At 60.6% G+C, this 92,479-nt stretch carries 70 protein-coding genes and 6 pseudogenes; 39 read left to right on the forward strand and 37 right to left on the reverse strand.

All coding sequences use genetic code 11. The features are described from left to right. Positions 1-344: 344 nt before the first annotated feature. Both GO986_RS12405 and GO986_RS12410 read right to left on the reverse strand, forming a co-directional pair. Positions 345-1,310 (reverse strand): hypothetical protein, encoded by a 966-nt coding sequence (locus tag GO986_RS12405; RefSeq protein WP_157459624.1) that lies wholly within the window; start codon positions 1,308-1,310, stop codon positions 345-347. Positions 1,311-1,569: 259 nt separating this feature from the next. Then, entirely contained in the window at positions 1,570-2,811 is a 1,242-nt protein-coding gene (locus GO986_RS12410; RefSeq protein WP_157459625.1) for an acyltransferase family protein, read from the reverse strand. A gap of 539 nt (positions 2,812-3,350) precedes the next feature. Between GO986_RS12410 and GO986_RS12415 the strand changes: the two genes are divergently transcribed. The 14 genes from GO986_RS12415 (at position 3,351) to GO986_RS12480 (ending at position 16,537) form a co-directional block, all read left to right on the forward strand. Further along, complete coding sequence (locus tag GO986_RS12415; protein ID WP_157459626.1) at positions 3,351-4,130, forward strand: AIM24 family protein; 780 nt, start codon at positions 3,351-3,353, stop codon at positions 4,128-4,130. 266 nt (positions 4,131-4,396) lie between these two features. Continuing rightward, positions 4,397-5,389 carry an ATP-grasp domain-containing protein gene (locus tag GO986_RS12420; RefSeq protein WP_157459627.1) on the forward strand — a complete coding sequence of 331 codons (993 nt, stop codon included), beginning with the start codon at positions 4,397-4,399 and terminating at the stop codon, positions 5,387-5,389. Positions 5,390-5,400: 11 nt separating this feature from the next. Then, a complete protein-coding gene (locus GO986_RS12425) occupies positions 5,401-6,492 on the forward strand; it encodes a phosphoribosyltransferase domain-containing protein (RefSeq protein ID WP_157459628.1) in 1,092 nt (363 codons plus the stop codon). Then, positions 6,489-7,220, forward strand: coding sequence for an HAD family hydrolase (locus tag GO986_RS12430; RefSeq protein WP_157459629.1), 732 nt, complete (start codon positions 6,489-6,491; stop codon positions 7,218-7,220). Before GO986_RS12425 ends, GO986_RS12430 begins: the two co-directional genes overlap by 4 nt. Continuing rightward, the gene (locus tag GO986_RS23440; protein WP_369409342.1) at positions 7,217-8,191 is read left to right on the forward strand and encodes a cysteine protease StiP domain-containing protein; all 975 of its coding nucleotides are present in this window, start codon (positions 7,217-7,219) and stop codon (positions 8,189-8,191) included. The genes GO986_RS12430 and GO986_RS23440 overlap by 4 nt, the downstream gene beginning before the upstream one ends. Before the next feature lie 9 nt (positions 8,192-8,200). Next, complete coding sequence (locus GO986_RS12440; protein ID WP_157459630.1) at positions 8,201-9,109, forward strand: HpcH/HpaI aldolase/citrate lyase family protein; 909 nt, start codon at positions 8,201-8,203, stop codon at positions 9,107-9,109. Between the two features lie 122 nt (positions 9,110-9,231). Continuing rightward, a complete protein-coding gene (locus tag GO986_RS12445) occupies positions 9,232-9,684 on the forward strand; it encodes a tellurite resistance TerB family protein (RefSeq protein WP_157459631.1) in 453 nt (150 codons plus the stop codon). A gap of 52 nt (positions 9,685-9,736) precedes the next feature. Continuing rightward, a complete protein-coding gene (locus GO986_RS12450) occupies positions 9,737-10,315 on the forward strand; it encodes a TerD family protein (RefSeq protein WP_157459632.1) in 579 nt (192 codons plus the stop codon). 224 nt (positions 10,316-10,539) lie between these two features. Then, positions 10,540-11,790, forward strand: coding sequence for a VWA domain-containing protein (locus tag GO986_RS12455; RefSeq protein ID WP_157459633.1), 1,251 nt, complete (start codon positions 10,540-10,542; stop codon positions 11,788-11,790). Between the two features lie 113 nt (positions 11,791-11,903). Next, positions 11,904-13,091 carry a TerD family protein gene (locus GO986_RS12460; RefSeq protein WP_157459634.1) on the forward strand — a complete coding sequence of 396 codons (1,188 nt, stop codon included), beginning with the start codon at positions 11,904-11,906 and terminating at the stop codon, positions 13,089-13,091. Positions 13,092-13,113: 22 nt separating this feature from the next. Next, positions 13,114-13,695, forward strand: coding sequence for a TerD family protein (locus GO986_RS12465; protein WP_157459635.1), 582 nt, complete (start codon positions 13,114-13,116; stop codon positions 13,693-13,695). A gap of 82 nt (positions 13,696-13,777) precedes the next feature. Further along, positions 13,778-14,353, forward strand: a complete 576-nt coding sequence (locus GO986_RS12470; RefSeq protein WP_157459636.1) for a TerD family protein — start codon at positions 13,778-13,780, stop codon at positions 14,351-14,353. 77 nt (positions 14,354-14,430) lie between these two features. Beyond that, a complete protein-coding gene (locus GO986_RS12475) occupies positions 14,431-15,492 on the forward strand; it encodes a DUF475 domain-containing protein (RefSeq protein WP_157459637.1) in 1,062 nt (353 codons plus the stop codon). A gap of 301 nt (positions 15,493-15,793) precedes the next feature. Next, positions 15,794-16,537 carry a hypothetical protein gene (locus GO986_RS12480; protein WP_157459638.1) on the forward strand — a complete coding sequence of 248 codons (744 nt, stop codon included), beginning with the start codon at positions 15,794-15,796 and terminating at the stop codon, positions 16,535-16,537. Between the two features lie 716 nt (positions 16,538-17,253). On the opposite strand, the gene GO986_RS23445 is transcribed toward GO986_RS12480, so the two are convergent. Then, the gene (locus GO986_RS23445; RefSeq protein ID WP_157459639.1) at positions 17,254-18,663 is read right to left on the reverse strand and encodes an AIM24 family protein; all 1,410 of its coding nucleotides are present in this window, start codon (positions 18,661-18,663) and stop codon (positions 17,254-17,256) included. Positions 18,664-18,939: 276 nt separating this feature from the next. Further along, positions 18,940-21,774 (reverse strand): sensor domain-containing protein, encoded by a 2,835-nt coding sequence (locus tag GO986_RS12490; RefSeq protein ID WP_157459640.1) that lies wholly within the window; start codon positions 21,772-21,774, stop codon positions 18,940-18,942. Positions 21,775-21,910: 136 nt separating this feature from the next. On the opposite strand from GO986_RS12490, the gene GO986_RS12495 reads away from it, so the two are divergent. From GO986_RS12495 to GO986_RS12525, 7 genes are all read left to right on the forward strand, one after another. After that, positions 21,911-24,046 carry a hypothetical protein gene (locus GO986_RS12495; protein ID WP_157459641.1) on the forward strand — a complete coding sequence of 712 codons (2,136 nt, stop codon included), beginning with the start codon at positions 21,911-21,913 and terminating at the stop codon, positions 24,044-24,046. Positions 24,047-24,539: 493 nt separating this feature from the next. Then, a complete protein-coding gene (locus tag GO986_RS12500) occupies positions 24,540-25,370 on the forward strand; it encodes a hypothetical protein (RefSeq protein WP_157459642.1) in 831 nt (276 codons plus the stop codon). Positions 25,371-25,506: 136 nt separating this feature from the next. Then, positions 25,507-25,713: a hypothetical protein gene (locus GO986_RS22595; RefSeq protein WP_198170642.1), complete on the forward strand. Its 207-nt coding sequence runs from the start codon at positions 25,507-25,509 to the stop codon at positions 25,711-25,713. 91 nt (positions 25,714-25,804) lie between these two features. Further along, the gene (locus GO986_RS12510; protein WP_157459643.1) at positions 25,805-27,355 is read left to right on the forward strand and encodes a glycosyl hydrolase family 18 protein; all 1,551 of its coding nucleotides are present in this window, start codon (positions 25,805-25,807) and stop codon (positions 27,353-27,355) included. Positions 27,356-27,459: 104 nt separating this feature from the next. Further along, a complete protein-coding gene (locus GO986_RS12515; protein WP_157459644.1) occupies positions 27,460-28,431 on the forward strand; it encodes a hypothetical protein in 972 nt (323 codons plus the stop codon). A gap of 37 nt (positions 28,432-28,468) precedes the next feature. Continuing rightward, positions 28,469-31,525, forward strand: a complete 3,057-nt coding sequence (locus GO986_RS12520) for an ATP-binding protein (protein WP_157459645.1) — start codon at positions 28,469-28,471, stop codon at positions 31,523-31,525. 37 nt (positions 31,526-31,562) lie between these two features. Next, entirely contained in the window at positions 31,563-33,560 is a 1,998-nt protein-coding gene (locus tag GO986_RS12525) for an ATP-binding protein (RefSeq protein WP_157459646.1), read from the forward strand. Here GO986_RS12525 and GO986_RS12530 read toward each other — a convergent pair. The 6 genes from GO986_RS12530 to GO986_RS12555 form a co-directional block, all read right to left on the reverse strand. Further along, positions 33,534-34,460 carry a hypothetical protein gene (locus GO986_RS12530; RefSeq protein WP_157459647.1) on the reverse strand — a complete coding sequence of 309 codons (927 nt, stop codon included), beginning with the start codon at positions 34,458-34,460 and terminating at the stop codon, positions 33,534-33,536. The genes GO986_RS12525 and GO986_RS12530 overlap by 27 nt on opposite strands. A 158-nt stretch (positions 34,461-34,618) precedes the next feature. Beyond that, positions 34,619-35,167 carry a TniB family NTP-binding protein gene (locus tag GO986_RS12535; protein ID WP_157459648.1) on the reverse strand — a complete coding sequence of 183 codons (549 nt, stop codon included), beginning with the start codon at positions 35,165-35,167 and terminating at the stop codon, positions 34,619-34,621. 819 nt (positions 35,168-35,986) lie between these two features. Beyond that, a complete protein-coding gene (locus GO986_RS12540) occupies positions 35,987-36,262 on the reverse strand; it encodes a transposase (RefSeq protein ID WP_198170644.1) in 276 nt (91 codons plus the stop codon). A 13-nt stretch (positions 36,263-36,275) separates the two neighbouring features. Next, complete coding sequence (locus tag GO986_RS22945) at positions 36,276-36,761, reverse strand: winged helix-turn-helix domain-containing protein (RefSeq protein ID WP_157459650.1); 486 nt, start codon at positions 36,759-36,761, stop codon at positions 36,276-36,278. Between the two features lie 141 nt (positions 36,762-36,902). Further along, positions 36,903-37,217 carry a hypothetical protein gene (locus GO986_RS12550; RefSeq protein WP_157459651.1) on the reverse strand — a complete coding sequence of 105 codons (315 nt, stop codon included), beginning with the start codon at positions 37,215-37,217 and terminating at the stop codon, positions 36,903-36,905. Further along, positions 37,214-39,793, reverse strand: a complete 2,580-nt coding sequence (locus tag GO986_RS12555; RefSeq protein ID WP_157459652.1) for an eCIS core domain-containing protein — start codon at positions 39,791-39,793, stop codon at positions 37,214-37,216. The genes GO986_RS12550 and GO986_RS12555 overlap by 4 nt, the downstream gene beginning before the upstream one ends. Positions 39,794-40,076: 283 nt before the next feature. Between GO986_RS12555 and GO986_RS12560 the strand changes: the two genes are divergently transcribed. The 4 genes from GO986_RS12560 (at position 40,077) to GO986_RS12575 (ending at position 42,615) form a co-directional block, all read left to right on the forward strand. Further along, entirely contained in the window at positions 40,077-40,232 is a 156-nt protein-coding gene (locus GO986_RS12560; RefSeq protein WP_157459653.1) for a hypothetical protein, read from the forward strand. Positions 40,233-40,738: 506 nt separating this feature from the next. Then, a complete protein-coding gene (locus GO986_RS12565) occupies positions 40,739-41,449 on the forward strand; it encodes a hypothetical protein (protein ID WP_157459654.1) in 711 nt (236 codons plus the stop codon). A gap of 15 nt (positions 41,450-41,464) precedes the next feature. Further along, positions 41,465-42,067 carry a hypothetical protein gene (locus GO986_RS12570; RefSeq protein WP_157459655.1) on the forward strand — a complete coding sequence of 201 codons (603 nt, stop codon included), beginning with the start codon at positions 41,465-41,467 and terminating at the stop codon, positions 42,065-42,067. A 107-nt stretch (positions 42,068-42,174) separates the two neighbouring features. Beyond that, positions 42,175-42,615 carry an antitoxin VbhA family protein gene (locus GO986_RS12575; protein ID WP_157459656.1) on the forward strand — a complete coding sequence of 147 codons (441 nt, stop codon included), beginning with the start codon at positions 42,175-42,177 and terminating at the stop codon, positions 42,613-42,615. A 128-nt stretch (positions 42,616-42,743) separates the two neighbouring features. On the opposite strand, the gene GO986_RS12580 is transcribed toward GO986_RS12575, so the two are convergent. After that, positions 42,744-43,085 (reverse strand): hypothetical protein, encoded by a 342-nt coding sequence (locus tag GO986_RS12580; protein WP_157459657.1) that lies wholly within the window; start codon positions 43,083-43,085, stop codon positions 42,744-42,746. Positions 43,086-43,248: 163 nt separating this feature from the next. On the opposite strand from GO986_RS12580, the gene GO986_RS12585 reads away from it, so the two are divergent. Further along, positions 43,249-44,517: a PmeII family type II restriction endonuclease gene (locus GO986_RS12585; protein WP_157459658.1), complete on the forward strand. Its 1,269-nt coding sequence runs from the start codon at positions 43,249-43,251 to the stop codon at positions 44,515-44,517. A 1-nt stretch (position 44,518) separates the two neighbouring features. On the opposite strand, the gene GO986_RS12590 is transcribed toward GO986_RS12585, so the two are convergent. After that, positions 44,519-45,766: a DNA cytosine methyltransferase gene (locus tag GO986_RS12590; protein ID WP_198170646.1), complete on the reverse strand. Its 1,248-nt coding sequence runs from the start codon at positions 45,764-45,766 to the stop codon at positions 44,519-44,521. 200 nt (positions 45,767-45,966) lie between these two features. Between GO986_RS12590 and GO986_RS12595 the strand changes: the two genes are divergently transcribed. Next, the gene (locus tag GO986_RS12595) at positions 45,967-46,206 is read left to right on the forward strand and encodes a helix-turn-helix domain-containing protein (RefSeq protein WP_157459659.1); all 240 of its coding nucleotides are present in this window, start codon (positions 45,967-45,969) and stop codon (positions 46,204-46,206) included. Positions 46,207-46,524: 318 nt separating this feature from the next. Here GO986_RS12595 and GO986_RS12600 read toward each other — a convergent pair whose 3' ends face one another. From GO986_RS12600 to GO986_RS12625, 6 genes are all read right to left on the reverse strand, one after another. Then, complete coding sequence (locus GO986_RS12600) at positions 46,525-47,271, reverse strand: hypothetical protein (protein ID WP_157459660.1); 747 nt, start codon at positions 47,269-47,271, stop codon at positions 46,525-46,527. 37 nt (positions 47,272-47,308) lie between these two features. Further along, positions 47,309-48,043: a hypothetical protein gene (locus GO986_RS12605; RefSeq protein ID WP_157459661.1), complete on the reverse strand. Its 735-nt coding sequence runs from the start codon at positions 48,041-48,043 to the stop codon at positions 47,309-47,311. A gap of 51 nt (positions 48,044-48,094) precedes the next feature. Then, positions 48,095-48,343 carry a hypothetical protein gene (locus GO986_RS12610; RefSeq protein WP_157459662.1) on the reverse strand — a complete coding sequence of 83 codons (249 nt, stop codon included), beginning with the start codon at positions 48,341-48,343 and terminating at the stop codon, positions 48,095-48,097. Beyond that, positions 48,340-48,879 carry a nucleotide-binding protein gene (locus GO986_RS12615; protein ID WP_369409343.1) on the reverse strand — a complete coding sequence of 180 codons (540 nt, stop codon included), beginning with the start codon at positions 48,877-48,879 and terminating at the stop codon, positions 48,340-48,342. The genes GO986_RS12610 and GO986_RS12615 overlap by 4 nt, the downstream gene beginning before the upstream one ends. Before the next feature lie 102 nt (positions 48,880-48,981). After that, complete coding sequence (locus tag GO986_RS12620) at positions 48,982-49,716, reverse strand: HNH endonuclease (RefSeq protein ID WP_157459664.1); 735 nt, start codon at positions 49,714-49,716, stop codon at positions 48,982-48,984. An 11-nt stretch (positions 49,717-49,727) separates the two neighbouring features. Continuing rightward, entirely contained in the window at positions 49,728-50,162 is a 435-nt protein-coding gene (locus GO986_RS12625) for a DUF7662 domain-containing protein (RefSeq protein WP_157459665.1), read from the reverse strand. Positions 50,163-50,296: 134 nt separating this feature from the next. Between GO986_RS12625 and GO986_RS12630 the strand changes: the two genes are divergently transcribed. Next, on the forward strand, positions 50,297-50,995 hold the full coding sequence (locus tag GO986_RS12630; RefSeq protein WP_369409344.1) for a recombinase family protein: 699 nt from the start codon (positions 50,297-50,299) through the stop codon (positions 50,993-50,995). A 128-nt stretch (positions 50,996-51,123) separates the two neighbouring features. Here the strand turns inward: GO986_RS12630 and GO986_RS12635 are convergent, their stop codons facing one another. The 4 genes from GO986_RS12635 to GO986_RS12650 all read right to left on the reverse strand — a co-directional run bounded on the left by GO986_RS12635 (position 51,124) and on the right by GO986_RS12650 (position 61,542). Beyond that, a complete protein-coding gene (locus tag GO986_RS12635; protein ID WP_157459666.1) occupies positions 51,124-52,437 on the reverse strand; it encodes an McrC family protein in 1,314 nt (437 codons plus the stop codon). Continuing rightward, the gene (locus tag GO986_RS12640; protein WP_157459667.1) at positions 52,434-54,539 is read right to left on the reverse strand and encodes a DUF4357 domain-containing protein; all 2,106 of its coding nucleotides are present in this window, start codon (positions 54,537-54,539) and stop codon (positions 52,434-52,436) included. The genes GO986_RS12635 and GO986_RS12640 overlap by 4 nt, the downstream gene beginning before the upstream one ends. A 216-nt stretch (positions 54,540-54,755) precedes the next feature. Continuing rightward, positions 54,756-58,184: an Eco57I restriction-modification methylase domain-containing protein gene (locus GO986_RS12645; protein WP_157459668.1), complete on the reverse strand. Its 3,429-nt coding sequence runs from the start codon at positions 58,182-58,184 to the stop codon at positions 54,756-54,758. Between the two features lie 52 nt (positions 58,185-58,236). Further along, positions 58,237-61,542: a helicase-related protein gene (locus GO986_RS12650; protein ID WP_157459669.1), complete on the reverse strand. Its 3,306-nt coding sequence runs from the start codon at positions 61,540-61,542 to the stop codon at positions 58,237-58,239. 102 nt (positions 61,543-61,644) lie between these two features. On the opposite strand from GO986_RS12650, the gene GO986_RS12655 reads away from it, so the two are divergent. Continuing rightward, positions 61,645-62,685, forward strand: a complete 1,041-nt coding sequence (locus GO986_RS12655; protein WP_157459670.1) for a PDDEXK nuclease domain-containing protein — start codon at positions 61,645-61,647, stop codon at positions 62,683-62,685. Positions 62,686-62,823: 138 nt separating this feature from the next. Here GO986_RS12655 and GO986_RS12660 read toward each other — a convergent pair whose 3' ends face one another. From GO986_RS12660 to GO986_RS12685, 6 genes are all read right to left on the reverse strand, one after another. Then, positions 62,824-63,612: a hypothetical protein gene (locus GO986_RS12660; protein ID WP_198170650.1), complete on the reverse strand. Its 789-nt coding sequence runs from the start codon at positions 63,610-63,612 to the stop codon at positions 62,824-62,826. Continuing rightward, entirely contained in the window at positions 63,546-63,914 is a 369-nt protein-coding gene (locus GO986_RS23450; RefSeq protein ID WP_369409347.1) for a GIY-YIG nuclease family protein, read from the reverse strand. Before GO986_RS23450 ends, GO986_RS12660 begins: the two co-directional genes overlap by 67 nt. Before the next feature lie 165 nt (positions 63,915-64,079). Then, complete coding sequence (locus GO986_RS12670; RefSeq protein WP_157459673.1) at positions 64,080-64,394, reverse strand: hypothetical protein; 315 nt, start codon at positions 64,392-64,394, stop codon at positions 64,080-64,082. Between the two features lie 494 nt (positions 64,395-64,888). Then, complete coding sequence (locus GO986_RS12675; protein ID WP_157459674.1) at positions 64,889-67,015, reverse strand: DUF6930 domain-containing protein; 2,127 nt, start codon at positions 67,013-67,015, stop codon at positions 64,889-64,891. 260 nt (positions 67,016-67,275) lie between these two features. Then, positions 67,276-68,037 (reverse strand): metallophosphoesterase, encoded by a 762-nt coding sequence (locus GO986_RS12680; RefSeq protein WP_157459675.1) that lies wholly within the window; start codon positions 68,035-68,037, stop codon positions 67,276-67,278. 1,018 nt (positions 68,038-69,055) lie between these two features. After that, positions 69,056-69,928 carry a hypothetical protein gene (locus tag GO986_RS12685; RefSeq protein ID WP_157459676.1) on the reverse strand — a complete coding sequence of 291 codons (873 nt, stop codon included), beginning with the start codon at positions 69,926-69,928 and terminating at the stop codon, positions 69,056-69,058. A 772-nt stretch (positions 69,929-70,700) separates the two neighbouring features. Here GO986_RS12685 and GO986_RS12690 point away from each other — a divergent pair. After that, entirely contained in the window at positions 70,701-71,705 is a 1,005-nt protein-coding gene (locus tag GO986_RS12690) for a hypothetical protein (RefSeq protein ID WP_157459677.1), read from the forward strand. Positions 71,706-72,293: 588 nt separating this feature from the next. Here GO986_RS12690 and GO986_RS12695 read toward each other — a convergent pair. Both GO986_RS12695 and GO986_RS12700 read right to left on the reverse strand, forming a co-directional pair. Further along, positions 72,294-72,749, reverse strand: coding sequence for a hypothetical protein (locus GO986_RS12695; protein ID WP_157459678.1), 456 nt, complete (start codon positions 72,747-72,749; stop codon positions 72,294-72,296). After that, positions 72,749-73,075, reverse strand: a complete 327-nt coding sequence (locus GO986_RS12700) for a hypothetical protein (RefSeq protein WP_157459679.1) — start codon at positions 73,073-73,075, stop codon at positions 72,749-72,751. Before GO986_RS12700 ends, GO986_RS12695 begins: the two co-directional genes overlap by 1 nt. Positions 73,076-73,663: 588 nt before the next feature. Here GO986_RS12700 and GO986_RS12705 point away from each other — a divergent pair. From GO986_RS12705 to GO986_RS12720, 4 genes and pseudogenes are all read left to right on the forward strand, one after another. Then, positions 73,664-74,092, forward strand: coding sequence for a hypothetical protein (locus GO986_RS12705; protein ID WP_157459680.1), 429 nt, complete (start codon positions 73,664-73,666; stop codon positions 74,090-74,092). 71 nt (positions 74,093-74,163) lie between these two features. Continuing rightward, entirely contained in the window at positions 74,164-74,760 is a 597-nt protein-coding gene (locus GO986_RS12710; RefSeq protein ID WP_157459681.1) for a hypothetical protein, read from the forward strand. A 70-nt stretch (positions 74,761-74,830) separates the two neighbouring features. Continuing rightward, a pseudogene (locus GO986_RS12715) lies at positions 74,831-75,874 on the forward strand (IS4 family transposase). Positions 75,875-75,897: 23 nt separating this feature from the next. Next, positions 75,898-76,561 (forward strand): annotated as a pseudogene (locus GO986_RS12720) (IS6 family transposase). A 349-nt stretch (positions 76,562-76,910) separates the two neighbouring features. On the opposite strand, the gene GO986_RS12725 reads toward GO986_RS12720, so the two are convergent. Further along, positions 76,911-78,986, reverse strand: coding sequence for a hypothetical protein (locus tag GO986_RS12725; RefSeq protein WP_157459682.1), 2,076 nt, complete (start codon positions 78,984-78,986; stop codon positions 76,911-76,913). A 313-nt stretch (positions 78,987-79,299) separates the two neighbouring features. Here GO986_RS12725 and GO986_RS22950 point away from each other — a divergent pair. From GO986_RS22950 to GO986_RS12735, 3 genes and pseudogenes are all read left to right on the forward strand, one after another. After that, positions 79,300-79,550, forward strand: a pseudogene (locus GO986_RS22950) (IS4 family transposase); the annotation flags it as partial. Between the two features lie 204 nt (positions 79,551-79,754). Further along, positions 79,755-83,207 carry an eCIS core domain-containing protein gene (locus tag GO986_RS12730; protein WP_157459683.1) on the forward strand — a complete coding sequence of 1,151 codons (3,453 nt, stop codon included), beginning with the start codon at positions 79,755-79,757 and terminating at the stop codon, positions 83,205-83,207. A 9-nt stretch (positions 83,208-83,216) separates the two neighbouring features. Next, entirely contained in the window at positions 83,217-83,639 is a 423-nt protein-coding gene (locus GO986_RS12735) for a hypothetical protein (protein ID WP_157459684.1), read from the forward strand. 300 nt (positions 83,640-83,939) lie between these two features. Here GO986_RS12735 and GO986_RS12740 read toward each other — a convergent pair whose 3' ends face one another. The 5 genes and pseudogenes from GO986_RS12740 to GO986_RS12760 form a co-directional block, all read right to left on the reverse strand. Beyond that, the gene (locus tag GO986_RS12740) at positions 83,940-84,509 is read right to left on the reverse strand and encodes an SUKH-4 family immunity protein (protein ID WP_157459685.1); all 570 of its coding nucleotides are present in this window, start codon (positions 84,507-84,509) and stop codon (positions 83,940-83,942) included. A 41-nt stretch (positions 84,510-84,550) separates the two neighbouring features. Then, positions 84,551-85,607: pseudogene (locus tag GO986_RS12745) on the reverse strand (IS4 family transposase). 117 nt (positions 85,608-85,724) lie between these two features. After that, the gene (locus GO986_RS12750) at positions 85,725-86,882 is read right to left on the reverse strand and encodes a S1C family serine protease (protein WP_369409345.1); all 1,158 of its coding nucleotides are present in this window, start codon (positions 86,880-86,882) and stop codon (positions 85,725-85,727) included. Positions 86,883-86,957: 75 nt separating this feature from the next. Continuing rightward, positions 86,958-87,966 (reverse strand): annotated as a pseudogene (locus GO986_RS12755) (IS630 family transposase). A gap of 220 nt (positions 87,967-88,186) precedes the next feature. Beyond that, positions 88,187-88,399, reverse strand: coding sequence for a hypothetical protein (locus GO986_RS12760; RefSeq protein WP_157459686.1), 213 nt, complete (start codon positions 88,397-88,399; stop codon positions 88,187-88,189). Between the two features lie 339 nt (positions 88,400-88,738). Here GO986_RS12760 and tnpC point away from each other — a divergent pair. Then, positions 88,739-89,923, forward strand: a pseudogene (gene tnpC / locus GO986_RS12765) (IS66 family transposase); the annotation flags it as partial. An 18-nt stretch (positions 89,924-89,941) separates the two neighbouring features. Here tnpC and GO986_RS12770 read toward each other — a convergent pair. Next, positions 89,942-90,739 (reverse strand): IS5 family transposase, encoded by a 798-nt coding sequence (locus GO986_RS12770; RefSeq protein ID WP_369409346.1) that lies wholly within the window; start codon positions 90,737-90,739, stop codon positions 89,942-89,944. 801 nt (positions 90,740-91,540) lie between these two features. Here GO986_RS12770 and GO986_RS12775 point away from each other — a divergent pair. Continuing rightward, positions 91,541-92,425: a site-specific integrase gene (locus GO986_RS12775; RefSeq protein WP_157459687.1), complete on the forward strand. Its 885-nt coding sequence runs from the start codon at positions 91,541-91,543 to the stop codon at positions 92,423-92,425. Positions 92,426-92,479 lie beyond the last annotated feature (54 nt).

Genomic DNA, 92,479 nt, shown 5'->3' on the forward strand with positions numbered 1-92,479 from the left:
TAGAGAGGCTCAGAAACCCTGATCCAAAAAATGTGTGGTTCGTCAGCTCTCAATGTCAGCAGCTTGCCGCGCCACTGAATCAGCGCCCCACAGCGAGTCCGGAGCTGCCAGGGGCTTCTTTAGGTGGCGGCTCAAAGCTCCAGACGTTCAGAAAGCAGCTGTGCCTCTAGCCTCGGCATTCTGATGGCACCTTCCCCACAGGCGATGAGCAGCAGAGCAGCCTTCAAAGCTAGGAATGAGCGTAAAGGGGGCTTAAACCGACCCTGCCTGTGCCCCCGCGCCGGTCTCATCAACGCCGGCCCCACGCCACAGCACCCGCCCTGTTGTTTGCCTGAGGCGCGTCTTCAATTCCTTGGAGTTAGTGGCGTAACCGCCTGCTCGGTCATGGCCTGAAGCCAGTTGACGGGGAGGGGGTCATTCAGGATGACTTCCAGCTGCGTGGGCGTGGCGGAGGCGGTGCTGAGAATCACGGTGGGGATCTTCTGGGGCACCTGCACCAGATTGGCGGCCGACTCTGGCACCTTGGAGACACTCGGCTGTGGCGTGGGCCGGGGCGCCGCAGCGGCGGCTGGTCTTTCCTGCACCGGGGGTGGGGCAGTCACTGGGGGCATAGGGCTGCGGAGCTGCTGGGTCAGGTTGGCAATCACCTGTGGGTCAGACGGCGCATTTTGCAGGGCCAGCAGGGTGCGCGCAGGGACGGTTCTGCCGACAGTGGCCATCATCCGCGCCACGTCGGTGGTCCCAGTGGGCCGTTCCAGCACCGCCTCAGGAATGATGAACCCGGCCACGCGGGTCAGGCGCAGGATGACGGTCCTGGCCTCGCCGGTCATGGGCCTGGCCAGCGGAGTATTGGGGGTGGCGGCCCGGACGCTTGCCTGGTTGACCTGAACAGCCGTTTTGGGGCGTGGCTCAGCGCGGGGCGTGCTGACTTTCACCCGGTCTGGTGACCGGTTTATCGTCCCCGAAGACACCAGCAGGGACACGCCAGGCGAGGACACACTGACCGTGGTGTCCTGCGTGGTGTCAGGCTCTGGTGGCAAGGCCAGCAGCTGCGCGCGCAGTTCGGCCATCCCAGCCAGAGGTGGGCGCTGAACCGACGACAGCTTCTGAAATCCGATCAGTGCCCCAAGACCCCCAAGACAGACCGTCAGCACAATCAAGCCGTCCGACAGGCCCCGCGCCAGGCCCGGCCGCACCGCCAGACTGTTAAGCAGCCGGGCCAGTGGGGAAGAGGGCAGAGCCGCCAGCGGCGGCGCGAGGTCTGGAAGCTGGGCCGAACCCAGTGAAGAGGGACTGACGTCGTGTTCCATGGTTGGCACCTTTGACAGCTGGCCCTGATGAGCGAGAAGCCTGGCGGGCAGTCAATCTCTGTTGCTTTAAGGTACGGCCTGCGCGGAGCTGGGTGAGCTGGTCAACGGTCATTCAGTGCACCGACCAGACGTCGGGGGGCGGGGCTAGAGAGACTGAGGCTGCCAAATCCGGGAAGCGCCATAACCTTTTCTGCCTCCTCCAAGGCTCTTTCTCACAGCCCTCTGGGGTTGATGTATGCACAGAACAGCGGCGACCTCCTTAATCAGAGGCAGGCGGAACCACTGACCGCCGGGCGCCTCGCCGGCTCCACTGAATAGCCGGCTGTTCGACGGCGGAGTAAGCGAGGGTACACACAGGAAGAATCAGGATCAGCGCCAGCAGCAGCAAAGGCACCAGAGCGAGGTGACGGCCCAGGCCGAACACAACCGCCAGCAGGGTGACGCCGTGATACAGGTACAGGCTGTAAGAGATGCGGCCCAGAAACTGCGGCGCGGGATGCTGGGACAGCTGAATGACCCGCTGTGAGTGCGAAAACAGCAGCACCAGCATGAAGGCGCCGGGCAGAATCAGCAGGTCTCCGATGCGGGACGCGATACCAAAGTGAACCATGAGCAGGTGGCCGTAGGTGTAGCAGGCCAGCCCTCCCGCAATTAGCAGCAGTTTGCGCCAGACGGACAGGGCGCCGTACCAGCGGCCCAGAGTGGCGCTGCGCCGGGCCATCAGGGCGCCAGCAGCGAAGAAAATGAGGTAATGCAGAGAGTCGAGGTAAGGGGTGAGCAGGTACGCCAGCCCTGGTGACGTGTGGGCCAGGATGAGGGCCAGAACGTTGGCAAGGACGCTAAGGCCCAGGCAGCCCGCCAGCACCCCGGCAGGTTTAAACCGCAGCACCGCAGCGTAGAGCAGAGGAAAGATCAGGCTGATCTGCATTTCCTGCACCAGAGACCACAGCACGAAGTTGTACGGCTCGGTGTCTGGATTGCCAATCACCAGGATGTGGTGCAGCAACGTAATAAAGTCCGGCGGCCGTTGCCACACGCTGTTGACCCAGCTGCCAAAGCCTGGGGCGTGGTGCCCCCCAAGCAGCCCGACCAGCACCACACTGATCAGCACCGCCACGAGGTACGGCGGATACAGGCGCAGCAGCCGGCGACGAACATAAACCGTGTACGGCATGGCCCGGCTATTAAGCATCAGGTACAGCACAAAGCCACTGAGAATAAAAAATACCAGCACGGATTCGGATCCAGCAAAAAAGACAAACAGGGGAGTCAGGCGAGCCGTCTGCAACGCTGTCTGTAAGCCCTGTTGATGAGAATCCAAACTTTGCTGTGCAATCAGTGAGAGATGAAAGAACACCACCGCCAAAGCGGCCAGGCCCCGGAGGGCGTCTAGGGACGCAACGTGGCGTGTGGGTGCGGCGCTGCCGTGTGAGACCTGAAGGAGACGAGACATAAGATCACTCCTTGAAGTGTGGGCTGCTGGTCCCTCATCTTGCCTCATCAATTTAGTTTTGTGGGTATCTGATGAATGGCGACCGGTTGCTCAGGAGGGTCGTCTAAGCCGGTGAGAATAGGCAGTAGCGAGGACTCCGGGGCACAGGATTGAACTGTGGGGGTTCGCCGAATAGATGGGGACTAGCATCACCCACCAACTGCTCATTAACCCCGTTCAAATATGGGGAAATAGGCTTTATAGGTCTGCACATCCCAGAGCTACAAAGGGTTTCAGATTGTCCCGTGCGCTGGCCAGTCAAAAGTGCTGCATTCACGAACTTGATTCGAGCCCCTGTGGGCGGTGACGATAAGGCTTCAGTACCTGGCTGCTCACTACGAACTCCCACAGTCAAGTCTGTACTCAGCCTGTCCGGTCCATGTGCCTTGTGCCAGAAGGGAGTCTGCTCGTGGGCCAGTGTCAAAGGGCTTGTCCCTACAGGTCATCAGCCTGCTCAAACCGGGTGCTGAGGCCTCTGCGGTCTTCCCCACCGTAGGGCGCAGCTCAGATCTCCGCACAAGCCGCTCACCCTCACTTACTCTAGGGGCATGAGTTACCGCATTGCGCTCAGTAAGGAACAGAACGGCGGTCTGACGGCCGAACTGTATGCGATCTGCAAGGTCAGCTCTCAGCTGATTCAGGGGGCTGCTGGGCAGGAACCCACCTTCCGGGAGATTTACGCCGACACCGGCCAGCGCCAGATCAAGTTCACGCTTCAGGAGGACAGTGTGGTTCTGGAGCCGGGCATTCTCTCGTACGCCCACGGCCGCCTGAAATTCGAGGTGATTCAGCAGCAGCCGGGCCAGGCGGGCGGCTTCCTTGGCCGCGCTATGCGCAGCGCGGGCACCGGTGAATCGGCCTACGGCACCCGCGTCTCGGGCACGGGCGAGGTCTGGACGGAACCCACCCACAAGCACTTCGTCTTTGCCAACATGGAAAGTGGCGACAGCATGCTGGTGGACGATAAGGCCTACTACGCCGCGCAGGGCACGCTGCGGCTCAGCACCCACCAGCACAGCAAAGTGCAGGGGGCGCTCAGCGGCAACGGGCTCATGCAGCCCCGCCTGGACGGCCGTGGCCTCCTGGTCATCGAGTCCCCGGTCAGCGTGCACGAAATCGAGATGCTGGACGTGCCCCCAGGTGAAACCGTCACCGTGGACGGCGACATGATGCTGATGTACACCGCCACCATGAATCCCCGGCTGGGGCCGCTGGTGCGCGGCCTGCGGAATTCTCTGCGCAGCGGCGAAGGGCTGGTGTACACCCTGGACGGCCCCGGTCAGGTCTTTTTGACCCCGACCCACATCGCCGTGGGCAGCCTGGCCTGAGTCGCGTCAGGGCCGCCGTATTCTGAGGCCCTCCCCAGCACAGAACGCCAATTCAACTCGGGAGCGGACGGCCTGGGCGTGTCAGACGGCTTCGGTCTGTCAGGCCCGCAGCCCAGAACGGGGGTGCTAATTCTGCGGCCGAATGCCCCCCTGTGCTGCGCAGCTGTCCAGGGCCGCTTGGAGAGAGCCGTTCTTGCCGGCGGCTCTCCCGAAGTCGGTCTTCACCTCCCAGGCCTTCGCCTGCCGTTTTATGTTCCGGAGACACCATGAAGGTTTATTTCAACAAGAATTTCACGGGCACCGCCGACCAGTTGCGCGCGCTTCAGTACAGCGGCCATGAGGTCGTCGTGTCGCATACCGACCCCCATCACGCCATGCTGGACGCTGCGCGCGAATGCGGCATGACCACCCTGCTGGAGCCGAAAAATATCGAGTCAGAGCCTTACCTGGACTACATTGAAGACCTGCTGCGCGTGCTGCGCATTGACGCCTTCCTGCCAGGCAAGCTGGCCGAGCAGTTCGCCGAGCAGCCAGAGCGGTTTCCGCAGGCGGTCGTGCCGGCGGCCCCAGAGACCCTGCGCCTGATCAACAACAAGGGGCGGTTCATGGCCGACTGGCCCGAGACCCTTCTCCCGCTGCCGCGCTGGGTGATGTTCCAGACCCTGGACGAATTTGATGCGGGCCGCGCGGCACTGACCCAGGACGGCGTGCGGCTGTGCATGAAACCCACCGAGGGCATTTACGCCAGTGGCTTCCGGATTCTGAATGACGTGCCGCGCGTGAACAGTTTTCTCAAGGGCCAGCTGTACGAGATGAGTACAGCCGCCGCCCGGGAAATGATCGCCGCCGCCGACACGTGGCCCGAATACCTGCTGATGCACACCCTGGAAGGTGACGAGCGCAGCGTGGACTGCGCCGCTCTGAACGGCGACCTGCTCGGGTGCGTGGTCCGTCGCAAAGTCCGGCAGGAACAGATCATCGAGCCCCGCCCCGATCTGGTCGAGGTGGCCCGCGAGATGGCGCGCCGCTATCAGCTGAGCGGCCTATTCAACTTCCAGACCCGCGACGACCGCGCGGGGGCGCCGCACCTGCTGGAAATCAACACCCGCGCCTCGGGCGGCATCCGCAACGCCCTGGCGTCCGGCGTCAACCTTCCGGGGCTGCTGTTTGACGCCCTGAGTGGTGTCCAGCGCCCAGAGGTCCTGACCCCCACCCAGACCATTCATGTCCGGGAGGACAAGCGCGCCCGCCGGGCGTGAGGCCCTTCACCATGTCCCAGTCCTCTGACCACCACATCACACTGCCCAGCGGCACCCTGCACCTGACGCTGGACCACGAGCAGCGGCCACTCTCGGACCTCGTCGCCTACGCCGTCCGGGAAAACCCCAAGCGCGGCTTTCTCTTCGTCAGCAAGGTGCTGGGCAAGCACATTCCGGTTTCTCCTGAGGTGGCGGCCTGGAGTCACCAGGCCCTGGCGGCGGCCCTGCCGTCCCTGCGCCGGCCCCACTTCATTGGCCTGGCCGAAACGGCCACTGGGCTGGCCGAGGGGGTCTACGCCGCCTGGCAGGCCGCCCATCCCGACCAGCCGGGCACCTATCAGCACACCACCCGCTATCTGACAGGCGAGCCAGTGCTGCTGCGCTTCGACGAGCCGCATTCGCATGCCCCCGCCCACATCCTGCACCAGCCGGAAGGCGAGCCGGGCGCGGCCCGCGACCTGGTCCTGGTTGACGATGAAATCACCACCGGCACCACGCTGACCAATCTCGCGCAGGCGTGGTGCGCGCGCTTCCCACAGACCGAGCGGGTCATTTTGGTCTGCCTGACCAGCTGGGCAGACCCCCAGGCCCTGCAGGCGCGCCTGACCCCGCAGCTTCAGCTCGTCAGCCTCACGCAGGGGCAGTACCAGTTCACCCCGAACCCGGCCTGGCAGCCGCCTGTAACGCCGCCTGTGCAGGTCACCAGTTCGCAGGTGAGGCCCCATCTGGGGCAGTCCAGGCGCACGGCCAGCCGGCCTCTGACCCTGCCCAGGCTAGAGGCCCTGGGCCTCACCCCGCAGGCCCGGCTGCTGGTGCTGGGCACCGGCGAGCACCAGTACCCGGCGTTTGCCCTGGCGCAGCACCTGTCTCCTCAGGTGGCCAGCGTGGTATTCAGCGCCACCACCCGCTCGCCGGTGCTGCCGGGCCTGGCGATGCGGCACAAGCTGACATTCACCGACAACTATGGCGACGGCATGCCCAATTATCTCTACAACGTTGACCCGGCCGAGTACAGCGACATTCTCGTGGTGCATGAGCCCGGCTGCGAGGTGCCTGAGGTGCTGGGACTCCTCGGCCCACACGCCCGGAGTGTGGTGCTGTGACGCCAGCCTTTCTCGCCTTCAGTGATCTGGACGACACCCTGTTTCAGACGCAGGCCAAGTGCCCCCCGGACGCCGATCTGGCGCTGGCCGCGCACCATACCGTGGCGGCCCGCCAGAGCTACACGACCGGCCCGCAGCGGCAGCTCATGGACTTTTTGCAAGCGGCTGGAGGCTGCCTGATTCCGGTCACGGGCCGCACGCCCGCCGCCGTGGCCAGGGTGCAACTGCCGTTTGCGGCAGAGGTGATTTGCGACCACGGGGCCACCATTCTGGAGCCGGACGGTCAGGTCAGTGCCGAGTGGGCGGCGCACATTCAGACGCTGCTGGCCAACGGGGCAGTTCTCCAGGTGCAGGCCGCGCTAGGCACCCTGGCCGCGCAGCACGGCTGTACGCTCAGCACCCACGAGGTAGACAGGGCGGCCTATATGCACGTCCTCAAGCACCCCCAGCGGGGGGACCTGCGGGCGGCATACCACGCGGTTCGGGCGCTGGGCCTGCCCGGCCTGACCGTGATCGCCAACCCGTCCCACATCAGCCTGTTGCACGCGGGGGTGACCAAGGCGGCGGCGGTGGCCTTCGTGCGCGCGCGCTACCCGGCGCACCTGCTGACCCTGGGGCTGGGCGACAGCCTCTCTGATCTGCCGTTCATGCGGACGTGCCAGTTCTGGCTGACCCCCACCGGCACGCAGCTGGACCGCGCCCTTGACCCGAACGGAGCCCACCTGTGAACCATACTTTTCCGCCGGAGGACGTGGTCTTCCACCTGAACGAAGGTCTGCCTCAGCTCGTCAGTGTGACTGAAAAAGAGCGGCTGCTGCGTGAAGGGACATCGTACGCCAGGCTCCTGACCCCGGAGGCGGCGCCCGTCTGGGGGGCAGCGTTCGACCAGCTCTTGCCCCTCCTGGCGCCCCGCACGGCCGGGCTGGTGGCCCGCGTCACCGCGCAAATTGCCGCGCACCACAGCCGGCCGCTGCTCGTCTCGCTGGCGCGCGGCGGCACCCCCGCCGGAGCACTCCTGCGCCGCGCAGCCGCCCGGCAGGGGCTCGACTGGCCGCACCACAGCCTCAGCATCATGCGCGACGAGGGGCTGGACCTCGTGGCCTACCGCGAAATCCTGGCGGCCCACCCGGACCGTGAAGTCATCTTCGTGGACGGCTGGACCGGCAAGGGCAGCATCCGAGGAGCGCTGGACCGCAGCGTCCCCGGCGCCCGGCTGGCCGTGCTGAGCGACCCGGCGGGGGTCAGCACCTACGCGGGGACCTTTCAGGACGTTTTGCTGCCACACGCCCTGCTGAATGCCACAGTCTGTGGCCTGCTGTCCCGCACCTTTCTGGAAGGCGACGGGCGCCACGCGGTCAGGATCGAAGCGGGGCTACAGCCCCATGACCGCACCCGCGCCTATCTGGACGTCGTCAGTCAGGCTGTGCCGGTGGCCATAGTGCCTGGCCTGCGTCCAGTGAACCCCTTTGCGGCCACACAGGGCGTGGCGGCCCAGTATGGTGTGACAGAGCCGCACCGCATTAAGCCCAGTGTGGGTGAGGCTTCCCGCGTTCTGCTGCGCCGCGCGCCGGCAGGGCTGCTGCTGCGCCAGACGGGTCACCCGGACACCCAGCACCTGGAAACCCATGCCCACGCCTGCGCTGTGCCCGTCCACGTCCACGCCGACCTGCCCTATCAGGCCTGTGCCCTCATTCGATAAGGACTGCCCATGGCCCACCTTGGCATCACCCTGTATACCCCCGCCACACATCCGGCGCTGGCGGCCATCAGTGCGGGCAAATATCCCGGCCTGACCAACCACGTCTGGTGTACCGAAGACGCCATCCGCGACACAGAGGTCGGCGCCGCTGTCCAGAACATCCTGCGGCAGCTGGAGCATGCAGAGCCCTTTACCTGCCGCCTGTACCTGCGGGTGCGGTCACCCGAGATTCTGGCCGAACTGGTCCGGCACGACCTGTCGCGCGTCCACGGCTTTATCCTGCCCAAGGTCCACGACGGCAACCTGCGCGCGTATATGGACGTGCTGCCCTCTACCCACGCCGCGCAGCTCACCCTGGAGACGCGCGAGGCCCTGAGCGAACACCGCATGATGGTGCTGCGCGACCTCATCTTTCAGGAGGCCTGGCAGGGGCAGGTCGAGGGCCTGCGGATTGGGGGCAACGACCTGATGAACGTGCTGGGCGTGCGCCGCACACCGGGCCGCACCCTCTATGAGGGGCCCCTGGAACGCAGCGTCAGTATGCTGCTGGGCATCTTCCGCCCTTACGGATTTCAGCTGTCCTCGCCGGTGTACGAGGTCTTCAGTGACCTCGCTACGCTGGCCCGCGAGGTCCGGCAGGACCTGGAATACGGATTGTCGGGCAAGACCATCATTCACCCGGTGCAGCTGCCGACCGTGCTGGGCGGCTACCGGGTGCCGGCCCAGGAGCTAGAGGAGGCGCAGGCAATCCTCGCACCCGACGCCCCAGCGGTGTTTCAGATGAACGGCCGCATGTGTGAACCTGCCACGCACCGCCGCTGGGCACAGGACATTACCGAGCGCGCGGCCCTGTATGGCCTCCTGCCCCCCACGCCCGGCGACGCCCTGCATTACCTGCCGTCGCTCGGCGCGGTCTAAAGAAAGCATTGACCCAGGCGCCCGGAAAGGCCGGAGCAAATGTGGCTCCTGCTCACCAGCACGCCGACATAATGAGGCTCCGGGTCGCCGTCAGGCGGCCCACCCCCTGAGGAGGCATCACCATGGGATTCCTGAACAAACTCAAGAAGCTGGCTCAAGACGGCTCGGACCTGGCGCAGCAGAATGTGGCCCGCTTTCAGAATGCCGGGTTTGCCGACGCCACCATGGCGGCCTGCGCCCTGATCAGTGCGGCCGACGGCTCGGTCAGCCCCGAGGAGCGCCGCAAGACCGCCGGTTTCATCATGTCCAGCGACAAGCTCAAGGCGTTTGACACCAACAAGCTCCGCACCCGCTACGACGAGTACTGCGGCAAGCTGGATACCGATTTCGATTTTGGCAAGATCGAACTCATGCAGGTGGTTGGCAAGATCAAAAAGCCCGAAGAAGCCCGCGCCGTGATTCAGCTGGCCATCGTGATCGGCAATGCGGACGGCACCTTTGACGAGCACGAGCAGAAGGTCGTGCGCGAACTGGTCCACGCCCTGAAACTCGACCCCGCCGAATTCGACCTGTAAGCTCGGGGGACGCCCAGCGGCCTTTCACCTTCTCTCGATAAGGAGTTCTGCCATGCCCGTATCCCTTTCCAAAGGCGGCAACGTGTCCCTCAGCAAAGAAGCCCCCGGCCTCACCGCCGTGCGTATCGGCCTGGGGTGGGACCCCCGCGTCACCGACGGCACCGAGTTCGACCTGGACGGCAGCGTGTTTCTGCTCAACGACCAGGGCAAGGTGCGCGGTGACTCGGATTTCATCTTCTACAACAACAAAACCTCCGCAGACGGCAGCGTCACCCACAACGGCGACAACCGCTCCGGGCAGGGCGAGGGCGACGACGAGAGCGTCGAGGTCAAGATTGCGGGCGTGCCGGCCGACGTGCAGCGCATCGCCTTTGGCGTGACCATCCACGAGGCTGACGCCCGCAGGCAGAGCTTCGGGCAGGTGCAAAACGCCTTCATCCGCGTGATTAATGCGGCCGACGACAAAGAAATTGCCCGCTACGACCTGTCTGAGGACTACTCCACGGAAACAGCCATGATCTTCGGAGAGCTGTACCGCAACGGGGCCGACTGGAAGTTCAAGGCCATCGGACAGGGCTACGCCGGTGGCCTGGCCGCGCTGGCGGGCAACTACGGCGTCAACGTCGGCTGACCTGTCTGCCTTTCCAGCGGGCGCTGCATTCGTCGCACGAACGCAGCGCCCGTTTTGTCCTCTCTGGCGGCGCTGTGGTCCTTGACACGGCCTCTGCTGAGCCCTGGCAGTTTTCTGTGGCTCAGCCGACCGGAGGAGAAAGGACGGATTTTGCGGTATGGAAGCGGAGGCGGTGTCTCCCGGCACTCCGCTGAAATGAAGCGAAATCCCTATGAGGAGCGTTCATGACCACACTTGTTGCCGGTCAGCGTTTGCCCCTGGCCCAGTTGGGCCTGGACGGCGCTTTCCCCCTGACGGTCACCTGTGACCTTCCGGACACAGATTTCACCCTGTTTGGCCTGCTGGACGGCCAGCTGAAAGACGACCGCTGGATGGTTTTTTACAACCAGCCGCAGTCGCCTGACGGGGCGCTCAAGCAGCTCAGCTCCCAGCAGTTCACCCTGGATCTGAAGGGGCTGGGACCGAACATTGATGAGGTCTACCTGACCGCCACGCACGCCACCCTCCCCTTGAGTGCGGCGTCCACCCTCAGCGTAGACCTGGGGGGTCACGCCTTCGACGCCCGGCCCGCCCTGAAAGACGAGAAGGCGGTGATGCTCGTGCGCTTTTACCGCAAGGACGGCGCCTGGCGGCTGGCCACAGTCGCCCAGGGGTTTAACGGTGGCCTGGGGGACCTGGTACAACATTTTGGCGGGGAAGTGGCCGAAGAGACGGCGCCGGCGCCCCCGGTGCCCGTCACCTCTGCGCCCGTCAGCCTGGTCAAGCAGCGTCAGCAGGTGCTGCTGGCCAAAGCCGAGCAGACGCAGCCTGGGCTGGTCAGTCTGATCAAGGCCGCGTCCGTCAGTCTGGCCAAACGCGGGCTGGATGAGGCCCGCTACCGCGTCAAACTGGTGCTGGATATCAGCGCGAGTATGCAGGAGGAATACCGCAGCGGCAGCGTGCAGGCCCTGGCCAACCGCGCCCTGGCGCTTGCGGCCCGGCTGGACGATGACGGTGAGGTCGAGGTGTATCTCTTTGGCATCAAGGCCCACCGCAAGGGCTCTCTCAGCCTGGACAATGCCCAGGATTTCGTGGCCAACATGCGGGTGCGCCTGGAAGGCGGCACCCATTACGGCCCGGTCATGAAGCTGATTCAGGAAGATGTTCAGAAAGAGGGCGGCGAGCTGCCCACGCTGGTGCTGCTCATCACCGACGGCGGCACCAGCAACCCGAATAACGTGGTGAAGCTCATGCGCGACCTGTCCCGCAAACCGATTTTCTGGAAGTTCATGGGCATCGAAGAGGGCCGCGTGAACTTCGATTTTCTGGAGAAGCTGGACGACCTGACCGGGCGCGCGGTGGACAATGCCGACTTTTTCAAGGTCAGGGCGCCGGTCCGCGTGCCCGACGCCGAACTGTTTGACCTGCTGGTTCACGAACTGGACAGCTGGCAGCTCGGCGCCCAGCGCGCGGGCATCCTGCCTTCACGCCGCTAGGGCAACATCGGGCACACCGGACCCGCGCGCACACTACGATGACGCGGGGCCCCGCCTCACCCCAGCCTTCAGCCGCTCTTCGACCTCTTTCTCAAGGTGGTGCTTCGCCCTCCATGCTGACCTTTCAAACCGGCCAGAAATCCCCTTTGAACCAGCTCACCTCTCACCAGATCCTGACCCTGTCGGTCCGGGTGACTGGGCCAGCGGCCGACTACGACCTGAGCCTGTTCGGGCTGGACCCGGCGGGCAAGCTGAGCGACGACCGGTATCTGGTGTTCTATAACCAGCCGGCCACCCCGGAAGGGGCCGTGCAGATGCACAGCGGCGTGCGGGGCGAAAAGGTCTTTCAGATTGACCTGACCCGATTGCCCCACAGCGTCCGGCGCCTGAGCCTGACGGCTTCGGTGGACGCAGGGACGTTTGGGCAGATTGACCACGCGGAAATCACCCTCTCAGCCGGAGGCCAGCCGGTGGCCACCTACCGCGTGACTGGGCGGGACTTCCAGCAGGAGCGGGCGGTCATGCTACTTGACATCTACTTCAAGGACATGTGGCGGGTCGGGGCGGTGGGGCAAGGCTTCAATGGGGGCCTGGACGCGCTGGTCAAGCATTACGGCGGAACCGTCTCGGACCGCCCAGCGCCCAGCGCGCCGCCGCCCTCACCGCCGCCGGCAGCGGCGCCCGCCCCCAGCGCTCCATCCCTCAACCTCAAAAAGGTCACGCTGGAGAAAAAGGGCGAAAGCACCCGCATTTCGCTCAAGAAGTCTGGTCACGCCGAGCCGATTCGCGTGAACCTGAACTGGGACCGTGGGGGCAAGCGGGGCGGGTTGCTGGGGCGGGCAGCAGCGTCGGCCGACCTTGACCTGGGCTGCATGTTCCTCCTCAATGACGGCACCCGCAGCGTCATTCAGGCCCTGGGCAACCGCTTTGGGTCCGAGCGCCTGTCCCCGCACATCCTGCTGGACAAAGACGACCGCACCGGCGCGGCCACCGACGGGGAGAACCTCACCATCTTCCGGCCCGACCTGATTCATACCGTGCTGGTGTTTGCCTGCATCTATGAAGGCACGAACGACTTTACCCAGGTGGGAGCCCGGCTGTCACTCAAAGACACCCAGGACAATGAAATCCTGATGCACCTGAGTAACCCGGACATTCAGCGCACCTTCTGCGGCATCGCCCTGATCGAGAACATCGGCGGCGATATTCGCGTGACCAAAGAGGAGCGGTACTTCTTTGGTCACCAGGACTGTGACGAGCATTACGGCTTCGGGTTTAACTGGGTGGCCGGCAGCAAGTAGATTCTGTTCAAGGAGACGCGATATGGCATTAAGTTTGAAAAAAGGCGAGCAAATCAGTCTGGCGAAGACCAGCGGCACCACCCTCACGGCGGTCCGAATGGGTGTGGGCTGGGAAGGCATCAAGAAAAAGGGCCTGCTGGGCTTCGGGGCGGGGCGCGAGGCGGTTGACCTCGATGCCAACGCCCTGATGTTTGACGCCTCGGGCACCCTGGTGGATCAGGTCTGGTTTCGCCAGCTGCAGAGCAAGGACGGCTCGGTGCGCCACAGCGGCGACAACCGCACTGGCGACGGCGCGGGCGACGATGAAACCATCACCATTCACCTCAACCGGCTGCCGCAGAACGTGGTGACGGTCATTCTGAGCGTCAACAACTACAGCGGCCAGAGCTTTAACCGCATCGAGACGGCGTACTGCCGGCTGATCAACGAGCAGGGCGAAAAGGAACTGGCCCGCTACGAACTCGCCGGACAGGGGGACCACAACGGCCTGATCATGGCCAGCCTGAAGCGTGAAGGCACGGACTGGACCTTCAAGGCCATCGGCGCGCCGGCTTCGGGGCGCACCTACCACGACAACCTGCCCGACATGCGCGCCCACCTGTAAGCGCCCAGGGGCCGAACTCTAGCCCCTGGTTGCTGCGCGCGCCCCAGTTCCCTTCGCCTCATTCCTGTCCCCGGAGGACCCTATGGCACTCTCCCTGTCGAAAGGCGGCAACATCTCGCTGAGCAAGGAAGCCCCGAACCTCACCCGCATTCTGGTTGGCCTGGGTTGGGACCCACGCGTCAGTGACGGTCAGCAGTTCGACCTGGACGCCAGCGCCTTTTTGCTCAATGCCAGCGGCCGGGTGCGCGGTGACCACGATTTCATCTTCTACAACCAGCTGCGTAGCCAGGACGGCAGCGTGGAGCACACCGGCGACAACCGCACCGGGCAGGGCGAGGGCGACGACGAAACCATCAAGGTTGACCTGAGCCGCGTGCCGCAGGACATCAGCAAGATCGTTGTGGGCGTGACCATTGACGAGGCCGACGCTCGGCGCCAGAACTTTGGGCAGGTGGGCGGCGCCTTTATCCGCATTGTGGACGAAGCCACGGGCCGCGAGATCACCCGCTACGACCTGGGCGAGGATTTTAGCACCGAAACGGCGGTCGTCTTTGGTGAGGTCTACCGCCACAACAACGAGTGGAAGTTCCGCGCGGTGGGTCAGGGCTTTGCTGGCGGCCTGGGCCCGATGGCCCGCGGCTACGGCGTGAACGTCTAACCCTCTTTTCACCTGACTCTTCACGCCTCCCGGCGGCCCCTCCTGGGGACTGGGAGGCCCCTTTATCAAAGGACACCATGATCAACCGAGAATTTATCTTTGCCTTTGGCGTCACCTTCGTCTCTCTGATCCTGGCCTTCGTGTACGGCCTTCAGACCGGCGGCATCGGGACGGCCCTGAACTACCTGTTTATCGCGCTCGTGCTGGGCGTGATGGAAGTCAGCCTCAGCTTCGACAACGCTGTGGTTAACGCCTCGGTCCTCAAGAACATGACCAAGAAGTGGCAGGACCGCTTTCTGGTCTGGGGCATCCTGATTGCCGTGGTGGGGATGCGCCTTATTTTCCCCATCCTGATCGTGGCGCTGACCTCTGGCCTGGGTTTTGGTGAAGTCGCCAACCTGGCCCTGAATGATTCGGAACGCTACGCGGAATACCTGGAGCGCGCCGAGGTGGCCATCAGCGCCTTCGGCGGCGTCTTCCTGCTGCTGGTCGCCCTGAACTACCTCATCGACCCGGAAAAGGACGTGCACTGGCTGGGCGGTTTCGAGCGTCGTCTGGCGGGCATCGGCAAACTGGACACCATTCAGGTGGTCGTGACGGTCATCGCGCTGATGCTGGTCACGAAGTTCATGGTGGCACCTGCAGAACAGACCACGGCCCTGATGGCCGGCCTGATTGGTCTGGCGCTGTACCTGGCCATGAACGCCATCGGCAACCTGTTCGATGCCGACGACATGGCCGCCAAGGCCGGTGCAGCGGGCCTGTCGGCCTTCCTGTATCTGGAAGTGCTGGACGCCAGCTTCTCTCTGGACGGCGTGATCGGCGCGTTCGCCATTACCAAGGTCGTCGTGATTATCGCGGCGGGTCTGGCCATCGGCGCGGTGTTCGTGCGTTCGCTGACGCTGTTTCTGGTTCACAAAGGCACGCTGGCTGAATACCGTTACCTGGAACACGGCGCCCACTACGGCATCCTGGCGCTGGCCATCATCATGCTGCTGAGCACCAACCGGAACCTGCATGTGCCGGAAGTGGTCACGGGTCTGATTGGCGTGGGCTTCATCGTCTGGTCTATCTTCTCGTCGCTGCGGGCCAACCGGCGCGAAGCCCTTGAAAATGGTGGCCGACCTCAGGCCGACTGAGCCGCGCGCACTGCTATGCTGCCTCTGGAGGCCCCTGTGGCCCCAGAGGCTTTTTTTGTGCCTGCGGAGGCCTGTCGAGACGTGAGGACGATGTTGTGGTAGAGAGGGTGACGGCCCTGCTGTTTCTTAGGGGAGCTGGCTGGTGCTGGGATGGCCCCAGTGGCCTTGGCGGCGTCTTCTGGTCAGCTCGGCAAGGCAAAAGCACACCGAGGCGCCCTGATGGTCTGGGCCTGAACGTCGTCATTGCGGGCTCACTGCTCTGGTCGGTTCCCCTAAAGCCTATTTCCCTGGAAGCCACCCGATGACCCGGACCCTCGCGGCTGACCACCCTCTGCGCACGCGCGCCCTCAAGCTGCTGCAACTCGCCCGCCGCGGGGTGGGCGGCGAGCGCAGCAATGCGGCCCGCCTGCTGCTGACCCATCTTCAGACCCATGACCTGACGCTGTATGACATTGACCCTGGCCTGCCAGTCACGCAGGACCTGTCGGTGCTGGCCAGTATCCGGGAAGCGCAGCTGTATCTGGCAAAACTCGGTACTGATGAGCAGGACGAGGCGTTGGGTCACCTTGTCGACGATCCGTCGTTAACAGCCGCAGAAATCGCCCGGGTGGTTGAGGTTCTGGACCTGACCCTGCTGGCCCAGACCCGCGCCGCCACCTGGGCCCACCTGGACGGAGCTGATGAACAGGCGTACCTGGGGGCAGCGGCGCAGGTGACGCCTGCCGCTCTGTCTGACTTCGGGGGCAGCATCGCTGCGCGCACCCACGAGGCGGTGCGGCAAGCGCTGTGGCTGGCGACCCATCCACAGCGGCTCCTTAGGGTGCAGGGCGAGCTAGAGCAGCTGCTGGTGAGTGGGCTGCTGGCTGGCCTGGGCGCCCGGCGAATCCAGACCACCCCAGAAGGTGTGCAGGCCCACCTCAGCGGAGAGCAATTGGCCCTCGTCCGGTCCATGATGGTGCACGACCTTGAACCCCTGAAACGTCAACTGCTGGAAGCCGGGAAGGTGCTGGCCGAACAACACGCCCGGCGGCGTGTGCCCCAGTAAATGAGCGGCCCACCCTGCCGTGGCGGTGGGCGCTGATTCGGCGGCTGGGCCAGGGTGTTCTTGACGGCGAAAGGTAAAGGTTAGGGGCGAGGGTCCTGTAAGTCTTGCTCGTAAGCTTCACGACTTCCAAAACCAAGAGTCTCTGCCTTCAAGAAGTAGGGCGTTCGATCCAACAGTTCCTCCTCGTCATCTCCTTCAGGCAAAGGGAGATCCCAGATGGCGTCCAACATCCAATCAAGCCATCTTGGCTCTGGTGGAAACTGCCGAAAATATTCGATTCGTGCCGCTTCGTCCAGTGCTTGGCTTCTCCACCACGGCCACCACACCATAATGAACTCTTCTCCGCCACCCATCCGCCAGCACATGCTGTAAGGATGCTCATTCGGAAACACTACCCATGGCGGCGGGACTGTGCCGTACTGCCCTTCAAGTGTCTCAATCCTCGTGACCATCCAAGGCTCCATACCTTGATGGTTGCATGCCAACTGTCTATATCTCTTTGCCTACACGCCATAGCCCAGGCCCAGTTGATTTCTTCTGCTCGCCCATGAAGTGCCAGCAGTGAATTGAACAAGAGGGGAGACGCTGGCCAAACCGCAAGTCGAACCCCAGAGCCCCTCAATGAGGTCACTCTGGGGTTGCTGCACGGCTCTGTCGAAACGCCGGAGAGCCTGTAACAAACGGCAGAGGACTGCTGTCGGTCCTCATCTCCGCCGCTAATGATTCGGCAGATGTTCCATTGCGGCCGCCTCTTCGTAGGGCTGCACGACCACAAAGCCGTTGCCCTGAAAGGCCATCTGAAGGGTTTCGCCGCCGCCACGCCCAAACATTGACCGCAAGTCCTGACTGACGCGCAGGTCGGGCCGCAGGTGGTCGCTCCAGGCAATGGTGGCGTTGGGGTCGGTGAACACCGGTTCCTGGGGCGTGACGCGCAGGGTCAGGGGCTGCCCGTGGCTCAGGATGGCGACCAGACCGTTGCCGCGCACCTGCACGCTAAAGAGGCCCCCCGCCACCATTCCCGCCATAGAGCGCTGCATGGTGATCTCGTGGGTCACGGTGTCTTCAAACGCCAGCAGGCTCTTGCCGTTGATGTTCAGGGTGTCCCCCTGGAGCCGGATGATCGAGATTTCCTTGCCCTGATCGGCGAGGTAGCACACCCCCTGGCCCTGGATGCTGACCAGCGGCCCCATCTCGCCGCTGCCCATCCGCATGGCGGCGCCCAGCAGCGCGCCCATGCGGTTCCCCCCCGAGCGCATGCCGCCCATCAGGTCACTGAGGGTGCTGGCCCGCTGAAAGTCGAGGCGGCCCTTATAGGCAATCATCGCCCCGAGTTTGCTCCAGACCCGCCCGTTGACCTTGACCTCCAGCATCTTGCTTGACTCCAGCTCGAACACGTCGCCAGGCCGGTCCTGCTCGGCACTGCCCCGCAGAAAGTCCGAGATGCTGGTGCCCAGGCCCCCCGCCCCACTGGACCCGCCTGTTCCGGGGCCTGGCGCGGGTGGCGGCGGCGCTGGGGGAGGAACAGGCGCCGGGTCGGTCCAGGCTGGCGCCGGAGCGGGTGAAGGCGCGGGTGCTGGCGCCGAGGGGGCTGGGGGAGGCGGTGTCTGGTTCTCCACCGCCTGACCGCCAAAGTAGGTCAGGAGTGAATCCAGGCCGCCCTGGAATCCCTGCGCGACGCTGCCCAGCCGCCACTCGCCAGCGTGCCGGTAGAGTTCGGCAATCATCAGGGCCCGCTCGGCGGTAAAGAGGGTGCCGTTCAGGGGAATGACGGCCTGCTCGCTGCCCTGGGCTGTCTGGACGCTCAGGCGCAGCTGGCCCAGCTGGCTCATGGGCCGCTGGTCATGCGAAATCACGAACACCAGCCGCTCAATGCTGGCCGGCAGCGCCGAGAGGTCAAGGTCGAAGGTGGCGCGGCCGCCCTCAAGGTTCAGCGTAACCTCGCGCCCAGGGCTCTGAAGCTGGTTATAAAAGATGAAATACCGGTCGTCGCGGAGCTTTCGTTCACGGTCCAGACCGAAGAGGCTGACATCGGCCTGGGCCAGGTCGTGCGTGACCTGAACGCGCAGGCGCGGGTCGGGGAGGAAGTCGGACAGCCTGCGTTTCTCGCCGGGTTGAAGTTGCGTCATGGGGCACCTCGCGGGAAGGAACAGGGCCACGGGTGCCCTGCCGAACGAATGAACTTCAGACCAGTCTAGCTGTCCTACGTGCGTGTTCAGTGCCACGGCCCTGGTCGGCCGCTGGGGTGTTGGCCTGAAGAGCCGCAACTGGTGCGGGCGTCAGGCATGATCCACCGGGTTTGCCCAGGTCGTCACTCCTCAATCGCATACCTGAACTACCGTTCCGAGCTTGAGCTGAGAAAGTCATCTGGGACGACGTTTATGCCTGACGAGAGGGGAGACGGCTCAGGTCTCTTCCCACGAGTCGCCTCCCCTGTGCCACTCCTGAACCCAGGCCAGCAGTTCTGGCGCCGCCATGGGCCGCCCAAACAGATACCCCTGCATGGCCGCGCACCCCAGATTCAGCAGGCAGCGCGCCTGTTCCGTGGTTTCCACGCCCTCGGCGATCACGCCCAGATTCAGGCTGCGGCCCAGCGCAATCACGGCTTCGACCACCGCCGAGGCCTGTGGATCGTCCGGCACCGTTTTCAGAAAGGACCGGTCTATCTTCAGGGTCTGCACCGGAAAGTTCTGCAGGTAGCTCAGGCTGGAATAGCCTGTGCCGAAATCATCAATCGAAACGCACACCTCCAGGGCCTGCAGCGCCCGCAAGGTCTGCTGCACGCGGGCGATATCGGTGATGAGCATGCTTTCGGTCAATTCCAGTTCCAGCAGCCGGGGGGGCAGGCCCGTGTTGCGCAGGCACCGCTCGACCATGTCCACAAACCCAGGGTCCGTAAACTGAACCGCTGAGATATTGACCGAGACGGCGAGTTCCTCGCCTGAAGCCTGCGCCCAGGCGCGGCTCTGCTGGCAGGCTGTTTCTAGCACCCAGGCGCCCAGCGGCACAATCAGGCCGCTGGCCTCGGCGAGCGGAATGAATTCCAGAGGCGAGATGGGCCGGCCATCCGGGCGCGTCCAGCGCAGCAGCGCTTCAACGCCAAGCACCTGCCTCGTCCAGAGGTTCACTTTGGGCTGATACACCAGACTGAACTGACGCTGGTCCAGGGCCCGGCGCAGCTCTGCCTGAAGAAGTTGACGGGCCAGGCTGGCCTCATGAATGGACCGGGAAAAGAAGCGGTGGCGGCCCCGGCCCTCATCCTTGGCGCGGTACATCGCGGCGTCGGCATGCTGCAGGAGGGTGTCGGTGTCCTCGCCGTCCTCTGGATAGAGGGCGACACCAATGCTGAACGAGGTGTCAACCCGGTGGCCAGCCAGGTGATAGGGCGCGCTGATGACCTCCATCAATTTGCCGAGCACCGTTTCAACATCTGCCGTTTCCCGAATGTCGGGCAGCATCACGATAAATTCGTCGCCGCCCTGCCGGCTGACCGTATCCGACGCCCGCAGCGCCGCGCGCAGGCGTCCGGCAATGGACTGCAGCAGCTCGTCGCCGACGTGGTGACCCAGAGAATCGTTCACGTTCTTGAAGTGGTCCATATCGAGAAACAGCACGGCAAACCGCCCACCCTGCCGCCGGGCGCGTTCTATGGCCTGCGACACCCGGTCGCGCAGCAGCAGCCGGTTAGGCAGGTCGGTCAACGAGTCATGCTGCGCCAGGTGGCTCATGTGCCGGGCCATCGCGCGAGTGTCTGAAACGTCGTGAAACACCAGGACGGCGCCCAGCAGCTGGCCGGCTTCATTCAGAATCGGCGCCGCTGAATCTTCGACGCTGTACATCTGGCCGCTGCGGCTGCGCAGATTGGTGTTCCGGGCCAGGCTGAGTGTCTGGTGGTCCCGCAGCACCTGGCGCAGTGGATTGGGCACCGCCGTGAGCGTGTCTTCTTCCAGCAGCGTCATGACCTCTTCGACGGGCCGGCCGTGGGCCTCGGCCAGGGTCCAGCCGGTCAGGCGCTCGGCGGGGGCATTCAGAAACGTGACCTGGCCCTGGGGATCTGTGGTGACCACGCCGTCGCCGATAGAAGCCAGGGTGACCCTGGCCAGTTCCTTCTGTTCCAGCAGCGCCTGCTCGGCGGCCTTGCGGGCCGTGATGTCCATCCCCAGGGCAATAAAGCCGCGCACTTCCTCGCCTGATCCGTCAGGGACCAGCGACAGTTCGATGGTGCGGCGGCGGCCGCTGACATCGACGAGCGTGCCTTCAAACCGCTGCGGCTCGCCGCCCAGGGCCAGCTGCATCAGCGGCAGGTTGAGCGCGTAGATCTCTGGGCTCATCAGTTCCTGAATATGCCGCCCCCGCATCTCGGCCGGGTCGAAGCCGTACCAGTCGGTGTAGGTCGGGTTGGCAAAGCGGTTTCGCAGTTCCCGGTCCCAGTACCCGATCAGGGCCGGCAGATTGTTCATGACCATCTGGAGGTCTTGGGTCACGCGAACCCGCTCGGTCACGTCGGTCTGGGTGCCGGTGACCCGTTCGGGGCGGCCCTGGGCGTCGCGGGTGGTGACCCGGCCGCGCAGCTGAAACCAGCGCCATTCGCCGCCTGTCTGCCGCGCCCGGTACTCGGTATTCAGGGGCGTGCCGCTGTCCAGATGAGCCCTGTAGGCGGCCAGCAGTCCAGGCAGGTCGCCGGGATGCACGCGGGCCAGCCAGGCGTCCAGGGTCGCCGGCGCCTGTTCGCTGGGGCCCAGCATCCGCCCAAACCGTTCAGACACGAACAGGTCGCCTGTCTGGGGCCGCCAGTCCCAGACACCGTCCTCGGTGGCTTCCAGGGCCAGCTGCAGGCGCTCGTTCAGGGCGTGCAGCTGCGTCTCGCCCTTGACCTGAGCGTCAATATCCTGAATCTGTGACACGAAGAAAGCGGGCGCGCCGTCCTCGTTCAGAATCAGGGAGACATTGAGCTGGGTCCACAGCAGGGTGCCGTCCTGGCGCCAGTAGCGCTTGCGCAGCTCGTACTGGTCAATCTCGCCGGCCAGCATCTGCCCCAGCAGCTGCAAATCGCTGTTCAGGTCATCGGGAAAGGTGATGTCCTGAAAGGTCAGGTTCAGCAGGTCTTCGGCCGTATACCCCAGCATGCGGCACAGCGCCTCGTTGACCGTCATGAACTGGCCACCGGGCGACACCAGCGCCATGCCAATCGGCGACCGCCGGAACATGGCCGCGAACAGCTGCGCCTCCTGCTCAGGCACAGGCGCACCGGCCGGCAGGTGGGCTGAAAGGGGCCATATGAGGATTGTAAGCCGCTCACGGCGCCGCCGGGCCTGCGGCCTCCCTGTCACTAGCGTGTCATCCCCAGCTGATTAGCGTCGTGGCCGAGGTAGACCTATGTTTCATCAGCCTGTTCGCCTGATTTCTCTTCTGACCCTCTTGCTGCTGTCGGCCTGCTCGGCGCCGTCTGCGCCCGCTGGCCCGCCTACGCCTGCCCCAGGCACGCCCCCCACAGGGCCAGTCGTCACGCCAGATGAATTGGCGGCGCTTGACCGCCGCGCCGCCGCCCTAGCCCTGCGCGCCGCCAGCGGTGACCTGGCGGCGCTGCGCGACGCCCTGGCCGAAGCGGGCATTGCTGTGCGCCGCCTGAACGGTGAGGTGGTGCGGCCCGCTGCGCAACCGGCGCTGGGTCTAGCCCTGGCGGCCGATGACCCCGAAGCGCTGGCCCATCTTCAGGCCCAGGGCGGGGCCATCACGCTGGGCGACCTGGCGCAGACCCTTCAGACGGTCTGGCCCCAGGCGGATGCGGTGCGGCTCCCGGCGCTCATTCAGGCTGATCTGCGGGCGGGGGTGGGCAGTGCGGTGCCGACCGTGCGCTTCTGGGCGCGGTTCGTGGTGGCCCTGGGCGGCCCGGCGAACGACCTGCTGACCAGCCAGACCCCGCAGCAGGTCCCCCTGAACGCGGCGCAGCAGAGCCTGCTGCTGCTGCGCCTGTCGGGGGGGCTGGCGCGTCTGGCCCAGAGCCGGGGCGTCACGGTCCCCACGCAGCCTCCCGCCCTGCTGCGGGCCCAGGACGCCGCCCCGCCCTGCACCTTCGGCGGCACGGAAGGCACCATCATGGACGGCGCCGCCAGCGTCATCACCACCGGGGTCGGTGAGCTGCTGGGCTATCTGGACTCGGTGAGCGCCGCGCCGGGCGAAAGTCCTATGGACACCGCCGCTGGGCTGCTGGGCAACGCGAACCTCCTGCTCAGTTACCTGAAGTTCACGCTGACGTTTGCGAGTTTCCAGCTGGACCTGACCACCGATACTGACACCCTTCAGCGCACCCAGAGCATGGTCCACGACGGCGACGGTGTGGTGACGGCGCGCGCCAAGGTCTGGTATGACCTGAGCGCCAACTGGCAGTACGCCAACTGTTTTCGCCTGGCCTTTAACGTGGCCGGGCTGGACTTCAGCGCGCCCAACGCTGGCGCGGTCGAGGGCGCTGACCTGCGCTGGCGCGTGTTTGCGGCGCAGGGGGACGGCTCCTACGCCGACCAGCACACCAGCGTCGTCGCCGCGCGCCCTGGCGAGGAAGTGATGCACGACAAGACCGACGCAGGAGGTGTGGCCGAACTGCACTTCGAGGGCCTGCGGCAAAAAGAAGACCTGGGCGACGCGCCCAAAGCGGTCGAGAAGACAGGCGAGGTCTCCGTGCAGGCCACCATCAAGAGTGCGGCCCTGGCCGCTGACCTGGTGGACGCCCTGGGCACGGGGTTGGGCGGCCTTGGCGGGCTGGTGGGGATGCCCGCCGAGCTGCTGTACCGCATGTGGCCCATCTCCTCAACCCTGCCACTCAAGGTGCGGGACTGGGCGCCGGCCTGTTCGGACGTGCAGGGCGACACCTGCTGGACCGGCAAGGTCACGGTTCAGGACCGCCGCAAGGAAGAGACGGTGCTGCTGGACCCCACCAAGAAACCGGCCGGCACCGATCTGGAAACTGCCGACGCGGTGGCCGTCTACACCATCACGGGCGGCAGCGGCATCAGCGAACACAGTCACAATGCCGCCCTGGACGCGCAGGCAACCTTCAAGAGCGACTACGCCCACCACATCAACTATGACGCGGCCTACGCCGTGGAATGCGCTAACGGCAGCCAGCGCACCAACATCCAGAAAAACACCTCCAAGGAGGATTCCAGCGCCCAGGTGGCCGGTGACGACCGGCTGGGCCTGACGCTTGAACCGGGCGGGAGCTACACCCTGAACCTCTCGTACATGTATGGGGCTAAGACCCGGGCGGTGCCCGGGCAGATCAGGACCACCACCTATTTCAAGGGCGGCTGCAACCCTTACGGCGACCGCAACGACGCCCGCGACGTGCCCAACGAGCGCACCCACAGCTGGGGCGGCTTCAAGGTGACTGGCCAGGCGAGTACCCAAAACGGCGTGACCACCCTGACCGGCCAGCAGACCTTCACGCTGCGGGTGGACGGCCTGCCCACCACGCGCACCGTCACCTGGACGATTCACCGCATCGAAGCGCCGTAACGGCGAGCCTGAGGGGCGGCACAGGCCCGCCGAATAACTCAAGAGGACAAGGGGGGCCTGAGGCGTCGTTGCTCAGGCCCTCCGCGCTGTTTGGGAGCCGCTCTGGAAAGTGTGGGTGGCAGGGGAGGGGCGACGAGCCCGCTTAGTTGGCTGAGGCCGACTTGGAAGGCCGCCAATTCATTCTTGGATTGCAGGCCAGCGGGCAGTCGGCTCACGAGGCATGCCCGCGAGAGGCAGAGCCTTGCGCTGCTGAGCAGGCTACCGCTTAGCGGTGACAGCCTCAGCGGCTCTGAGGTTCTGCGCTTAACCCTTCATCTGGCTCTTCTGCTGCATATACGGTGGCGCTAAGCAGCTTGCTAGCCGCCATGCCAAACCTCTGCCCGCTCTTTCCCGGTGCTCCCGCCGCCTCCGTTCTGACCCTGTCACCCAGCTGTCACTCTGATCTTTCTAAGGTGATGGCAACGGTCAAAGCGACCAAGTCAAGGAGCCCACCATGAACACCAAGACCAACCTCTGCCTCTCCCTTCTGTTCGCCCTCGCCTCCACCTCGGCCCACGCAGCCACCGTTCCGGCCGCCCTCCAGGGCCAGTGGGAATACGGCTACGTGTCGCCCATCGAGTACTACGACCCCAGCACCGGCAAGTACGCCGAGGGCAGCGGCACCAGCGAAATCATCCGCATCAAGGCAGACGGCAGCTACGAGCGAAACGGCATCATCGTGGTGTCTACCTACGGCTGCACGTCCAAGCTGCTGACCACCAGCAAGGGCAAGGTCACCCTGAAGGGCAATATCCTGACCTTCACGCCGACCACGGCCCACAACAAGGGCTACAACTGCTCGCCCAGCAAGGTGTACGAGAACCACAAGCTGACCCCGTCGGTCTTTACCTGGAAAATTAACGGCGAGACGCTCTCGCTGGGCGACCCCAAGGGCGAGGCCAGAGACAGCCTCTACAACCGGCCACGCCTCCTGGGTGGCACGGCCGCCGACCAGAAGGAGCGGCGCGTGACAGGCCTGCTGAGCGCGCCGCAGGGCCACAGCCTCAAGGGCGCCATGGTGATTGCCTGCCGCGTAGACCTGGGCTGCGCCGACGAAGGCAGCATCCGCTTCGTGACGCTCTCGGGCACAGGCCACCAGCAGAGTTTCAGCATTGATGGTCTGGAGGCCACCCCCTACGAGCTGCTGGCCTGGGAAGACACCAACGGCAACGGCGAGCCGGATGAAGGGGACTGGGTGGACGCCGCTTCGGCCAAAGGGCAGACCGGCATCACCCTGACGCCGCCCATGACCAACGTCTCGCTGAAGTTAGAGCTGTGGCGCTAGAGCAGTTCTCCGAATTCCGCCGTCTGGAGAAGAGCACCCCAGACGGCTCCATTCTCCGTCCTGCTCTGCGAAATTCACTCGCTCCACTCGGTCAAAAAGATGTCATCTTTTTGACAAATGCTCTAGGACGCCGGCCGTGAATGACCTCACCGCCGAGGCCCCAGGCGGCGCCAGCTACCGCCTGTCGGTCTGGCCCGCCAGGCCGGGACACCGGCTCTGGCGCGCCCGCATCGAGTGTATGAACGGCACCCACCACGAGTTTCAGGAACCCGACGACGCCCTGCTGTTTCTGTATCACCGCCTGATTCGGCCTGGCACAGAGTCTGTCTGTTCCGAGTTGTAAACGCAACAGAACTGAGTTGCACACTCCACGCCTGGACTCCGTCCTGCTCCTTCTAAGCCCCCTATTTCCCTGTCTTCTACTGGAGGTTGAGATGTTGCGTTTTCCCCTGGGTCTGGCTCCTCTGCTGCTGCTGTCTCTCGTCGCCTGCGCTGCCCCCAGCAGCCCGGCTGCCACTCCAAACGTAGCGGCGCAGGCCACCGCTGCCACGGCCACTGTCGCCTACAGCGTTTCCAGCGACTGGAAGACGGGTTTTACCGGCAGCGTCACCATCACCAATACCGGCCCCGCCATCAAAGGCTGGACGCTAGAATGGACCTTTCCGGGGGCGCAGGTGATCACCAATTCCTGGAATGGTGTCCTAACGCAGACCGGCGCGCAGGTCAAGGTCACGAACGCCAGCTATAACGCAGCCATCCCCACCGGGGGCCAGGTGACGTTCGGCTTCACCGCGAAATATCCAGCGGGTACGGCCAATCTGGCTCCTGGCACTCTGACGTTCAGTGGCGCGGCCACCTCCACCCCGGCGCCCACGCCGCCGACCCCCATTCCACCTGGTCCTGTCCCGCCCACCCCCGTGCCGCCGACCACCGGCCAGCCCTGGGTGATGGGCTATTACGTGGGCTACCTGCGCGACCGCTATCCCCTGGACGCCGTGAAGTGGGACGCCCTGACCCATCTGGTCGTGGGCCGCGCCGTGCCCAATGCCGACGGCACCGTCAACACCCGCTTTGACATTGACAGTGTGGCTGGCCCGCAGTGGGCCGGAGGCGTCGTGGCCCGGACCCACCAGGAAGGCAAGAAGGCCATTCTGATGCTGGGCGGCGCGGGCGCTTACGCCGCGTTCGTGGGGGCTGCGTCGGACGCCAACCGCGCCCGGTTTGTGGCCAATCTGCTCCAGGTGGTGCGGGACTACGGCTTTGACGGCATTGACCTCGACTGGGAACCCATCAAGGCCAAGGACACCGCCCCCCTGAAGGCGCTGGCCGCCGAGTTGAAGGCCGGCCAGCCGGGGCTGATCCTCACGCTGCCAGTGGCCTGGGTCAATGCCAATTTTCCAGGGGATGCCAGGCTGATTTCGGCGGACCTGACTGCCCAGTTTGACCGCGTGAACATCATGAGCTACGCCATGAACGGGGTCTGGGGCGGCTGGCAGTCCTGGCATTCGGGCGCCCTGACTGGCGCGGCCTCCACCACCCCCAGCAGCCTGGAGTCCAGCGTGAAGGCCTACCTGGCGGCGGGGGTGCCGGCGGGCAAGCTGGGCGCCGGAATCGGGTTTTTTGGCAGCTGCTATAGCGGCGTCACGGGTGCCCGTCAGAGTGCGGCGGGCATGACGCTGGTGGCCGACGACAACGCCATGAGTTACGCCAACATCGTCACGCAGTACCAGGGCCAGATGACGGCGCAGTGGGACAGCGCGGCCGGGGTGCCTTACCTGAGTGCCGCCTCGCCCACTGGACCCAAGGGCTGCACCTTCGTTTCCTACGAAGACCCGCAGAGCATCGCCCTCAAGGGCCAGTACGTGCGTGCACAGGGTCTGGGTGGCGCCATCATCTGGAACATCAACGAGGGGTATATCCCCAGCAATCCCGCCGGCCAGCGCGACCCCCTGATGGACGCCGTGAAACAGGCGTTCCTGCGCTGAGCCTTCGCCGTTTGTTTCATCGGGTCTGTGGAGGTCTTTATTCCTCCCAGACCCCCGGCCCTCTCTGGCCCGCCACGCAGTGGGCGCCTCCCAAGGACTGATTTATGCTTCGTCATTCTGCGTTCCTATTCCTTTCCCTCTTTTCCCTGACTTCCGCTGCGCTGGCGGCGGCCCCAGCGGCCCTCACGGGCGAATGGCTGATCGGCACCGCTTACCCGGCCAATATCTATGACAAGGACGCCGAGGGCGCGCAGTCCTCGTCCACCCGCCTCCTGCTGCGCCCGGACGGCACCTATGCGCTGACCGACTTGCAACTGAGCTACATTCCCGGCTATTTCGGCAGCTACCTCGTGACCTGCGAGACACTCAATGTCTTCACCGAGAGCGGCAAATACCAGGTGACGGGTAACAAACTCAGTTTTCAGCCGGGCGCCGCCCAGAAACGCATCGGCGTCTCGCCGGGCCGTCTCAATGCAGGCTGCAAGCGGTTTGAAGGCACGCGCGAAACGGTCAAGCAGGCCCCCTACCAGGGCACCTTTACCCTGGCGGGCGGCACGCTGACCCTCAACGCCCGCAGTGTCCGGCAGGCCTACAGCCGCCGCCCGGCTGAGACGGCCAAACCGGCGGCCCCTGTGCTGCCGTCCCCCTCCATCAGCTCAGTCCGGCCTGCGGCAGCTCCGGTCTCGCCCGCAGCGCTCATTACCCCGGCACCCTGGACGGCCACTGGCACCTGGGCAGCCCGCTTTGACACCCCCAACGGCCCGGTCGAGATGCGCTTTTCGGTCTATGACGACGGCGAGGGCGGCCTGAGTGGCAGCGGCACTGGTGACGACGACCTGCGCGGCTGGCTTCTGGGCAGCTCGGCAGGGCAGTTTAAGATCGGGCTGAGCAGCGGCGACGACGAGTTGAACCTGGAGCTCAGCGGCCGGTTCTCGGGTGACCGCTACGAGGGCACCTTCCAGGCCTCGGCCCCAGATGGGGAAGCGCTGCTCGGGGGCCGCCTGACCATGCTCCGGGACACCTCCACGTCGCCGTCCTCGACCTCCAGCGGTCCCGTGACCCCGCCCCGGCGCTGAGCCCTCTGTGCGGCGGGCCTCTGCTAGTCTGCGGAGGATGCCGCAGGAGGCGCACTGGACGCTGACACTCTGGGGTCCCCCCAGCCTGATTGACCCGCAAGGTCAGCGGCGCCGCTGCGAGGGCAAGCCGCTGGCCCTGCTGGTGTATCTGGCCCTGGAGGGCCGCGCCACGCGGCTGCGGGCCGCGGACCTGCTGTGGCCAGACGCAGGCCAGGCCGGGCGCAACAATCTGGTCATCATGCTGCGGCGCATGGGGCAGACCTACGGCGCCCCGCTGCTGACCACCGAGCAGGTGCTCACGCTGGCCAGTGCCGTTCGTGTTCAGGCGCTGGATGGGGGCGGGGCGGGCCAGGCCCTCCCCCTGGACGGCCTCCAGTATCCAGAGTTAGAAGAGTTTGACGCCTGGCTGCGCGAGCAGCGGGTGCGTCTGCGGGCCGAAGGAGCATGGGCGGCGCGGGCAGCGGCGCGGTCCCTGGAGGCGCAGGGCAGGGGAGAAGAAGCCCTGCCGCTGCTTCAGCGGGCGGCCTTTCTTCAGCCCCTGTCGGATGAGACGACCCGCGCCCTGATGCGCGTGCAGTATCTGGCTGGTGACTCAGCGGCGGCCCTGGCCACCTTTGGCCAGTTTCGCCAGAGCCTGCGTGACACCTTGCAGACCGATCCCATGCCGCAGACGCAGGCGCTGGCTCAGGAGATCGAACGCAGCCGCCCGCGCGCTCCTGAGCCCCAGGGCCCCCCGGCGGCCCCAGACCTGTCCAGCGGCCCGGCGCATCTAGTCGGGCGGGATGACGTGCTGGAGGCCATCACCCAGGCGAGGCAGGCTGGCCAGGTGGTGGTCCTGACCGGCGAGGCGGGCATCGGCAAGACGAGTGTGGCCCAGGCGTCGGCGGCCAGGCATGGCGCCGCCCTGACCCTGAGAGGTCACCCAAGCGACGCCCCTATCCCCTATGCGTCGGTCACGCGGGGGCTGCGTCTGCTGCTTGAGGCGCACCCCGACCTTCACCAGCAGGTGCTGGCCCGGCCGGTGCTGGGGCTGCTGCTGCCAGAGCGGCTGGAGGCCGCCCTCCCGGAGGGGGACGTGCGCCCGGCGCTGCACGCGGCCCTGACGCAGCTGTATCAGTTGGCGGCGGCGCAGGTTCAAACCCTGATGCTCGATGATGTGCAGCTGATGGACCCAGCGTCGCTGGACCTGTGCCTGTCGTGGCTGGACGCGCCGGCCTTATCCGCTGCAGTGACCGTCTGTTACCGGACCGGCGCCCTGCCGCCAGCGGCCAGCGGGCTGCTTGACGACCTTGTGCGGCGGGGCCGGGCCACGCAGCTGGCGCTGGCGCCACTGACGACCGAGGCCGTGGGCACCCTGCTGTGCGCGCTGGGCGGCCCCGAACTGGAGGCCCACGCGCCGGGACTGAGCCACTTCAGCGGGGGCAATCCGCTGTACCTGCAAGAAACGGTGCGACATTTGCTCACCCCAGAAGGCACGCTGGACCTGGGCCGCCTGCCCCGGACGGGCCGCGCCGAACAGCTTCTCATCGGCCGCCTGGAACAGCTGTCGCCTGTCGAGGTGCAGCTGGCCAGGGCTGCCAGTGTGGTGGCCCACGATCTGCGGCCCGAGTTGCTCGCCACCATGCTGGGGGTGTCCCCAGCAGAGCTGGAAACGGCCTGGCAGGCGCTGGGGCAGGCCGGCGTGCTTGTGGGTGGACAATTTACCCACGACCTTCTCCGGGAAACCCTGGGCGCACAGATGCCGCCGCCCCTGCGGTCGCTGCTGCACCGGGCGGCGGCCCGCGCTCTGGCTGAGGCCGGCGCCCCGCCCGCCCAGGTGGCCCTGCACTGGGAAGCGGGAAGTCGGCCCGCAGAGGCGGCCAGTGCCCTCCGGCAAGCTGGTGCGGTGGCGCAGGGCAGCGGCCTGTACCGCGAAGCCGGCCGTTTTTTTGGGCGAGCCGCCGACCTGCTGGAGGCTGGCCCGCACTCAGAGGTTGCCTTTGAGGTCCGCATTGAACAGCTAGAGGCCCTCTTTATTCTCGAAGATCAGGTGCCAGCGTGGCAGGGTGCCGTGGCCGCGCTGGAGCGCCTAGCCCTGACCCCAGCGCAGCAGGCCCGCGCCGCCCTGCACCGGGCCCGCCTCCACTTCGCCCTTCAGGAGTTTGAGGCGCAGGTGCAGTGTGCGCAGCGCGGTCTGGTGTGGGCCCGCCAGGCCCAGGCGACAGAGACGGAAGTCGCCCTGCTGGAAATTCTGGCGGGTTACGCCCTGCAGCACGATTACCGGGCCTCGCCCCCTCTGCTAGAGGAACTGGAAGCCCTGGCCGCCCGGCTGGGCCGCCTGGAGATTCAGGCCCGCGCGTTAGAAGGGCTGGGCTTTGCCCTTCTGATGATTGATCCGCGTCGCGCCGGCCCTGTGCTGGACACCGCAGAGCAGCGGCACCTGGCCGTCTCGGCTCCGCCGTTCGCCGCGTCGGTCTGTGCCAAATGGTCGCGCGCGGCCTACCGCCTGGGCGATTTTGAGGCCTCGCTGGCCCACAACCTGCGCGCCCGCCAACACCTGGGGACGACCGAAGGCTTTCGGGTGGTCGCGCTCATCAACGCCTACGGCGAGGCCCTGACCCGCTGGGCCCTGGGTGACCTGGAGGGTGTGAGGCAGCTGCTCGGCCAGCACCAGCATCAGGTGGCCGAGACACCGACCGAGCAGGGCTGGCTCAGTGCGCTTTATCTGGTGCAGCTCTGGCTGGAGGTGGCCCAGGGAACAGGTGAGCCTGACCTCCTGGCGGCGCAGGTTCAGGCGCTGCCCGACTTTCCCCCCCCTCTGCGGGTTGAGCAGCAGGCGCTGCTGGCGGCTCTTCTGGGCTGCATGGGCCAGAAAGAAGCGGCTCAGGCTCAGCTGGACGATCTGCTCGCCCATGTACAGCGTCTGGGCGACGTGTACCTGCTGCGGCGTACGCAGATGCAACGTGCAGCCCTCACCGGAGACCGCGCAGTGCTGAGCACGCTCGGTGATTCGGCGGTGCGGCGTGGGCTGTGCGGCCTGTCGGCAGCCTTGAGGCCCATTCCTCTGACGCGGCCCGACCCCATGCTGGCCGTCATGCTCAGGGTGTGTAGTTAAGCCGGCTTAGTCTGCCCCTGCCGGCTTACAGTGCGGTATGGCGTCTAATTCTGTTCCCTGGCATCTGTCTTTACTGGGCTCTCCCACATTGTCAGGGGGAGGGGGTCAGCTGCGCCTGGACGGCAAACCGGCCGCGCTGCTGACCTTTCTGGCGGCGGAGGGCCCCCAGCCCCGCCGCACCTGCGCCGCGCTGCTGTGGCCGGACGCCCCACCCGCCACGGCCCGCAACAGTCTGGTGCAGTTGCTACGGCGGCTGCATCAGGCGGCGGGGCGCGTGCTGGTGTCTGGCCAGCAGATCCTGGCCCTGGCACCTGACCTGACCACCGACCTCCAGGGACCGGTTGCCCCCGGCGAAAGCCTGCTGCTGGCCGATCTGGACAGCGAAATCAGTCCTGCTTTTAGTGACTGGCTATCAGCCCAGCGCGCCGAGCGCGAAGCCGCGCAGGCCCAGGCCAGCCGAGAGGTAACCGAGCAACTGACTGCTCAGGGTGACCCGGCGGCAGCGCTGGCTCTGGCGGCGGCCCGCGTGACCCGCGACCCTCTGGATGAGGATGCCCATCAGCAGCTGATGCGGCTGCACCACCGCAGCGGCGACCGCGCCGCCGCACTTCAGGCGTATCAGCGCCTGCGGGCCATCTTTGCCCTGGAGCTGGGTCTGGAACCGTCTGCTGAAACGGCGCGCCTGGCCCGACTGATTGACACAGAACCTGCCCCCAGCGCCGAGCAGCCAGCCCTGCCCCTCAGTTTTCTGCGCCCTCCCCAGCTGGTGGCCCGCGAGGACGCCTGGGCGCAGATGGAGGCGGGTTGGGCCGCTGGCGTCGGCGTGGCCCTGGTGGGCCCCTCTGGGAGCGGCAAATCCCGGCTGGCGCTTGACTTCATCCGTGCCCACCCGGACCACCACCTGCTGCTCTTGCAGGGCCGCCCCGGCGACCAGGACGTGGCGTATGCCACGCATGCCCGCACCTACCGGCAGACGCTGGCGGCCTTTCCCGACCTAGCCGCGACCCTTCCCGTCTGGGTCCGGCAGGAACTGACCCGCATCATCCCCGAGCTGGGGGACGCGCCGCCGCCCCTCACGTCTGCTGAAGACAAACTGCGCTTCTACGACGCCAAGTACGAGGTGCTGCGGCGGGTGGCTGACCGCGGCCCGGTCGTGCTGCTCTCGGACGACCTGCATTTCATGGATGACGCCTCTATCGAGGCCGGCGCTTACGTCTATTCCAAGTTCTGGGGTGACAGCCGGGCGGCGCTGCGGTCCATGTTCTGCTACCGCGAGGGGGCCCTGAGTCCGGCCACCGCAGCGCTGTCCCGCCAGATGTATGACTCCGGGGCGGTGCGGCCGGTGCAGGTGCAGCCGCTGGCAGATGAAGACACGCTGGCGTTTCTGGCTCAGGTGGGGCTGCCGGCTGTTCCTGGCCTGGCCCGGGAGGTTCAGCGCTTTGCGGCCGGGAATCCCCAGCTGACTCTGGAACTTGTCAAATACTTGCACGAGGCGCAGGATTTCAGTCTGGACGGTGTGAGGCGCGCGGCAGGGCAGACCTTGCCAGCCCTGCTGACGGGGCGCCTTGAGCGGCTTTCCCCGGAGGCGCTGGAAGCGGCGCAGGCGGCGGCGGTGCTGCGCAGTGACTTCTCGCTGGAGCAGGTGGCTGACATGCTGGGCTGGCCTATCCTCCGCTTGCTGAACAGCTGGGAAGAACTGGAGCGGGCCCAGGTGGTGCGCGGTGAGAGTTTCGCGCATGATCTCGTCTATAACGCGGTGCTCAGCACCACTTCTGTCTCCAGCTGGCAGCGGCTGCACCGGCAGGCAGCTGGCCTGCTGAGTCAGTCGGGCGGCACCCCGGCGCGTGTTGCCCGTCACTGGCAGGAAGGCGCTGAGCCGGGGCAAGCGGCTCCCTGGTGGGTAGAGGCGGCCCATCAGGCTGAAGCGACCCTGCACCCAGCGGAGGCGAATGAGTGTTACGCCAGGGCATCGGCGGCGTACGACGCTGCGGGCGATGCCAGGGCCTCTCTATATAGGGGGAGTGTCGCGCCTTAAGTCACCTGCGTTATCACTGTCCTTCCTCTTTTTTTCCGAAGGACTGAGGCTCTGGGTTACACCCTGGGCCAGCGCCAGCGCAATCTGAAATCCTGATTGGTCATCGGCATAGCCTGCTGACTCAGACGTATGTGGAAAGTCCCGCAATGAGGCGCGGCGGAGTTCTCGCAGCGGAAAAAGGCGAATCTCAGCGTCCAGGCTGGCCAGGTAGGCGGCCTGCCGCAGTGCTGCTGGCGTTTCATACGGGAATACCCGCGCCTGAGGGTCACTGAACACGCCGCCACTGTGGGCTTGCCAGCGCAGCAGGCTCTGGACGCTGGAGTCATCCAGTCGCGTGATGGTATGGGCCCGGAGGACTTCGCCAGGATTGAGGCGAATAGCCTGCCACTGAAGTTTCAAGAGTTCCTCTAGTCGGAAGGCGTGATGATAGAGCAGGGTCAGAGCCGCGTGCAGGGCGTGTTGCCGGCGACTGGCTTGAAGAAGAGCTTGAATCTCGCTTGCTGGTGGTGGTGGAGAAGAAGTGCGCTCTTGCGGTGGCCGCTGCAGCCCACGTAGGGGGTTGGTTGTGAGGACGCCACAGTCAATCAGGCTCTCGTAAAGCAGATGCAGTGCGCTGATACGGGCGCGGGCCGTGTTGGGTTTGACTGGCCGGCCACCCTCACCCAGAAGGGCAACGTGATTGACCCAGAGATGAAATGAGGCGGGAGGACGTTGGAAATCGATGCCTTCCAAGCGGGCTGTAGAAAAGAAGGGGAGGAGACGGGTGTACTGCAGGGCAGCGGCGCGTGGATGGGTGGAAGAAGGCCCGAGCCGTGTCAGGAGAACATCAAGGTCGTAATGCTGTAGGGCGTGAAGCAGCAGGCGCGCATCGTCATGATCTGGACTAACTTCTGGCGGCATACATAATATTATGTGATATCAAATTAACCAACTACATCCTTTGTCTAGAAGTAGATGCAGAGCTGCGCGCAACGACGCTATCTGTCATCAGAATTGAGTCAGATTGTCAAGGAGGCAGCAGATGCATCCAGCCTCAGCTTGGCTAAGACATGCATCCGTCAGATGTCGACAGCTCGGCGTTCCTTCGCACTCAGGCAGCCAGCCGCCTGCATCAGGTCAACGGTGAGGCAGGGCGTTTGATGCTGGATTGCATATCTCAAGCCACGGTGCAGAACATCTTTGAGTTCACCGATCCAACCGCCGCTGAGGTCGTAGAGATACTGCGCAAACGCAGGTTGCCGAAGCTGGGATGGCTCTGGCAACGGGAGCCACCGCTCAAAGGCCATCAGCATCCGCACAAAGGGTGCTCCTGATTGAAGCGGTGGCAGCCTCATCACAGTGAAGCGATTTTCCAGTTGTGGATCAGACTGAATAGCATACAGCGCCTTTTTCACGCCGGCGGCGATCAGCGGCACTTGGCACTGCATTGACAGGTCGCGCAGCGTTGGAATCGTATTGGTCACGGTCAGGCGCCAGCGGGGAAGGATCTCCAGGCCACTGCCTCTCAGGAATCCGTCGACCAGATCGTCTCGTCTCACCCCACTGGCACATTCATAAAGCATGACCGGCACCGGGTGATCCAGCGCGTGATCACCGCCTGGTTTCAAGTGTCCGGCTCAGGCCACGTGCGGTGAGCAGAGGCGTCACCCCTCACCGCACAGCAGGAACAAGAACTAGGCCCGCCGAGGGCGGCGGCAGCCTGAGCCGACTCCTGGTCTGCGACGCGCGCCTCCTGTATGTGACGCAGTTGGAATTCTGGCAGGATGACGCGCGGGATTTTTCCGGGGTACGGCATGAACTGGCCTTGGAATTGCTGCAACGTCAGCGCCTACGGGAATGGACAGAACGTCTGCTCACCGCTCTGCAAGTGGGCACCGAAGTCAATACAGCTGAGAAGACTTCTCCAACTCAATAAGTTGGCACTCCAGCAGGGAAACTGCGACGAGACGCCATCGGTCTAAACAGATGATTCAAAGAGTGCCGGTTTTGGCTGGTGTCGGCATCTTTGAGTATGCAAAGAACCTTGCTTACAGGGTGAAATTGAACATTTCGGGGCTGATGTGCCGTTTCCAAAAGAGTATCCGGCATCTCCCTGATGAAGTCGCAAAATAGGCTTCTGTTCTGCTGAGACATATTTTTTGTCAGTGGCGTCTCGTCGCAGCTTCCCTGATACACGCCCGAGAGGGGAGCATTTTAAGGAAGCTGCCACGAAGCGCGAAGTGGCGAATTTCCTCTGTAGGACGCGGTAAGCGATGATTCGTCTCGAAAGTTGGAAGTACCGAATAGGCCAAGAGAGATGGCACTTCGGGCCTAGCAAGCCGCTTTCCACCTGGTCTGCCTCCAGAAATGCCCAAGCGGCACTTGAAGCAAAGTGCCGACACTGCTTGGAACAGGTACTTCTTCAGGTCCCTGCTTGTGAAATCATTTCACTTTGCACTTGGTAGCAGCTTCCTTAAAACACCCCCCACCACGATGTCTCCCTGGATATGGCGCAGGAGGTGTTGAAAAAAATGGACCACATTCCCACTCTGGATCGCGCCTACCTTCGTGTTTTGCAAGAACTGTCCACCCGACGTGATCGCCCCAATCGTCGAGAGCTTCTCCCAGTTGGCTGGCAAGGTGACCAGGGGCGTCACGCCCCTGGTGGACCAGGTCTGCCTGCGCACGCCATTCATCGCAAAGCCCACCTCATCGAGGTACACGAGCGTGGCGCCCTCAGCGACCTTTTTTTTCCAACTCCGGGGCCATCTCTTCTTTCCAGGAAGCAATCCAAAGTTTATTGCGTTCCGCTGCCCGGCCATCGGGCATCTGCGGGGTAAAGCCCAACCGGCGCAGGATGTGCCGGACATGGTCATGGTGGTACCAGATTTCGAAGTGCCGGCCGATCAATTCACTGACACGCCGGGTCGTCCAGGTTTCATCCCGAAAGCCATGATGCACCGCACCCTCCCGCAGGAGGGTGCGCAACTGCTCCCCTTGTTCTGCCGTCAGCCGCGAGGCTGGACCGCTGGCCACCGTGGCCTGAAGACTACCGTTTCGTTTGAGCCGACCTTTCCAGCTGTACACGGTGTGCACCGAGACCCCGAAGTGATCAGCAATCTCTTGATTCTTGTACGTCCCACGTGCGATCCATTCAAGCGCCGCGAGGCGGCGCTCTTCAAGTTGAGCACGCGAGTAACGGGTAGGCCGCCATCCGGGCATACCCCAAGAATATCAATGCTAATCCACAACGTGGTCAATAAGCTGCGCCGGTACAGCTGGAATTGAGTCCAGGCTCCGGCTGTGGAGCCTTCCTTCCGTGGGTGGCTTAGCTCGAAAGGATGGCATCCTCAAATGGCTTACTTAGCCTTTCGCAAGGACATCACGGTAATACCGGAGACCATTTTCAAATTCTGAATTGTCGCAGTCGTTCAGCCCTTTTTCTGAACGGTAGTGCTGAACCATTTTCTCAAAAGCTTGTTGTGTCATCTCTTGAGTATCGGCATCATCGTTTAATGGAGGACCCCAGATATTGTCCATGTAACTGTGATCAATCCTAAAACTTCCATCAATCCAATCCATGGCATAGGGCGTGCCGGCAAGAACCCTGTCATCCAAATGAATAACTTTGATTGGCCTGGCTCCAACGGCGAAATAGCTTACATTAACACTTTTCACTTATTTTCCTTTAGAATTTGCTGCCACACGTTCCTGTAGCCATCCTTGGCCATTTGAGTCAACTCATTCAGCCTCGCTTCTTCTGCTGGCGTGACTGGACGGTTCTCAGTGCTAAGTTTAGCTCGAATACTCCGTACCTCTTGGTAAATTTTATGTTCTGTAGCGGCAAAGTTTGACATTTTCGTGAGTTCTAACCGGAGTTCGACTACATAACCGTTGCTGGCCCGAATATTTAGGACAATGTCTCTATATCCTGTCGCCATCGGTTCAACGAAACGATCTTTGATTTGAACTACGTTGTATCGACTACGGATGTAGGCCAGAGCCTGGTACACATCGTCAAGCTTGTTGAACAGCAACCGCGATCCGGCCACGTCCAGGAGCGGTGCGGCGCTCCCCTTGTAATCAGCCTGGACCTTCTCTGTGGAGCGGGTCACGTCCTTCAGGCCGTCCCGTGTCTGAAATGTTGCGCCATACCGGCGGGCCAGCGTATCCGTGAGGGGGATTAGCTCCTTATTGGCGGCCCGGCTGCCCTCGTACACCGTGTTCATGGCACTGGAGGGCTGTACAGGCTTGGCTGTTGGCGCCTGTACCTTCATGGTGGCTGACAGCGAAGCCTGCTTTTGCGTCAGTCCCTGTTTCATAGCGGCGGAGTACTGCGTCTGCCAGAGGGGAAGAGTCTGCTGCTGGGCTGTGGGAACGCCAAGCCCTTTCTGCTGCTGTGCGACGACTCCTTTGCCGGCTGCTCGACCAGCCGCTTTGCCGATCAGGCCAGCCAGTCCAGCGGTGCCTAGAATGGCAGCAGCCTGCGCGAAGTGATTCCCGGCAATTTTCAGATCGCTGTCATTCGTGGCCCGGTCCGCTATGCGGAAGAACGCCCCCAGGTGCTCCCCAATGGCAAACGATGCGGGGCCATAAGTCGCCAGGGCAATAATCACGACCCCAACATCAAGGATCCAGCCTGCTGGCGTCAGTTGGAGAGCAACAAAAATGGCTGCCGTTGTGGCGATGGCCGTAACACTAATCATGCTCAGAAACTGCGTACGGAACGCTTCACCGACCGGCGCGTACTCAATGGCCTTCCCCAGTTTGGTGGCCAGTGGCATGTTGACGTAACGCCCGGCTGTCTCCAGAGAGGTGGTGGCCAGGGCTTGACCCTTCAGAGGATCGTAGAGCGTAGGGCCAGCCAGACAGAAGTCAATGCTGGGGCTGCTGACCTTGGCCTTGACCAACGCCTTACGCATGTGTTCCCAGGCAGGAAGACGCATGGCCGCGAGTAGCCCGATCACGGTGTCCCGCTGAGCCTGGGGCAGCTTTTGAAGGCTTTTGACGGCAGCATCAATCTGCCCAGCAGTTATCTGACGCTGAATTGACTTCACAGTCACGATCAGATTCGCAGTGGGGTCAGCCGTTTTTCTTTGAATGCTGCCAGGGGTGAGGACTTTCCTGGATTGCGCAGGCCTGGCCAGGGCGCGGGATGCTGATCTCGGGAGCAGCTGTGTGCTCAGCCGTCTTCCCATCTGCTGTGCCTCCGATTCGAGGCCAGCATCGGGGTCAATGCCAGGGCCGACACGGCCCTGGCTCTGTTGGACAGTGTGCGTGACCTCGTGGGCCAGTAGCTCCAGGCCACTCTGCGTGTTTGGGCTGAACTTGCCGGACCGAAAGAAGATGTCCGTGCCGGTCGTGAAGGCAAGAGCATTCACACCTTTGGCCAGCCCATCCGCTTCGGCGTCATCATGAATTCGCACCCGGCTCAGGTCGTGATTCAAGCCCTGTTCGAGGTGGCGTTGGATCGCTTCAGGTAGCGGATTGCCTGCGCCCCGACGGTTCTGGATGCGTTGGAATACGGGCTGAGTGGCCTCGGCATCCAGGTCTGCGAGTTGCCGTTGCAGGGTGGCTGTGCGCAGCGTCTGATCCGTATGAGCCTGCTGTTCCACCTGACGCTGCACGGCACTATCCATGGCACGCTGCAAGGCTGGCCGTTCGCCTGAGGGCACCTGACTCAGAACCACCTGGGCGACCGACGCGCTGACCTCATGGCGTTGCAGGGTCGCCAGATGATTGCCGTAGGTGTCGTACCGGGCCTGGGCTAGGCCACGGTCTGCTTTGAAGCCTTGGGTGAGCTGCTGGGCCACCTGCCGTTGCAGGGCAGTGTGTTGCGCGAACTGGCGGCTATCCAGGCGCTGGCCTTCGACCTGTTCCGCGTGACGTTGCATGACGACCACCCAGTCTGCTGGGGTCTGAGGGCGAGCCGGTGGGGGAGTGGCTGGTTTGGTTTGATACTGGAGGGCGGTCACCTGATCAGGGTGTATCGGGCCCGATTCAGCCAGCTGGCGTTGTAGGGTCTGGCGCTCACCTGTGAGACGGCTGACCTCTGCACGGTGGAGGTCCAGGGCGCGCAGCGCTGGGGCCGCCTGTTGGCGTTGGAGGGCAGGCGAGTGCAGTGTGAAGCGGGTGAGGTCGGCGCGCAGTTGGGCTTGACGTTGCAAGGCTGTATCGAGGGGCAACGTGGTGTGCTGAGGTGTCCCTTCTCTCTGAGTCTTGCGAGAAGATGTGCGTTTGCGGGCGTACTCCATAGACCTCCCGGGATACGTCCCCTCATGATGCCAGTCATCGCCCCAGAAAGTGGCCGAAAATGACCATTTTTACCCGGATAGAACGGCAACACTAAATGGTTGGTGTGAAAATCGGCGGCAAAACCACCAATGGGGAAGGGACGAGTTGAACACCCCCTCCCTATTGATTTCTGCCCTGATGTGAAATGCCCGTCCTCGCCTTCAGCGGCCCGCCTGGGAGAGCACCAGGCGACCCCCTCAAGCCTGTGGCGGGCGTAAAAACAAAGCGCGATAGGCTCCGCCCATGGCCCAGGACTTCACCTTCACACTGCCTACCAACGAAGAAGAACTGATCGAGCGCTTTCTGCCTGTCTCGGAGGGGCCACAGCGACTGCTGCTCATGGCCATGACACATGAGGTCACCACACCGGGGCAGGCACACATGGAGAGACGATGCTGACGTGGCTCCGGACCGACGAGCGGACCCGGGCTCTGGTGAGCCAGCTGGAGTCCACCCTGGCGCCCAAGCTCAGCAAGCCCAAAGGTGGGCGGCGAGGCTTTGGCCGAAGCTGAGATCAATTCATTCCCTGACCTGGGGCACCACCATCCAGGCCGACACCAGCAAGATCGTTAGCACGACCACCACGGTTAGCCATGCCACTGGGTCCACCGTTGTTCCAATGAGACCTCCGGTTCACCCGTTGATCTTCGGTAGATTCCATCCACTTCTCCGCTTCTCTAACTGCCATTTCAATGTCGCTTTTCTGAGCTTGGGAGCCCCTTTAATTCGGCCCGTAGGTGCGTCTAGCGACCGCCTGTCCTGCCCATTTCCCTCTCCGCTATCTCGTCTACGCAAGATTAGCACTGTCGTGCATCTTGCCTCTGGGACATCGTCCCAGAGGCAGAAAACCCGATCACTGCCTAGATTTAATTAGTGCTACCTCTTTTTTCCATTTACACTCGAGTATGACAAAGACGGCGGGACGCCCAAAACAGAAGCCCATGCGGGTGACCGTGACACTCGATCCGCAGCATGCGGAGGCGTTGAAACTCATGGCGGACGAGGTGGGGGTCAAGATGGCCGCGTTTTGTGCGAACGTCTTAGAGCGGTACAGCCTGCAGGACCGGCAGGTGATGACGTCCGACCTAGTGCGCACTCTCTTCGAGGCCCAAGGTGTGCAACTGCAGGAGGGTCTTAGAGCGGAGATCCACGCGCAGATGAACCGGGTGCGGCATCTCCTGGCGAGAAGTGCGCTGGAGAGCATGGCGGTTCGCAATGAGACCGGCATATTGCTGTTGAAGGAGTTTGGGAAGGAGAAGGCTCAAAAGTACAAAGAGCAGGCGTGGGGCCACGCGGTGCACACCCTGAAGGAACCAACCCCCGCGATGCGTGCGGCGTTGAACGAGCTGGCAACCGGCATGGGGAACGACGACCCGGGACTGCTGATGAAAGTCCGGGCGTCCGCAGACCAGGTCACGCACCAGCTTGCACAGGTGCAACAGCTGACGAAACAGGTGGCGCTGCTTCAGCAGCAACAGCAGGAAGTCACGACGGTGCTCGCGACGATGCAACAGCAGCTCAAAGCGACGCAAAGCGTGGTGGTCAAAGCGGTGAACAAGCTGGAGGACACCGAGGAGGAATTGCGGACGAAACGCAAGGGGATCTTCGGGTTGTAACCCATGGCCAGACGCATGACGAGTACACAGCGGGTGGTGCGTTCGATCCCCGACCGTTCCGGCAACAATTACACCAAGACAAGCGCCGGTGGATTGGCCAGGGCGAGCAGTGCCGTGAAGTACATGGACCAGAAGGAGCAGACCCAGCTGTACACCTACGAGGAGAACCAGCTGCGGGAGACGGACCGACTGCAGGCTGCTGAACGGATTCAGGAGACGACCACGAAGTACCAGCAGCACCTGACCTTCACCACGCAATTGCCAGGGGAACTTGAGGTGGATGAGCGACGTGGCGCCATGGTGGTCGCACAGGCGGTGCAGGAGCGGCGTCCGGACGCGGACATCTACGCGGTCGCCGTGCATCAACAGGAGGGGGGCAACATCCACGTCCACATCTGCTTCGGAACGGACACCACCCTGAGGAGGGGAGCGGAAGGCGACCTGGTGCATTTCCAGGGCAAGGCGTTTGAGCTGGAGCGGGATCTGGACCAGGACCTGCACCTCAGCCCATACGGAGAGCAGCGCAAGGAGCCAGCTGGCGGCTGGCTCCTAGACGTGGACGAGGAAGACCTGAAGCCCCAGAAGGCGCGTCAGGTGCAGTGGGACATGGACTACTGACCCCCCTCCCTGTTGATCCCTTGATGGGGTGAGGTGAAGGGAGGACGTGGGTTCGCAACAACGCTACACGGCACTTGGGTCTGGGTCAGGTGATCCAGGAGGGTGACATGAAGACAGAGGACAAGACACCAATCACACCGGAAGAACGCGGCCAGCGATACGCGGCGCTAGAAGCAGCACGGCATGGGATGCGCTTGTCGGGCCTGCCGATGTACGGCCCGGATGAAGACCTGTTCGCGGCGTACGTGGAGGGTGACCTCGAGGCTGAGGAGGTGATTGAGGCGCTGCACCGTCGTCACAACCGCCGACGTTTTCCGGAAGGACCAGACGGCCCAGAAGTCGTGGAAGAGGTCGCACAGCTGGAAGGGGTCGAGGTTTTGGTCTGCGAAGGGACCATCGAGCTGCCTGCTGATCCGCCGGCACCGCTGCTGGCGGACGTGCTGGGGTTGCGTCAGCCGTACGACGGCTCAGATCCGTGGCTGGGGCGGCGTGTCCGGTTTACGGCGCAGCACGGCCTTGATGACGAGGATCGACTGGATCTGAACTGAGAAAACGTGCTTGGGGACAGCGACGGCGCTTAAGCCGAAAAGAAGAAAGACGGCCGAAGCCGTCTTTGATGTTGAGCATTATAGCCCGGTATGCGCTGAGTGTCCACTTATGCACGCGGATCTGGTCTTCAGCGCCCAGCTTGCGTACCCATACGTCCAGTGACCTGACCAGCGTTAACGAAAAGGGCATAGTCCTCGCCTGCAAAGAGTTCGGGTTCGATGATTAGGCAGAAGTCAATGTCACTGTCAGGTACATCTGTTTCTCCATCTGTCAGGCTGACCCATGGCCCTGCTGACGTCTGCGCCACCAGAGCCATGCCGCCGCCACCGATGCCCATGCCCTCAAAGCTCAGGCTGCCAGTGAGTTCTGCCCAGTTGCCTGCCCCATATCCAGCTGCCAGGTGATCAAGTGTGGCCCCATCCAGCTCATAGGCCCGCTGGAGAATGGAACGGGGAAGGTCAGGGTGCATAGCTCCAAGATAGTGTAAGGCCACGAAAGATTCCCTCAACTTTTGTTGTCAGAGAGAGGCAAAGCGGAGTGAACACCTGTCATCGGCAGGACAGATATGTCGACTGGCACTCCCAGACATCAGACACTATTGCTACAGTTGTTAGGTGACTCAAGAGCCTGTCATGGACCCTCTGCTCTCTGTAGAGGATCCCAGTCTTTACGATCTCTTGGAGGGCGAACGGCCTTTCTATCTCGATCTTGTCCACATAGAAGCCACTCAGGGATTAGCTGCAAAAGTGAATGAAGCCATCAGTAGGGGGCTCGGAACTGTCGGTGAACTTGCCGAGCAAGACATATCTGCCCTACCCAGACTGTCCCCGGCTCTTAAGGAGAGACTAGAGTTGGCGCAAAAGGGAGTACGCCATATTCTCGCCAATCTCGCCAGTCTTCTGCAAAATATAAATTTAACATCTGAAGAACAAAAGGAGGTGATGTATGTTGTTCAATCACATCACCTTCTTCGGCCCTGGCTACAGCTCCGGCAGCAGATAGAGAGTCTCGGCATTGACCTTGAGCAGCGTTCTAGTATCGACAGATTCGTATTCAGGGAATTCTTTGCCAGTAAGTCTTTTAAATTCTACCTGGGTCGCCACAAGAAGATTGCCTCCCTCCAGATTGAAAACTTCTTCCCGAATCCATATTTGCAGGCTATTACTGTGCCAGTGTACGGTCATAAGACCTTCCGTGATCTTATCAAGTCCCTGATTGAGGCCCACCTAGTTGCAGGACAAGAGACCGCCTATGGATGGATGAGCGAGGCACTTATCTCTGCCTTTGCGTCACGCGTAGTTCCAGGCAAGCCACGAGGCCGCCAAAATGAAACTCATCGTGAAAATCCCTTGAAGGAGATTGATGCGTACTTCCGTTCTCCATCGGGCGAGATAGACTTAATCAGCCTTAAGGCTGGTCCGATGACTATTAACGACAGCGCAGCTATTGAAATGCGAAATAAGTTTAAGGTGCTGATCGAGGACTTCAAGCGACCTTTCCAAGAGCGAAGATATACTCAAGAGCTGACTAAAGACGGCAGCACGATCAAGAGCGTTATCTACGGTGTGACTTATGGCCGGGAAGTAGACTTAACCAATAAACCCCGCATTGTTAAGGAAGGGGGAGCAGAAGTAGAGATCAAAGTAGGCAAAGCTTTGTGGAGACATGTCTCGGGTTACGATGACATGTATCTCGTCATACTTGAGGGTCTACAGGAAGGTTACCAGCGGTTTGAGGCGATGTATGGCATCGACCTCCCCGAGCTATTGGAAGCCAAGATTGACGAGGTCTCGATAGCAGCCAAGACGAGGTTCGGGCTGCAAACTACAAATCTCACTGATCCAGAGTTCTGGCAACAGTTAGCTCGGGGAGTGTTTGAGGAGATAGGGTCAACTCCTTGAGCTAGTCGCTTTCGACTTTTTCCTTGTGTTTCGTCCAACCAATACGGTCAGCCAGCCACTGTTTGCTCCCTACGTGGTACATCCGCGTTCGTACAGTTGATTGAACGTTGCGCCCACGGGAAGGGACGTTGAAGAGCATCGGTTGAGCCGCATTTTGCGGCGAATCCAGAGCCTGCCGGACGACTTCTCCCGCCAACTTCCCAAGCTGCACTGGAACAGCGTTTCCCACTTGGGTGTATTGCTCCAGGGGAGTGCCCACGAAGTGCCAGTGTTCTGGAAAGCCTTGCACTCGGGCACACTCCCCTACGGTCAAGGTGCGGACCTCCTCTGGGTGGCACAGGGATGTGCTGGCGTGGTTCGGCATGGTGACGATGGTGGGGGAAGGGTACTCGTAGGACAAACGCCGCCACCAGCCAGAGCGCCCGCCCTTGGCATGCCAGGCTGCTCCCATTGACTCACGCTGCAGTTCCTCTGGCAAGTCCCGCCAGTTGCCACCTGGAGGAACATGAGACAAGTAGTGCTTCTTTCGGGGAGAGAAGTCCATAATTACTGGGTCAGGGTCTACCCAGCCCATGAGGACACTCCCGAGGGTTTCAAAAGGACGTTGCCCCTTTTGGGGCGGGAGGCCATGTGAAGGGTCAGGCCAGTCCACTGCCAGATTGAGTCGATTTCCGATGAAGAATACCCGCTCTCTGATCTGGGGAGCACCGTGGTTCACGGCATTCACAGCGAAGTAGTCGACCCGGTAACCGATGCGTTCGAACTCCTCAAGCACCACGCGCAACACGGAACCAGGTTGTTCATCCTCTCCCAACGGAGGGTTCCCCGGACCTCGCTGATTGAGTGGCCTGTGAGAGAGTGCCTGTGAGAGCAGTCCACGAACATTCTCCATGATGAAGAAGGCCGGGCGAGTGTCGTTGATTACCCGGACGAAGTCCATGAAGAGAGACCCCCGAGGATCGTTGATACCTTTTCGACGCCCGGCTGTGCTGAAGGGTTGGCATGGCGGGCCACCAACGACAAGGGTGACCTCTTCGGGAGCCACACCCGCAGCCTCCATAATTTCGGCGCTGCTGACTTCACGGATGTCGCGGCAAATTACCGAGAGTTCAGGCCGATTGGCGCGAATAGTGGCGCATGCGGCCTCATTCACCTCTACGCAGGCAAGAGTCTGAAAGCCTGCCTCCTCCAAGCCAAGGTCAAGTCCCATAGCCCCGGAGAAGAGAGAGATGGTAGTCAATCGGTTCACAGGTCTCCTTCAGTGGACACCAAGGGGTCAGGCCCCTTGAGCCTTTCACAAACATCAAGGGTAATGCAGTGGCCCAAGGACAGGGTGCTGCGACTTACACCATGGGGTCAATCCTGCCCCGTGCTTACAGCAGGAATCTAGCACCTCTGCCTGAACTCATCAAGCAGTTCTACATGAGGCAGAACTGCTAGAGTCAAAGTGTGGCGATCCGTTGGAAGCTTCGGGAATACATCGAGCAGCACAATCTGTCGGCGCTCTCTGTTGAGCTCAAGGCGGGTATCGGTCGAAACTCGATCTACCGTCTGACCCGTGCAGATGGCCCTCGTCTCATTGACCGAGAGACCCTTGCTAAGGTGATCCGAGCCCTTCGAGAACTCACCAATGGCAATGTTGAAGTGAGCGATCTGCTGGAGTACAGCGAAGACTATGAACAGCACTAATTATCCTGTTTGCCGTATAGCTTCAGAGCACAGGCCACGGCCCCACTCGCTTGCTATCAGGAAGCAATACTGTTAATACGATCGGCCAGGTCAGTGCGCGCTGGGGAGTGAATTCTCGCGGGTGTTGTTTGTGGATTGCCACCCTGGTGATGAACTAACTTACCTGAAAAGTGGCTGCCTCAGGGTTTTAGCGCGCAGCGGATGCACCCGTCACTGTCTTCCTGTCTTCGAAGCTCGAGTCTTAGCGTAGTTCTTGCCTTACTCCTTCTGACAGTGTTTTTTGACATTTAGAAAGAAAAATTTCTTACTTTCATTCTATCACCAGAGTGGGCCTTTAGCCCAACCTGTAGGGAAGGGAGTCAACTTAAGCGGTTTGACCGGCCCTATGCTTATAGCTACCCGCTCATTCCCACGGCTGCCAGTGAGCTGCTGCCAGGTGTAACTGGATGTGACGCCTGGAGTCACCCGAATTAGAGCGCTGGTCCACTGCCCGCCCGAGCTTCTCACTCCACAGTTGTCTTCGTATGGCTGTGGCAGAAGCTGCTGGTTCAGGCGCCCGAGGAGGCGCCGCACAGGGCCGAGCTCCACAATCTCCAGGAAATTCCCTGTATACCCCTGACCGCTAAACCCACCCTCGAGCACCAGTTCTGTGAAGCCGTTGCGGTTGATGTCTTTGAGGGCATACATGGACGAGACGTGGTTGACGAAGACGTAGTGCGCGGCAACGTTCAGACCTTCCAAGATGACCAACCCTTGCAGGTTGCCCGTGCGGTTGAAGCAGAAGGTGTACACGTAGGCGGTTTGCTGGCGACCCTTGGCTGTGAACGTGCCAGGGGCTGCGCCTTCAATGCTGAAGTCGGAACCCTCGCAGAGGTCCATGCCAGCATCAGCGTCCCACACCTGTTGGGTGGCTGCTCGCCGAGCCAGGGACTCAACGCGGCCACGCTCGCTCTCTGTTAGACGTGGTTCTGGAGCCGGCAAGCGCGAGTCATACAGCACTCGTGTTTGCGCCAGGGTTTGGCCTGCCAGAGACACCATCAGGGTCAGAAAGAGCGCGCGGTCCATACCCAAAGCATAGGAAGGGACACAGGAACTGGTGAGCTCAAATGCGCGCTGATTCAGGTACTCCTTGGGTCTGCTCAAGGTTGGCCAACTCATCTTGCTTGGCTTTCTCTTTGATCGTCACGGCTTGATCTAACAGCCCCAGCATGTGCTTGAGATCGCTCAGAGCCATTTGAACGTCGGTGGCTTTGTTCTGGGTCAGCACGACTAGGAAGGCCACCACAACAGCAGTAATAAGCAACCAGAGCGGCGCGCCCTTAATGACAGGAAGTGTGGCTGCCGCTGTCGCCAGAATGGCTGGCAGCATACCCAAGCGCCCAGCTGCTCCAAAGACGGCTTCAAACCTCTCTTTCTGGATCTCACTGGTTTGGGCCAGCCGTGCGCGAGCAAACTGTATCTCTGGCAGGCCATAGGAAAGTAGCTTGGCGACCTCTGCTTCTTCTCCTATCAACCGCTCTTGCAGCGCGCTAATCATGGCAGGCCGGGGCTGTCGCAGGCTCTGAAACACGTTCCCCTGTTCTCGCACCACGAGAATGTTTGCGACCACAGCAATCAGCAATGCCATCAGCACCAATCCACCGTAGACCAAGGTGAACCCATCAAAAGGCTGAAGTGCTTGAACTCCTGTTGCCGCCAACGCGACGGCAAGCAGAGCGAGACTCCAAGACACGCGGCGTCCATATCGTTTCTGCGAGGCAGCTACCTCTGAGGACTCTTGATCGTCCTTCGCCATGTACTCTTCTAAACCGTCTAGAAGGGCTTTGACCTGGTCCATGTCCGCTCGATGTGCTGGAAACTTAGTCATCAATTTCTTTCTTGAAAGAAATCATTCTTTCTTTTCGAGGTACTCGATTAGCGCGGCCTGCACCACATCCTGAATTTTGCGGCCCTCGGCAGCCGCGTGCATTTTCAGACGGCGATGCAGGCCGGTAGGTAGGCGGGTGTTGAATGACTCCAGAGCATCGGGCATGCCTTTCTCTGCAGCCTGGGGTGGCTCCTGGACAGGGGCATCTGTTTCCTGCATCCGCTGTTTCATGGCCGCGCCAATGCTTAGGCCCTTGCCTTTTTTCGTCATGCCAGCACCTCTGCCAGAGCCTCGCGGTACTCGGTCAGGTCATCTGGCAGGGTGCCAAAGGCCCGCTCAAACTTGATGAGGTGGGGAATGATGCCGTACACCGGCAGATCCTCGTCCTCCAGGGCTGCTTTCATCTCGCGACCCAGACCTCCTCGTGCCTGGGTCAGGAGGATGCCCCAGGGCCCACTGAAGCCGGAAGCGGCCAGGGCGTCGAGTGTGGGGACAAGACGGTCAGCCTCCAAGGCATTGCATTTGGCCACGACCAGGACGCGGGCGGCCATGCGAGCAGCGTCTCCGAGTGCTTTGGGATCGTTAGGCGGCGTATCCACAACCACCACAGCATGTTTCATGGCCTGCGCCTGCTTGCCTTCGGGATAGACCGGGAAAGGGAGATTCCCAGCAGCGCGTGCCCATGCCCCAGCGCTGCCTTCGGGGTCTTTATCCAGAACAGCTACATCGCGGCCTTGGGTTTTGAGGAGTGCGACCGTATACATGGCGGTGAGCGTCTTGCCCACCCCACCTTTGCGGGAAAGCACGGAGATAACCTCTGCCATAAAGAAATCTTACTTGAAAGAAAAATTGAAAGGAAGGCGGAGGAGTTAGGTGTCGTATCCAACGCCTGAGTCCTTCGCCTCGATTCATGATTGGTTGTAAAGCGCTGCCAAAAATTCCTGCAACTCCCTCTGGATCTCTGCTGACCTCATCCCATAGTGGGCTTCTTGGTGACAGTTGGGGCAGATGGCCGCGCAGTTCTGAGGCGTATCAGGGCCGTCCAAGGCCAGCGCCTCGACATGGTGCACTTCAAGAAACGGTTGTCCATTCTTCGATAGAAATGGGGCGTTCCGGCCGCAGCATTCACAGATGCCTTGTGCGCGGTTGAGCACAAATGCCACGACCTCCGGATCGCGCTCATACGTACTGAGGGTGACCTCTCTTTTTTTCGGGTGAGGGTTCCCAGGAGGGGGGACAGTAGGTGCAGGCGCCTGGCGCCTCAGTTCAATTGGCAGTTCGGGGTCTAACTCTGCGAGGAATTCCAGGATCTGGGCGATCACCTTTGCGCCCACATTTCGTGCTGGAGCGTAGCCTTTGAGATAGGGCTGGCCTATAGAGAGCAGCACGGCTGAAATATTCTGCATTCGAAATTCGACTGACGCTGCTGTGCGGCCTAAGAGCACGCCCTCCAGAAGCTTTCTTCGGTGCTCTGCCTTGGAATAGGCTTCACCCCGCTGCTCAAGGCGCAGCATCTCAAGATAGGCAGCTAACGTGACCAACAATTCTTCAGGGGTCCAAAGGCTGCCTTGGGTTCGTTGTTTCCCTTCAGGAAGGGAAACGTCTGGCAGAAGGCGAGGCTGCTTGTTGGCAGTGGATTTCATATGTTCCTTGGTTATTTCCGGCGAAATTCCACGGTTTCCTGCTCTGGATTGATAGTGATGGTTTTCCAGCCGACCGCCAGCCACGCTTTGCCTTGGGAATGGGTATCGGTGTTGGCCCACCAGGCCCGGGCATGCTGGCCCCGGGCAGTTGCAGGTAGGGGAGCGCCGAGCAGCTGCTCAATTTCATTGAAGGTCAGGGTTGTGGTGTCGTCTTGGATTCGCGCCAAATATTCAGCAAGGGCTAGATACTTTTTGCCAATAGTCTTGAGCGCTGCGGCGTCTTGAGCCCTTATCGTTCCGGGCGCCGCTGGGATCGTGTCTTGGGTCAAGTCATGGATGTACTGAAGGAGCTGAGGAAGCTTGCCTTGGTCTAAGGACGTGGAGAGCGTCACGTCTGCCAAGGTTTGCGCGCCCTGCTGTAGGTGAATCCGAATGGTTTTTGTCATATCCAGACTATATAGTTTGAAAAAGTTTTTGTCAAACACTATTCAACTTATTATCAGTCTGACCAGTAGAGGGGTGGTTGATCCACTCTTGTTACAGTTCTTGAACGGTCCGATGGCTCCTGTTACACTTTCGTGTGCCTTCTCCAGCCTCACTGACGGCCATCGCCTACTACCGTGTTTCGACTGTTCGGCAAGGTCAGAGTGGTCTTGGCCTGGAGGCGCAGCAGGCAGCGGTCCTTGCTTATGCTCAGAGCAAGGGTCTGGAGCTGGAGTTGGAATTCACTGAGGTTGAGACCGGCACTCGGAAACGGCGCCGGCCACAACTCGAAGCCGCCCTTGATCAGACTCGCCGCATCGGTGGCGTGCTCCTCATCGCTAAGTTGGATCGTCTTGCCCGCAACGTCGCCGTCGTCGCCAGCCTGATGGAATCCGGCGTCCGCTTCGTCGCTGTAGATATGCCTGAAGCCGACAATCTCACCATCCATGTGATGGCCGCTGTAGCCGAGCGGGAAGCACAACTGATTTCCGCGAGAACTAAGGCGGCCCTGGCTGCCCGCAAAGCTCGCGGTCTCAAACTTGGGAAGCCCGAGAACCTGACGCCAGCCGCCCGACAGGCTGGGGCCGCCTCCACATTTACCAGGGCCGTGCAGGACATGCGGACTGTGGCTGCCTACGCTGGTGCACTGCGCGCCCAAGGCCTCAGCCTGCGAGCTATTGCAGCCCACCTGGAGACTCATGGTTTCAGGACCCGGAAGGGTGGCCCCTGGAACGCCGTGCAGGTGAAACGCGTTCTGGACAGGCAGAAACTGATCGCAGCCGATCCAGCTGCATGAATTGACAGGGCGTGAATACCGCTCTATATTGGAGAAATCAAGGCAACCTTTGGGTTGCCTTTTCTTATAGATAGATCCACCAAACTCTTTTACAAGTGCGATTCTGCTTTTCAGGCGATTCGAAGGGATTAGGCAGGCGAGAGCTGCGGGTAGAGGGCAGGTAGCTCTTGGTGCAACTTCACGGTTACTACTTTCAGATAGCGGTGTTCAGGTAATTCAATTTCGGGAAAATTATCGGGCAAGCCTGGAAGGTGGGGATAGATCAGCCATAACTCTCGATGTCCCATTTCGTGTTGAAACGCTGCACTATAGGACAACATCTGATAAACGTCAGCATTATTAATTCCATGAGGAAAGCTGCGATCTGTCCTTAATTGTTTCCATTTGGTGTCGGCGATAATTACAGGCTGACCTGGGGGATAGATTGTGAGGTCAGGGCGTAAGGCGAAAATAGGACGCCTTTTGTTGGAAAGGCGAGATGTGAAGCTCCCGAGGTGTCTCCCCTTGACTTGCGTTTCTATCTGCCAATCAGGATTCTGTCGGCGGAGGAGATGCGCTACGTATGTTTCATACACCCGGTTCATATCGAACAGCACTGCTGTCACACGTGAAGCTGTGCCTGCTGTCAAAGGGTTGAGCTCATTGAGGATCAGACGGCAGATGTCGAGGGCGGGGGTGAAGTGGATATAGCCACGCTCCAGCTTCCAACGCGTGAAGTCCCGGCGAACATCCCGGCTGGCAGGCACGTCCGCTAGGGCGTGCAACAGCTCACTCGCGAGCCGTCGACTGTCGCTTCGAGCAGTCATACGGGCGATGCGCTCGATCGCCAGACGCACCAAGCGTGTCTCCGGACGATCCGGAAGAAACTCGTCATAGGACACATGTAGTAGATGTGCCCGGTGGGGCGGTTGCCGAAGTTGCCGCGGCATATCCAGGCGGCCCCGTAATCCCGCCCGTTCTTCCCGAACCTTTTGGTAGGCATGGGGGACGCCTCGGCGGATGGCGGCTCGCAATATTTCCAGGCCGTAACGCAGTACCACTTCGAACAGCGGCATCCGCGCGGGGTCAAGGTCCGCGGGCAGAGCTGCGCGGTAGTTATCACCAGCGACGGTCAACATCCTGAGCAGCAGTGAGCGGCTGCGGGTGACAGCTTCTCCGTCTGCTTCACCATCCCGCTCATGGGTCTTGGGCAGGAGTTCAACTGTCGTGCCGTCCGGGGTGCGGATCACGCCAACCCACTGTTGCAGGCGCAGTGCGGGCTGGTTGCCACGCAGAGTAGGGCGAGCGATCACCTCTTCCTGACCCTTGTTCCCCTCTATAGGCGTCTGAAGAAAGACCCGCAGAGCATCAAAGGACTCAGGCGGGAGGGCGTGTACCCCGGCCACCGCAGGGGCAGCGCCGCGCACGAGGAGGTCGTACTCGCGGGCGATAATGTAGGTCATGGCGACGAATAGACGCCCTGGAAGGCGCTCAGGCGCCCAAAGGCTTTCTCGTTGTAGCTGTAGCGGCGGCGCTCACTCTGGCCAGTGTCACGCCTGCGGACGTGAATGAACTGGTCGGCCTCCTCCGTTTTTTGGTCGTCGCCCAGTACCTCGCGGATACTGTTCCAGTCCTCGAAGAAGTACTCTTCCAGAAGAGGCAGGATCTTATTGCGCAGCGCGCCTGCCACCTGCTCCAGCGTAGGCTGGACCCCCAGCAGGTATGCGTGCCCAATCATCTGATCCCGGCTTAGCCGCTCTTCAATACGCTCATTGAGGGATCGCAAGAAAGCTTGAAGGTTCAGTGTGCCCCCATCGAGTTCTAAGGCGTCCGGCAGCAGGCTGGGATCAGGCCAGACAGCGCTGAAGGTGAAACGTCGCCGAAGGGCAGCGTCCAACTGCGTCAGACTCCGGTCGGCGGTGTTCATGGTGCCAATCACGTAAAGGCTCTGCGGCACGCTGAGGTTCCGCTTGCTGAGTGGAAGCTGCACCATCAAGGCCTCGGCTGCCCCAGCGCGCTTGCCCTCTTCCAGCAGAGTCATCAGTTCCCCAAACACCTTGGAGACGTTTCCCCGGTTGATCTCGTCAATGATCAAGACGTGCGCCCGCAGAGTGCCCTCGGCCTCCTCATCACCAACCGCGCCGCCCGCCTGCCGCACGGCCCGCAAGAACAGGCCATCCTCCAGATCGTAGGTCAGTTGACCGCCCTTCATCACGGGTTTGAGACCCTCGATAAAGTCTTCGTAGCCGAAAGACTGATGGAAGGTCATGAAGGTCACGCGGCCCTCTGCCACCAGCTCATCGTAGCGGGCCTTGCGAGCGTCACGCTGGTTCTTCTCGCTGTGCGAGGAGGCAAAGGACGGTTCCAGAATTTTCAGCGCCTCGTCAATGACTGAGTACGTTTTTCCAGTGCCGGGTGGGCCATACAGAATCTGGTTCAGGGGCACCCCTGGCGGTGCACGGAACTTTACCTCAGGTGTAGATACATCAGGCGGGAGAATGACCTCGCCTTCCTCCTGCGCAGCGACCCACGCGCCATAGGACAGGGCCGGAAAGCCAGAGGCGAGGTCGCGGGCCTGTTCCAGCACCTGCTCGTAATCCGAAAGCGTTCGCACCTCCGCCGCACCGCTCACGCCCAGTTCGTCCAAGTACGGCACGACAATGCCATTGAGCGGCAAGAACGCGTCGGGATTTAGCCAGAATAGGCCTTGCGTGAGCTTGGGGACGCCCACCTGCTGAATCTCCAACGCACGCTCGAAGGTTCGTTTTTCCAGCGTGCCGTCCACCGCCTGCCGTGCTAATGCCCACAGGGTTGGCAGGTCGTCCGGCTTCCGCTTGCTGCGGTAGGGAAAGAACCAGGCGTTCATGGGGTTGCTCCAAGGCACGCCGATCAAGCTGGCCGGGGCAGGCTCAGAGATGCCCAGTTTCTCCCCGATGAAGGCGAACAGCTCCTGCACCCGTGCGTCCGTCTTGTGCTTGAGTACCAACGAGAAGAAGGTAAAAGGGTCAATGACCGTCAGTTCCTCGCCCTCGTCGTGACCTACAGATATTCCCGCCTGCCGCAGCAGCCGGATCAGGGCCGGGTGCCGGTCCACCTCATGAAATTCCAAAAGTTTGTGGGCGAGAGCTTTGAAGAACGGCGGCCACTCGAATACCGGTTCCTTCTGCAGGCCCTGAAACACAGGCCCTGGCGTCAGCCCCGCTCGCCAGTCACTGTAGCTCTGCCCAGTGCTCTGTTCCTTCCAAGCCGCCTGACCACTCTGCGCCCGCCCTAACGTGACCGCTGCTGCCGCACTCACGGAGTCAAACACCACGTCCTGCGTATACATCAGGCGTGTGAGGTCATCGGTCTTTACCAAACGGCCCTCACTGATCAGTGAGCTGCGCAGCGCAAAGTAGTTGTGCCCAGTGAATGAGGGCGTCGCCTCTGCCCGCGCCTGACTGCCTGCCCGGACCACGAACCCTTTGCCCTGTGGAAAGCCGGTGGCCTGCACGCCCGAGCTGACCAGCTCAAAGAGGGGGGGTGCGGTGCTTGGTCCTACTCCAGTTCCTGCCTGTCCTGTCATGTGACATTCTCCCTTGCCCGCCTATCAATCCCAACAGCTGCTTCAGCTACCCCTTGTTCCAACGCCCAGACCTCATGCGGGATCTCCGTTGTGAAAGCTGCTTACTAGGACTGTGATGGGGCATGAGGCTATATGCTTACTGTCTGCGCATAACGATGGGAATAAAAGAAGGTCTCTATGATATTCGGGATGGGTCTTAGTATAATCAATCCTCAGTCAGGAATTTTTCATCCATATACCTATGTCTTCTAACAATACATAATTCAATTGGTCTTCGTCTATATTATATTGCTCCATAATATATGCGTCAACTTCATTTAAAATAGATTTGGTCTTATCCGAGAGACTGATGGGAAACATAGATTTGACTTTAGTAGGGATGCCCTTCTCGCCTGCAAGCTCATTTACTGCTAACACGCGTTGTATATTGTCGAAAATTTCAACTGCCTGTAGCCAATTTAAACCAAGGTTGGATAAGATTATCAAATCTGCCCTACGTGTATAATCATGTAGACTTCTGTAATTATAATTCCCTACATAGTATCCAGCATGACTTTTAAATCTTAGGGCAAGATTTTTTTCTTCGCCTAAGATAATTCCTATCTTTCTTAAAAGATCAAGCGCGCGTGAATTCATCTTAGATATGTTGGCCAAGTAGTCGTTCAATAAGCCGGAAGTAACGTGGAATCCATCACCTACCGCTAGCCAAGCGGTGAGATACAATTCACCTACTAAACTTGCCAAGGCCACCTCTCCACTTATTCGTGAGGGTATGTTAAGCCATCCCACTTGATTCGACGGAACACTTTCTAGCGTCTCCAAGTCAAGATTTGGAGGGGCAGTGGTAAAAGCAGAAATAAAATTGAGGGCCGCTTTACCGTAGCCGATTTTAGATCCGCCATGTCTTTGGGTACTGCCATCAAAAAGTTTGAGAACTACAGATAGTACCTGTCCATTACTAGATCGAATGAACTCATTTCGCTTGAAGACCTTATCTTTATAGATGCCGTATTCTATAACTTCCATTAGATATGGACGAAATACAGACCTCCATCTATACATTCGAGTCGTCGATAATGTTTCGGGTTGGATACCTTTTGATACCATAAATATAGTGCATCTTACGGCCGCACCGGTGAATAAAGGAGATGGAAGTATGTCAAACGTGCTAAAATATGAATATCCTGATGAAGAAATCTTTTTTCTGAGATCAAAGAAGCCATCAGAGAACATTAGTGATATAGGGACTATGAGACCCACAGTTCCATCGCTTCTCGATAATGCCAGGCTTCTCTCTGATACATTGGCATATATATCTGGGTACTTCTTGCCAAGAATCTTATATCCAACAGACGATGCGGCGACGTAAGGTGGGTTCCCTACAATGCAGTCAAATCCGCCCCGGCCCATCACATGATGAAATTCAATAAACCAGTGGAAGGGCTGGTGACTCTTGCGCCAGGCCTCGAAGCTACCGGGCTTCTTCTTCTCGTCGATGCCGTAGTCGGCAGCGAGGTAGCTGTTTAACAAGGCTTCCAGTTCAACCAGACGGTCGCGCAGTTCCTTTTTATTGGCGGGCGTAACCTGGCCTCCGCGCTTGAGCTGCTGCTCGCGGAACAGCTCTTCCAGAAGGTCAATCTCCCCAGCCTTTTCTTCAATCTGCTCCCAGGTGACGGCGCTGGTACTAAGCAGAGCACCCCGTACGGCGTGCTCTGCTTCCTCGCGTGTAGCGTACCCAACCAACGTGTTGCCCGTGCGGATGTTGAAGTCAATGTCTGGCAGGGGTTCCAGGCCCATATTGGGCTTGTAGTCGTCCTTCTGACTGAAGGCCATCAGCTTCAGAAAGAGGCGCAGCTTGGCGATCTCCACCGCCTCGGCCATGATATCCACGCCGTACAGGTTGCGAATAATGATCTGCTTCAGTACGTAGTACTGCGGATCGTGATGCGTCTGCTCAGCCAGCACCTCGCGGAAGTCAGGTAGCTTGTTGTCGCCTACGGCCAGGGCAGCCACCATCCCGGCCATCCGTTCCAGGCAGAGGTGGTATAGCGGGGCCAGAATGCCCGCAGCGGCGAACAGGAATGCGCCACTGCCACACGCGGGGTCCAGCACTGTCACAGTTATGATGGCTTTCCAGATGGCGCGGATCAGTTCAGAGCCTTCGGCGTACCGAATCACATCCTGAGCAAAAGTGATGATGTCCAAGTTGAGTGTAATAAGTTCGGGCACGCTTTGGACTTCTCCACGCTCCAGCTTGCCGCGCACCTCTGCGTAGCGGTTGCGCCGGGCCACCACTTCTCGCCAGATTTCGGTGGGGAGGGCGTACTCATCGTCCGCCCTCTTGTTCCACGCCTCACGTTTTTTAAGCAGGTCGGGTTGGTTGGGGTCTAGACCCGCTTTGATGTGCTCGGGCAGTTCGTACTCGCTGCCCTTGCGTATGGCGGCATGGATGTAACGGTCAGGGTTTTCCTTTAACAGATCCCAGACGGTACGCTCACCCTCGAACGCTACTCGGCAGTCCTCGCGGGCGTGTTTCAGCACGAAGGGCAGGATGGTGTTTTTGCTGATATACTCGGTGATGTCTTCCTTCGTGTAGTACGCGCCCATCTGCTTATTGTTGATGTACTGCTCGAAGATGTAGCCCAGCACATCCGGGTTAATCTCCGGCTTGCCGGACTCGTCCGCCTCAGCCTCGGCTCTCTCGTCGATGGTCCAGCGCCAGCCCTCGAAAAAGGCAAAGACCTTCTCAAAGGCCGCGTCAGGAATCTCAATAGCACCGTTCTCCTGCTCGATGCGGTGTTCCTCGAACAGACCACCGTTCAAGTAGGGTACTTTGCCAATTAAGGAGGTCAGTGCCGGGTCATGCGGCACCGCTCCCAAGCCCTCGTGGAAGAGGCGCAGCAAAAAGGCACGATAGAAGCTCTGAAACTTCCCGCTACCGCGCTGTGCTTGAACTTTTTTGAGCCGGTTCCTTAGGTAATCGAGGTCGCCGTCGAGGTACTCCTTTTTCTGGATGAAGTACACGAACATCAGGCGGTTTAACGTCAGGCCTGCGTAGTGTTCCCGGTCCTCGCCTTCAACACCCGCAATCTGGTCTTTGAACGTGCTCCTGATCCGGTCAAATTCCTTGTAAAACTTTTTGGTGACCTTCTCAATCTCAATGTTGCTCGCTTTCCGGGCCACATCGATGGTGGTCAGGCCGTTCAGGTCCTCGTCCAGACTGACGTAGAGGCTTTTTAAGTAATAGATCAGGGCCTCGTTGCGCAAGCCGCGCTTGTACTCAACGGTGTAGAGGCTGGCCGCCTTACCCTGCTCCTTCTTGTGTCGCACCCAGAGGGCTTGATCCCCACCCGCGTTGCTGTAGATCACCAGACGTTCGGCCGCTTTGGCATCCAGCTTGCGTTCTAATTTGCGGATAATGTCTCTGCCAGGCAGTTTCCCATCCTGGGTTGGGCTGGCACGGTACACCACGAAGTTGACCTTGCGGGCCAAGGGCGTGAACGTGAACGTCTGCCCGTCTGCCTCCTCACTAATCGAACCGCCTTGCGGGTTGTCCCAACCGAGTTCTTCAGTGAACAGGGGACGCAGGTCAGGGGCTTGCAGCGCTTTGCGCAGGGCTTGCGGGCTTGGAGCTTGATCGGTCATGAGGCCTCCGGGCCAGGGAATCAACGGTGGGTTGGAGCAGCATCAAAATGCTTTACATCGGTATAAGACCCAGTGAGCAAAGAATTTCTGGTTCGGAATGACGCAGGTCATCGGTTGGCACGGTCAAACGCCCTTCCTGATGAAGTTGAATTACCAGCTGAATCAACGCGTCGTCGCCAATGCGAGTGCGGAAATGCCCCCCCAGGGTGTTTCGTGCGCCCTCTTGTATAGGGGCAGCCAGTAGGTCTTCGAGCACGGCTTTGAGCTCTGGATCCGTGAAGAGTGAGCCCTCGCGGGTATCCTGAATGTGCTTGAGACGCTCGTATAGCTTGCGGCGGGTGCTGCCAGGTGTTCCCAGTGCCCCGGCACTGCCAGACGCTTCCTCTTCCACCACCCGGCGGGCAGCACGCTCCACAAGGTCATGATGATTGGGCAGTGCTGGTAGGGCGGATATGTCTGGGTGACAGGCCGCCGCCCGCAGAATGGCGATCTGGCTTTCAGTAACGCTGGCCCCCTGCTCGTCCAGCCAGGCGAGCGCATCATTGCCCTGCGGCGTGCGCAGGTACACCAGGGCCCCACCTGGCAGTGCGGGCGTGGCGGCGTGCGACCGGGCGGCGTAAACCACGCTCGGCAACTTCGGAATCAGGTCGAGCAGGCCAGGATCATCGTCGGTGGCGTTCTTCCAGATCTGGTACGCCTCGCTCGCCAGATCAACCTCGCCGTCACCTACCTCGTCCAGAATCCCAGCCTTTTCGTTGTACAGGTCGCGCAGGTCGCTGGCGGCCTCCTCGTCATCGAAGAATGCCTCGTCACCACCCACCACCTGCCCAGCGTCCCGCAGGCGGCTGCTGACTCGGGCACGCAAGCCAATCAGTTTCTCCACGCCGTCAGAGGGAATAAACGAGTAGGCGTAAACCGTATCGGACTGCTGTCCGATGCGGTCCACGCGCCCGGCCCGTTGAATCAGGCGGATGATCGCCCAGGGCAAGTCATAGTTCACCACCACAAAGGCGTCTTGCAGGTTTTGCCCCTCCGACAGCACATCAGTGGCGATCAGCACGCGCAGTTCATCCTGCACACGTTGGCCCCGCGGGGCGAAGCGGCGGGCCAGCTCGGTAGGATTGCGGCTCTCGCCCGTCACTGAGGCCAGGCGGGTCACATCTTGGCCTGTCAATTCCCGTTCCAGGTACCGGGCCGTATCGGCAAACTGCGTAAAGATCAGTACCTTGTCCTGAGCGTGTGGCCCGGTCAGAAGCGTGCGCAGCGTCGCCAGCTTCGCGTCCGCCTGCGCCTGCCAATGGCCTGCAGCTGACAAAATCTCTTGCAGAGCGTCGTTGTCGGCCTGAAGATCCTCACTCAGCGCTGGTGTGAACAACGCGGCAGGGAGCCACTTGAAGCGGTTGTGGTACTGACCGGAGAACATCTGGTACACGTCCCCATAGCTCACCTGCTGTCCTTCGTCACTTAGCCGCGCGGTGTCGTCCGCGTTGCCCACATCGTTGACCACGCTGCTCTCGTCCTCGTCAATGGAATCTAACAGGGCCGCGTCCTGCGAGCCGACTGGTACAGGCAGGCCATTCGCGAGCGCGTGGAGCAGCACCCCATTACGACGGATATGCCGCTCGACCGATTGCAGGAAGGCAAAGCCACTGCTTTCCAGGCGTTTGAAGAAGTTGGTACGGACGAATCCCTTGAGGCGCTCGCCTGCCCGCGAGAGGTCCTTGAGCGTGTTCAGTTCTGCAGTGCTGGGACTGTGCTCAAGCAGCGGCGTGACGTAGTTGCCCAGGCCGTAGCGAGGCAGGCGCAGGCCGTCAATCACGTCCACCACCTGCGTGCTGTACAGCGAAGCGTACTGATCATCTACCGGAAAGGCCAGGGTGCGGGGCTGACGCACTGGGAAGTAATACCGCTGGCCATTCGGGTAGGCCAGATAAGACCGCTGCCGGGCCTCGTCGAATTCGGTGTAATTGTTCTGGATGAACGTCCGGGTCCGGCGTACCAGAAAGAGCCGCATCAGGTCACGCCAGTCGTCGGCGTCGCCGCTGTGCTCAAAGGCGCGGATGGAACGTACAGCACACTGGTGCTTGCGGACGAATCCGATCTCACCGTCAGAAATGGTGCGCAGGTACGCTTCCGGACGAATGCCGATGTCACGTTCTTCGGGAAGGAACAGCCGAAGCTGGCTGGACAGGTCCAGATAGGTCTTGTTGTACGGCGTAGCAGTCAGGAGCACCACATGGCTGTCGTTGCGGGCAATGTAGTCCCGGATGGCCGCATAGGTCTTGCCTTCGCGGTTACGCAGGTTATGACTTTCATCGATCACCACCAAGCGGTAGCGGCGCAGGTCGGGCAGCTTACTGCGCGCCTGGCTCTGAGCCATGACTTCCGCCCGCAGGCCGTAATCCTTTCGGTACTGCTCCCACATCGGCACCAGATTGACCGGGCAGAGGATCAGCGTGTCGAAGTACTGGTCTTCCATCGTGCGAATCAGAGCCGAGGCCATCATGGTTTTGCCCAGGCCTACCACGTCCCCGATCATCACGCCGCCTCGATTTACCAAGTGGTGCGCAGCGATTTTTACGGCGGCGGCCTGGAACTCAAACAGCGGTGTGGGAAAGTTGCGTGGCAACTGAAACTCCGCGATACCGGCTCGCGCTTCCCGTGAGAGGTGATAAGCGATCTTCAGGTAGATGTGATAGGGAGAACGCAGGGTTTCGGACGCCCAGCTCTCTTCTAGGATGGTCAGGAGGTCATCCGTCAATTCCAGACAGAAGCGGTCATTCCAGCGGTCGGCAAACCAAGCTTCCAGCTTCAGAGCAGTGTCTTGCTCCACCACATCCAGGTTGAGTTCGCCCTGCCCGCTCAGGCCAGAGAAGGTCAGATTCGAGCTGCCCACGTAGCCAATCAGCGGGGCCTTCCGATCTACTCGGCGCACCAGGTACAGCTTGGCGTGAAGAGGATGGCGCAGAAAGAGCTTGACCTGCACCTTGCCCTGCCGGATGTGGCGGATCAAATCACGTAAGGCCTTTTCGTCTCTAGAAGTAGGGAGGCCCACTATGAGTTGTCGTCTGAACTCTTCAAGCAGCTCCCGTCGGGCTTGAAGTAGCTTTGCCCGATCAACAGGCTCCTCCCCCTTGAGACCAAAGAGAGTTTCAAGTGCTTCGCGTTCAGGTCGCTGCATCCCAATCAAAATTCGACAAACTGACCCTTCATTCCACCCCTCGACTTGCTGGGACAGAGCTCGCCACCCTCGGAGATTGAAGTAGCCGATGCTGAAATCAGCTCCTAGGGCTTGTGACAGCGTGGTCTGAAGTTCAGGAAGAAGGTGTCGCTCGATGTTGTCGTAAATGATTGGCAAGTTGAGCTCAGAATAACCGGAGGATCATCCACTGTTGTCTGTCCTTCGCCCGTAGTCGTCCAGGAATGGACTGGATACGGGGCCTTCTACACTGGAGTGGACATGACCATCCCACTTCAGTTGCCCGAGGACTACGCCACGCTGCTGGGTGAGCTGAAGCAGCAGATTCGGCAGGCCCAGACGCGCGCCGTTCTGGCCGTCAACCGTGAGCTGATGGCGCTGTACTGGCGAATCGGCCAGAGCATCCTGGACCGGCAGGCTCAACAGGGGTGGGGGGCGAAGGTCATTGATCAACTGTCCCGCGACCTGCGGGCCGAGTTTCCTGATCTCAAGGGCTTTTCCCCCACCAACCTGAAATACATGCGTTCGTTCGCGCAGGCTTACCCGGACTTTCAAAGTGGTCAACAGCTTGTTGACCAATTGCCCTGGGGGCATCTGGTGACGCTTCTCAACACCGTGAAAGACCCGGTCCAGCGTGAATGGTATGCCCGGTCGGCCATCCAGCACGGCTGGAGCCGGAGCGTCCTCCAACACCAGATTGACAGTCGACTCATCGACCGGCAGGGGCAGGCCAGCACGAACTTTGACCGTGCGCTCCCCACTGCACAATCCGAGCTGGCCCAGCAACTCCTGAAAGACCCCTACAACTTTGACTTTCTGTCCCTCCACGCCCAGGCCCTGGAGCGGGATCTTGAGAAAGGCCTGCTCGATCACCTGAGAGATTTCATGCTTGAACTAGGTGTGGGCTTCGCCTTCGTGGGCAATCAGTATCACCTGGAAGTCGGAGGAGAGGACTTCTACCTCGATCTGCTCTTCTACCACCTGAAACTCCGCTGTTACGTCATCGTGGAGCTGAAAATCGGGGAGTTCAGGCCTGAGTACGTCGGGAAGATGAATTTCTACCTGAGTGCCGCCGATGACCTGCTGCGCCATGAGCAGGACGCGCCCAGCATCGGCCTGCTGCTGTGCCGGACTCAGAACAAGGTTATTGCGGAGTATGCCCTGCGCGGCGTGGACAAGCCCCTGGGCGTGAGCACCTACCAACTCGCGGAAAGCCTCCCTGCAGAGCTCGAAGGCAGCTTGCCTAGCATTGAGGCCTTGGAGCAGGAGCTGGCCACCCTGACACCGCAAGAGGACGCGTGACCACGCCCCTGCGGTTTCTTGGCCTGGGCGGCACAGAGGAGGTGGGCGCCAGTTCGTCCCTCTATCTGTTGAAGGAAGGCCATCTCCTGATCAATGCAGGCCTCCGCCCTGGTCAGGTGACCCGCCATTCACTTCCCGTCACATCGTCACCTCAGCCCAGTACTTCACCACATCGGACAAACTCGGCTGCGCCATGGGTGTAGCAAGAAACGGCCCTTCCGGTGGCCAAGTGTGCACCGGCCAACCCTTGACGGTCAGCAACCAGGTGCGCGACGGCATGATCGTCAACTGCAGGAGGTCACGTAGGACGCACAGGCACCGTAGGTAATCAGCGTTTGGAACATGCAATGAGCGCCAGGTCCAGGGGGCACTTAGATCGTTCTGCACGGCCTGGGCGACTTCGACTGCCAGCGACGGGTGCTGTTGAAGGTGGGTGGCCAGGCGAGCCGGGTCGAGATCACCCGTAAGCAGGAACACGGTGCTGGGCAGCACCCACGATGAGCGGCTTGCCAGCGTCCCGCCCATGCGACGCACATCGAATGTCGCCTCACCGTCCATGAACGACAGCGCTCCCTCCGCCAGTGATCGGCGGAGGTGTGGCAGCGCGTGCACTGCCCACACGACCAACCTGGCATCACCGTTCAAGAGCTCACGCCGCCAGTTGACAGGACGGACACCCACTTCATCAGACATCACCAACGCCAGCAGCTCGTGCGCGGCGCTCAGACTCCCTAACTCGACATATTCACGGAGCGTGTCCAGCGCCCCATCCACGCCACGTTGAACCTCGTGGCCGAGGCGCGCGGCACCGTCAATGCTCAGTGGCACGGGAGACGCGTCGGTCGCCGCCCGAAGCACGTTCAGACTCTGGCGCACCACGGAGTACTCGACGGCAGGAGAGGGGCGATGGGGGACAATGACCTGCACGTCCCCCGATGATCCGGTCGGCCAGTCAGCCAAGGCGCATGCCGCCTCGACACGCGGAAGAACTCACGCCCAGCTTGAACGCGTTGCGCTGCGAACTGCTGATGCAGGGCCAGTTCCAGCGCGGCCGGGCGCTCAGTCATCAGGCAGAACTCCACGCGGAAGGGCATCGGCAGGCCAGTCGTCGTCAGTTCCGCTGCCCGGGTGAACGGATCCCGACTGGTCATGCCCACCTTCATCACACCAGGCAGACTCTCGTTGCTCAGGACATACACGTAGCCGGACACAGTCGCAGCGTAGACCATGCCAAACGGGCAGGCGAACACCTCACGCTCAGGAACAGCGCGTGCGCTGCTCCTGCCGCCACCCGGTTGATCATTCCAGGTTCAGCGGCAGCAGTCCCAGAAGGTCGTCCTTGCTCGGTGGCCAGCCTTATCTCTCCGCTTGATTGTTGTCAAATAGAACTGTCGTCACCGCAAGAGCATGTGCAAACATGAGTCAAGCGACGTCTCAACCTGATTGGCGCTCAGGCAATCCATCAGCCTGCTCCAATAGTCGAGCATGACCTCGTCGTATAACGCCAGGTCATGCTCAGTGACCCTGTCGTTTTCGAAGTACCACGCCAGCCTCTCCTTCTCAGCCGCCGTTGCAGAGAGAAGTTGTTCCCGGCTCACGTTCTGAAGCTGACCGCCATCCTGCATCAAACGTCCTATAGCGGCGCGGAAAGCGTCACGCAATAAACTCACGGACCGCCCAACATTGTCCAACTGCCTTTCACTGTTCATAGTTCTCCAAAGGTCACGTTGATCGATTCTGGCGGGCTTTCCCGCCTCTAGCATGCAAGGACCACAAACTTACTTCTTGGTCGGTAGTCTTGATGTTCCGCCCGAGAGTTCGATGATCTCGACCGTGCCGTTCTTGATGCCTTTTTCGAGGGCACTGTTTAGAACTGTCCCCATGAACTGCAGCATGCCGCCTTTCCCGGCCTCCAGGCATGCAGCAGTAGTAAATTCTCAGTCAGCCAGCTGGTCTGTGTTGCCTGACGGCCAGGGTCCTTCCGCGCGGCTAAGGAGACTTCTGGGAATTTTGATGACCACATCCGGATTCCCATCACTCTAGAGCTGGAACAGAACCTCCTGTCAAGGCTGTAATGCAGTATCTGAGCTAGTTGAGTTACACCCCATCCCCACACGCGGGCTCTTCGCTCAGCACGATCTTTCCCTGTCCAGTTGAAGTGCGTTTCACCTGAATCTGGCACCTGTCAGGCCGGGTCTACACGTCAACCTGACCTGGGATTCACCGCTTGCAACTCTACTGTTAAGCCGGTGACCTCCGCCCCTTGAGCCTGGACCTCAATGGTAGCGAGCCCACCGTCGATCAGTGGGCCTGTGGGCGTCAGGTGCGCCAAGGTGAGTGCTGGGCTGCCGAGGCGGTTCTCCCAGACCCGCACATGCAAATCCCCGTAAAGGCCGCCATCCTCCAGAGCTTGGCCAGCGGACTCCAGGTGGTATGGGAGGTACACAGTTCTGCCCTGCATGGACTTCTGATCTAACAGGCGCCGGGCCTGGGCAAAAGCCTGCCTGACGAGCATCTCTGGCGGGCCAGTTATGACGACCTCTCCGTCATACGCGAATGGACCAGCACTGCTCTTCACCCGGAGTTCGATACTCCCCCGCCGAGCCTCAGGGCTCAGCTCATCACGAGGATCCGCCGGGTACTTCACGCTGACCCCGACCGATGCCGCTTTCAGTGACGTTACTGGGCTTGCTCTGCGCTCCGCACGCTCGGACAGAATGGTCAGTACGGCGGTCAGGGGCGGTAGAGGCACGGTGGGTGGTTGAGTCCCGGTCAGACCCACCCGGACCAGCGCCGGGGCCGCTTTGGCACGGGCCGGTAACCCAACCGCGCGGAACCTCTCCCAATCCTCCGGTTGCAGCTCTTCTCGCTGGCTCAGCGTCAGACTTTCCAGGCCCCCGGTGGCCAGCAGCACCAGTTCAGGGTTAAAGCTGTTCAGGATGTGCTTGCTGTACCTCAGCCAGTCGGGGTACAGCGCCAGGCCAAACACCTCACCGAGGTCGCCCATCACCGTCGCGTACAGCTGGCCAGGTGTGCCGTCCGAGTTCGTCCAGCTCACCCGCACCGGTTTGTCAGGCGCAAAGTTTTGCCATGGTTTGGCGTTCACAAAGCGCGCGAAGGCCTCCAGCAGGGCTTTGACATCCTGATCCGGCACATCCTGGAGAAACGCGTGTGGACGCTGACTTTCGATCTGGGCCTGCATCTCAGCGCCGACTTCTTCCGTCAGGTGGGCCAGCAGTGCCTCAAGCTCAGGACTGTCCCGCCGCTCGACCCTGATCCCGAGTGAGGCTAGGGTCGTGTGCAGCGAGAACGCCAGGGCCGCGTCCAAGGTGAAGATCTGCCCGGGACGCTGCGGCCTCAGACCATCTGCTTCAGGGTCCAATATCGTCTCGATCACGATTTCCTGCACAACCTGCGCCGTGATGTCGGTCGTGACCTCGCTGGTCACGATCTGCCCACTCGCGGCGTCCACCACCAGCACCACGGCGGGGACGCCCTCTTCCGGGGGCAAGAGGTCCGGCATCTCCTGAACGGCGACCAGCCAGACGGTTTCAGCCTGCAAGGGCAGCGTCTGGACGTAAGCCAGGACTTCCTGATCGAGGTCCTGGTCTGGAACGCTTGTGTCCTCAGGGGAAGTGGACGTCTGCATCAGGGTGCGGGTCTGTGGATCTGCTTCTGAGGGATCCTGCCCGTTGGTCGGTGTTGATGGTGTGGGTGGCCAGCTCTCGTCGCTTCCTCCTGCGTAACCGCAGACCCCCATGCGCGGTGAATTGACGACAGGTAACTGCTCATCACGGGTCTTCTGACCATGCGCGCCGCAGTACAGCAGCGGACCACCCGTGGCGTCGTCAGCTTCCCAGGAATGGACCCATTTGGCCGGTTTCTCGCACAGAGAACACATCAGGACTGGCGCCAGGTTCCGCGCGAGCAATTTGATCTTCCCGGTCGCCTTGCCGCTCACTGCCTCGTAGGCCTGAACCTGCACGGTTAAGTTGGTGCTGCTGCCGAAATCGTAGGTGTACCCAAACTTGTCGCCCGGCTGCAGACCAAGTTTGGCCAGCGGAGGCTGTCTGGTCCGTCTGGGTGCTCTGTACGGGTCGAAATTGCTGTCGTCCTGTGGCCCGATGGTAAAGCTGCTCAGATGACCGCAGCAGTCCAGCCAGAGATCGCGCAGGAAACGGTCAAGGTCATCCAAGGTGGCCTGAGGCGTGAGCTCGACGTCCAGCCAGTACGCGGGCAGATCAGTGCCACTGACGCGGAAGCGGAACACATCGTGGGTCGGTCCGTCCGTTGCCTGCCTCAGGGCACACCCGGCTTGATGCCTGGTCATGCTGGCTTTGGTACCGACGTAGCCACAGGCGCGGCACATTCCCCGAGACGGCGGACGGGACCTGGTCATGGCAGGAGTGTACGGCCCCTTTCGTACTGCTCAACGCCCATGCACTCTCTCGAAGTATCTTATGAAAGTTTAAAAGTTTTCTTTCAAGAAATACTTCAATGAGGTTTTTGATGATCTAGCGTTGCTTGCAGCTGCAGCCTCATCACTGTCTGCAGCCTGTTTCCCAGCCAGGTTGAACGGCTGTTCGCCTCTCACAAGACCGACCTCAGCAACTTCGTCAGCTTCCCATCCACATTCACGTGGAGCATGCCCAGCTTCCTGATGGCCGGTTCCAGGTCCAGCTGATACGCAGGTTTGTGATCGGGCCCCTGAAGCGTCCTGAGCTGCCTCCACTCCATGTGCCCATGCACGCTGGCCTGATGCCCTTCAGGAAGTGGCCACTGCACCTCACACCCGTCCTCCAGCCCCAAAGGGAACCAGACCACTGGATCCTCCTGTGCATTCGGCGTTAAAAACTCAGCCAGAGTCAATCCGCGTTCAATGCGCAGGGGATTGGGCCGCGTGGCATGCGCCGCCAGAACCTGCTGCCCAGGCGGACCGACACTGCACCACAGCCGGCCATGTTCCCGTAGCCAGCGGAGGTCATCCGGCAGAGGTCCTGCCGTGTCTCGGAGGCGCCAGCCGTAGCCCGCCGCTGCTTCCCGGCCTCCGTGTCGCCACCAGATGTTCAGGAACCCTTCGTGTCCGTCAAGCACCGCCCCAATGGCCATCACCTCATGGTTGCCCAGGAGGACCGTGGCTTGCCCAGCCGCATGAAGGGCCCGGACCTGCCGGAGCACCTCCCTCGAGTCGTCTGGGGCACCGGCTGAACGGTCATCGCGGCGGGCTAAGCGGCGATGCGGCGCATCGTCAATCAGATCCCCCAGGAACACCAGCGAGACCCCTGGAATTTCTCGTGCGGTGTTCAGCGCAGTCTGAAGTCGGGGCAGATGCCCGTGAAGGTCCGGCACCATCAGGTGACCACCAGGAAGGGGCGCTGTCTTTGGCAAGGTGACCTCTTCTGCCGATTGAGCCGTCAACTTTGGTTTGTCAGAGACAGCTTGCGCAGGCGTGCTTGACCGTTATTGCCAGATGAAACACCTGCGGGCATCGGGGGCCTCGCTGGTGGCGCACACTCCTCAACCCAGCCCCTGAATTGTTCAACTGGGCCTGGAGGCCATATGAAAGCGTACACGGTGAAGATCTCAGCGGTCGAGTTATCCCAACCCAGAGAGTCGCGTTCAAACTTGAAACAGGTCTGGCCTGGCATGCCGATTTCGTCTTGCTCCCAGTGCATGTCATTCGAAAATCCGGCCTGACCAGCGGCGAGAGACATGCCCAGGCTGTACAACACCGGTCTTCGGTCCAGGGAGGACGGGGGCACCGGGAGATGGACGAGAAACGACCGGCGCATGGCGGTCCAGGCCGCAAGCGGTGCTGTACTGCGGATACGGTAAAAGGGAATTAATCGATCTGACGACCCAGGGATTATGTTCGGAACTTTGAATGGCGCGAGGCGCTCTACCGTGAGGGTGTGCAGGATGGTTGGCGGATCAAGCCATTCATTGGGTGCCGTAATTTGGATGCCATCCAAACTGGTGATGGTCTGGCCTGGGCCGATGGCATGGATGGCGACGGCGGGCGTGTCGTTCGGGCGTACAAGGGGTAGAGGTTGAGGGACCTGAAGCTTTAGCGCGATGTGGTGGTGTGTGCGCCCGGGGCAGCGGCCCTCAGAGCAAGGTGCTGTGCGGGCCGTCATGACGGAGAGGCTCAACAACGCAAACAGCAGGAGAGGACGCCGCATAGGTAGACGAATTCTTCCATGACCGAGATGTCGAGGAAGACGCAGCTGCGGGGGCCCACGGAGATACACCGCCGACCTATGGCGAGACAGCCGACATGTGCCCTTGAGGGCCCAGGTTCGTTGTCAGCCTGGAGGGGGCGGTCTTAACACAGCTGATAAACCCTTTTTGACGGCCCACTAATGGGCCGTCAAGAAGGGTCTGTCTGGTGACTTGACTGCTTCGCATCCAGCGGCACGCCTGGAGAGCGGAGCGGCTGATGCAGATTCAGATTGATCAGCTCATTCATCTCGCTGCCTCGTCTGGCGTACAGACGCCCTTCACGGGCCAGCACCAACCGGCCCTGCTGATCGAGATCGGCCCAGGAGGCGCCTTTTAATAGTGGCACCGCCTCTGGACCATGCCAGATGTACCTGACATACCGGGTGTGCCGGGGTGAACTGATGAACCGCAACTCCAATGCCTTCTTCCTGAACACGATGGGATGAGCCTCACCCATGCCTCTCCACCGCTCTGGCCAGGCTGTGACCCGCCAGCCGGTGCGCTGCAGGGCGATCACGAACGTGTCCACCCGTTGCCGGTCGCCTGCCACACCCTCGACCACAAAGCCTTTGGCCTCAATCAGTGCCTTGAGCGCCTTGGCTGAATGGTTGATGGTCAGAACATGGTTGTCCGTGAATACACCACCGCCGCTCCAGTAATCAGAGGCATTCCAGAGGCCCAACGCCTTGACCCAGGGCGGGCGGCATAACGCGGTCCACGACCACATGCGTTCCCCATCGAATTGCTCTGCGGCAGCCCGCACCCTACGCCGGGCTTCATTGTGGGCGACGTACAGCAGATGCTGGCCATCCGGGGACAGGTCACTCATCCATTCATACAGCCGGCCGTGGAACCAGGAGCCTGGGGTGATCTCGTCCGTGCGTGTGTTCCACTGGTACAGGCGAGTCCAGCGGCTGGGGCCACGCCGGAAGATGACGGCGGTGCTGGCTTCGCTGGCCAGCAAGGCCCAGATGCGGGCTGGCGCCGGGGGGGTGTGGGCGGGCCCTTTTGGCCGGGTCATGGTGTCATCCTGGCACGTACAGAGGCGCGTTCATCCGCCTGATCAAGAGGACGGTCACTGACCGGAGAGGCCATAGAGAAGCGGCGGACCAACCTTGACGGCCACTGTGCGCAGTGGCAACGGCTGGAACGTGAATCCTACCGACTCCGTGAGGGAGAAAACGAGAATGCCTTTTGAAAGTCGTGCATGCTTTCCGGCATTTTTGGCGCCCTTACGCCCTCCCGGCTGCAAAACCTGATTACGTCACTTCACAAGGGTGCTATGCTTCAGTCTATCGGAGGCGAACTGACAATCCACCCCACGTAGACCCACCACCACTGAAACCGAAAATCCCCGCTTGGCGGCGAGGATTTCTGGTAAAGCTCAGTTAGGATAAGCGGCCTCAGATACCGCCATTCTAACTGGGAAGCCCCCCTGTTGCAAGTTTGCAAGGGAGAGACCCATGACTGACGGTCCAGGGGGCGCGCACACGCGCCCCTTTTCGCTTGGTAGTCCACCAAGCCCACCGCCGCCCGCCCAACTGGCGGCCTTATACGAAGCCCAAGCCCGCCTCGAATCCAGACGCACTGCAGACCGAGCTGAGCGGCTACGTCAGGCCGAGGATGCACAGGCGTTCCGAGCAGCGCTCAGGTCCAACACCCAGCCTGCGCTCTTTCAGGCTCCCACTGAGACCACTGTTCGGCCCCAGACGCCCCCTCAACCAAGCGTGCGGGTCAAGGTAGCCCAATCCCTCCCCAAGGCCCCTTCCTGGGCTGCTCAGGAGAAAGAGGTCTTGGTTAAACGGCAAGCCAACGTTGAGCGGGTCATGGTGGCCGCCGAAGAGACGATTGTCAGCGCCATCCGGCCGCGGGCCCGTGCGCGGGCCCGTGCGGTGTACCGGGCCGCCGTCGAAGCGACATTCGAACTGATTCAGCAGCGTGGGCAGCTCGCCCACCTGACCTCATACACCTTTTTCACGGTGCTGGACGTTCTGCCCGTCTCCACGAAGCTGGGCACGGCCACCTGCGAGCGTGCCGTGGATGACCTGCGGTCCTGCGGCCTCCTGAGCACCCGCCGTGTCTATCAACCTGCAGAGTTCCTGGACAAGACCACCGGCGAAGTCATCACCCGCAGTACCTGCATTGGGGTGTGGCTGACCGTCCTGCTCAAAGCGGTGGCCCCAGGCCTCCGTGCCCGGGTGATGCAGGAGGAACTGCCCCTTGAGGCCCCCCGTGACCTGGCAGCCGACCGCAGGCGGGGCCGCACCGGCTACGCCCTGAAAGTTCAGCACCAGGAAGAGCAGGCCCTGAAAGCCCAGGAAGCCTCCCTTTCAGAAGTGAGGGAATCAGTTTCCCCACAAGGGGGAAATTTCAGAGGCAACCCCTTACTTCAGTGGTCGTTACCTAGAAATAGCTCAGAGTCTCTGGTTACTTCTGATTCCCTCACTTCCGCGACCGAGCCGGCCGAGGTCGTCTGGGCCCTGGGCGCGATTCTCAGCGAGCACCCCCAGCGGCGCCGGGATCTGATTGAGCAGGCGGGCCAGCGCCTTGCCCTGCTCTTCCGTGACCGCCACAGCGCCAGGGCCTATTACCGCCTGCTCTGGTGCGCCGTTGAAACCGAGTTCCGGGGCATTCCTGCGTTCTTGGGCTTGCAGAACGCCATGCAGCGCGTCCTGGTGGCCATGCGGGAAGTCCCTGTGCGTTCACCTGGGGCCCTGCTCCTGCACGAGCTGGGTGATCAGGGCTGCGGCTGGCTGGCGGCCAGCGGCTGGCATGACCGCCGCCGATACTTGGCCTGAGCTGTCAGGCGTCCAGGTGATCCCGAAGGCATTCAATGCATCGGTCAGAGTGATAACGGGCTGTGGCCTGTCGGGTCAAAGACCTCTACGAGTCCTGGGGACCGACAAGGGCCGCCACACTCTGGACATCCCACCGCCTCAAACCTGTACCGAACGATTGGCGGCTCAAGACCGTCGAGCCAGTAGTCATCCCTGGAGATCGCGAAAGCTGGGAAGGTCAAGCCGCAGTCAAAGCAGTGGAACCGGTGATTGAAGTACACCCGTTGTGGAGAAGTCTCACCATTCATGCATCGCCCTGGATCCGCCGGCTTCCCTGCTGGCCACCGCACCAGCACGGGCAAGAGCCTGCGCATTTCTTCTGCCTTTGCAATCGTTGGAACACGAAGAAACGCGTGCGTGGTCCGGGTCTCATGGGCACCGAAGGCCACAGTGAAACGAAGGAAATGCCCCAGTGAATCCTGGTGCACCGGAAGGCCATCAATGGTGGAACGCGCTGGCAAGGCCAGCCATTCCTCGGTCGAGAACGTGTACAGCATGAACGTCACCCCATCATGCGGCCTTCAGGACAGCAGGTGAGCAACCTGGGCGTCAGCCCTCTGCTTCTGTGCTCTCTGGCAGATTGAGTTCAGTTTGGTCTTTGATCTGTTGTGCCCACCGCTCCTCTGCTTCAAGTTCCCAAGATGTTCGTCCAAAGAGGGGTCCAACATCCTCAGCGACGTACACCCTACCCGCGACCACCAGGGAACATCCTTCAGCAGCGTCCAGGGCAAAGAGATGAAGATGTCTCAGGAGCTTTGGGTTCACGCCCGCTTGCTGCGCCGCTCCTTCTGCGTCATGAATTCTCGTGATGGTCAGGCCTCCCCGGAAGTTGGTGTCCAGCAACACCATGGCCCCGACCGACATGAACCAGACATCCGTGCGCTCATGGTTGTCTGTGCCTTTGATCCACCGGCCGCTGCGGAGCAGCAACTGACCATGACTGACCCGGTACCACCACACCTGGAACTTTCGGTCCAGTGGAAAGGCGTGCAGGATCTCGTCCATCACAGCCCTCCGCCCTGTTGCAACAGGATGAAGGTAAGGACAGCGACTGCCAGGAGTGCAGGCACGAGCCAGGCTGCACTCAGCTTCCAGACCAGACCAGCGGCCAGGACAGAGAAGACCACCACGGTCACCTGAAGAACGACCAACACAGATCGCGGCACCGAAAAGGCATAGGCCATCATGTACAGCGTGATCAGCCCGGCCATCAGGATCAGCAGCGTCAGCAGTACCTTGCCGAAAAGGAGCACGTTCAGAGCATAGGGCGTGTCATCTCGCCACATCGTTTGAAGACCAAATGCTTCCGCAAATGGCAGGCGGAACACCACGCCGCATCAACCGGAAGCTTAACCAACCCTGGCTCACGACTGAACCCTCTGAGGTCAGGATCTGACCAGTGGAGCTTTTTTCGTCGCTCCGCCTAAGAAGAGCAGAGGTCGGTGATGCTTCTTTTTGCGTCTAGGCGCTCTATCCCTCACTTGTTTGATCGTGCTTGCACCTGGGCCAACCGTGGCGGCAACACCCAAGTGGCTGCCCACCTTCTCAGCTTGTCCAGCAACAGGACCAGGTCGCGCAGCTGGGTCAAGTCTCAGGTTGGTTATCGGATCACCAATGGGCAGCGGGTGTGGGTCTCAAAGCATCAGCGTTCAACTGGGCGCATGACCACCAATCGTTGCGCGGCTTCTACTTCGTGATGGACAGCAGAGACCACTCACACAAGCGACCCTTAAGCAGCTCATTGGGCGGATCCGATGCCAACACGAGTTGAACCCCTCAACCTACTCCTCTTCCAAAGGGCGTCAGAGCAGCAGAGGGGTTAGGGCAGGATAAGGGCGTATACAATCGGGGTTTTTTATCGTCTGAATCAACAAAATTTGTATACAAACTAGAATGTCGTATACGACAAGGAGTACGTGATGGCGAATGTGCAAGTGCAGGGGCGTGTGGGGTTGGATGTCAAGTTGAACTTGGTCAAGCTTGGGGAGCAGACTGGCCTGTCCAAATCGGCATTGATTGAGGAGTTGCTGGGGCAGGCGCTCAGTGGTCAGGACAGTGAGTTGGCCACCACGTTCCTAATCCCCAAGCTTGAGGCGATGGTTGAGGTGGCGGTCGGCCGTCACTTCGAGCACTTGGCCAAGCTCCAGACTCGGGCGGCGATTGACGCCAATACCAGCGTGACGCTTCTGATGGGGCTCTACCAGTTGCTCAACCCCAAGGCCGACGACGCGGCCCTACACCAGATTCAACAGGGGGCGAGGCGAATGGCTTATGACAGCCTCACCCGGCGCAGCACGGAGGTGGAAGCTTTGCTGAGTGCAGATGTTCCTGCACGCCCTGCTTGCTGAGAGGCTTATGCATCGCCATTTCAGAGAGGTGTGAAGTGAACATGCTCTGAGGATGAGCTACTGTCAGGCCGATGATTACGCCGGCCCTTCTGGCCTCTCTTGAAGCGTTGGTAGACGACCTGTGGCTGTGGGGACCGAAGACCGTTGGGGCGTGCCATGAGGCGTACGGCGCAGATGCTCTGAGGCTGGCCACAAAACGGGAGATGGTGACGCGGAGACAGGTGCTCAATTCGCGGGTCATAGTGCTGACTGGCCGTGGTCTCTACGAGTTCGGCTACACCAAGCGGTACAACTACCTGCCTGCACTCACCACCCTGAAGGCCAGCCTGGTGTACCGATATGCGCTGCACCAACTGCAGACGCAGGGATACACCGATCCCGAACCCTATAGCGGTTACGCTGCGGGTCTTCAGAATATGGCGGCGCTAAAAAGGGGAGACGAGACTGTTGTGGTCATAGGGCGCAGTGAGCTGACACTGCGCACCATGTACAACGTCCTGAACCACTTTGAAAGTTTGGAGGCTACGGAGAAGCCCACCCAGGTGCTTTTCTACGTGCTCGCGACCAAGAAGGAGCCCGCGCCAGGTCGCAAGGTCATCAAGGGATCTGACACCGCCGTGGTCCATGTCAGTGTGGAGGAGATCAGAGCCGTGGAGCGTGAGTTGTAGCCTGACCCTGACCACCCTTCAAAGCGCACTACAGGCAACAGAAAGTCGGCTCCTGTACGGTGTTTCTGCGATGAAAACCCCCGGGAGCCGACCACCTCACGGTACCTTGCAGACCGCAAGGCGGTCTGCGTTTCCGCTGGACGCTCGCCGCCTTCACGGCACTGATCTCAGGCGCGTACCGTCGTCCTGTACCGCTTGAAGACGCATGTCGTACTCCCAGGATCGTTGACGACTCGGTCTCAGCGGCTCTGCCGGTTCGTCCAGTTCCCGTTTCCTGAGGCGCTGTTCCCCCGATTCGCCTTGCCCTTCCTCCCGACCGGTCCAGTTGACCTGATTCTCGACCGCACCAACTGGACGCTTGGCCAGCAGGACGTCAATATTCTCCTGCTCTCTGCCGTGTGGAACGGGTTCAGCTTGCCCCTGATGTAGACACTCCTCCCGCACGGTGGGGCCAGTCGTTCCTGGACATGGGAAGCGCTTGTAGAGCGCTTCCTGAAGCGCTGTCCAGACCGGGAGATCCGGTGCCTACTCGCGGATCGTGAATTCATTGGGCAGCACTGGTTTCGATGCCTTGACCAGCACGGGCTTGCGCCCTGCATTCGTCTCCCGGCGCGCCCCACGATCGGCGCACACGGCATGCCGGTCTGGGCGGTCTTAAGAACCTTCAAGTGGGTGAAGTCAGGGTCTGGCGTCGCTAGACCCGCATCTACGGTGTGAATCTGCGCGTGGCTGCCACGAAAAATGCAGCTGGTGACCTGCTGGACCTGGCGTATCGGGGGCACGCCCCGCCGAACATGCACCGGTATGCCCGGCGCTGGCAAACAGAGAATCTGCATGCCGCGTTAAAAACCAGAGGCTTCAATCTGGAAGATGCAGGTCTGACTCGTGCAGAACGCGTGTCCACGCTCCTGACGGTCGTTAGCGTTGCCTTTATCTGGGCGTGCGTGACGGCGAGTTGGTGGCGAGTCGAACGGTGACCAAAGCCAAAAAACACGGACACCGCACAGTGTCCGTGTGTCGACTCGGGCTTGATCATCTCCAAGACCTGCTCCTGCATCCGTCCAGCGTGTCCTGGCGCGCCCTCAGCACACTCATGCCCCGTTTTGAAGGGTAGTCAGCGTACCGGCCCGTTTCCCCTTGAGCATTATCGGCTACGCCCTCTGGCTGTCCCACCGCTTCCCCCTCAGCCAGCAGGACGTGCAGGAATTGTTGTTCGAGCGGGGCATTCAGGTCAGTCACAAGACGGTGCGGCAGTGGAACATCAAATTTGCTCCCCTGCTCACCGAGGAACTGCGTCATCGGGAACCCCGCCGGGGTTCCCGGTGGCATCTCGACGAGGTGTGCGTGCCTGTGGGAGGTGTCATGGTTATGGCGCGCAGTGGACAAGCAGGGTAGAACGCTTGACCTCCTGCTCCAACCATACCGGCACAAGGAGGCTGCCCGCAGCTTCTTCAGTCGGCTGCTCGGTGAGTACGGCGTTCCTGATGTCATTCACACCGACAAGCTGTGGAGTTATGGTGCGGCCATCCGAGAACTTCCCATGCTCCACAGCGTGGGGCACGTCCAAGTCGTCTCGACTGTACGCTGCAACAACATTGAACAATCGCACCGTCCGACCCGGCAGCGGGAGCGGCAACAACTGGGCTTCAAACGACGACGGACCCAGGAGTTCCTGGCCCTGCACGCCCGAGTCCCGAACCTTCACCGCCACACCCGCACCACCGTCCCCGCCCTAATCCGACAAACCCATTTGAGGCGCGCTCTGCGAGCTTGCGGTGAGGCCATGCAGCAGGCAACCTGAACTTCAAGCTGCCTGCCAGAAAGTCGGCCTACACCTCGTTAACTTACCAGAACCCGGCTGCGCAACGCCTACCGCGACCTGTGGAGCACTGTGCTCACCCTGTGCAGCCTGCAGACCTGAATAACAGCCAGGCTAAGGGTGCTCAGAACCACCGCCGGGCGTCAATGGGGAAAGCAGACCACAGCGCAGTCTGCAATGTAGCGTGCGGGTGCCAGCTTTTGAGTGGTTTCATCGCAGAAACACCGTCTAAGGGTCGGCTTTCTGGTGCTCCTCAGCCGTGTTGATGGGTAGTCAGGCAAGCCGGACAAGCGGATTGAGCTTGCCCGGTCTTTTCAAGGACTTTAGGCGATCAGTGCGTATAGACGTCGGATCCCAGATCTCTGGCTAGATAGAACGCGAGATTGATTTTCGAAAACTGTGAACCGTCGTTCAGATTGCATCCGCCGAAATCCTGATTTCTGAATGCGAAGCCGTGGAAGTACTTTGGATGGTTTCCCCAAATGTCGAGATACCACACCTCACCCGAAAACATGCGGTAAAGATTTCCCGTCAGAGAAGTCGAGACGGAAGAATCCCAATCGCTCCAGACTCTTGGACAGCCATCGGTATTGTCTTCACCAAGGCTATTTGGATCCGTCGTGACGTACCCGAACGTTTGAATTTTTCCTGTAGGTTCGAAGATGTAGCGGGCCAGAAGCGAGCCTATGACGTTATCGGTGCCGTAAACCGCTTCATTGCTTGTTTGCCAAGCGAGCTGGACAGGATCAATTGGAACAATGACTGGCGTCTGGCCCCCGTCATCCGGCATTACGAAGCCCGCTCCGGTGAAGCCTAGATGGTCTGCGAGGAGTGAGGTCTGCAAATGCTTGTAGCCGTCAATGCCAGGCATCCCCCACGCCTGATCATTCCAGTGGGTTTGTGCTGCCTGCACGGCGACCGTACGTTGATCGTCGTAGGTCGGGAACGACCGGTCATACGTTGGGCTGCGCAGAGACCCCAACAGGTCATTGAGAACTGTCGTGTAGTTTGTGCCGTTCTGATAGCCCGGTTGCAGCCACCAGAGGGTGTTATCTGTCTGATTGATGGTCGTCTGAGGCGGCAGTGGCTTGGGGACACTCTGTTGAAGGATCTGATTGATGACAGCGTCTTCGACCTCTGGAAGTTGCACCTCTGCATTCAGTTGTTCAGTTGTCTTGCTCCCACCCCACAACAGTGCCACAACTTGCTGGCGGCTCCGTGCCCAAGCGCTGAGCAGCTGCTGACGGTCACTCGCCGATACCTCTTGGCTGCCATTCAGTGCAGTCAACTGGAGGCCCACGTACATCATCCACTGAGCTTCCATAAAATCCCACTGTGCCTGAACCTGAGCTGCCGATACTGGTCCGTACAACTTTGTCTTCTGAGCAATGTAGTGGCTCCACAGCTGCACCAGACCACTGGTGTTGTATCCATTGCTGATCAGCTGAGTTTTCCAACGGTTGATACTGTTGGTGGCACTATAAACGTCGGTGGTATTCAGTTCCTTCCGCGCCCGTTTCTGAAAGCTGGCGATTTTCGCCTTGAGGGCAGGGATGCTGGGATTTTTCGCTCGCGCCGTCTGAAGGATACTCTTCAAGCTGTCGTTGAGCTCTTCGACCTTCTCGATATCCTGCTGCAGGCCATTTGCATAGTAAGAGTTGTAGGCTGTGTAATTCACGTCATTGTCTACTTGGCTAATAGCGTCGGCGAGATCTTTATTCATCTGGTTCAGATCCCGCTCAATACGAGAGAGGCCGAGATTGAGATCATGAAGTTGTGAAGAGAGCTGCCGAAGTTGTTCACCATCAGAATCGGTGCCAGTCACTGCACTGACGATACTTTTCAGAGCAGCACCGGCCGCCGCTTTTCCTACGCCTGAGAAAAAATTCTTGGCGATAAAGGTGAAGGCACTTGTACCGAGGCCCTGAGATTGCAAGGTCGGGCCAGCGGAAAAGTTGTAAGTATGATTGGTATCCGCCTCGTTGACCAGTTGTGACAGGAAGGCGTTGATGCCACCGGAGGCTTTTGCCTTGCTTACAAATACGGCAGGATCGAAATATTGCGTTGGCAATTCCCGGTGGAGGTTGAGACTTCTAGGTAACGAGAGCAATTGGCCGATGGCCCTACTGGCCTGTGCCTCACTGGCCTGCGGGTGGCGATCGAGGTAGCCCCCGATGAGCGTAGACAGTAGGTTGATCCGTTGGAATTTTCCCGTGTTGTTGTACACGATGCGCTGGAGCGTGACCTGCTCGCCTGCGACCAGACCGGTGATCCGAATACGCAGGGCTTGAGGTTGCTGGCTCGTTAAGAGGTCGAAACCACCTGTGTCATAGGTGAAGCCCGAGATCACTGGAATATTGGACAAAGTGGTGACTTCGACAACCGCGTTTGCCAAGGGGTCAATCACACGGGCTTCGCCGTCCAGGACAGCGTCGTCGGTGATACTCCCGAGCTCTGGGATGCTGATCTGACTGTTCGAGCCACAGCTCGTCAGCAGCAATCCTGATAAGAGGGCTACAGCAGTCCAGGAGTGTAAAAGACCTTTCCTCGTGGACGAGAACGTACCCAATCTACGAATTGAAGACATGCACTCACCGTAGAGGACAAGCTGTCACGTTATGGTCACAGCTAAATACATTTAGCTGATCGCAGAGCAGATGCCGGCCCTGCACCCGCCCAGAAAATGCGCTAGGTGAGTACAACGTGTCCCTTCGGTGGTTGCGACGGAGAGCGCTGCTGGGGAGAAGCTGTACGTGACCTATCGGTGCTAAGCCGAACCGAACGTACGACGTTATGACCAGCGCTGACAGACCGACAACCTGCATTCGGCCCTGAAAACCAGAAGTTTCAATTTAGAGGACACCGTGCGGTGTCCGTCTTCCGACTTGGCCTGGATCCTCTTCAGAACCTGCTGCTGCACCCGTCGCCTTCGTCTTCGCAGGCTAGTGAGATGCCGCGTTTCGAAGGGTAGTCAGAGCCTGGCCATCTCGACGCTGTGTTTGGCTGTAATTTAGCTCTTCGATAGGAGAGTGAAAAGGGGTCTCCCCCCGGTTGATCACTGTGGTTGGCAACCACTTGAACTGGCGATGGCAAAGCAGCTGGCTGAACACCGCGCTGGAGAGATAGGACTCTAGAGGGTGACCCAGTAGACTGATGACTGTTCGGGAGGTCAGCCATGACATTGGTGCAGCGCCGTCCATCCACCCACGACACGGCCCAACGGTCGGTCGCGTCCCCTCTTCAGCCGCACATCACTGACACTGAGCTGCAGCGGGCTCAAGCCCAACAGGCTGTTCAGCGACATCTCTCGCGTCCAGTGACGGCGCAGAGACAAGCCGTGCAGGCCCCACTGCGGGCAGCGAGTCTGGAGCGGCAGGAGACGGCGCGTGTTCAGGTCCAGCGCCAGGCGGTGCAGTCGGAGCTGGTTGGGCTCACCTTGCCCGCAGGCGCCCTTGAAGCGGCCCTTCAACGTCAGGTGCAGACGGCTGCGCCAGTCCCCGCAAAGCCACAGACCCCCAGCGACTGGGTGACGGTCATGCGCGCGCGCGCCGAAGAAGTAGACGGCAAGGCCCTCGACACGCGCCAGCACGCGCAGTTCACCGGCCTCCAGCGGCAGGTGGCGCAGACATTGGCACAAGGGTTCAAGACAGATTCAGGCCCGGCTGCAGCGCGGTACGAGACCTATGGTGAACATCTGGCCAGTTTGCAGCGCCACGCCATCAGTGCCCCCGTCTCGCGAGCTGTCCTGGGCTTGGTGCCGGGGAGCGAACGCCTGGCCTTGCAACGGGCCGTGGATACAGCTGTCCAACGTCATGAAACCCAAGCAGCCCAGGACGCTCAAGCGGTGCAGGCGGTCGCCCTTCAGCGCCAGTTGGCCGACCTGGACGCTGAGGCCACTCAGCCCGTCCTGCAACGGATTCAAGCGAGACGTGGCAGTGGGAACCCTCTCCCGGAGGCCGTGCAGCGGCATCTGGAACAGGGGCTCAACTATGACCTGAGCAAGGTCCGCATTCATGACGACACCGAGGCTGACCTCATGGCCAAAGGTGTCAACGCGACGGCCTTCACGACGGGCACCGACATCTTCTTTCAGAGCGGCAAGTTCAGTCCGAACACCCAAAGTGGGTTAGAACTCCTGGCGCACGAAGTGACGCACACGGTGCAGCAGTCCCAGGGCCGGGTCGGCAAAGGCATTGATCCCGATGCTGGTCTGGAAAGCGAAGCTCGCTCTATGGGCACCAAACTGGCCCAGGTCATGCCCAGCCCGAAAAGCCTGATGCCGCCCAGCCCCCATGCGCCAGGCGTCTACAGTAAGCCGGCGGCCCTGCAGCGTGTCCAGGACGGCACGGTTCAGCGGTTCGCCCTGAAGCCGCTCTACGACCTGCAGCCGCAGACCGTGCAGCGCTGGGGTAATCCCTTGAGTTGGGCGGCGGACAAGGTCAAAGACGGCGCGCAGGCGATCGCGGACAAAGGCAAAGCGGTGATTGCTGGTGCTCTGACGGCCCTGCCGGGCTACCGGGAACTGTGCATGGCCTTTGGCAAGGATCTTGTCACGGGCAAGACGATGGCGGGGGATCCCAACTCCATCCTGGAGACGCTGGCCGGCTGGGTCCCAGGACCCTTAAAAGACGTCCTCAAAGCCCTGAAGGAGACGAACGCGATTCCGAAGGCCTGGACGTGGTTCAAGGCGGAACTGGGCAAGCTGGACCTGGGCGGCGCCCTGAGCGAGATTGCGAGTGCGATTGGCAAGGCGGATCTGGGTGCGGCCAAGAGTGCCGTGACCCGCCGCACCAGTGGGGTCAAGAGCCTGATCGTCGGCAGTGCCCGCAAGATTGCTGAAATTGGCCTGACCGTCCTGACCGCCGGCCTGGGGCCTCTGGGCAAGCAGATCATGGCCAAGCTGCGTGGCGCGGGCGACGTGATCATTCAAGTGCTGAAGAACCCAGTCAAATTTGCCCAGAACCTGGTGCAGGCGGTCAAAGGCGGCTTCAAGACCTTCAGTGCCAACGCCCCCAAGCACCTGCAAAACGGGATTGGTCAGTGGCTGACCGGCAGCACGGGCATCGCGTTTCCGGTGAAGTTTGACCTTCAAGGAGTGTTCCTCACGGCCCTCAGTGTCATGGGCTTGACGTATCAGGCCATGCGGGGCCGACTCGTGAAAGCCATGGGGCCGGGCGGGCAGGCGAAGGTCTCCAAAGCAGAAGCGACCGTTCAGATCCTGCAGACCATGAAAGGGGGCCTGCACAAGGCCGATGAGATGAATGCCCAGAAGGGGGGCGTCGGTCAGGAAATCAGCAGTGGAATCAAAAGCGAGGTCACCAAAAGCCTGGTGGTGGCTGGGGTCCAGAAACTGGTGACCATGCTGATTCCAGGTGGCGGCTTCATCAACGCGATCATTGGGGCCTTTCAGACGGTGCAGACGGTGGTGCAGCAGGCGGCGCAGATCGGCGCAGTGATTACGAACGCCTTGGGAAGCATCAGCGCCATCGCGGCGGGCAACATCAGTGGCGCGGTGGGCTTCATTGACCGTGCGCTGGGTGGAGTGATTCCAGTCGCCCTGGCCTGGCTGGGTAAGGTCGTGGGCTTGGGGAACTTTGGCGGCAAGGTCAAAACGGTCATCAAGAAGGTCAAAGGAAAACTCGACCAGGTCCTCGACAAGATCGTGGCGAAGGTCAAGGGGGTGATCGAAAAACTCTTGGGGAAAGGAAAGGACAAATCTGGGAAAAAGGAAAGTTCGCCACCTCGCTCGAAAGCGGAGATGGAAAAAGATGTCCAGGCTGCAGTGAAAGACGTTGAAGTCCTTATGTCTAAAAAGACGCTCAGCAAAGAGGATATTCAGAGGCGGTTCCCGTCGATTGTAAACCGCCGAAAGATTAAGCACTTGTCGCTCAAGCCTGCTGGCAAGAAGGGATATTATGTGCCTTATGCCAGTGTCAATCCTGATGACACAGGTGAAACTCCCCAGATAGTGCTTAGTGAGGCTCAGCTGACAGCCTTGAGAAACCTAGCTGGGGAATTTGCGCGATTTATAAATTCTAGTCCGTCTAAAAAAGAAGCGTATGCTCGGAATAAAAAGCTATTTATTGAAAATAAAGTGAAGACTGGAGATATTGTCGAATCCGCAGCACTCCCGTTGATTCAACAGCTGGCTAAGGAGTCGAATATGAGCCTTATTGTCTCGCCGACCCTAAAACTGACTGGAAATGATCAGTCTGATATTATTGGTGGAGCAGTTGCTGAGCTAGATTTCCTCTTGATTGGCAGTTCAAGTAAAGTAACGATCGTGAGCGCTAAGCTTGATGCGCGCAAGGTAAAAGTCAATCAGGATTTATCATTATATGGCCACTTTGCGAATATCCCGGCATCGCCTCCAGGAATCGTCGATTATGCTAAGAGTCATTTTGGTATTAACAAAAAATATGACCTCGTTAAAGGCGCTGTCGTAGATTCCAATTTAGGGCGGAAAGAAATCAATCTTTTCAGAAAAACGTATTTATCTAAGGCAAAAGTGTCAGAGATTGAGGTTAAGTCTGTTGCGCCCCGACCAAACCTAAGAGGTATTCAGATTGAGGCAGGAAAGGACGATCTTATTAATATTGTCATTAGGATGATCGATGGAACCTACTAAGAGGTGACCATGGAAGGAGCCAAGAAAGTTTTTGAAGCTCAGGATGAAAATGCTATTCTTTCGGAAAAGCACACACCATGGACGATTGATAATCTTATCTACCTGGATTTAGAATTATGGGATACTATTGTCGAATTTGTTCGAACGTTCTCGGAATATGCTGCAGAAGATCTAGAAAAATTCGGTACATCCGAATTTACTGAAGATGTAGCAAACTATGAAACAGAAAATCTGATACGTTTTAGGAATATTTTGCTATTCTGTCTTGAGCATATCAAAAAAGACCTTGATAATCTGCATATTGTGATGAATAAGTTAGAATTGATTAATCCACTCATTGACGAAGAATATGTTAGGGTTTGCCAAGCCTTACTCACGCTGGTTGATATGTGCATTGAAAGAAATATTTTTTATTATGCTTGGACTGAATAGAAACAGTCTCGGGTTGCACTGTGCAGGCGGTAGGAATTATCCTGAATAGGAGTCAGAAGTCGAGAGTAGGCCTGCTCGGTACGAGAACCGTCCTCGTGCTGAGCAGTTCTACTCTCGATTCTCATTTAAGGTACGTCAATGCAGAATCTGTGAGCTGACTGTTCACGTGAGGCCGGCACCATGTTGCGAGCGTAAGCCGTGCGTCCTGACTACCCTTCAAAACCGCTGTGGTGTCGTGGAGGGGGTCAGATTGTGGCCCATTGGTGTTAGGTTCCGGCAGTTGTGGGATGCGACCTGAGTTCAGATCACGCCGTATTCCACCTCTTCCACGACATACGCCCACATGCTGACATCCGCTCCCTGGGTCGACGCATCCAGGGCCAGTGGATCAATCGCGTTCAGGCGTGCCCGCAGTTGATCAGCACGTGCACGGGTCGCCGGCGTGCCCGGCAAGTCATCATCGTCTGACTCGCCTTCATCCTCAGCGTTCAGGGGACAGGCGATGAACTCATGGTGGTACATCACCATGCAGCACAACAACGCTTTCAAAGAGGCGTTCATAAAGGTACAACCTGTGGCATCCCCCGCCCAGACATGACCGGTGTGCGCATCAACCAAGATCGCCACGCCAACGTCCGTTTCACCAATACAGATCCCCTGAATGTCATTCACACGCATGAAATGGAATGCCTCGACTGCATGAAAGTGAATGACGAGGTTACCCCCATCCGTAGCGTGGGGTGGAAGCCCTAGGTCTGTCAGAAAAACCAAGTTGTCGCTTCCGAGTGGCCATGGCGTCAAGCTGGCGGGCTCGTAAGAGCAGAGTGCCTGCCCCCACTCGCTGCGGATCAACCTTTGGCACACGTTCACGCTGCAAGATTACCCGCTGACAGCTCGCTAACAGCCCCCGATCAACCTGGTTCTGGCATCAGTGCGGTTAAGGTGAGCCATGACGAAGGCGAGGGGTGCAAGAGCAAATCCTGCAGATGGTCCAGACCCAGGCGAAACACGGACACCGCGCGGTGTCCGTGCTTCTTGCGTTTGACTGGGGCCTGAGCCGCTTGGATTTCACCCGTGAGGCAGGCCCAAATAAAGGCGACACTGACGACTGTCAACAAGGTTGAGACGCGCTCTGCCTGCGTCAGGCCAGTGTCTTCGAGGTTGAAGCCTCGAGTTTTCAAGGCGGCGTGCAGGTTTTCTGTTTGCCACCGCTGAGCGTATCGCTGCAGGTTCGGCCCCACATGACCTCGGTACGCCAGGTAGAGCACCTCACCAGCTGCATTCGTCGTGGCAGCCACCCGAAGACGAACGCCATAGATCAGCGTCTGGCGGTGCCACACCCGAACTTCTCCTGGCTGTAGCTTCTTGAAGACAGCCCACACGGGCACACCCTGGCCGATGGTGGCCCGTGCAGGCAATCGGATACACGGGGCAATGTTGTGATGGTCGAGGAACCCAAACCAATGCTCACCGATGAATTCTCGGTCTGCCAACAGGCACGCACCTGACACTCGGGACAGGCGGTGAGGAAGCGCTTGTTGAGCGCTTCCCGGGTGCGCTGATCACTCGCGCCGCCATGTGGAAGGAGCGTCCACATCAGCGGAAGGCCAAAGCCGTTCCAGACGGCAGAAAGGAGCAAAATATTGATGTTCCGCTGCCCGAGTTTCCAGTTTGTTCGGTCCAGGATGAGGTCCACCGGACCATCGGGGAGAAAGACAGTGCAAAGCGAGCGAACATCGCGTCTGGAACGGTGAATTGCATGAAGCGCAGCAGCCGCTGATACCGGATGGCGGGCTGACCATCGAGCATGACATGGTTTTTCAGCGTGTAGAGCACTACGGTGCGCGCCTGAATCACGGCGAGGATCAATGCCGCAAACACCGCCATCCGTCTGGCGTCAATGGGAAAGGAAGACCGGAGCGCGGTCTGCAAGGTCTCGTGCGGGTGTCGGCTCTGGGTCCGTTTCATCGCAGAAACACCGTACAGGAGCGGACGTTCTGCTGCCGGTGAGCCGTTTTGAGGAGTAGTCAGCCGTGCGTCACCTTAGCCTCGCGCCGGGCCATTGACCTCAGTAGATGGGGATCGTCACACGACGTTCTCGCCAGAGGCTTCGGGGAGGGAGGTGCTGGGCATCAGCGTTACTTTTACCTGGATCTCCTGCCCTGCCCGCAAAACCGTTAGGGTCACGCTCTCGCCAGGCTGATAACGGCGCACCGCGGACTGTAGCTCGGAAAAATTGTTGACCCGTTCACTGTTGACGGCCGTGACGATGTCGCCAGCGATCCATTGATTATCCGCGCTGGACTTGAGCGGCTGCAGTCCAGCCTGGGCACCAGCTGCGTTGGGAAACACGCTGGTGAAAAAGGCTCCTGGAGTCGGTCCTAGGTCCAGCTTGAAGTGCTTGATGAACGCCATGTACGAGCTCGCCGGCAGGGCGGAGACACGGCTGAATGCCTTAGACAGGACAAGGCCAATCATGGGAGCGTTCCGCTTGACGCCCTGCCTAAGATCGGCGATCCGGGGGTCACTCGTCGTTACTGGCACCGCGTAGGTTGCGTCGCTTCCGACGTGAATGAAGCTCATCACACCTACAACCTCACCCTTTGCATTGATGATCGGACCGCCGGTGTCGCCATGCCTGAAAGGCACATCCGTCTGCAGGGTCTTCGCTGGAAAGTCCGCGCGGCCCGCGTCAGCATTGAGGCCTGTCAGACGGCCCATCTTTGGGGTCAAGAACGTGTTACCGCTGTTCCCGATCCCGAGCAATGCGTCCCCACTGACTGGGGCTGTCGCCGCCAGCGGCAGGACGGGCGTCTCGGCAGGCAGATTGACGCGCAGCAGGGCCATGTCAGACTGCTCGTCATAGCCGATGACCTCGGCGGCATAGCGTTTTTGATCCAACGTTTGAGCGCTAAGCGACTGGGCCCTGTGCACCATGATGTAAGAGGTCAGAGCATAGCCATTGCCGATGTGAAAGGCAGTGCCTACATTGCGCGGAATGCGGCAGTCAGCGGTTGGACAGGTTTCCAGACGGAGGGTCCCGGGCCGCAGCTTGACGAACAGGGCGCGGAGCGTTGCCAGCTCAGATGGACTGAGCACCTGACCAGCTCTTCGGGAGGTGGCAGGTGGAGGGGTGGTTGAAGGAGCAGGGGTGGGTAAGGGCGTCTGGGCTATGCCTATGTTCAGGCCGAGCGCCAAAATGAGCATGAAGCTGTGCGGGGAGGCGAGTCGAATGGCCTTCACCTCGGCAGGTTACCGTCTGCACCTTGACTGACTTCTGTTCTACGGGGAGTAATTACATTCGCCCGGAAACACTCATTATTGATCACGGCGTAGGTTTGCATCTATAAGGTGATGCGGAAGGTCGATGTACCGGACGCGTTGCCACGCACCGATCAGCTTCTCCTTTAAGGCCATCAAGGTACGGGCACAAAAATTCCCCAGGACATGGCGCTTCACGTACGCCCAGACCAACTCGATCGGACCCTACTCGGGAGCATAGGGAGGCAGATACACCAGCGAGAGGCGTTCGTGGCGAGCCACGAACGCCTGCACGACTTTCGCCCGATGGATGCCCGCATTGTCCAGCACCACCACGATGTCTCCCTGGATATGGCGCAGGAGGTGTTGAAAAAAATGGACCACATTCCCACTCCGGATCGCGCCTACCTTCGTGTTTTGCAAGAACTGTCCACCCGACGTGATCGCCCCAATCGTCGAGAGCTTCTCCCAGTTGGCTGGCAAGGTGACCAGGGGCGTCACGCCCCTGGTGGACCAGGTCCGTCTGCGGACTCCTTTCAGGGCAAACCCCACCTCATCGAGGTACACGAGCGTGGCGCCCTCAGCGACCTTTTTTTTCCAACTCCGGGGCCATCTGTTCTTTCCAGGAAGCAATCCGAAGTTCATTGCGTTCCGCTGCCCGGCCATCGGGCATCTGCGGGGTAAAGCCCAACCGGCGCAGGATGTGCCGGACATGGTCATGGTGGTACCAGATCTCGAAGTGCCGGCCGATCAATTCACTGACACGCCGGGTCGTCCAGGTTTCATCCCGAAAGCCATGATGCACCGCACCCTCCCGCAGGAGGGTGCGCAACTGCTCCCCTTGTTCTGCCGTCAGCCGCGAGGCTGGACCGCTGGCCACCGTGGCCTGAAGACTACCGTTTCGTTTGAGCCGACCTTTCCAGCTGTACACGGTGTGCACCGAGACCCCGAAGTGATCAGCAATCTCTTGATTCTTGTACGTCCCACGTGCGATCCATTCAAGCGCCGCAAGGCGGCGCTCTTCAAGTTGAGCACGCGAGTAACGGGTAGGCCGCCATCCGGGCATACCCCAAGAATATCAATGCTAATCCACAACGTGGTCAATAAATCTAGGATTAGAGCTGAAGGGATGAATCGGTAGGGTAAATTTCTGTTCTCAGCCTTATACCAGTCATTGGCTCTGATCGCTTACCTCTTGGGCTAGGGCGACGACCTTCTTATAGTGGTCTTCTACGCGGTAGCCCAGATGGGCGGCACTCCGGGCGTGGTCACGCAGGGCGCACTTTTTAATCAGCCCCGGCGGAATGAACTTCAGGTTCGCTTTGGTATTTGGTACAGGTCTGAAGGACGCGCAGGCGCAGCGCATCGAGCGTGTCATAGGGAAACATCCGTTTGCTCTGGGTGCCGGCTAACGTCTCTGGATAGAGGGGGTCATAGCCCGCCTGGTGGAGCAGCCGATCCAGGGCAGTGGCGGCCTGGCTGGTGAGTGGTGTGACCACGTCGTCGCGCAGCAGCGTCCGCTTAAAGGAGTTAAAGGCGCTCCACCTCCAGCAAAGCGAAAAGGTCTATTAATTAATAGATTCGGGAATCTTTTTAGGATGATCTAGCAATACTGCTCTCACGCTGCCGCATAGGTCAATGCTGAGCTTCTACAAGACATCACTGCCGTATATAAGTCAGATAGTTCAGCAGTGGTGACCACTCAGTAAGGGCGTGGACTTGACTGAGCAGGTAGAGTACCGGCATCTCCGACGACGCCTGCCCGAACTGTAAAAAGCTGGAAGCTCAGCTGGCCAACGTGCTCGCTGAACTTCAGGACATCAAGGCGCATCTCGGCCATGAACAGCACAACTTCGCATCAGCCACCGAGCCAGGACAAGCCTTGGACGCCGGAGAGTGAGTGCCAGAAGACCGGCCGGTCTTCTGGCGCTCAACCCGGGCACCCAGGCAAGATGCTGAAGATGGTCGAGCACCCTGACGAGGTGGTCACGCTTCCTGTGACCGGGCAGTGTGGGTGTGGTCAGGCCTGGGACACGGTCACCGTCAGTGATGAACTAGCGCGGCAGGTTTTGGACTTGCCTGAGATCCGTCTGCATGCGGTGGAGTACCGCGCCCAGGTCAAGGTGTGTCCGACGTGTCACCACCGCGAGCAGGCCGCTTTCCCAGCTCACGTTCGTGGTCAGGTGCAGTACGGTCCTCGCATCCACGGATTGGCAGTGTACCTGAACGCGGTACACTTCGTTCCACTCAAACGCACTGCGAACATTCTGGAAGCCGTCTGTGGCGCGAAGCTCAGTGACGGGACCATCGCCCTCAGTTTGAATGTTGCCGCTGAGCGTCTGGTTACTTTTGAGACGGAGCTCAAAACTGCATTCCTCAACGAGCTTGTCCTGCACGCAGATGAGACCGGCAGCAAGGTGAATGGGGAGCTGGCCTGGATGCATGTGGTGAGCTGCAAGCAGCTCACACTGTACGGGCATCACCAGCAGAGAGGGCACGCCGCTCTGAACGATATAAACGTCCTTCCCCGGTTTCAGGGCACGGTCGTCCATGACACCTGGAGCACCTATTTTCAGCTTCCTGCACAACATGCCCTGTGCAACGCCCATCTCATGAGGGAATGGCGGCACTTGGCCGAGGAGCATAGACAGATCTGGGCAGGAGAACTCCGCTGCGCTATGTAGCGCGTCTATCACGAGCACAAAGCAAGGACGCTGACCTCAGAGGGCAAAACTGCATCCCTAGACCGATTCGACAGGTTGGTGCAAGTGGGGTTAGACGTGAATCCAGCAACGGAACCCATGCCTGAGCAACGGGGTCGGGTGAAGCAGACTCGGAGACAGAACTTGGCGCTGCGGTGCCAGCGGCACCGTGACAAGATCCTGCGCTTCCTTCACGATGAACAGGTACCGTTTGATCACAATCAGGCGGAGTGGGACATTCGGATGGCCTGTGTGAAACGCAAAGTCTCTGGTGGGTTTCGCTCGACGGAGGGTGGCATGAATTTCTGCCGCATTCGCAGCTAGAAGGTACCAAGAACGCTATGCAAAAAGGGGCTTCAAATTGTTGCAGAGCAGAATACAGGCGGCTAGGACATGGAAGCCGACCAGGGTAGAGGGCAAGCGCTCCAGGTCACGTCCCAGGCGTCTGAAGCGCGACAGCCACGCGAAGGAGCGCTCCACGACCCAGCGTTTGGGCACCAAAATGAACCCTTTGGCGGCTTCGGGTCGCTTGACCACGATCAATTCGACCCCTGCTTGCGTGGCGTCCAGAGCAGGTCCAGTCCCGGTGTAACCCTGATCGGCGAAGGCAACCTGAACCGTCACACCCGTGGCTTCCTGCACGTCCAGGCACAGGTCTTTGACCTGTGCTCGGTCTTGCTCGTTGGCCGGTGTGGTGAGGACCGCGAGGATATGGCCCAGCGTGTCCACGGCCAGATGGACCTTGGTGCCCTTGCGCTTCTTCGCGCCGTCAAAGCCTGCACGGTGCCCACTTTCCGGTGTGCTCTGGAGCGTCCGACTGTCAATGATGATCGCGGTGGGCTCCCCGTTCCGGCCCTTCTCCACGCGGGACAGGATTCGCAGATCATGTGCTGCGCTCTGAAAGCACTCAGCCACAAACCAGCGGTGCGCCAACAGGCGCACCGTCTCAGCGGGCGGAAAATCATTCGGCAGGTAGGCCCACTGTGCCCCCGTGCGCGCGACCCAGAGTAGAGCGTTCAGCACGTCTCGGATGGGGTATTTCCGTTGCCTCGCGTCTTCAGGACTCAGCAGCAGATAGGGAAGCAGAAACAAGTACGTGTCATCATCCACGTCACTGGGGTACCCTTGGCGCGTCACTCACCCATTCTGCTCGCTGCAAATTTCCTGCCTCGCACTTCAAACCGGTTCTTGGCACCCTCTATACTTCGACGTTACACAAGCAGGGGATAAACATATGGCAAGGTCTCGTCAGCATCTTCTGCAATGACGTCCTTATGCCTGATCTCTCGCATTGAGTAGTCACAGATTTTTAGTGTGCATCATGTCCTCCAACGCATGCGACCATTTGATTTTGCTCTGAGTTTAGGAGTGATAACTATTACAGTAAGTTGCAATAATGACTCGGCATAACAAACCAAGTCTACCAATTGCTCAATTGCCACAGGTGATATAATTGGATATTGTCAAGCCACTGCAGAGCTCGTTGTCTCCAAAGCTATTAAAGCATCCGGCCCGGAGTATAAAAACGCAGTGATCAGCAGTCCCACCAAGATAGAATCAGGCGTTTGGCGACTTAGAGGTCTCATGATAACGTATCGCAATGGTAAGACAAAAAGCACCAATCGATATGACTGAATTTTTATTGGTGACACTCTGTCTACCGCTAATGCCAGTGTTTATTTGATTAATCTGCATAATAAATAAGGAATAGCTACTCATCACAACAGGACACATCGTGCTGAGTAGCTACGCAGCAATGTTAAACACAACCTCTCGGAATACTTTCAACAGGGGGTTTCTCAATAGGAGCGTTAAGCCCAGCCGTCTCGGAATAAGAGCAAGAGCCTGGGCAAGGGCAGATAGGAGAGAGAAAATATTGAGGGAGTGGAAAGTCATTATTCATCTATAAAAGATTCCCGAATCTACTATATTTAGGTCATGGCACCGGACGTTGAACATCTCCAAAAAGCCCTCATCGCTGCCGACCTCGACCAGCTCTTCCCACTCGTCAAAGATCACATCCGCATCCGCACAGCCCACCTGCTCCGTTTACTGTCACCCTTTTTCACCGAAGCTCAAGCGACTGAGATCCCGTTGCACATTGCCTCAACTGATCTCACCGACCTCCTTAACCGCGTTGCTGCTGCCAATCGCAACGGCACCGTCGCCCGCCCTAACACTGTCCGCACCCGCCTAGGGGCCATGAGCGCCCTCTACACCTATCTCCTGTCTGTAGGGGTGATTGCCGCCCACCCCATGCAAAGCATTCAGCGGCCTCCCAAAGAGTTCGCTGACCTCCCTGCCACCCCACGCCACCAAGTCGAACGACTCCACACGTACACGCGCCAACAAGACGACCTAGCCCCACTCCACGCAGCCCTCGTCCTCATTGACGAACACGCCTTCAAAGTCACCGAACTCCTCACCCTGACCTGGGATCACCTCAATCTCACTGCATATGAGGTGGCCCGAGCAGCCGGCCGTGGTCCTCTGTCACAGCAGGCCAAAGACGCCCTGATGCCCCTCATCATCCAAGCGGGTGGCCTCCTCACCGATGAAAGCCTGGGCCTTCAGGGCATTGACACCCGCCGGCGCCTCTTCCCCTGGGGCGCTGAAGTAGCATTGCGGGCTGAACTCATGCGCGCCTGTCGGGGAGCGAATGTGCCCTATAGCAGCCCCGGCGATCTACGCCGGGCCAGCCTACGTGACCACACACACACACCAGAGACCGCTGGCTACGCACCAGAGGATGGACAGCGACAACTTGAGCGTGCGACCCAACTAGCCAGAGCCGTCGCTGAGAGCCTGACCCCGAAAAACTGACTTTATGAGACCAGAGGTCCAAGTGAAAAAAATACATCTATCTGAAGACTGCTC

The sequence above is a fragment of the Deinococcus arboris genome (assembly GCF_009755355.1).
GTDB classification, from domain to species: domain Bacteria; phylum Deinococcota; class Deinococci; order Deinococcales; family Deinococcaceae; genus Deinococcus; species Deinococcus betulae.

Coding starts and splice junctions, on each gene's coding strand:
- GO986_RS12405 (WP_157459624.1), bottom strand. CDS start 1,310: ATGGAACACGACGTCAGTCCCTCTTCACTGGGTTCGGCCCAGCTTCCA.
- GO986_RS12410 (WP_157459625.1), bottom strand. CDS start 2,811: ATGAGGCAAGATGAGGGACCAGCAGCCCACACTTCAAGGAGTGATCTT.
- GO986_RS12415 (WP_157459626.1), top strand. CDS start 3,351: ATGAGTTACCGCATTGCGCTCAGTAAGGAACAGAACGGCGGTCTGACG.
- GO986_RS12420 (WP_157459627.1), top strand. CDS start 4,397: ATGAAGGTTTATTTCAACAAGAATTTCACGGGCACCGCCGACCAGTTG.
- GO986_RS12425 (WP_157459628.1), top strand. CDS start 5,401: ATGTCCCAGTCCTCTGACCACCACATCACACTGCCCAGCGGCACCCTG.
- GO986_RS12440 (WP_157459630.1), top strand. CDS start 8,201: ATGGCCCACCTTGGCATCACCCTGTATACCCCCGCCACACATCCGGCG.
- GO986_RS12445 (WP_157459631.1), top strand. CDS start 9,232: ATGGGATTCCTGAACAAACTCAAGAAGCTGGCTCAAGACGGCTCGGAC.
- GO986_RS12450 (WP_157459632.1), top strand. CDS start 9,737: ATGCCCGTATCCCTTTCCAAAGGCGGCAACGTGTCCCTCAGCAAAGAA.
- GO986_RS12455 (WP_157459633.1), top strand. CDS start 10,540: ATGACCACACTTGTTGCCGGTCAGCGTTTGCCCCTGGCCCAGTTGGGC.
- GO986_RS12460 (WP_157459634.1), top strand. CDS start 11,904: ATGCTGACCTTTCAAACCGGCCAGAAATCCCCTTTGAACCAGCTCACC.
- GO986_RS12465 (WP_157459635.1), top strand. CDS start 13,114: ATGGCATTAAGTTTGAAAAAAGGCGAGCAAATCAGTCTGGCGAAGACC.
- GO986_RS12470 (WP_157459636.1), top strand. CDS start 13,778: ATGGCACTCTCCCTGTCGAAAGGCGGCAACATCTCGCTGAGCAAGGAA.
- GO986_RS12475 (WP_157459637.1), top strand. CDS start 14,431: ATGATCAACCGAGAATTTATCTTTGCCTTTGGCGTCACCTTCGTCTCT.
- GO986_RS12480 (WP_157459638.1), top strand. CDS start 15,794: ATGACCCGGACCCTCGCGGCTGACCACCCTCTGCGCACGCGCGCCCTC.
- GO986_RS23445 (WP_157459639.1), bottom strand. CDS start 18,663: ATGACGCAACTTCAACCCGGCGAGAAACGCAGGCTGTCCGACTTCCTC.
- GO986_RS12495 (WP_157459641.1), top strand. CDS start 21,911: ATGTTTCATCAGCCTGTTCGCCTGATTTCTCTTCTGACCCTCTTGCTG.
- GO986_RS12500 (WP_157459642.1), top strand. CDS start 24,540: ATGAACACCAAGACCAACCTCTGCCTCTCCCTTCTGTTCGCCCTCGCC.
- GO986_RS12510 (WP_157459643.1), top strand. CDS start 25,805: ATGTTGCGTTTTCCCCTGGGTCTGGCTCCTCTGCTGCTGCTGTCTCTC.
- GO986_RS12515 (WP_157459644.1), top strand. CDS start 27,460: ATGCTTCGTCATTCTGCGTTCCTATTCCTTTCCCTCTTTTCCCTGACT.
- GO986_RS12520 (WP_157459645.1), top strand. CDS start 28,469: ATGCCGCAGGAGGCGCACTGGACGCTGACACTCTGGGGTCCCCCCAGC.
- GO986_RS12525 (WP_157459646.1), top strand. CDS start 31,563: ATGGCGTCTAATTCTGTTCCCTGGCATCTGTCTTTACTGGGCTCTCCC.
- GO986_RS12530 (WP_157459647.1), bottom strand. CDS start 34,460: ATGCCGCCAGAAGTTAGTCCAGATCATGACGATGCGCGCCTGCTGCTT.
- GO986_RS22945 (WP_157459650.1), bottom strand. CDS start 36,761: ATGCCCGGATGGCGGCCTACCCGTTACTCGCGTGCTCAACTTGAAGAG.
- GO986_RS12555 (WP_157459652.1), bottom strand. CDS start 39,793: ATGGAGTACGCCCGCAAACGCACATCTTCTCGCAAGACTCAGAGAGAA.
- GO986_RS12560 (WP_157459653.1), top strand. CDS start 40,077: ATGGCCCAGGACTTCACCTTCACACTGCCTACCAACGAAGAAGAACTG.
- GO986_RS12565 (WP_157459654.1), top strand. CDS start 40,739: ATGACAAAGACGGCGGGACGCCCAAAACAGAAGCCCATGCGGGTGACC.
- GO986_RS12570 (WP_157459655.1), top strand. CDS start 41,465: ATGACGAGTACACAGCGGGTGGTGCGTTCGATCCCCGACCGTTCCGGC.
- GO986_RS12575 (WP_157459656.1), top strand. CDS start 42,175: ATGAAGACAGAGGACAAGACACCAATCACACCGGAAGAACGCGGCCAG.
- GO986_RS12580 (WP_157459657.1), bottom strand. CDS start 43,085: ATGCACCCTGACCTTCCCCGTTCCATTCTCCAGCGGGCCTATGAGCTG.
- GO986_RS12585 (WP_157459658.1), top strand. CDS start 43,249: ATGGACCCTCTGCTCTCTGTAGAGGATCCCAGTCTTTACGATCTCTTG.
- GO986_RS12600 (WP_157459660.1), bottom strand. CDS start 47,271: ATGGACCGCGCGCTCTTTCTGACCCTGATGGTGTCTCTGGCAGGCCAA.
- GO986_RS12605 (WP_157459661.1), bottom strand. CDS start 48,043: ATGGACCAGGTCAAAGCCCTTCTAGACGGTTTAGAAGAGTACATGGCG.
- GO986_RS12610 (WP_157459662.1), bottom strand. CDS start 48,343: ATGACGAAAAAAGGCAAGGGCCTAAGCATTGGCGCGGCCATGAAACAG.
- GO986_RS12620 (WP_157459664.1), bottom strand. CDS start 49,716: ATGAAATCCACTGCCAACAAGCAGCCTCGCCTTCTGCCAGACGTTTCC.
- GO986_RS12625 (WP_157459665.1), bottom strand. CDS start 50,162: ATGACAAAAACCATTCGGATTCACCTACAGCAGGGCGCGCAAACCTTG.
- GO986_RS12635 (WP_157459666.1), bottom strand. CDS start 52,437: ATGACCTACATTATCGCCCGCGAGTACGACCTCCTCGTGCGCGGCGCT.
- GO986_RS12640 (WP_157459667.1), bottom strand. CDS start 54,539: ATGACAGGACAGGCAGGAACTGGAGTAGGACCAAGCACCGCACCCCCC.
- GO986_RS12645 (WP_157459668.1), bottom strand. CDS start 58,184: ATGACCGATCAAGCTCCAAGCCCGCAAGCCCTGCGCAAAGCGCTGCAA.
- GO986_RS12655 (WP_157459670.1), top strand. CDS start 61,645: ATGACCATCCCACTTCAGTTGCCCGAGGACTACGCCACGCTGCTGGGT.
- GO986_RS23450 (WP_369409347.1), bottom strand. CDS start 63,914: ATGGTCTACGCTGCGACTGTGTCCGGCTACGTGTATGTCCTGAGCAAC.
- GO986_RS12670 (WP_157459673.1), bottom strand. CDS start 64,394: ATGAACAGTGAAAGGCAGTTGGACAATGTTGGGCGGTCCGTGAGTTTA.
- GO986_RS12675 (WP_157459674.1), bottom strand. CDS start 67,015: ATGACCAGGCATCAAGCCGGGTGTGCCCTGAGGCAGGCAACGGACGGA.
- GO986_RS12680 (WP_157459675.1), bottom strand. CDS start 68,037: ATGGTGCCGGACCTTCACGGGCATCTGCCCCGACTTCAGACTGCGCTG.
- GO986_RS12685 (WP_157459676.1), bottom strand. CDS start 69,928: ATGACCCGGCCAAAAGGGCCCGCCCACACCCCCCCGGCGCCAGCCCGC.
- GO986_RS12695 (WP_157459678.1), bottom strand. CDS start 72,749: ATGGACGAGATCCTGCACGCCTTTCCACTGGACCGAAAGTTCCAGGTG.
- GO986_RS12705 (WP_157459680.1), top strand. CDS start 73,664: ATGGCGAATGTGCAAGTGCAGGGGCGTGTGGGGTTGGATGTCAAGTTG.
- GO986_RS12710 (WP_157459681.1), top strand. CDS start 74,164: ATGATTACGCCGGCCCTTCTGGCCTCTCTTGAAGCGTTGGTAGACGAC.
- GO986_RS12730 (WP_157459683.1), top strand. CDS start 79,755: ATGACATTGGTGCAGCGCCGTCCATCCACCCACGACACGGCCCAACGG.
- GO986_RS12735 (WP_157459684.1), top strand. CDS start 83,217: ATGGAAGGAGCCAAGAAAGTTTTTGAAGCTCAGGATGAAAATGCTATT.
- GO986_RS12775 (WP_157459687.1), top strand. CDS start 91,541: ATGGCACCGGACGTTGAACATCTCCAAAAAGCCCTCATCGCTGCCGAC.